We start from the raw sequence: 115,343 nt of genomic DNA, 5'->3' as shown, positions 1-115,343 counted from the left end.
GTGAGGTTGCAGCCGCGCGCGTTGGGCGTCTTCCTGAGGAACGCGACGAGCTCCTCCAGCGCGGCGCGCTGGGGCTTCACCGGCAGTCGCCCGTAATGGCCGTCGATATGGTGCTGCTTCAGCCAGAATCCGTGCAGGGCGGGCGAGCGCGAATGCTCGACCGGCCAGCCGACGATGGCGGCGAAGGGTCGGCCCGCGGCCTCGGCGAGCAGTGTGTCGTAAGCGCTCATGCGGCTGTCTCCAGTCCGATGCCATGTCCGGCGAGAAACGAAAGCAGCGGCAACAGCGGCAGGCCGAGGATGGTGAAATAGTCGCCTTCGACCTTGGTGAAGAGATGCGCGCCCACCCCTTCGAGCTGATAGGCGCCGACCGAGCTCGTCACCGCTTCGCCGGCGCGCGCGAGATAGGCATCGAGAAAGGCATCGGGCAGCGGCCGCATGGTGAGCCGGGCGCGGTCGTTGCAATGCCACAACCGCACGCCGCCTCTGGCCACCACGACCGAGGAATGAAGCTCGTGGGTCTGGTCCGCGAGCGCCTGCAGCTGTTGGCGTGCCGCTGCCATCGTCGGCGGCTTGTCGAACAGGCGGCCGTTGCACGACAGCGTCGAATCGGCGCCGATCACCATGGCCGCGGGGTGTCGCATCGAGACGCGCTTGGCCTTCAGCTCGGCCAGCGTCTCGGCAATGTCCTGCGGTGTCGCCTTCTCGGCCGAAAGACTGAGCTTCACCTCGTCCTCGTCGACGCCCGATGTCTCGACCGAAAAGGCGAGACCGGCATTCTGCAGCATCTGGCGACGCGAGACGCTGGCGGAAGCGAGGATCAGCATGGGCGTTACGCAGGCTCCAGGCGATAGAGGCCCCCACTGTCGGTGTGGGTGACCAGGTAGAGGAGGCCGTCGGGCCCCTGACGAACGTCGCGGATATAGGGAAGCAGGTCGACGAGCAACCGCTCTTCCCCGAGGTAGCGGTCGCCGTCGAGTTCGATGCGGATCAGGGCGTTGTCGGAGAGGGCGCCAGTGAAGACCGAACCCTTCCAGCCGGGAAAGCGGTCGCCGGTATAGAAGGCGAGCCCGCTCGGCGAAATCGAGGGCACCCAGACGCGCACCGGATCTTCCATGCCGGGCAGGCTCTTGTTCGGGCTGATCGTCGAGCCGTTATAGTCGATCCCATGGGTCGCGCGCGGCCAGCCATAGTTGGCGCCCGCCTTCAGCAGGTTGAGTTCGTCGCCGCCGCGCGGCCCGTGCTCGGCCACCCAGATGCGGCCGGTGGCGGGGTTCATCGCCATGCCCTGGGGGTTGCGATGGCCCCAGGTGAAGATCTCCGGTCGCGCGCCCTCGCGGCCGACGAAGGGATTGTCCGGCGGGACCGAGCCGTCGTCGCGCAGCCGCACGACCTTGCCGCCGAGATCGGCGAGGTTCTGCGCACGCTGCATCTGGTAGCGCTCGCCGCAGGTCACGTAGAGCAGACCCGCCCGGTCGAAGACGACACGCGACCCGAAATGCAGGCCGCCCGATGTGCGCGGCAGCGCCTCGAAGATGCGCTGCACGCCGACCAGGGCATTGTTGCGGAACTCGGCCCGCGCCAGCACCGTCGCGGCGCCACCCTCGCCCTCGCCCGAATAGGTGAGATAGAGCTGGGCGTTCCGGGCGAAGTCGGGATGCAGGCAGATGTCGAGCAGGCCGCCCTGTCCCCGCGCGAAGACCTTCGGCAGGCCGCCGACCGGCGACCGTTCCAGCCGGCCGTTGGCGAAGATCCGCAGACGGCCGGGCCGCTCGGTGATCAGCAGGCGGCCGTCGGGCAGGAAGGCCATGCCCCAGGGCTGCTCGAGGTCCAGGGTGAGCATTCTCAGACCGTAGGAAGCCTTGCTGCTGCGCAGGACCTGCTGGGCGCGTGCCAGCGCAGGGGCGGCCAGTGTCGCGGCAACAGACGTGGTGAGGAGGCGGCGACGGCCGAGAAAGACCTTCCCGAGCATAAACTCTCCTGTCGAATGCCGCGCCGGGCTGGCGCATGAAAAGCCGGTCACTATACTCGACGCGCGCAAGCAGGCGACGTTCCCCGGTCGCCGCTGCAAGGGGAGAAATTTCAGATGTCCAAGTCCATCCTGATTCACGAAAACGGCGGCCCGGAAAAGATGAAGTTCGAGGACGTCGAGGTCGGCAAGCCCGGTCCCGGCCAGGTCAAGATTCGTCACACGGCCATCGGCCTCAACTTCATCGACGTCTATACCCGCTCCGGCCTCTACCAGACGCCGCTGCCCAACGCGGTCGGCCGCGAGGCCGCCGGCGTCATCGTCGAGGTCGGTCCCCGGGTGAAGGGCTTCAAGAAGGGCGACCGAGTCGCTTACTGCGGCGTGCTGGGCGCCTACTGCCAGGAGCGCGTGATGGGCGTCGACCAGCTCGTGCAGGTGCCGAAGGGCGTGAGCGACGAGCAGGCCGCGGCGATCATGCTGAAGGGCATGACGACCGAGTATCTCGTCGACCGGACCGCCAAGGCCTGGCTGAAGAAGGGCGACACGATCCTGTTCCATGCCGCCGCCGGCGGTGTCGGGCTGCTGTTCGGCCAGTGGGCCAAGGCGCGCGGCTACAAGGTGATCGGCACGACGTCGTCGCCCGAGAAGGCCGCTCTCGCCAAGAAGAACGGCTACAAGTGGGTGATCGACTACACCAAGCAGGACATCGTGGCCGAGGTGAAGAAGATCACCAAGAACAAGGGCGTGCCCGTGGTGTTCGACGGCGTCGGCAAGGACACCTGGGCGGCTTCGCTCGACTGCCTGCAGCCGCGCGGCCTGATGGTCTCCTTCGGCAATGCCTCGGGTGCGGTCGCGCCGGTGCCGATCGGCGTCCTCAATGCCAAGGGCTCGCTCTACGTGACGCGCCCCAGCCTCGCCGCCTACACCGCCACCCGCGCCGACCTCGAGGCCAGCGCCCGGTCGCTGTTCAAGATGGTCAAGAGCGGCAAGGTGAAGATCTCGATCGACCAGCACTATCCGCTGGCCGAGGCTGCCCAGGCGCACGCGGACCTCGAGGGCCGCAAGACCACGGGCCAGACCGTCCTGGTCCCCTAAGCGTCTCTCCGATCAGGAACAGGGTCGCATCGGCCTTACAAAAATGGCCTCACCCTGAGGAGCGCTCCGCAAGGAGCGCGTCTCGAAGGGTGGGCACGAGCACCACTGTTGCCCATCCTTCGAGAGGCGCCGCTTCGCGGCGCTCCTCAGGATGAGGTAAGTGCTTGAATCGATTCAGTTCATTTCTGGCCAGCCTCTCAGGATGATGTGAGGGGGAAACGTGAAACGGAAAGACCCTGAATGGTCATCGTCGGACTGACCGGCTCGATCGGCATGGGCAAGTCGACCGCAGCGAAGATGCTGCGGGAGATGGGTGTCCCCGTGTACGACGCCGATGCCGCCGTGCACGCGCTTCAGGCGCCGGGTGGCGCGGCGCTGCCCGGTATCGAGGCGGCGTTTCCCGGCGTCGTGAAGGCGGGCGTGCTCGACCGTCAGGCGCTGGGCGCCCGCGTCTTCGGCAACAAGGAAGCGCTGCGTCGCCTGGAGGCGATCGTGCATCCGCTCGTCCACCGCAGGCAGCGCGCCTTCCTGCGGCGCGCCGCGCTTGCCGGCGAGAAGCTGGTGGTGCTCGACATCCCGCTGCTGTTCGAGGGGATGGGAGAGCGTCGCGTCGATGCCACGCTCGTCGTGAGCGCGCCTTCCTTCCTGCAGCGTCGCCGCGTCATGGCGCGGCCCGGCATGACGGTGGAGAAGTTCGAGGGCATCCTGCGTCAGCAGGTGCCGGACGCGCTGAAGCGGCGCAAGGCCAGCATCGTGATCCCGACCGGCATGGGCCTCGCGCCGACACGTGCCGCCCTGGGCGAGGCGGTGGCCGAGCTGCGCGGCCTGCGCGGACAGTTCTGGCCGCCCAATCCGTGGCGCGAGAAATTCACAGCCCGGCTCGCGCGCGCGCGTCGCAAGTAGGCGCGCATCGGGCTACAAGATCGGGATGCGTGAAGTCGTCCTCGATACCGAGACCACCGGCCTCGATCCGCTCTCCGGCAACCGCATTGTCGAGATCGGCTGCATCGAGCTGGTGAACCTGGTGGCCACCGGCCGCTCGCTGCAACTCTATCTGAATCCCGAGATGCCGATGCCGGCCGGGGCGCAGGAAGTGCACGGCCTCTCCGACGAATTCCTGGCCGACAAGCCGCTGTTTGCCGACAAGGTCGACGAGCTGCTCGAATTCCTGGGTGACGCCCAGCTCGTCATCCACAACGCGCAGTTCGACCTGGGCTTCCTGAACGCCGAACTCGCGCGCGTCGGCAAGCCCAAGCTCACGAACGATTACATCGACACCGTAACGATGGCGCGCCGCAAGTTTCCCGGCCAGCGCGCCAGCCTCGACTCGCTGTGCGATCGATTCGGCATCGACAACACCAAGCGCACCAAGCACGGCGCGCTGCTCGATTCGGAGCTTCTGGCGGAAGTCTATCTGGAGCTGAGCGGCGGCCGGCAGCGCGATCTCGGGCTGGCGCCGGAGATGGTCGCAACCGGTGTGCAGGGCCTCATGGACCAGAGCCGGCCCATCCGGCCGCCCCGGCCGCATGCGGCAAGCCCTGCCGAGCTCGCCGCACATGTCGAGTTCCTGAAGAAGATCAGCGATCCTCTCTGGCTGAAGGTCGACGCCTAGGCGTGACCGACCGGGCCGGCGGGGACGCCCGGCATCTGGCCGCCATTGGCCTCGAGCTGCTGGCGATAGAGCGCCACGAAGTCGACCGGTGCGATGTTGAGAGGCGGGAAGCCGGCCTCGCGCGTGGCGTTGGCCACGATGGCGCGGGCGAACGGGAAGATCAGGCGCGGCGTCTCGATGAACAGCATCGGGCCGAAAGCCTCCTGCGGAATCTCGCCCAGGGTCACGGTGCCGGCATAGACCAGCTCGAGCATGAACAGCGGCTCTTTCTCCGGCGTATGCGCGGAGGCCTCGATCGTCAGCGACACTTCGAAGGTCTTGGCGTCGAACTGACGATTGGCCACCTGCACGTTCAGGGTGAGCTGCGGCTGCGTCTGCTCGATCAGGCTCTGCGGCGCGCGCGGATTTTCGAAGCTGAAATCCTTGATGTACTGGCCGTGCATCGTGAGGGGGGCGGCGGGGCCTGCCTGGCCGGTCGTGCCGGCGGGCGGGGCGGACGGCGGAGGGGTGGTCGTCATGGCGCTCTTCCAATCGTCTTTGGACAAAAGTTTGCTGCGGCGCGGCGGTACCATGCAGGGCTGCACTGCACAAGCAGCGGGCAGACTCCGGCGTCGGGCAATTGCCAAGGTGCGGGGCACCGGCGAAAATGAGGCTCCGTTATTTGCATCCTCCGGCACCCATGACCCGCTCCTCTCCGCGCCCGCTGATCGGTGTTTCCGCCTGCCTCAAGGAGAACGGTCGCGGCGGCTGGCATCACACCGTCGGCGAGAAGTACGTCCAGGCGGCGATCCGCGCCGTCGGCGGCCTGCCGGTCCTGATCCCCGCCATCGGGCCGGAATTCGGGGACGAGCCCGGCTTCATCGAGGCGATGGACCGGCTGCTCGACAGTCTCGATGGCGTGCTGCTGACCGGCAGCCCGTCCAATGTGGAACCGCATCATTATGGCAAGGAGAGCCGCGAGGGCACGCTGCACGACCCCGCCCGCGATTCCACCACGCTGCCGCTGATCCGGCACACGATCGACCGCGGCGTGCCGCTGTTCGCGATCTGCCGCGGGCTGCAGGAGGTCAATGTCGCGCTGGGGGGATCGCTGCATCAGCACGTGCATGAGGTCGAGGGACGGCGCGATCACCGCTCGCCCAAGTCGCCGGATATGGACGTGAACTATGCGCCGGCCCACGACATCGACATCGCCGAAGGCGGCCTGCTGCAGAACCTGCTGGGCGAGCGTCGGGTGACGGTGAACTCGCTGCATGGCCAGGGCGTCGACGTGTTGGCGCCGCGCGCGCGGGTCGAGGCGACCTGCTGCGAAGACGGTCAGGTCGAGGCGCTGAGCGTACCCGACGCGCCGGGCTTCGTGTTGGCGCTGCAATGGCACCCCGAATACAAGGCGCTCGAGAACCCGGTCTCGATGAAGCTGTTCGATGCCTTTGCCGCGGCCTGCCGGGCGCGCATGACGGCGCGGGCCGCACCGATGCTGCGCGCCGCCGAGTAGGATCGGCCGTGTCCGCGCCGACCCTGTCAGCATCGACCACGGGCAACAACGCACGACGCGACTTCTACGAGCGCATCGGCGGGCTTTCGATGGCGCCGCTCTGGGAGTCGTTGCACCAGCTCGTGCCGCCGAGCCCCGCGCCGAAGTACCAGGCCGCGCACTGGGACTACGACAAGGTCCGCCCGTTCCTGATGGAATCGGGTTCGCTCATCACCGCCAAGGAAGCGGTGCGCAGGGTGCTGATCCTCGAGAACCCGGCCATGACGGGCAGCGCCTGCATCACGCCGACCCTCTATGCCGGCCTGCAGCTGATCCTTCCGGGTGAAGTCGCGCCGAGTCACCGCCACACCCAGTCGGCCTTGCGCTTCATCGTCGAAGGCGAGGGCGCCTATACCGCGGTCGACGGCGAGCGCACGATCATGCACGAGGGCGACTTCGTCATCACGCCGACCTGGACCTGGCACGATCACGGCAACGATTCGTCGAAGCCGATGGTGTGGCTGGACGGGCTCGACATCCCGCTGGTCGCAATGTTCAACGCAGGCTTCGCCGAAACCGGCGAGACCGACGAGCAGGTGGTGACGACGCCGCAGGGCACCTCCGACGCGAAGTATGCGAGCGGTCTCCTGCCGGTCGACTGGAAGCCGGCGAAGCAGACCTCGCCGATCTTCAACTATCCCTATGCGCGCACGCGCGAGGCGCTGCAGGGGCTGGTCAGGGCCGGCGCGCCCGATCCCTGCCACGGCTACAAGCTGCGCTACGTCAATCCGGCGAATGGCGGCGCGCCGATCGCCACGATGGGTACCTTCATGCAGTTGCTGCCGAAGGGCTTCGCGACCGCACCCTATCGCAGCACCGACGGCACGGTGTTCTCGGTGGTCGAGGGCGAGGGTGAGAGCCGGATCGGCGATCGGGTGATGCGCTGGAAGAAGCGCGACCATTTCGTCGTGCCGAGCTGGGCCCGGGTCGAGCATCGCGCCGACAGCGACGCGGTCCTGTTCTCCTTCTCCGACCGTCCGATCCAGGAAAAGCTCGACCTGTGGCGCGAGGATCGCGGCGGGAAGTAACGGTCGTCTTGAGCGCAGCGAAGGACCTGACGGAGCGGCCGAAGGACTCCTTGGCTAATGTTAGATCCTTCGCTTCGCTCAGGATGACACGAGAGGGGCTCGCTTTCGTCAGACCTCCAGCCAGCCCGCTTCCCTGACGCTGTCGCGGTAGGTCTTGCTGACCGGGACCTGCAGGCCGTTGCGCAGGATCAGGACGAGCCGCCCCGCCGTCCGGTCGACCGAGGCGACGGCGCCTTCGGCCACCCACCAGGAACGATGAACCTGCCGCCCCCGGTCGGGCCCCAGCTCGGCCAGCGCATCGCGCAGACGCATCAAGACCAGGTCGCTGCCGAGGGCGGTGTGGATGCGGAGATAATGGTCCTCCATCTCCAGCGCGATCAGATCGCGGCCCAGCGCGGGCGGAATGCGGCGCAGGAAGTCGGGTGCGGCGGCCGGGGCTGAGTCGGCCTCCGGGAGGGAAGGCGGCTGCGGCAGGGCGGCGACCCGGGCACGCTCGGCATCGGCGGCCGCGCGCAGGCGCTGCTCGACGAACAGGCCGAACACCACCGCGATGGCCGCCGTGAGCAGGGCGTTCTCGGGGAAGATGTACGGGGCGGCCCGGAGCGGGATCGGGCGGCCGAGCCACGATTGTACGACGATGACCTCGAAGGTGCTGGGGATCGCCGCCAGCACCCCGACCAGGGCCATGCGCCTGGCCACCGGCCAGCGGTCGATGGGCTCGATGCGTCCGAACCACGCCGCCAGGGTCACGATCTGCAGCCAGCTCAGCCCGCCGATGATGGCGAAGTAAGCGATCCGCCGGCCGAGGTCGATATGCTCGTAGGTGCCGAAGGGGCCGGTCACGCCCAGGACGACGGCGAGCCCGAGGACCGCCGGCAACTGGTACGGCAACGACCGGACATAGGGCGATTCGCGCATCGTGAACGGATGAATGACGGCAGATCGCGAAAAACGCCAGCATTTCCACGAAGCGACGATGGAGCCGGACCGGCAGGGCGCGGAAGGTGAGGGCAACGCCGCCTTCCCCGGGGTCCTCAATGTCGTCACTTTTCGAAACCGTACTCCAGATCGTCAGGAACACCCCGCTCTGGGTGTGGCCGCTGATGGCGCTCGTGGTCTGGCTGGGGGTGCTCGGGCTGCGGACCCGGACCCTGCCGCTGTGGCGGCTGGCGGTGCTGCCGGCCGTCGGACTCGTCCTGTCTTTCGTCGGACTGGGTCAGGCCGTTCAGCCGGCGCTGGCCGGGGTCGCCTGGCTGGCGGCCTTGGCGGTCGCGCTGCCGCTGGGCGGCCTGCTGGGCCGCCGCCGCCCCGTGCGGCGCCTCGAGGATGGCCGGCTGGAGATCGCCGGCGGCTGGTTCATGCTGGTCTTCGGCATCGGAATCTTCGCCGCGCGCTATGCGCTGGGCGTCGTCTTCGGCATGGCGCCTGCGCTCCGGGCCGAGCCTGCCTGGATCGCCGTGGCGGGTGGCGTTGGCGGGTTCGTGGCCGGCCTCGGCCTGGGCTGGCTGGGCGGTGTCGGCGGCCGGTCCAGCCGCTGGATCCGGCGGCTCCGGTGGGCGCCCGCGATCTTCCTGCTGACCGTGGCGGCGGGCCTCGGCGGTGTCATTGCCTTCAACAGCCCCGGTGAATTGCCGCGCCTGCTCGCAGGCGATTCCCTGCCGGGCATGTCGACCTGGAACATGGCCGAGCTTCCTCCCGTGCAGCGCGTGATGGCGCGCGACGGGGCGCCCCTGGCCTACCGTGTCTATCCGGCCCGGCCCGACCGCGCCGTCGTGCTGGTCCACGGCTCGTCGAGCGCCAGCATCTCGATGCACAAGACCGCGCAGGCGCTGCAGGCGGCGGGGGCCACGGTCTATTCGATCAGCCTGCGCGGCCATGGCGGCAGCGGCACGGCCATCGGCGACACGTCGTATCGCACCCAGCTCGACGACGACCTCATGGATTTCCTCAAGGCGACCGGCCTCACCGATCCGAAGATCCAGCGGACCTTGATCGGCTTCTCGTCCGGCGGTGGCTTCGTGCTGCGCGCGGCCAGCGGCGCCAACCGGCAGGCCTTCGATGCCTACCTCGCGATCTCGCCCTACATCGCGCAGGACGCACCCACCACGCGACCGGACTCCGGCGGCTGGGCGAGCGTGGCGGTGCCGCGCGTGATCGCCCTCACGGTCCTCGATGGCTTCGGCCTGCCCTGGTTCCAGGGGCTGCCGGTCGTGCGCTTCGCCACCGCTTCGGGGCCGAGCGAGAACCGCACGCCGGCCTATTCCTTCCGGCTGGCTGCGGCGCTTCAGCTCAGCCGTGACTGGCGGCGCGAGATTGCGCGCATCGACCGGCCGACGATCGTCGCGGTCGGCGCGAACGACGAATTGTTCCGGGCCGAGCAGTACGCTCCCCTGCTCAACGAGCTCAATCCTCGGATTTCCGTAGAAGTCGTGCCCGGTCTCGGCCATCTCGACATGATTGCCCGGGAGCGGGCCTGCACAGCGATCGCCGCGCTTTGGCGGCGGCTGTCAGGAGAAAGCGGGACCTGAGCCGGGCCGCGACGTCAGGCGACGCGCTTCTTCTGCGCCGCGATGGAGCCGGCGCACTGGTCCGGCGGCAACGGCCGCAGCTGGGTATCGTAGGCGTCGGCGAACTCGGCCTTAAAAGGCTGGCCGTCGCGCTGGTACATCGAGATGAAGAGGGTGCAGGCGTCCGACTTGTAGCGCAGCACCCGGGCCGTTCCGTCCTTGCGGTCGAGCTGCGGTGCGCCGAACAAGGCGACCAGCTGGGCCTCGTCGAGACCCTTGATGCGATCCGCAGGGATCGGCGAACCGGCGTTGCGCGAACTGAAAACGCCCTTTTCCCCGGCGCCCAGTGAATATTCCTGGGTGCCGCCCGTCTGGCAGCCACCCAGCAGAAGGATGGCCGCGAGTGCCCCAAATGCAGATCTCATAAATTTACTTTAACGCGGCCCGGTCGGTCGGTTAAGGGGCGGCTTCAGAGTCTGGGCGATGTGCACCATCGTCGCCATGCCGAGCACCGGGACGATCAGATTGAGGATCGGGACGGTGCCCAGGAACACGATTCCGATGCCCGTCAGCCAGAGTGTGCCGGTATTGGCCTTGCGCCAGGCCTTGACCTCGGCCGGGTCGCGGCGGCGAAGCGCCACCTGCTCGTAGTATTCGCGGCCCGTCAGCAAGCCGTTGACGCCATAGAAAAGGACGGCGCCCAGACCGGCGACGAAAAGCGCCACCACATAGAAGGGCAGCATCACCAGGTTGATCGCCACGAGGGTGAACAGGAACAGGATACCCGACCAGAGCCCGGTCCAGAGCGGAATGCCGCGGGCCGGGCCGAGCTGCGGATAGTGCTTCGCTTCGACGATGTCGGCGATCCGCTCCATGAAGACCGAAATGACGATGCCGAAGCTCGCCGGGAACAGCATCAGCGCCAGGACCGCCACGGCGCCGCCGCCCAGCCAGCGGATGGTCTCGTTCACCCACGACCACTGAAAGGTCGCAAGCGATTGCAGCCCCCACCAGGCCAGCACGCCCAGTGCGATCTGCAGCACCAGCGACAGCGCCAGCGACTGCCAGACGATGCTGCGCAGCTTGGGATCGCCAAGCTGCTGCACCGCAAGTTCGAAGGCACGGATCATGGGTGGCCCTTCAGCAGTGTGACGTCAGGCCTGCGGGCCGACGACGCCGGCGGCCTTCAGTTCGCCGATCTCCTTGGCCGAGAAGCCGCGCTCGGACAGGATCTCGTCGGTGTGCTGGCCGCGCTTGGCTGCCGGACCCTTCACGCTTTCCTTGGTGCGCGAGAAGCGCGGCGCGGCGGCCGGCTGCGCGAAGCCGGCCACGTCGACATAGGCGTTGCGCGCCTTGGCGTGCGGGTGGTGCGGGGCTTCCTTCATGCTCAGCACCGGCGCGAAGCAGATGTCCGTGCCTTCCATGATCGCGCACCATTCGTCGCGTGTCCTGGTCTTGAAGATGGTGCTCAGCCGGTCCTTGAGCTGGCCCCAGGCCTTGCGATCCATCTGCGCCGGCAAGGGCTCGTCCTTCAGGCCGGTCTTCTCGAGCAGCAGCGCGTAGAACTGCGGCTCGATCGAGCCGATCGAGACATGCTTGCCGTCCTTGGTCTCGTAGGTGCCGTAGAAGTGCGCGCCGCCATCGAGCATGTTGCCCTCGCGCTGGTCGCTCCACAGGCCGGCGCCGGCCATGCCGTAGATGCCGCCCAATAGCAGCGCGGCACCGTCGACCATGGCGGCGTCGACCACCTGGCCCTTGCCGGAGCGCTGGGCTTCGAGCAGGCCGCACACCATGCCGAAGGCCAGCAGCATGCCGCCGCCGCCGAAATCGCCCACCAGGTTGAGCGGCGGCACCGGCTTGTCCTTGCCGCCGATCGCATGCAGCGCGCCGGTCAGCGCGATGTAGTTGATGTCGTGGCCGGCGGCCTTGGCGAGCGGGCCGTCCTGGCCCCAGCCGGTCATGCGGCCGTAAACGAGCTTGGAGTTGCGCGCGAGGCAGATGTCGGGCCCGAGGCCCAGCCGCTCGGCGACACCGGGACGGAACGGCTCGGTCATGCCGTCGGCCTTTTCGATCAGGCGCAGCACGACTTCGACGCCCGCCTTGCTCTGCAGGTCGACCGAGACCGAACGACGGCTCCGGTTGTGAACGGCGAACTTCGGATCGGCCAGCCGGTCCATGACATGCGCCTTGGTACGATCGACCCGGATCACGTCGGCGCCCATGTCGCCCAGCATCATCGAGCACATCGGGCCCGGACCGATACCGGCCAGCTCTACGATCGTCAGTCCAGTGAGCGGACCCGCCATGATTTCCTCCTGCAGAATGAGCGTTCTTCTGTCGAACGGCGATGGTAGCCGAAGGGTTCGGCGTTACAAAACCCGTCACGCGGTCTAAAGTCCGCGCCGCGAGTGGGACGGTCGGAGGAAACGGGATGGGGTTGGGCCGCATTGTCGCGTCGGCGGTGATTGCGTTCGGCATGACCGGTGGCGCGTTGGCGCAGCAGGCCGAAGCGCCGCCGCCCAAGGAGTATAACCAGGAATTCCTGGTGCCGGGCTCGTGGTTCCATGGCGTGCATGGGCTTGCCTTCAACAAGGACGACCAGCTCTTCGCCGGCTCGGTCATCGGCCAGACGCTGTATCGCGTCCAGGTCGACTCGGGCGAGGTCGACCGCGTGATCGATCCGCCGACCGGCATGGCCGACGACATCGCCTTCGCCGAGGACGGGACCATGGCCTGGACGGCGTTCCTGATCGGCAAGGTCTATGTGCGCAAGCCCAACGGCAAGACCATCGAGGTCGCCCAGGGGCTGAGCGGTCCCAATTCGCTTGCGTTCGGCAAGGATGGGCGACTGTTCGTGTCCGAGGTCTTCCTCGGCGACGCGCTCTACGAGATCGACATCAAGAACGTCGACAAGCCCGACTTCAAGCCGCTGGCGCGCAACGAACTGCGCCGCATCGCCGAGAAGCTGGGCGGCCTCAACGGCTTCGAAGTCCACAAGGACGACGGCTTCCTCTACGGCCCTCTGTGGTTCAAGGGCGAGATCGTGAAGGTGAATCTCGAGACCGGCGCCACCGAAGTGATCGCCTCGGGCTTCAAGACTCCGGCCGCCGCGAACATCGATCCGCAGAACCGCGACAACCTCTACGTCGTCGATACCGGCACGGGCGGCATCTGGAGCGTGAGCCTGACCAGCAAGGCCAAGAAGCTGGTGGCCTCGATGAAGCCCGGCCTCGACAATCTCGCCTTCGATTCGCGCGGCCGGCTGTTCGTGACCTCGATGACCGACAACGGCGTCTACCTGGTCGACAAGCAGACGGGCGCGCATCGCACCATCGTCGAAGGCAAGCTCGCCGTTCCGTCCGACCTCGCGGTGACCAGCGAAGGCGGCAAGGACACGGTGCACGTGGCCGACGTGTTCAGCTACCGCACCGTCGACGGCGCCGATGGCGCGGTGAAAGACGTACTGCGCGTGCATGGCGAGACGCACGCCTATCCGATCGGCATCTCGGTCGGGCCGAAGAACGTGCTGCTCTCGAGCTGGTTCTCCAACACCGTCGAGAAGGTCGACCGCAAGACCGGCAAGCTCGTGGCGACGCTGGGCGACTTCGCCGCCCCAATCGATGCGGTGGAGTTCGCCGACGGCACGATGTACGTGGCCGAACTGGCGAGCGGCAACCTCGTGAAGGTCAGCGCCGACGGCAAGGAGCGCAGCACCGTGATGAAGGAGCTGCGCGGTCCCGTCGCCATGGTCCACGGGCCCGGCCCGCTGATCTACGTCACCGAGATCTCGGCCGGCGCCGTCACCGAGATCAACGTCACCGCGGGGACACGCAAGGTGGTGGCCGACAATCTCACCGGCCCCGAGGGCATCGACCTCGGTCCGGACGGGCGGCTGTACGTCGCCGAGGTCGGCCAGAAGCGCGTCGTCGCCATCGATCCCGCGACCGGCGCGAAGACGGTGATCGCGTCGAACCTCGATATCGGCCTGGCGCCGTTCCCCGGCGGACCGCCGGCGCTGGTGCCGACGGGCGTCGCGGTCGGACGCACGGGCGTCGTCTATGTCAGCGCCGACATCCGCAACTCGCTCTACAAACTCACTCCTCCTTGATTGGAGCGCGCCACTCCAGTGGCGTTCATGATTCAAGAGAAGAGCGCCACTGGAGTGGCGCGCTCCGATGAGGCTGAAATGGCCGGCATTCCGTTCATCAGGGACTTCAAGTTCGACTACGGCACGGCGATGGAAGTGACGCCGCTGATCCGACGGGTCGTCGCCAACAATCCCAACCCCTTCACCTTCAAGGGCACCGGCACCTACATCATCGGCCATGGCAACGTGGCGGTCGTCGATCCCGGCCCGGATCAGCAGGAGCATATCGACGCCGTGCTGCGCGCATTGCGCGGCGAGACGGTGACGCACATCCTGGTGACGCACACCCATATCGATCACGTGCCGGCCACGCCCGCGCTGGCCAAGGCGACCGGGGCCAAGGTCTACAGCTACGGCCCGCACCCGACGCCGGAAGGCGTGACGACGGAGCAGGCGGGCGATTTTTCCTTCGCGCCCGACATCAAGCTGAACGATGGCGACGTGATCGAGGGCGACGGCTGGAACGTCGAGGCGGTCTATACGCCGGGCCACATCTCCAACCATCTCTGCTTCGCGGTGAAGGAAGACAAGGCGCTGCTCACGGGCGATCATGTGATGGGGTGGTCGACGGCGGTGATCTCGCCGCCCGACGGCAACATGGCCGACTACTTCAATTCGCTGCGCAAGCTGCTGCCGCGCGACGAGAGCCTCTACATTCCGACGCACGGCGCGGAGATCCGCGATCCCAATCCGTTCGTGCAGGCCTATATCGAGCATCGGCTGGGGCGCGAGGCGCAGATCATCGCCCGTCTCAAGGACGGGCCGCAGACCGTCCCGCAGATGGTCGCCAAGAACTACGCCGACACGCCGGTCCACCTCCATCCCGCGGCCGGCCGCTCGATGCTGGCCCATCTCGTCCAGATGGTGAAGGACGGACGGGTCAAGACCGAGGACGGACGGGCCACCATCGACAGTGTCTACCGGCTCTGACAGGCCGTCAAAGAAGCCGAGTCCTGCCCAATAAACGAAACAAACGAAATAAACGAATCAAACGAAGCGAGAGTCGCACCCCCTTGACGCAGGTATCCTGGTACCGCTGGCGGGTCGATCTTTTCCGCCGGCACCTGCAAAAAACCATTTCAACAGCCTGCCAAGGGGGAACGACCAATGGACCTGAAGCTTTCCGGCAAGACCGTGCTGATCACCGGCGGCAGCCGCGGCATCGGCTTCGCCTGCGCCATGGGGTTCGCGGCCGAGGGCTGCACCGTGCACATCGCCTCGCGGTCGAAGGAGTCTCTGGAAGCGGCGCGCGAAAAGATCCGCGCCCGCCACAACGTGCCGGTCGAGATCCATCCCGCCGACTTCTCCAACGGCGATACCGCGCGCCGCGTCGTCGAGGCGGTCGGCCATGCCGACATCCTGGTGAACAATGCCGGCGCCATCCCGCAGGGTGACATCTTCGGCATGACCGAGCCCAAGTGGCGCGAAGCCTGGGACCTCAAGGTGTTCGGCTACATCAACGCCACGCGCGCCATGCTGGAGAAGATGTACGCGCGCAAGGCGGGCGTCGTCGTGAACGTGATCGGCCTGGCCGGCGAGAGCTTCAACTACGACTATGTCGCCGGCACGATGGGCAATGCCGGTATCATGGCCTTCACCCGCGCGGTGGGCTCGAAGAGCGTCGATCACGGCGTGCGCGTGGTGGGAATCAATCCGCCGGCGACCCGCACCGACCGTATGCTGACGCGGTTGCGCGAACAGGCCGAAAAGAAGTTCGGCGATCCCGAGCGTTGGGCGGAGCTGACGAAGCACATGCCGTTCGGCCGCGCCGCCGAGCCCGACGAGGTCGCCGACCTCGCCGTTTTCCTCGCCTCCGACCGCGCCAGCTACATCAGCGGCGTGGTCATGACCCTCGACGGCGGCCAGGCCGCTCGTCATTAGACCGGAATGAAGTCGGATCGATTCAGCCGGGCAAGATCCGAATCACAGTAAATCCGTCGTCTCGACCGGAGCGCCCCCTCGGAAGCCCTCGGGGCAGGCTCCGGCGCGCAGTGGAGAGATCTTCTCTCGACCAAAAGCCGGCAAATCGTGGAGAGAAGGTCTCTTCACTCCGCCTCGCTGCGCTCGGCTACGGTCGAGACGACGGGATCATATGCTTAATAGACCTGCTTCATCACCTGGGCGGCGAAGCCGTCGACGGCCGACTTCTTCTGCGCTTCGCTCAGCTTGCTGTCGGCCGCGACGGCCGGGCAGTAGGCGGTGACCAGATAGTTCACCACCTCGGCGCTCTCGACGCCGGGATAGCGGATGCGGAGATCCGCGGTCACCGAGGCGATCGCGTTCAGGGTGTCGGGGCTTGCGAGTTGCTTGCCGACCGCGGCCATCTGGGCGGGAGTCTCCTTCAGGATACCGGGCTTGGCCATCGGCTGCGGCTTGGGGCAGTCGAGTGCCCAGGCGGGAAGGGCTGCCGAGGTGGCGAGGACGGCAGCGGCGGCCAGGGTGGCAAGGCGAAGCATTGATCGGTCTCCCGTGATGATGTCCGGAAAAGCGATAGCAAAACCGGAATCAATAGTCGCCCGGAACTGCAAACGGCCGGGCGCATTCACACTCTCACTGCGATTCGTCGCCGCCCGTCATCTGCTGTAGAATACAACCTCGTAGCGACCCCCGCCGAGCGAGGGGCGCTTCATGAGCGTGCAAAACGCCTTTTTGCGTTGTATGCGCGCCTTTGCCGGAAAGGCCGACATCCTTGAAATTGTTCGCGTGGCGCGCCTTCGGGCGCGCGCGACCCGCTGCTATTCGGGAAGACGAAGACGCCATCCGCAGCGAACTGTTCGGCATCGAGCGGCTGGAGCAACACGCCCAAAGCCTGGCGGCCAGTCAACCCGTCCATGCCGCGCTGACCGCCGGCAAGTCGCTCGTTGTCCGCCTGCGCGACAATGAGGGCGTGCTGCTGGAGGCCTACCGTTCGATTGCGGCGGCCGTCGATGCCGGCCGGACGGTGACGCCCGCCGCCGAATGGCTCCTCGATAATTTTCATCTCGTGGAGCAGCAGGTCCGGGAGGTCCGCACCGACCTTCCCGCCGGTTACTATCGCCAGCTTCCCAAGCTCAGCGAAGGACCGCTGGCAGGGTATCCGAGGGTATTCGGGCTGGCCTGGGCCTTCGTGGCCCACACGGACAGCCGCTTCGATCCCGAGACGCTCGCCCGCTTCGTGCGCGCCTACCAGACCGTCCAGCCGCTCTCCATCGGCGAGCTGTGGGCCGTCGCCATCACGCTCCGCATCGTCCTGATCGAGAACCTGCGGCGTTCGGCCAGCCGTATCGTCAACCGGCGCACCGAGCGCGAACAGGCCGACCTGGTCGCCGATCGCCTGCTGGGCGTGAAGGATCATCAGGCCGATCCCGCGGCCCTCGAGCCGTACGATCGGGAGGGCTTTTCCGAAGGCTTCGCCGTCCAGCTCGTCCATCGCCTGCGCGACCAGGATCCTGACACCACCCCGGCGGTCGGCTGGCTCGAGAAGCGCCTGGCGCGCGAGGGCACGAGTGCCGACGAGCTGGTGCGGCGCGAGCATCAGTTGCAGGGCGCGACCAACGTCACGGTCCGCAATATCATCACGAGCATGCGCCTGGTCTCCGACGTCGATTGGGCGAAGCTCTTCGAGGAGGTGAGTCCGGTCGATGACGTGCTGCGCACCGGCGGCGTCTTCGTCGACATGGATTTCGCGGGCCGTAACCTCTATCGCACCGCCATCGAGCAGATTGCCCGTGGTACGGCGCTCGACGAACCGGAGATCGCCCGGCGCGCTCTGGCCGTGGCGGCGGACTGCGCCGTCGACGACGCTGGAGACGCGCGGCGGCGCGAGCCGGGCTACCATCTCATCGGCAGCGGCCGCCGGGCGTTCGAGCGGTCGGTCGGCTTCCGCACCAGGGGATTGACCGTGCGGCGGCGGCTCGTGCGAACCGGCCTCGCGGGGTATGTCGGCGCCGTTGCCGTCACGGCCGCTATCGTACTCCTGCTGCCGCTGATCGGCCTGTCGCTGCTCGGACTTCATGGCCCGCTGCTGCTCGGGATGGCCGCTGCGGGTCTGTTGCCCGCCGTCGATGCCGCACTCCTGGTGGTCAACCGGCTGATCACCGGAGGCTTCGGCGCCACGCTGCTGCCCAGCCTCGAACTGCGCGACGGCGTGCCGGCGCATCTGCGGACGGTCGTGGCGATTCCAACCCTGCTGACGACGCCGGCGGCGATCGAGGAGCTGATCGAGAGCCTCGAGGTCCACCATCTCTCCAATCCGGCCGGTGCGATTCATTTCGCCCTGCTGTCGGACTGGACGGACGCACCCGCCGAATCGATGCCGGAGGATGCGGCTTTGCTTGCGACCGCGGTCGACGGGATCGCGCGTCTCAATCGCCGCTATCCGGCGGAACAGGGCGTCGATCGGTTCTTTCTGCTTCATCGCCGGCGCGGGTGGAACGAGGCGCAGGGGGCCTGGATCGGCTGGGAGCGCAAGCGCGGCAAGCTGCACGAGTTCAACCATCTGCTGCGCGGCTCGACGGGCACGACCTTCGTCGCCGTGCCGGCCGCCGAGCGGGTGCTGCCCGCGGATGTGCGCTACGTCGTGACCCTCGATTCCGATACGCGTCTGCCGCGCGACGCGATCGTTCGCCTGGTCGGCAAGATGGCCCATCCGCTGAACCGGCCGCGCTTCGACGCGGCCCGGCACCGCGTGGTCGAGGGCTATGGCGTGCTGCAGCCGCGCGTCACGCCCTCGCTGCCGGTCGGCACCGAGGGCTCGCGCTTCCAACGCGTCTTCTCCAACAACAGCGGCATCGATCCCTACGCTTCCGCCGTGTCGGACGTCTATCAGGACCTGTTCGGAGAGGGTTCCTATTCGGGCAAGGGCATCTACGACATCGATGCCTTCGAGGCGTCTCTGCAGGGCCGCGTTCCCGACAGCATGATGCTGAGCCACGATCTCTTCGAAGGGACCTTCGCGCGCTCGGGCCTCGCCTCCGACATCGAGGTCATCGAGGAGTTCCCCGCGCGGTACGACGTGGCGGCGGCGCGCCAGCATCGCTGGGCGAGGGGCGACTGGCAGCTCCTGCCGTGGATGCTGGGGGTCGTGAAATCGACGGGACCCGGTGCGCGGACGGCGTTCCTGCCTGCCATCGGCTTCTGGAAAATGTTCGACAATCTGCGTCGCACGCTGTCGGCGCCGGCGGCGGTCCTCTCGCTACTGGCGGGCTGGACGTTGCCCCTCGGCGCCGCGCTGGTCTGGACGGGCTTCGTGCTGCTGGTCATCGCGCTGCCCACGCTTCTGCCGGCGATCGCGGCCTTGTTCCCGCGACATGCGAAGATCACGACCCGCAGTCATCTCGATGCGCTGTGGAGCGACGTCGTTTCCGCGGTTTTGCAGACGGGCCTGCTCTTCGTGTTCCTGGGTCACCATGCCTGGCTGATGGCCGACGCGATCGGCCGGACCTTGTTCCGGCTCGTGGTCAGCCATCGTCGTCTCCTCGAATGGATCACCGCCGCCCAATCCAAGCAGAGCTTACGGGCCGGGTGGCCTGGCCTCTATGGCAAGATGGCGGGAAGCGTCGTGGTCGCGGTCGTCGCCGCTTGCGTGGTCTGGCTGGCCGGCGGCGCGGCGATGCCGGTCGCCGCCCCGTTCGTGCTGGCCTGGCTGCTGGCGCCCGCGGTCGCCGACTGGGTGAGCCGTCCGCCGCGCGATGCCGGCAGCCTGCGGGTCAAGCCCGCCGAGGCGGCCTCGCTGCGCCTCATTGCGCGCCAGACCTGGCGCTTCTTCGAGACGTTCGTCACCGAGGCGGACAACATGCTGCCGCCGGACAACTTCCAGGAGGCGCCGACGGCCGTCGTGGCGCACCGCACGTCGCCGACCAATCTCGGTCTGCTGCTCCTCTCGACGGCCGCTGCCCGCGAGTTCGGCTGGATCGGCACCGCCGAGGCGGTGGAGCGTCTCGAAGCCACCCTCGCGACGATGGAGAGGCTGCAACGGTTTCGCGGACACTTCTTCAACTGGTACGACACGAGTGATCTGCGCCCCCTCGATCCGCGCTACGTCTCGACGGTGGACAGCGGCAACCTCGCCGGACACCTGATCGCGCTTGCCAACGCCTGTGGCGCCTGGCGCATGCGAGGCTCCGCGCCGCCCGACGGCGCGCGCGGCGCGTCCGACAGTCTCGCGCTTGCCCGCGAGGCTCTGTCGGCGCTGTCCGACGATCGCCGCACCCATCTCGTCACCCGGCCCGAACTCGTTCGGGCGTTCGACGGGCTGGCGGCGGCCCTGTCCGGGGCACCGGTCCGCCTCGAAGCGGCACTGGCGATGGCGGAAACCGCCGTCGACCTCGCGCGCACGCTCACGAGCGAGCGTGCCGATCCGGAGAGCGCCGACATGCTGTTCTGGATCGAGGCGGCTCATCGCACGATCGCCAGCCATCATCGCGACGCCCTGACCGACGGCATGGCGGACGATCTGCACCGTCGATTGCTCACGGTCGAGACATCCGCGCGGGCCATGGCGAGCGCCATGGAGTTCGACTTCCTGTTCGATGAGCGCCGCCGACTGCTGTCGATCGGCTTCCTGGTCGCCGAAGACCGGCTCGACGTCAATTGCTACGACCTTCTTGCCTCCGAAGCGCGGCTGGCGAGCTTCGTCGCCATCGCGGCGGGCGATATCCCGGCGCGACACTGGTTCCGGCTGGGTCGCGAGGTAACGCCGGTCGCCCACAGCGCGGCGCTGGTCTCGTGGTCGGGATCGATGTTCGAATATCTGATGCCGTCGCTGGTGATGCGTGCGCCCCTCGGCAGCCTGCTCGAGAAGACCAACCGTCTCATCGTCCGCCGGCAGATTCAGTACGCGACCGACCTCGGTCTCCCGTGGGGGATATCGGAATCGGCCTACAATGCCCGCGACAAGGATTTCACCTATCAGTACTCGAATTTCGGCGTGCCGGGACTAGGCTTCAAGCGTGGCCTGAGCGAGAACCTCGTCATTGCGCCCTATGCGACCGGCCTGGCCGCCATGGTCGATCCCGCGGCGGCGGCGGCCAATTTCGAGCGGCTTGCCACCATCGGAGCGCGCGGTCGCTACGGCTTCTACGAGGCACTCGACTTCACGCCGTCGCGCCTGCCGGACGGCGACGCGCGCGCGATCGTGCTTGCCTACATGGCCCATCACCAGGGCATGACGGTGGTGGCCATTGCCAACGCCTTGCTCGACGGTGTGATGCGGTCACGCTTCCATGCCGAGCCGGGCGTCCAGGCGACGGAGCTGTTCCTGCAGGAGCGCGCGCCGCGCGATGTCGCGGTCGCCCATCCGCGCGCCGAGGAAGTCGGCGCCAGCGCGCTGGCAAAGGACGTCGAGCCGGCGCTGGTGCGTCGCCTGCGCAACCCGCACGCCGCCAGCCCCTCGGTTCATCTCCTGTCGAACGGACGCTATTCGGTCATGCTGACGGCGGCAGGCTCCGGCTACAGCCAATGGGGGACCCAGGCGGTGACCCGGTGGCGCGAGGACACGACGCGCGACGATTGGGGGAGCTACATCTTCCTGCGCGACGTCGAGACCGGTGCAGTCTGGTCGGCCACGCCTCAACCGTGCCGCCAGCGCCCCGATCGATACGAAGTGATGTTCGCCGAGGATCGCGCCGAGTTCGTGCGCCACGATGGCACGCTGGTCACCAGCCTCGACGTGGTCGTCTCTCCGGAAGACGACGCGGACGTCAGGCGCGTGACGTTGACCAATGTCGGCAGGCTGCCGCGGACCATCGAGCTGACGTCTTACGCCGAAATCGTCTTGGCGCCGCGCGGCGCGGATGCGGCGCACCAGGCCTTCTCCAAGATGTTCGTGCACACCGAATTTCTGCCGGCCTCCGGCGCCCTGCTGGCCACGCGACGACGTCGCGGGCCGGGCGAGCCCGAACTGTGGGCGGCCCAACTGGCGGTGGTGGAAGGCGTGGCCGTGGGCGAGATCGAGGTCGAGACGGACCGCGCCCGTTTCATCGGTCGCGGCAACGAGATCGGCGACGCGATCGCGGTAACCGACGGTCGCCGGCTCTCCGGCACGGTGGGGTCGGTCCTCGATCCGGTATTCGCCCTGCGCCGGCGCCTGCAGGTACCCGCGGGCGGCGTCGCGCGGATCGCCTTCTGGACAGTCGTCGCATCGACACGCGAAGCGTTGCTCGATGCGATCGACCGTCACCTCGACGTCAATGCCTTCACGCGCGCCACCACGCTCGCCTGGACCCAGGCTCAGGTTCAGCTTCGCCATCTCGACATCGATGCGGTCGAGGCGAGCTACTTCCAGCGCCTGGCGGGACACGTGCTCTACGCCAATCCGGCGCTGCGTTCCTCGCCCGACGCGATACGGCGCGGCCTCGCGGCGCCGCCGATCCTGTGGTCGCAGGGCATCTCCGGCGATCTGCCGATCGTGCTGGTGCGCGTCGAGGAGATCGAGGACACGGGCATCGTGCGCGAACTCCTGCGTGCACGCGAATACTGGCAGCTCAAGGGTCTGTCGGTCGATCTCGTGATCCTGAACGAGCGCAGCACTTCCTATGTGCAGGATCTCCAGTCCATGCTCGAGACGCTGGTTCGCGCCAGCCGCGCCCGGACCCATCTCGGGGTCGAGAACCTACCGGGCGCCGTCTTCGTCCTGCGCACCGATCTGATTTCCGCCGAGACCAGGGCGCTCCTGATTGCTCTGGCCCGCGTGGTGCTGCGGGGTGGACGTGGCAGCCTGTCGGACCAGCTCGACCGGCTCCAGTCACCGCGCGGCGTGGCGCCGCCGTTGCGTCGTGTCATTGCCGCGGATGCCGGCTCGAAGCGAGTGCCGCCGCAGCCTGTGGCCCTGGCTGCGCTGCAGTTCTTCAACGGACTGGGCGGTTTCTCGCCCAACGGCCGGGAGTACGTCACCGTCCTCGGCCCCGGCCAGTCGACACCGGCACCGTGGATCAATGTGATCTCGAATGAGTCGTTCGGCTTTCAGGTGGCGGCCGACGGCGGTGGCTACACCTGGTCGCAAAACAGCCGCGACAACCAGCTCACGCCCTGGTCCAACGATCCGGTCGTCGACCGGCCGGGCGAGGCTTTCTATGTGCGCGACCTCGACAGCGGCGAGTTGTGGACGCCGACGGCGCAGCCGGTGCGGCTCGAGCAGGCGACCTACATCGTCCGGCATGGCCGCGGCTATAGCCGGTTCGAGCTGGTGGCCAACGGCATCGCGCTCGATCTGCTGCAATACGTTCCCCTGGGCGATTCCCTCAAGATATCGCGGCTCACCATCCGCAACATCTCCGACCGTCCGCGCCGGCTCTCGGTCACCGCCTATGTCGAATGGGTCCTGGGCCTTGCCCGCGGCGCCTCTGGCCCGACGGTCGTCACGGAGCGGGACGGCGAGACCGGTGCAATCTTCGCGCGCAACAGATGGAATCTCCATCATGGCGGTCGGGTCGCATTTGCCGATCTCGCGGGGCGCCAGACCGCCTGGACGGGCGATCGCGGCGAATTCATCGGCCGCAACGGCAGGATGGACCATCCCGCCGCGCTCAGCGCCGATCTGCCGCTGTCGCAGCGCCTCGGCGCGGGCCTCGATCCCTGCACCGCCTTGCAGACCACTGTCGACCTGAAGCCGGGTGGCGTCCACGAAGTCGTCTGCTTCCTCGGGCAGGCGGCCGATGAGGCCGAGGCGCGGACGCTGATCGCGCGGTACAGGGCTGCCGATCTGGCCGCCGTGCATCGCGAGGCGGTGGACTTCTGGGACGGTGTCCTGGGCACCGTGCAGGTGAAGACGCCCGATCCCGCGACCGACATCCTGTTGAACGGCTGGCTGCTCTATCAGTCGCTGGCGTGCCGCTACTGGGCGCGGTCGGCCTTCTATCAGGCGAGCGGCGCCTATGGCTTCCGCGACCAGCTCCAGGACGCGATGTCGCTGTCGGTGCCGATGCCCGCGCTGGCGCGCGCCCATATCCTGCGCGCGGCGTCGCGGCAGTTCGTAGAGGGCGATGTCCAGCATTGGTGGTTTCCGATCGCCGGCCAGGGTGTGCGCACGCGCATCTCGGATGATCGTGCGTGGCTCGCCACCGTTGCCGCGCACTATGTCGAGACGACCGGCGATGCGGCGATCCTCGACGAGCGCGTTTCCTTCCTCGACGGGCCGGCGCTGCGCGAGGGCGAACACGATCTCTACTTCCAGCCCGGCGAGGCCGACGAGACCGCGTCGCTGTTCGAGCATTGCGCGCGCGGTCTCGATCTCAGCCTGGCCACCGGCACGCACGGCCTGCCGCTGATCGGCACCGGCGACTGGAACGACGGCATGAACCGGGTGGGCGAGGCGGGGCGGGGCGAGAGTGTCTGGCTGGGCTGGTTCCTGTATGCGGCCCTCCGCGCCTTCGCGCCGATCGCCGAGAGCCGTGGCGAGGTGCGTCGGGCGACCGCCTGGATCGCACACGCCGCAGCGCTGAAGGCTGCACTCGACCGCGAGGCGTGGGACGGTGCCTGGTATCGCCGCGGCTACTACGACGACGGCACGCCCCTGGGCTCGGCCGCGAGCGAAGAGTGCCGCATCGATTCCATCGCCCAGTCGTGGGCCGCGATCTCGGGCGCGGCCGACCCGGCGCGGGCTGTTCAGGCCATGGAGTCGCTGGACAGGATGCTCGTGCATCGCGGCGACCGGTTGGCGCTGCTGTTCACGCCGCCCTTCGACAAGACTCCCCTCGATCCCGGATACATCAAGGGTTACCCGCCCGGCATCCGCGAGAATGGCGGGCAGTACACGCATGCAGCGGCTTGGTCGATCATGGGGTTTGCGGCACTGGGCCAGGGCGACAAGGCCCACGAGCTTTTCGCGCTGATCAACCCGATCAATCATGCCGCGACCCGCGCCGGCGTGTTGCGCTACAAGGTCGAGCCCTATGTCGTGGCAGCCGACGTCTATTCGGTGGCGCCGCATGTCGGGCGCGGCGGATGGACCTGGTACACCGGCTCCGCCGGCTGGCTCTATCGCGCCGGGATCGAGTCGATCCTCGGCCTCAAGGTGAAGGGCGACCGGTTCGAGGTCGCGCCCTGCCTGCCGGCAGCGTGGCCGGGCTTCGAGATGACTCTTACTCTGCGGGGATCTGTCTACGAGATCGAGGTGCGCAATCCCGCGGGCGTCAGCGGGGGTGTCGTCGCCGTCGAGCTGGACGGCGCGACGCAGCCGGTGGTGGACGGCAAGGCGGTGATCCGCCTGAGCGACGAGGTCGCCCGGCGGACCGTCGTGGTGACTCTGGGCTGAGCTACTTGCGCTTGGCGGGAGCGGCCGGCTTGACCGCTGAGGCGATCGAGGATGCAAAGGTCGGCGCGACGACCTTGGCCTTGTCCTGCTTGGGCTTCTTCGTCTCGCGGTTGCCGCGGCGATGTTTCATGGACATGGGGTTGGTTTCCTGGCGTCGAGGCGGAGAAAATCTCCGCATCGTCGGGCCATTGGGTTCACTCTACGCGCATTGCCGTGCGAAGTACGATTTATGGACCGGCTAGGGGAGGGCCTGGACCTGCGCGACGACAGCCTGTGTGCGTGGGGACGGCGCACGGTCCGATGTGGCCGACAGAGAATGCGGCACGGCGCGCTCGCCGATCGTGAAGGCAGCCACCAGAAAAAGCAGCCCACCTGCGACGGTGCTCGGCCCGTAACCCCAACGAGCGCTGTGCCGCCAGCACGGAAAGATCGCGATGCCCGCGGCCGCCAACAGCACGGCGAGGCTCAATCCCAGCATTTGTATCCCCTATCGTTGGCGGATGAACGAGCACGGAGAGTGCGGGTTCCGCCTTGAGATGGTCTTTTTTCGATACGGGCTCGGCGGCTGAGCCATCCCTCAGCGACGGCATTCCACATGGTCGCAGGCGGGCGTGCAGGGGTAGGTTGCCGGCAACAATGAACGATCCCCTCTCGAACGCCCGAGCGCTGCTGCAGTCTGTCTTCGGATTCGGCGCTTTCCGTCCCGGCCAGGAGGAAATCGTGCGTGCCGTGCTGGCCGGCGAGAATGTGCTGGCCGTGATGCCCACCGGCAGCGGCAAGTCGCTCTGCTTTCAGCTCCCCGCGATCGCCCGGCCCGGCCTCACCCTGGTCGTCTCGCCTCTGATCGCGCTGATGCGCGACCAGGTCCAGGCGCTGACCGCCGCGGGGGTCGCAGCCGGCAGCCTGAACTCCAGCAACGAGCCGGCCGAGAATGCGCGGGTCATGGGCCTGCTGCGCCGCGGCGAACTGCGCCTGCTGTACGTGGCGCCGGAGCGGCTGGCGCGGCCCGACACGGTCGAGATGCTGGCCGACGCGAAGGTCACGATGATGGCCATCGACGAGGCGCACTGCGTCTCGCAATGGGGGCACGACTTCCGGCCCGAATATCTGACGCTGGGCAATCTGGCGCGCCAGATCGGCGGGCGTCTGCAGACGCTGGCTTTCACCGCCACCGCCGACGCACCGACACGCGGCGACATCGTCGAGAAGCTGTTCGCCACCGAGCCGCGCGTTTTCGTGCGAAGCTTCGACCGTCCCAACCTCAAGCTCGCCTTCAGGCCCAAGGAACGTTCGACGCGCCAGGTCCTGTCCTTCGTGCAGGCACATCCGGGCGAGAGCGGCATCGTCTACTGCTCGTCCCGCCGCAAGGTCGAGGAACTGGCCGAGACGCTCAAGGCTGCGGGCATCAACGCGCGGCCCTATCACGCCGGCCTCGAAAAGTCTGTGCGCGATGCCAACCAGGATGCGTTCCAGCAGGAAGACGGGCTGGTGATGACCGCCACCGTCGCCTTCGGCATGGGCATCGACAAGCCCGACGTGCGCTTCGTCTGCCACGCCGACCTGCCGTCGAACGTCGAGGCCTACTACCAGGAAATCGGTCGTGCCGGCCGCGATGGGCTGCCGGCCGACACGCTGACGCTCTACGGACTTGGCGACATGCAGCTCCGCCGCCTGCAGATCGAGCAAAGCGATTCCTCCGATGAGCGAAAGCGAATCGAACGCCAGCGACTGGGTGCGCTGCTGGCACTGGCCGAGGCACCGCGTTGCCGACGCCAGACGCTGCTCGCCTATTTCGGCGAGGCCTCGGAAATCTGCGGCAACTGCGATCTCTGCCAGGAAGGCGTCGAGCTGTTCGATGCAACGATCGATGCTCAGAAGGCGATGTCGGCGATCGTGCGTACCGGTGAGCGCTTCGGCATGGAGCATCTCGTCGCCATCCTCACCGGCGAACTCACCGACAACGTGGCCAAGTTCAAGCATGACGGGCTGCCGACCTTCGGGGTCGGCAAGAACCGCAAGGCTGCGGACTGGCGCTCCATCTTCCGCCAGCTCTCGGCGATCGGGCTGATTGCCCAGGACCTGATGGAACACGGCCGCTGGTGGGTGACCGACGAGGGCTGGGCCGTCCTGAAGGGCAAGCAGAAGGTCGAGCTGCGCAAGATCGTGTCGTCGCCGACGTCCAAGGGAGAGCGTCGCGACAAGCGTGCCACGGTGTCGCCGATCGTGAGTGACGCCGACAGCGAGTTGCTCGACTCGCTCCGCTCGCTACGGACCAGGTTGGCGCGCGCGCAGAACGTTCCGGCCTACGTCGTTTTTTCCGACCGCACCCTGGTCGAACTCGCCACCCACAGGCCCACGACGGCGGCGGCGATGCGCGAAATACACGGAATCGGCGACGCCAAGCTGGAGCGTTACGGTGCCGAATTCCTCGCCATCATCGAGCCTCGCGCCCCCTGAACAGGGCCTGTTTCGGAACTTTTTCCGCCTCCCCTACGTTTTGCAGATCGCGCTGTCCCGGGCCGGGACGGGCGCTTCTTGGCTCCGGAGTGGGGCGGCAAAGGCGGAGAAACAGATGGCGGCCAGGACGAGCAAGTCGAAGGATCGGACGGGTGTGCCGGGGCTCGACGACGTTCTTCTGGGTGGCCTCGCGGTCGGTCGGGTCTTTCTGCTGGAGGGAAGCCCCGGCACCGGCAAGACCACCATGGCAATGCGCTTCCTTCTCGAAGGCGCCGAAGCCGGGCAGCGAGGCCTCTACATCACCTTGTCCGAGACCGCAGCCGAGCTGCGCGCCACGGCCGAGGCGCATGACTGGAAGATCGACGACAACATCGAGATCTTCGAAGTCGTGCCGCCGGAGAGCCTGCTCGATGCCGACCAGCAGCAGAGCCTGCTCTATTCGTCGGACCTCGAACTCGGCGAAACCATCAAGCTGATCTTCGAAGCGGTCGAACGCAGCAAGGCCCAGCGCATCGTCCTGGATTCGCTCTCGGAAATCCGCCTGCTCGCGCAAAGCTCGTTGCGCTACCGGCGTCAGATCCTGGCCATGAAGCACTATTTCGCGCGCCATGGCGCCACCGTTCTCATGCTCGACGACTTGACGACCGACATTCTCGACAAGACGGTACACAGCGTTGCGCACGGCGTCGTCCGATTGGAGGAGATGACTCCGGACTATGGTGGCGAGCGACGCCGCCTGCGCGTGGTGAAGTACCGGGCGCAGGGTTTTCGCGGCGGCTACCACGACTTCGTCATTCGTGCGGGTGGCGCCCGAGTCTTTCCGCGACTGGTCGCTGCGGAATACCGGCGTAGCTTCGCCCGCGGGCTCATCGCCACCGGTCTGGCGGCGTTCGACGGTCTGCTGGGAGGCGGCATCGAGCAGGGAACCAGCACGTTGCTGCTTGGACCGGCGGGCTCGGGCAAGTCGACGCTCGCGTGGCAGTTCGTGGCGGAAGCTGTTCGCAAGGGCGACAAGGCAGCCATGTTCATCTTCGACGAGGAGCTTGGGCTCCTCATCGAGCGCGCCAGGCCCCTCGGCTTCGATTTCGCGGCGATGCAGGCAACGGGGCGTCTGCAGATCACGCAGCTCGACGCTGCCGAGCTGTCGCCCGGCGAATTTGCCCACTTGGTCCGCCAGGCCGCGGACGATCCGGCCATGAAGACGGTCGTGATCGACAGCCTCAACGGCTACCAGGCGTCGATGCCGCAGGAGAACGCCCTCATCCTGCACATGCACGAACTCGTCCAGTATCTGAACCGCTCCGGCGTCTCGACCTTCCTCACGGTGGCCCAGCATGGACTGGTCGGCGAGATGAAGTCGCCGGTCGACGTGACCTACCTGGCCGACGCCGTGATCCTCCTGCGTTTCTTCGAGGCCGAAGGGTCGGTGCGTCGCGCGCTCTCTGTCATCAAGAAACGCGGCGGCAGGCACGAGGACACGATCCGCGAGTTCTGGATCGATGGCGGGCTGCATATCGGCGAACCGCTGGCGGAATTCCAGGGTGTTCTGCGTGGCACGCCCTTTTATCCCGGGGATCGCGCGCCTGCTCGTCCGGCGCGTGACGAATGACGGTTTCCCCCGAGCGGCCTCTCCGCGCGTTGGTGCTGGCTCCCAGGGGGCGCGATGCCGCGGTGGCATCTTCCCTGATCGAGCCGACGGGCGTTTCGTGCATTGTCTGCCCGAGACTGGCGGCCGTGGTCGATTTCCTGGACGACAATATCGCCTTCCTCCTGATCACGGAGGAAGCGATCCGGGGCGCAGACCTCAAGCCTCTCGGCGCCTGGCTCGCCAACCAGCCGCCCTGGTCCGACCTGCCGTTCCTTCTAGTGACCGACCATGGCGGCGGGCCGGAGCGCAATCCGATCGCCTCACGCTGGCTGGAGACGCTGGGCAACGTGTCCTTCATCGAGCGCCCCTTCCACCCCACGACTCTCGTCAGTGTCGCACGGGCCGCCGTCAAGGGCCGGCGGCGACAGCACGAAACGCGTCGGCTGCTCGCCCACCTGCGAGAGAGCGACGAGCGGCTGCGCACCGCACTACACGCAGGTCGGTTGACTGCCTGGGAGTTCGACTTCGCCACGTCGCGGCTTACGGTGTCGGACGAGGGAAGATCGATCCTCGGCCTCAGCGGCCTACAGGAGATCGGGCTCGACGAGCTGCTGCAGGGCATTGCGCCGGACGACCGGACCCAGGTGATTCAGGCGCTGGGCCGCAGCGTTGCGACCGGTGAAGATTTTGCCACCGATCTTCGCTTCGGACGACCTGACGGCGCTCTCCTTTGGCTCGAAGTTCGCGCGCGCCTGGTCCGCGATGGGACGGGATCGCCGCGACGTTTCGTCGGCCTCGCCTCCGACATCACCGCGCGCAAATCGGCGGAGATGGCGCTTCAGGACATGAACGAACAACTCGAGAAGCGTGTCGAGGAGCGGACGGCGCAGCTGCGGAGCGCACATGACGAACTTCTCGCCGAGATCGCCGAGCGCGAGCGGACCGAGGCGCAACTCCGCCAGATGCAGAAGCTGGAGTCGATCGGCCAGCTTACCGGCGGTGTTGCGCACGATTTCAACAACCTGCTGACGGCGGTGATCGGCAATCTCGAACTGCTGCGCAAACGCGTGCCGGCGAACCCGTCCAGCGAACGGCTGATCGACGGTGCGATGCAGGGCGCGCAGCGGGGCGCAGCCTTGACGCAGCGACTGTTGGCCTTCGCGCGTCATCAGGCGCTGGATGCCCGGCCGGTCGACCTCGGCGAACTGGTGCGAGGAATGGACGACCTGCTGCATCGCTCGCTCGGTCCCTCGGTCACGATGATTCAGGATCTGCCGGCCGGGATTCCACCGGCCCATGTCGATGCCAACCAGGTGGAGCTCGCGCTGCTCAACCTTGCGGTCAACAGCCGGGACGCGATGCCGGAAGGCGGCACCCTGACCTTGGCGCTCGATCTCGCGGAGACCGATGCCGCGAGCGATCTCGCGGCGGGCCGTTATGTGCGGCTCACCGTATCCGATACCGGGGCGGGCATGGACAGCGAGACGCTCCGCAAGGCCATCGAGCCGTTCTTCTCCACCAAAGACGTGGGCAAGGGGACGGGGCTTGGCCTGTCGATGATCCACGGCCTGGCCCAACAGCTCAAAGGCGCTCTCCGCCTGTTCAGTACGCCCGGCCAGGGCACGCGGGCGGAGCTCTGGCTGCCCGTCGCCCGCGGGGCCGCGCATGTCGCCGCTCCCGAACCTCCTGCCGAAGAGTCAGACGAGAAGCGCCGGGCGACGCTGCTTTTCGTCGACGACGATTTTCTCATTGGCCTCAGCACGACATCGCTCCTCGAGGATCTCGGGCACACGGTCGTGAAGGCCTCGTCGGGGCCGGAGGCCCTCGAAGTCCTGCGCTCCGGCGGCCCCATCGACCTCATGATCACGGACTACGCGATGCCGGGCATGACCGGTCTCGAACTGGCCGAGCAAGCCCGCGCGCTGCGCCCCGACCTTCCGATCCTGCTCGCCACCGGCTATGCCGACCTGCCGACACGTCCCAAGTTCGCCCTGCCGCGCCTCAGCAAGCCCTATCAGCAGCAGCAACTCGCCGAACAGATTCAGAACCTTCTCGGCTGAGTCATCGGAAGAGGAACGGGATCACCCGTCGCACACGCTCGTCGCGCAGCCAGAGGCCGCCCCAGACCAGGATACCGAGATAGAGACCGAAGAGTGTGTGGCTGAACAGCGGGCTTCCGATCCGCAGGTGGGTTGCGATGGCGCCGCCGAACAGCCCGGTCAGCAGGATCGCGCCCAGCAGTGCCGTCCGCGGCCAGGCGTAAAGCGCCGTGCAGGCGAGCGTAACGATGCCCAGGAAGCGGGCAAAGGAATCGGTCGTGGGATAGCCGAGCTCCTTCATCGTGGCGGTGACGATCTCGAGGGGCGGCAGTTTGATCAACCCGTCGAAGAGCAGGAACAGGATGGCCAGGCCACTGAGGAGGCGGCCCGCCCACAGGGCTTGGGTCGAGACCATGCTCGTTCAGCTCTTCTTCGGGGACATGCCCATCGACCACAGGACGCCGAAGGGATCGCGGAACTGGCCGTAGCGGTCGCCCCAGAACATGTCCTGGACGGGCAGCACGACCTTGCCGCCGGCCTTCACGGCCTTGTCGAAAGCGGCATCCACGTCATCCACCTGGAGATGCAGGATGAAGGCCGCGGGCTTCTCCAGAGGCGCGCCGTGCTCGGGGAAGGCATCGGCCAGCATAAGCGACCCGCCGTTGATCACCAGATGGATGTGCATGTAGCGGCCCTTGTCGTCGGGCGGCATCCGCATGACTTCGGTGGCGCCGAGCGCCTTGGCGTAGAAGTCCGCCGCCTGGGCGGCATTGCTGACGGAAAGATAGGGGCAGGGGCCACCGAGGACGGGCGGCTGAGCGACGGGAGTCATGACGGTCTCCTTGGCTGATGTCATGTCCACAGGACGAACGGCCGATCCGGAGTCCGACATTGCCGCCTGGAATTTTCTAGAGGGACAGCCGGTCCAGATGCTGGCGGATGTGCGCCGCCTCGGCGGGGGTGTTGGCGAGCGCGATGGCGCGGCCGAACGCCTCGCGGGCTTCCTGGGGGCGCTCGAGCTGCTGCAGCAGCGCGCCCTTCACGCCATGGAAATAGAAATAGCCCTGCAGCCGTGCGCCCAGCGGTTCGATCATCGCGAGGGCGGCTTCCGGCCCGCGGACCTTCGAGACCGCCACCGCTCGATTGAGCGTCACGACGGGCGACGGCTGCAGGCGCTCGAGGTTGGCGTAGAGCAGGTCGATCTGTGCCCAGTCCGTGTCCGCGGCGCGGGGCGCCCGGGCATGCAGCGCGGCAATGGCCGCCTGGACCTGATAGGGACCGGGCCGCCGGTGGCGCATCGCCTTGTCGATCAGGGCCAGACCCTCGGCGATGCGTGGCCGGCTCCACAGGCTGCGATCCTGGTCCTCGAGCAGGACGATGTTGCCGTCCCCGTCGAAGCGGGCCTTGGCCCGCGCGCGCTGCAGCAGCATCAGCGCCGTGAGGCCCATGATCTCGGGCTCGGTCGGGAACAGGCGCAACAGCAGCCGGACCAGCCAGATCGCCTCTTCGGCCAGCGGCTTGCGGGCCTCGGCCTCGCGGCTGTTGCTCGACGAATATCCTTCGTTGAACAGCAGATAGATCATCGCTGCCACGGCGGCGAGACGCTCTGCGCGCTCGGGCGCTCCGGGTGTCTCGAAGGCGACGCTGGCATTGCCGATACGGGCCTTGGCCCGCGTGATGCGCTGCTCCATGGCGGCTTCGCTCACCAGGAAAGCCTGGGCGATCTGCTTCACCGACAGGCCGCAGACGATGCGCAGGGCCAGCGCGATCTGCTGGGTCGCGGGCAGATCCGGATGACAGCAGATGAACAGCAGCCGGAGGATGTCGTCCTTGTAGTGCTCGCCGTCGAGCCGATCGGCCAGCGAAGTCTCGGCGTCGTCGAGGTCCGACAGCACCGCCTCGTCCGGCAGTTCCGTCTGCCTGGCCTGCCGGCGGACCTGATCCATCGCGGCGTTGCGGCCGACCAGGATCAGCCAGGCGGCGGCATCGCGCGGCGGGCCGTTTTGCGGCCACGTCTTCAGCGCGCGCAGGCAGGCTTCCTGGAAGGCTTCCTCGGCGGTATCGAGATTCCGGAAATATCGCAGCAGCGCCCCCATCACCTGGGGGCGGGCCGCGCCCAGAACCGGATCGATCCAGCCGAGATCGTTCATGTTGCCGGCTTCTTCTCATCGGGAAGCTGGCTGGGGTGGAACTCGGCGACCGGCCGGATCTCGTAGCTGCCGGTGCCCGGATTGGCCCTGGCCAGCTCCTTCGCGGTGTCGAGAGCCTCCTCCAGCGAGGCGCAGTCGATGACGTAGAAGCCGAGCAGCTGCTCCTTGGTCTCCGCGAAGGGACCGTCGATCACCATGTCCTCGCGCCCCTTGCGCAGCGTGGTGGCCGCGGTCGTCGGCAGGAGACGGGCAACCGGGCCCAGACGCCCCTGCCGGGCGAGCTTGTCGTTGACGGCGTAGAGCTTCGTCATCGTCTCGTCGTGGTATTCCTTCGACCACGAACCGATGGCTTCCTCGGAATTGTAGCAGAGGATGGCGTAGAGCATGGATGTTCGGCTCCTGTTGGACGGAGGACGTGGGAACGGCCCTCTTGCCGACAGCCCAGGCCGATTTATTTCAGCTCATTCGGCGTCGGAAGAGACGGGAGTCTCGAAGGGCGTGCCGGCCTTGAGGATTCGATAACGGCCATCCTGGATCTGTGCACCGGCCACGATGCCGGTGCGCGCACTGCCGCCGTCGAGACCCAGGCGGTCGCCCTCGAAGAGATGCGGATCTTCCATCCCGCTGATCGCCGTGTGCTTGTCGGGGGGCGTGTGACCATGCACCACCAGCGTGCCGCCGAAGCCCTGCTTCCAGTCGAGGAAGCCATGGTTGATCCAGGCCCAGCGCGCTTCGGTGAAGATCAACCAGGGGCGGGCGAGGAACTCGTCCTCGTCGGCATGGGGATCGAGGCCGCCGTGGACGAACACCGTGTTGCCGAGCCGCACGTGCGAGCGCATGCCCTGCAGGCGGTGCACCACTGTCTCGCCGAGCGCCTCGCGGAGCAGTGCTTGATCGGCGTGGGCCGCCGATCGGCCGGCGCGGGCCGCCATCTCGTCGAGGAGAATATGGCCGCCCATGCGTTTGCTGAGCCACATCGTCTCGGCCTTGTGCGCGTGCGGTCCGCCCACGACCGTGAGCATCATCATGATCTCGTGATTGCCCATCAGCCGGTCGACATGGTCGACGCCGTGCGCCTCCTCGGAGCGGGCCCACAGTTCGAGGACACCGGCGCTGTCGGGGCCGCGGTTGATCATGTCGCCCAGATAGATCAGCCGGCGCCTGCCCTGGGCTTCGCCGGCCAGTCCGGCAATGGATTTCAGGAGCGCAGCGAGTTCCGCCGCGCAGCCATGGACGTCGCCGATGGCGAACACCGTCTCGCCCTTTAGATCAAAGGGGGCAGGCTTCCACTCGGAGACGGTGACGGGCAGGTCGGTCATGGGACCATGCTAGCCCTATCCGGTTTGGCGCTCCACAGCCGCCGGCTCGCGGTCGAACTCCTGCTTGATCCCTCGATTGAGGTCGTACTTGAGCTGTACGGCCGATTCCCGCTGCGTCCACACCTGTGCAGCCAATGTGTACTTGTCGGACTCGAGCGTATCGATGCCGATCGCCGAGACCTTCAGAACCCTTGCGTCCCGCTCGATGGTCCCGCGAAGGCGCGAGATCGAGGTGTCGATGTCTTCGTTGGCAGGCCGCGGAACGCGGAACTCGAGACGTGCGGTGTCATTGCGCGTCGGTACCTTCAGGATCTCTCCCCACAACTTGCCGTTGGGAATGATGATGCGGGTGTTGTCGTCCCCATCGATCTCCGTGAAGAACAGGTTGATCTCGCGCGCGACGCCCGTCACGCCCCCGGTCTCGACGCGGTCGCCGATATGGAAGGGCCGGAACACCACCAGCATGATGCCGGCCGCGAGGTTGCTCAACGTTCCCTGGAGCGCCAGGCCGATGGCGATACCGAGCGCGCCGAGGACGGCGACGAAGCTCGTCGTGGCGATGCCGAACGTCGTCAGCACGGCGACGAAAGTGAAGACAAGAACGGTGTAGCGGACGGCATTGCCGATGAAGAGCGCGACCGTCCGGTCGATCCGGGGCGATTTCTGGCAGAGCCGCACGACGGCCGTGTAGAGAAGGCGCGATGTCATCCAGCCGGCGCACAGGATGATGACGGCGCCGATGATGCGAAGTCCATAGGTGGTGACCAGGGCCACCAGTACGTTTGCGGCGTTATTCCACTGTTGCTCGATGCCCATGGCACGGCAAACGCCCGGCGGGTTGCCGGGGTTGCCTCCGGTCGACCGTACGCGGCTTAACGGGCGTCGTTCTCGCGAATGAAGGTGCGCACGCGCGGCATGATCTGTTCGCGCCACTTGCGGCCGTTGAAGATGCCGTAATGGCCGACCCGCGGCTGTTCCCAGTGCACGTGACGTGCGCCGGGAATGTTGGGTGTCAGCGCATGCGCCGCCTTGGTCTGGCCGACGCCCGAAATGTCGTCCAGCTCGCCTTCCACCGTCATCAGGGCGGTCTCGATGAACGAGGGATCGATCTTGCGGCCGCGGCTCACCCACTCGCCGCGCGGCAGCAGGTGCTCCTTGAACACGACCTCGATGGTCTGGAGATAGAACTCGGCGCTGAGGTCCATCACGGCGAGATATTCGTCGTAGAAGGCGCGGTGAGCGCCTGCCGGATCGTCGTCGCCTTTCACCAGATGCTCGAATTGGCGCATGTGTGCGTTCACATGGCGGTCGAGATTCATGCTGATGAAAGAGGTTAGCTGCAGGAAGCCCGGATAGACGCGGCGCAGCGCGCCCGGATAGTTGAGCGGCACCGTCGAGATGACGTTCTGGCGGAACCACATCATCGAGTTGCGCATGGCGAGGTCGTTGGGGACCGTCGGGCTCACGCGGGTATCGATCGGGCCGCCCATCAGGGTGAGCGACTTGGGCTGGCGCGGCTCCTTGGCCTCCGCCATCAGCGCGGCGGCGGCCAGCACCGGCACCGACGGCTGGCAGACGGCGATGACGTGGACGTCCGGGCCGAGATAGCGGCAGAACTCGGCCACGTAGTCGATATAGTCGTCGAGGTCGAAGTTGCCCTGGCTGAGCGGCACTTCGCGCGCGTCGATCCAGTCGGTGATGTGAACGTCGTGGTCGGGCAGCAGCGCCTCGACCGTTCCGCGCAGCAGGGTGGCGTAGTGGCCGCTCATCGGCGCCACGACCAGGACCTTGGGATCGCGACGGGTAGTGTCGCGATGGAAGTGCAGCAGCTGGCAGAACGGCTTGCGCAGCAGGATCTCTTCGTTGACCGCGACGGTGTCGTCGCCGACCACCGTCGTCTTCAATCCGAACGCCGGCTTGCCGTAATTCTGGGTGAGGCGCGTCATGATCTCCGCACCCGCGGCGATCGACTTGCCGAACCAGGTCTCAGCCCACGGATTGTAGGGGCTGGAATAGACCTGCTCGAGGGCGCTGGCCCACATCCGCAGGGGGACGGAGAGCTGGCGCTGGAATTCGTAGGCTTGATAAAGCATGGGGCGCGGATTGTACGCCCCGCGCCGGCCATGTCACGTCCATATTGCGACGCAACAATTGTGAAAATTCAATGACTTAGAGAAGGCGCCCCACGGCATTGGCGATCGTCTCGGCCTTGGCGTCATGGGTGAAGTGGGTGACGAAGCGGCCGTTGCGGTCGAGCAGGTAGACGATCGAGGAGTGGTCCATGAGGTAGGGCGACCCCTCCTTGCCGGGCACCTTCTGGTAGTAGACGCGATAGGCCTTGGCCACGTCGGCGATCTGCTGCGGCGTTCCCGTGAGGCCGATGATCCCCGGCCCGAAGTTCGGGACATAGCCTTTCAGCAGTTCCGGCGTGTCGCGCTCGGGGTCGACGGTGATGAAGACGAGGTTCACCTTCTTGGCGGCGTCCGGTCCCAGCTTCTCGACTGCCGTTTCCATCAGCAGCAACGAGGTCGGGCAGACGTCGGGACAATAGGTGAAGCCGAAATAGATCAGCGTCGGCTTGCCCTTGAGCTGATCGCTCGAGAACGGCCGGCCATCCTGGTCGACGAGCTTGAACGGCCCGCCGATCGACGGTTTGCCGCCCTGCGTGGCATCCCAGCCGATCCAGCCGGCGGCGACGACGAGCGCCGCGATCCAGACGCCGAGCAGCGCCTTCATGGTGCGTGACATGGCGTGAACATGGGCTGCACGCGGCGGCTCGACAAGCCGGACGCCTCGTCGCACAACCTCTCTGCCTGTGCGTTAGACCGAGAGGGAAAGTACGATGTTCTACGATGCCGCCAAGCGCGACCACGGACTGCCGCAGGATCCGCTGAAGGCGCTGATCGTGCCGCGCCCCATCGGCTGGATCTCCACCATCGACGGCCAGGGCCGGGTCAATCTCGCGCCCTACAGCTTCTACAACGGCGTCGGCGAATTCCCGCCCATGGTCTATTTCGCCATCACCGGCACCTATGGCGACACGCCGACCAAGCACAGCCGCATGAACGCCGAGGAGACCGGCGAGTTCGTGGTCAACATGGTGACCGCGGAGATGAGCGAGAAGATGAACATCACCACCGCGATGGTGGCCTACGGCATCGACGAGATGAAGCTCGCCGGCCTGACACCGGAGCCCTGCCGCTTCGTGAAGCCGCCGCGGGTCAAGGAATCGCCGGTCGCCCTCGAGTGCAAGTACTGGAAGACGATCGAGCTGCCGGAAGAGCCGGGTCACGAGGCCAAGCGCGGCTCGATCGTGCTGGGCCAGGTGGTCGGCATCCACATCGACGACGCCATCCTGAAGGACGGCCGGGTCGACATCCTGTCGATGAAGCCGGTCGCGCGGCTGGGCTACAGCGAATACACGACGGTCGAAAACGTCTGGAAGATGCGCCGCCCGGACGATCCCCGGTTCCAGTGAGAGATCAGTAGAGCGAAAGGTCCTTCGCTTCGCTCAGGATGACAATATTGTTGTGCTTTGCGCAGTGCGCCGTTGCAGAAAACGTTGTCATCGCGGGCGGGGTAGCCCCGCCCTGAAGCGAAGCCAAGGACCTTTGCTGCGGTATCAATAACCCGCGACGACCGGTGCCACTGACTGCGCCATCGCCAGCACGCGCTTGTCGGCCATGGCCTCGCCCATCAGCATGAAGCCGACGGGCAGTTCCCCGGCAGCATGGCAGGGCAGGCTGATGGCGCAGCGGTCGAGGAAGTTGCCGACCGTGGTGTTGCGCAGCAGCAGCAGGTTCTTCTTCGTGAAGCCCTCGGGTGTCGACACTTCCTCGATGGTCGGCGCCACGATGGCGCAGGTCGGCATGATCACCGCGTCGTAGTTCGAGGTGATCGCCGAGACGCGACGGCAGAGGTCGGCGCGCTTCGCCAGCAGTTCGATGTAATCGGCTGCGCTCATGTCCTTGCCGCGCATGATACGGGGATGGACGAACGGGTCGTAATCCGCGCCGCGCCGCGCGATCAGCTCCTTGTGCCAGGCATAGGCCTCGGACGCGGCGAAGCCGCCCTTGGCGTTGATGGCCGGCAGTTCGTTCAACTCGGCGAGGTCGATCTGTTCGATCTTTACGCCCTTGGCCGCCAGCGCCTTGCAGGCACGCTCGAAGGGCTTGGCGACGGTCGCATCGAGATCGTCCATCACGAAATGCTTCGGGATGGCGAAGCGCAGTCCGGCGAGCGGCGCCGCGTCGGGCACCGAGATTGGTTCCGAGGCGAAGACGGAGTCGACGATGGCGCAGTCCTCGACCGAGTTGGCGAGCGGGCCGATCGAATCGAGCGAGGTCGAGAGCGGGATGACGCCGTCGATCGGCACGCGGCGCGCCGTCGGCTTGAAGCCCACCAGGCCGCAGACCGCGGCGGGAATGCGCACCGAGCCGCCGGTGTCGGTGCCCAGTGCCGCGACGGCCATGCGGTCGGCCACCGAGACGGCGGCGCCGGCCGAGGATCCGCCCGGCACGCGCGTGCGGTCGGCCGGATTGCCCGGCGTGCCGTAGTGCGGATTGAAGCCGACGCCCGAGAAGGCGAACTCGCTCATGTTGGTGCTGCCGACGATCACCGCGCCAGCGGCGCGCAGGCGCGCCACCACCGGTGCATCCGCCGTGGCGGGCTTGGCGTCGTCGAGCGCCTTCGAGCCCGAAAGAGTCGTCTCGCCCGCGACGTCGCAGAGGTTCTTGATCGAGACCGGGATGCCGGCCAGGGCTGAGGGCACGAGGCCCGCCTTGCGCAGGCCGTCGCTCGCGTCGGCCGCGGCCAGTGCCTGGTCCTTCCAGACCTTGATGAAGGCGCGCTTGCCTTCGCCCTTGGGGTCTTCGATTCGCGCCAGCGCCTCTTCGGTGAGCTGGCGCGATGTGGTGCGGCCGGCGGCCAGGTCCGCGGCGAGTTGGGTGATCGTCGGGTTGGCCATCGGGATCCTTACTTGCCGCGGTGCTTCACGAGATCGTCGACGACCATCGGGTCGGCGAGCGTGGACGTGTCGCCTAGGTTGCTGAAATCGTTCTCGGCGATCTTGCGCAGGATACGGCGCATGATCTTGCCAGAGCGGGTCTTGGGCAGGCCGGGCGCCCACTGGATCACGTCAGGCGTGGCGATCGGGCCGATCTCCTTGCGCACCCAGGCGACCAGTTCCTTGCGCAGCTCGTCGGAGGGCTGCTGGCCGGCCTTCAGGGTGACGTAGGCGTAGATGCCCTGGCCCTTGATGTCGTGCGGGAAGCCCACCACGGCGGCCTCGGCCACCTTGGTATTGGCGACCAGCGCGCTTTCCACCTCGGCGGTGCCGATGCGATGGCCCGAGACGTTGATCACGTCGTCGACCCGGCCGGTGATCCAGTAGTAGCCGTCCTCGTCGCGGCGCGCGCCGTCGCCGGTGAAGTACTTGCCCGGATAGGTCTTGAAGTAGGTCTCGATGAAACGCTGGTGATCGCCATAGACCGAGCGCATCTGGCCGGGCCACGAGTTGATCAGGCAGAGATTACCGGTGCAGGGGCCTTGCAGTTCGTTGCCATCGGCATCGACCATCACCGGCTGCACGCCGAAGAAGGGCAAGGTCGCCGAGCCGGGCTTCAGCGCCGTGGCGCCGGGCAGCGGCGTGATCAGGATGCCGCCGGTCTCGGTCTGCCACCAGGTGTCGACGATCGGGCAGCGGTCGTCTCCGACCACGCGGTGGTACCACAGCCAGGCTTCGGGATTGATCGGCTCGCCGACCGAACCCAGCAGGCGCAGGCTCGCGCGTGAGGTCTTCTTCACCGGGGCCTCGCCCTCGCGCATCAGCGCGCGGATCGCGGTGGGCGCGGTGTAGAAGATGTTCACCTGGTGCTTGTCGATCACCTGCCAGAAGCGGCTGGAATCGGGATAGTTGGGCACGCCCTCGAACATCAGGGTGGTGGCGCCGTTGGCCAGCGGCCCGTAGAGGATGTAGCTGTGGCCGGTGACCCAGCCCACGTCGGCGGTGCACCAGTAGACGTCGCCGTCGTGATAATCGAACACGTACTGGTGGGTCATCGACGCATAGACGATGTAGCCGCCGGTCGTGTGCAGCACGCCCTTCGGCTTGCCGGTCGAGCCCGACGTATAGAGGATGAACAGCGGATCCTCGGCGCCCATCGGTTCGGGCGCGCACTCGGCCGGCACCTTCGCCGCGATCTCGTGCCACCAGACGTCGCGGCCGGCGTCCCAGGCGACCTTGCCGCCGGTATGCTTCACCACCAGCACCTTCTTCACGCCGGGCGCCTTCTTCAGCGCCTCGTCGCAATTGGCCTTGAGCGGCACGTGCTTGCCGGCGCGCAGCCCTTCGTCGGCGGTGACGACGACGTTGCTGTCGCAATCGACCAGGCGGTTGGCGAGGCTGTCGGGCGAGAAGCCGCCGAATACGACTGAATGGATGGCGCCGATGCGCGTGCAGGCCAGCATCGCGTAGGCCGCCTCGGGGATCATCGGCAGATAGATGGTGACGCGGTCGCCCTTCCTGACGCCGAGCTCCTTCAGCGCATTCGCCATGCGGCAGACTTCGTCGTGCAGCTTGCGATAGGTGATCTTCTCGGATTTCGAGGGATCGTCGCCTTCCCAGATGATGGCGGTCTGGTCGGCGCGCTTGGCGAGGTGACGGTCGATGCAATTGGCCGAGACGTTCAGCACGCCGTCGTGGAACCAGCGGATGCGGACGTCGCCGTTGTAGTCGACGTCGCGCACGGCCGCCGGGCTGTAGGGCTTGATCCAGTCGATCCTCTTGCCGTGCTCTTCCCAGAACCGGGCGGCATCCTTGGTCGAGGCCTCGTACATCGCCTCGTACTTGGGCTTGTCGACATAGGCGCGCTTGGCCCAGTCCGCGCTGACGGCGATCACTTCATCGGCCATGGCTTTCCTCCGGCTTCGGCTTTGTGCCTTGAATTACCTGCGTTCTAGCCCGCTGCCGCGGGGCTCGGCAATTCGACTTTGGGCGTCACTCGCTGAACCAGGTCGTGAAGTCCTGGATCGGCGCGCGATCGGTGATCAGGCTGTTGGGCACCACGTCGGGATCGGCATAGCCCATCGCGAGGCCGCAGATCACGGTCTGGTCCTCGGGAATGTTGAGCTCGCGGCGCACGACGTGCTGGTAGCGGCTGAAGGCGGCCTGCGGGCAGGTGTGCAGACCCTTCTCGCGCGCCAGCAGCATGAGCTGGTCGAGGAAAATGCCGCAGTCGATCCACTGGCCGTTGCCCATGCGCTTCTCGACGCAGAGGATCATGCCGACCGGCGCGTCGAAGAACTCGTAGTTCTTGCGGAACTGCTTCATCATCCCGGCGGCATCGCCGCGCGGCACGCCGAGCAGGGTGTAGAGCTGCTTGCCGACCAGCTTGCGGCGCGCGTCGTAGACCGGCGTCATTTCCTGCGGGTAGACATTGTACTCCGCGCCCGGGCCGTTATCGCCGGCGTCCATTGCCGACAGGATCGCTGCCGAGAGGCGCTTCCGCGCCGCGCCCATGGTCACATAGAGCTTCCAGGGCTGCAGGTTGCCGTTCGACGCCGAGCGGTTGGCGTTCTCGATGATCCATTCGAGGTCGGCCTTGGCCACGGGATCCGGCTTGAAGACGCGCATGGAGCGGCGGGAGTTGACGGCTTCTGACACGCGCATGGACGGCTAGCTCCGGGTGAGATGGCGACGCAGGAAGTCGAACAGCGTGCGCCGCGCGGCGGCGTTCTGCTGCTCGGTGAAATAGTGGGTGGCGCCGGGGATCACGACGGCCTCGGCTTCCTTGCCGTGCGCGACCAGCGCCGCGGCCATGGCGAGCGACTGCTCGACCGGCACGTTCTCGTCGCGATCGCCGTGCAGCAGCAGGACCGGCGCATCGATCTGCGCCACCCGCAGGATCGGCGAGCGCACGGGCAGGCCTTCGGGACCGCATAGATCGTCGAGATAATCGCGCATGTAGGGATTGGCCTCGCGCCATCGCGCCAGATCCGTCGGCGCGAAGAAGGCGGCGACGGCACGGATCGGCGGCTTGTGGGCGGCGGCGAGCAACGCCACCTGTCCGCCCATCGAGGCGCCGACCAGCGCGATGCGGTCGCGATCCACCAGCGGGCGCTTGGCCAGCCAGTCGATCGCCGCCAGCACATCGAGCGGCTGGCGCAGGCCCTGGTCGTTCTCGCCCTCCGAACCCAGCCAGCCGCGCAGCGACAGCGCGAGGGCGGCATAGCCGTTGGCCGCGGCGGCGCGCGCCAGGCCCACCATGTTGTGGGCGTGGCCGGCAAAACCGTGCAGCAGGATCAGCGCCGGATAGGGCGGCTGACCGGCAACCGGCTTGAAGAAATAGCCGCCCAGGCTGACGCCGTGGCCGGGCACGCGCACCTGCTCGGCGTCGGGAACATCGGGCAGGTCATCCCAGCGGTGCATGACCTCGATGGGAACGCCGTCGGGGTCGCGGAAGCCCACCGAGTAGTAGCCGGGGGCGAGATAGTCGAGTTCCTGCGGCGGCTGGATGATCTCCGCGCCGGCATCGCGCAGCTCGGCGAACACCTGGTCCACCTGGCCGCGGCTCTCGGCCGACACGGCAAGCCACAGGGCGCCCGGGCCGTAGGAAATGCCGTCCTTGGCCTGGCGCATCACGAAATGATCGTAGCCGCGCGACCACATCACCCGGTCGGGGCTGGCCCAGACGCGATGGAAGCCGAGCATCGGCAGCCACAGGCGGTGGAAGGCGACGGAGCGGGCGAGGTCGCTCACCTCGATGGCCGCGCCGGCGAAGGAAGAACGCGGTCGCATCAGTTCGGCTCCAGGCCCAGGGCCAGCAGCTCGTCGCGCCGCAGATGCTGCTCGCCCGCCAGGAAGAACTCATCGAGCTGCGGCGGCTTCACGGCGGTGCCGGCCAGCATCGCATGCGCCTGGCCGCGATGATGGGTCTGGTGCTGGAAGAGATGTTCCAGGATCGAGATCACGCTCGAGGGCGGCGGCGTTCGGTTGGGCCGGGGCAGCGACAGGCCCTCGGCGAGGCTCGCCTCGGTCTGGCGCTCGCAGAAGGCCAGCAGCCGGCGGTCGCTGGCGATCTGGGCGGCGTAGAGCGACGCGGCGTCCGGAAAGTCGGGGATGGGGTCGTGATAGCGCTGCAGCACCGTCGGATCGCGGTGCAGCGCGTCGATGTAATAGACATCGACCCAGAGGATGTGGTTCAGCGTGGCGCGCAGCGAGGGGAAGAAGCTGGTGCGCGGGGCGGCGAACTCTTCCGGCGTCAACGCCTTGCAGGCATTGAGCAGCCGGTGGTTCGCCCAGATGTTGTTGCGGGCCATGGCGACGGCATGGCCTGGCAGCCCCGTCGCCATGGGTCCCGTGTCCTTCGGCGTCAGGCCGCGTGGGCCAGGTTGCGCAGCACGTAATGCAGCACGCCACCGTTCTTGAAGTAGCCGACCTCTTCCGCGGTATCGATGCGGCAGGTCAGCATGATCGTCTCCGACGCGCCGTCGGGGCGATGGATGGTCAGCGGCACGTCCATGCCGGGCTTCAGCTCGCCGTCGATGCCGCTCACGTCGTAGGTCTCGCGGCCGGTCAGGTTCAGCGTCTTGCGCGTCATGCCGTCCTTGAACTGCAGCGGCAGGACGCCCATGCCGACCAGGTTCGAGCGATGGATGCGCTCGAAGGTCTCGCAGACCACAGCCTTGACGCCCAGCAGGTTGACGCCCTTGGCCGCCCAGTCGCGCGAGGAGCCGGTGCCGTATTCCTTGCCGGCGATCAGGACCTGCGGCGTGTGCTCCTTCTTGTAGCGCATCGCCACGTCGTAGATCGGCTCGGGCTGGTCGGTCGTGTAGTGGTGCGTGTAGCCACCCTCGATGCCAGGGACCATCTCGTTCTTCAGCCGGATGTTGGCGAAGGTGCCGCGCATCATCACCTCGTGATTGCCGCGGCGCGTGCCGTACTGGTTGAAGTCCTTGGCCTCGACGCCTTCCTCCATCAGGTACTTGCCGGCGGGGCTGTCCTTGCGGATCGAGCCGGCGGGCGAGATGTGGTCGGTGGTGATCGAATCGCCGAACTGGCCGAGCGGACGGGCGCCCGTGATGTTGGTCAGGGCCGCCGGGGTCTTGCCCATGCCCTCGAAGTAGGGCGGGTTGCGCACATAGGTCGACTTGTCGTCCCAGGCGTAGGTCATGCTCGGCTTGGTCTTGATGCCGCGCCAGAACCGGTCGCCCTCGAAGACATTGGCGTAGCGCTTCTTGAAGGCCTTGGCCGTCACGAACTTGTCGACGGTCTTGGAGACCTCCAGGTTGGAAGGCCAGAGGTCCTTCAGATAGACCGGCTTGCCGCCCTTGCCGATGCCGATCGGGTCCTTGGTGATGTCGATCTTCATCGAGCCGGCCAGCGCATAGATGACGACCAGCATCGGCGAAGCGAGGTAGTTGGCGCGGGTCAGCGGATTGACGCGGCCTTCGAAGTTGCGGTTGCCCGAGAGGACCGAGCTGACGACCAGGTCGCCGTCGCCGATCGCCTTGGTGACCGGGTCGGGCAGCGGGCCGGAATTGCCGATGCAGCTCGTGCAGCCGTAGCCGACGAGATTGAAGCCGATCTTGTTCAGGTCCTTCTGCAGGCCCGAGGCTTCGAAGTATTCGGTCACGACCTGCGAGCCCGGCGCCAGCGAGGTCTTCACCCAGGGCTTGACCTTGAGGCCGAGCTTCACCGCGTTGCGCGCGATCAGGCCGGCGCCCAGCATGACGTAGGGGTTCGAGGTGTTGGTGCAGGAGGTGATGGCCGCGATCACCACGTCGCCGTGGCCGAGGTCATAATCGGTGCCCTCGCACTTGATGCGCTTGCCGTCGTCCTTGCGGTCGAATTCCTTCTCCATGTTCGCGACGAACTGGTGCGCGGCTTCCGTGAGCGGCACGCGATCCTGCGGGCGCTTCGGGCCGGCGAGGCTCGGCACGACGTCGCCCAGGTCGAGCGACAGCGTGTCGGTGAAGACCGGTTCCGGCGACTTCTTGGAGCGCCACAGGCCCTGCTTCTTGGCATAGGCCTCGACCAGCTTGGCGGCGGTGCCGCGGTTGGTGGTCTTGAGGTAGCCCAGCGTGATGTCGTCGACCGGGAAGAAGCCGCAGGTCGCGCCGTACTCGGGCGCCATGTTGGCAATAGTCGCGCGGTTGGCCAGCGGCAGGTCCGCCAGGCCGTCGCCGTAGAATTCGACGAACTTGTTCACCACGCCCTTCTTGCGCAGCATCTGCGTGACGGTGAGCACCAGGTCGGTCGCGGTCGCGCCTTCCTTGAGCTTGCCGGTGAGCTTGAAGCCCACGACGTCGGGAATGACCATCGGCTGCGGCTGGCCGAGCATGGCGGCCTCGGCCTCGATGCCGCCGACGCCCCAGCCCAGCACGGCCAGGCCATTCACCATCGTGGTGTGCGAATCGGTGCCGACCAGCGTGTCGGGATAGGCGATCGTCTCCTTGCCTTCCTTCTTGGTCCAGACCACCTGCGCCAGGTATTCGAGGTTCACCTGGTGGCAGATGCCGGTGCCCGGCGGCACGACGCGGAAATTGTCGAACGCCATCGCGCCCCAGCGCAGGAACTGGTAGCGCTCGAGGTTGCGTTCGTATTCCAGCTTCACGTTGGCGCCGAAGGCGCTCGCATTGCCGAAATTGTCGACGATCACCGAGTGGTCGATCACGAGGTCGACCGGGACCAGCGGGTTGATCTTCTTGGCGTCGCCGCCCAGCTTGCCCATGGCGTCGCGCATGGCGGCGAGATCGACCACGGCGGGGACGCCGGTGAAGTCCTGCATCAGCACGCGGGCCGGGCGGAAGTTGATTTCCTTGGTCGAGCGGCCGCCGTTCTTGAGCCATTCTCCGAACGCCGCGATGTCGGTCTTCTTGACGGTCGTGCCGTCCTCGTGACGCAACAGGTTTTCCATCAGGACGCGGAGCGAGAAGGGCAGGCGGGACAGGTCGCCGACCTCCTTCTCGACGGCCTTCAGGCTGAAATAGGTATAGCTGCGGCTACCGACCTTCAGTGTCTTGCGAGCCTTGAAGCTATTGGGATGGGCGGCGGCCATATCTTTACTCCTGGAAGGTCGGTTCTCTGCGGATGCTGGGCAAAATAGGGGCATGAACCCCTACAGGCAATCGGCGGATGCGGCTTTGCGGTCGTTGTGTCAGATTGGACGCATGCGACGTCAAATCGGTCACGTATTTGGGGTTCTTGCAGCGTTTCTCACCCTGTCGGGCGAGGCGGCGGCGCAGCGCAATGCGGTCGAATCCTGGGACCCCAGCGCCCGCGGCTTCTCATCCGGTGGGTCCTCCGCGCCTTCGCTCCCCGGTTCGACGGGCGGCAGCGGCGGGGCGACCCTCGAATCGCTTAACAAAATCCTGTCAGCGTCGCAGCTCTCGGCCTTCGACCGTTCGATCTATCTCAGCATCCGCGCCTTCCAGTTGAGCCGCCTCGGCCGCGAGGCCGACAGCCAGAAGGATATTGCCGAGATGGGCAAGGTGCTGCCGGGCGACTGGCAGGTCGTGCTTTCGAGCACGATGCCGGGCCTGGCAGGCGGCGGCGACCGGGCGGCGGCCTTGCGCACCCTGGACAGTGCGCTGCAGCGCAAGCCGGGCGATCCGTCCCTGACGATGGCCCAGGCCCAGGTCTACATGCAGATCGCCGACTTCTCGCGCGCTCTCGGCCTGCTCGATATCGCCCTGGCCGGCGCCCAGACTCCGGGCGAGCGGCGGTCGGCGCTCTTCTACCGTGGCCTGGCGGATTTCAATCTCGGCAACTACGCGCAGTCGGTGGACGATTTCGACGCCACGCTGGCGGGGCGTCCCGACTTCAAGTCGAAGCAGGCGCCGCTGCTGTGGCGCTATGCGGCCCAGGTCCGTGCCCGGCGCGATGCGCGCGCCACCCTTGCGCGTGACGTCGGGACGGAGAGCCTCGACGAGTGGCCCGGTCCGATCCTGCGCTTCCTGTTGGGCAAGGGCTCGGCCGGTGAACTCGAGGTCGCTGCCGAATCCGACGACGGAGCCAAGCGCAGCAACGGCAAGTGCCCGTCGGCTTTCTTCCTCGGCATGGACGCGGTGCGACGCGGCGACAAGCAGCGCGCCCGCGAACAGTTCCAGCTTGCCCAGGCCCGCTGTCCGACCGTGTCGGAGTTCAACTGGGCGGCCTCGAGCGAGCTGAAGCGGCTTTGACATAGCAGGCAGCCGGCGACTTCCTATCCGTCATCCCAAGCGCCGCGAAGGACCTCGCGCCAGCCCCGCAGTCCTTTGGTCGGTCCGTGGTGGGCTTTCACCCCAGCAGGGCCAGCGGCGATACGAAGCGCGTGATCTCTGACAGGAGCTGGGCCGGCTGCTGCAGGTGCGGGCTGTGGCCGCAGTCGGGCACCAGCCGCGTCTCGCAATAGCCGCCGACCTTGCCGGCAATGATGCCGAGCTGCAGTTCGGTGCCGTATTCGTCGTCCTCACCCTGGATCGCCTGCACCGGCACGAGCACGCCCGGCAGTCTGCCCTTGGCGTCCATCGGCTCGAAACCGGGCGAGACCCAGGCATCCGCCCAGAGGTGGAAGGCGCCGTCGACATCGGCATGATACTTCGCGAGCCTCTGGCGCAGGTCGCCGGAGGCGAAGGCCTCACGGGCCTGGGCGATCGCCTGGACACAGATCGGTTCGTTGATCGCGTGCGCGGCCAGGGTCACGACCGCCCGCAGCGGTTCGGGATCCGCCGCGGCGTAGTTCAGCGCGATCGTGCCGCCGTCGCTGTGGCCCACCAGCACGCAATCCTCGACGCCGAGCGCGGCCAGCAGGCGCGGCAGGACGAGGTCGGCCTCGATCTCCATGTAGCGGACACCGGGCGCGGCTGGCCACGGGCTCGACTGCCCATACCCGGTGCGGTCGTACACGATGCCGGCGCAGCGCGTGGCGTCGCACAGTCTCTGGGGGAAGTCGCGCCACATCTCGATGCAGCCCAGGCCTTCATGCAGGAAGACCAGCACCGTGCGGTCGAGCCCGTCGTCGCGTGCCGGCGTCAGGCGCCGCACCCGCAGACGCCGGTCGGCGAGGTCGATGAATTCATCTGTCGAGGACATCGACCTCTTTTCGGGGGCGCCCGGCGTGCGGTCAAGGCGCCGTCAGGCCGTGACCAGACCGGCTCGCGGCGTCGGCACCTTGAACTTGCGCCGGGAGAAGACGGCGATCGCGGCCGGCAGGACGGTGAGGAAGAGGAAGGGCGCCAGCAGGGTGCCGCCGACCACGACGATGGCGAGGGGCCGCTGGACCTGGCTGCCGATCGCCGTCGAGAAGGCGGCGGGCAGCAGCCCGACGGCGGCGGCGACGCAGGTCATCAGCACCGGCCGCATCTGCTGTTCGCAGGTCTCGCGCAATGCCTGTTCGCGCTCCACGCCGGTGGCGATCAGGCGGTTGAAGCAGCTCACCAGCATGATGCCGTTCATCGCCGCGATGCCGAACAGGGCCACGAAGCCGATGGCGGCCGAGATGCTGAACGACATGTCGGCAGCCCACAGGGCTAGGATGCCGCCGGACAGCGCCAGAGGCATGGCGGCGCCCGCCAGCAGCGTGTCGGTCAACGAGCCGAAGCTGACATAGAGCAGCAGCAGGATCAGGCCAATGGCGATCGGCACCGCGATCGCGAGGCGCGCAATGGCGCTCTCGAAGTTGACGAAATCGCCGGCCCAGTCGAGTCGGTAGCCGCTCGGCAGCGGCACCTGTTCGGACACTTTCTGCTGGGCTTCCAGCACCGCGCCGCCGAGATCGCGGCCGCGCACGCTGAACTTCACCGGGATGTAGCGCTCCTGCTGCTCGCGGTAGATGTAGAAGGCACCGGTGTCGAGCCTGACCGTGGCGACCTCGCTCAACGGGACCTGAATGACGCTGCCGTTGGGGCCGACGGCGCCGAGCGAGATGCGGCGGATCGAGTCCATGTCCTGGCGGTAGCGCGGTGCGAGGCGCACCAGCAGCGGGAAGCGACGGTCGCTGCCTTCCTCATAGAGATCGCCCGCCGCCTGCCCGCCGATCGCCGCCTGGATCGTGGCATTGATGTCGCCCGGCGAGAGGCCGTAGCGCGCCGCCTTGGCGCGATCGATGTCGATGCGGATGGTCGGCTGGCCGAGCAGGGGCGGCACCTGGATGTCGGTGATCCCGGGCACGCCCTCCAGCACGCGGCGGATGTCGACGGCGATCCTGCGCAGGGTGAGGAGGTCGGGGCCGGAGATCTTGATCGCGTTCTCCGCATCGATGCCCGAAGCCGCTTCCTGCACATTGTCCTGGATGTATTGCGAGAACGCGAACGTGACGCCGGGGAAGGCTTTGCGCAGCGCGTCGCTCATCTCGCTGATCAGCTCGGGCTTCTCCAGCCCCTTGCGCCATTTGCCGGCGGGCTTCAGGGGCACGAAGAACTCGGCATTCGAGAAGCCGTCGGGGTCGGTGCCATCGTCGGGCCGGCCGTGCTGCGAGATCACCGTCTCGACCTCGGGGAAGCTCTTCACGAGCTTGCGCATGCGGTTGACGTAGCCGTTGCCCTCGTCGAGCGAGACCGACGGCGGCAGGGCCGCACGCATCCAGATATTGCCTTCCTCGAGCTTGGGCAGGAACTCGAGGCCCACGGTGCTCGCCGCGACGCCGGCCGCAACCAGCACGCCCAGACCGACGGCCAGCATGGCGTGACGCCAGGCGAGCGCCAGCGAATAGGCCTGGCGATACAGGCGCCGGACTCCGCGGACGAGGAAGGTCTCGGTCTCGGAAACCTTCTCCGGCAGGAGCAGCGCGGCGAGCGCCGGCGACACGGTGAAGGTTGCGATCAGCCCGCCCGCCAGGGCGTAGGCATAGGTCTGTGCCATCGGGCCGAAGATGCGCCCCTCGACACCGGAGAGCGTGAACAGCGGCAGGAAGCCCGCGATGATGATGGTGGCGGAGAAGAAGATCGCCTTGGTCACTTCGCCCGAGGCTTCGTAGATCGTGAACAGTTTGCCGGTGAGGCCTTCCGGCTCCTCGCGCACCGATCGGGTGGCGCCGGCATGACCCGCTTCCGCGAGATGACGGAAGATGTTCTCGACCATGATGACGGTGGCATCGACGATGATGCCGAAGTCGATCGCGCCCATCGACAGAAGGTTCGCCGACTCGCCGTTGACCACGATGATGACGACCGCGAACAACAGGGCGAAGGGAATGGTGGCGGAGACGATCAGCGCGCTGCGCAGGTCGCCCAGGAACAGCCACTGGATCAGGAAGATGAGGCAGACGCCCATCACCATGTTGTGCAGCACCGTGTGGGTGGTGACGTCGACCAGCACGCTGCGATCGTAGATGCGCTCGATGCGCACGCCGGGCGGCAGCAGGCTCGAGCCGTTGATGCGTTCGACCTCGCGCTCGACGGCGCGCAGTGTCGGCATGGTCTCCGCGCCGCGCCGCATCAGAACGATGCCCTCGACGACATCGTCGTCGTCGTCATGGCCGGCGACGCCCAGCCTCGGTTCGTTGCCCACGGCGACGTCGGCGACATCCGAGACCAGGATGGGCGAGCCATCGCGCACCGTGAGCATGGTGCCGCGGATATCGTCCATCGACCGGATCTGGCCGACGGCCCGCACGACCGCCGATTGCGGCCCGAGATTGACGGTGTTGGCGCCGACATTGATGTTGGCGCCGGTCAGCCCGTCGATCACCTGTTTCAGCGTGAGTCCATGCGCCTGCAGCCGGTCGAGATCGACGGTGACGTCGAAGCTCTTGCTCTTGCCTCCCCAGGTCGTGACGTCGATCACGCCGGGCACGGCCTTGAGCCGGCGCAGCAGGATCCAATCCTGCATCGTCTTCAATTCGGTGACGCTGAAGCCTTTAGGGCCGACCACGCGATAGCGGAAGATCTCGCCAATCGGGCTGGTCGGCGAGATGATGGGCTGTGCGCCGTTGGGCAGCGGACCGAGCTGGGCCAGCCTGTTGGTCACGAGCTGGGCGGCCTCGCGGTAGGTCAGGTCGTAGGTGAACTGCACCTTCACGTCGCTGAGGCCGGTCAGGGAGATGGAGCGGATGGACTTCACGTAGGGAAGTCCGGCCATCTGCACTTCCATCGGCACGGTGATGTAGCGCTCGATCTCCTCCGAGGACTGGCCGGGGTTCTGCGTCACGATGTCGACCAACGGCGGCACCGGGTCGGGATAGGCTTCGATGTTGAGGCGCTTGTAGGCGAACGAGCCGCCGCAGATCATCAGGACCGCGAGAATCAAAACCAGAACGCGCTGCCGTAATGCAGCGCCGATGATCGTTTGCATCCGCGGCCCTCTTGGCAGGCCGTTGACGGCGATGCCTTCAGGGGCAGCTAATACACAAGTCGCGCAGACACACTAGCGTTGCGAGTACATCTCCTATGCGATCTTCGCTTCATGTGTATTGCGCGGTGCTGCGAGTTGCAGTTCACCGGATATGCCCTGCACATCCTCGTCGACGAACTGGTGCCAACCGTCGAACGACATGCCGCCGCGCGCTGCCTCGACCAGCGTCTCTTGCGATACCAGCAGCGGCGAACGGTACTTCTTGGTGAGGCGCTCGATGCGCGAGCAGACGTTCACGGCATGGCCGACGATGGAATATTCGAGACGCTGCTCGTCACCGATGGCGCCGATGACGACCTCGCCATAGTGAACACCCACGCCGACCCGCACCGGCGGCTCGCCCTGTCGTGCGCGTTCGACGTTCCAGGCGGCGATTCCCGCGATCAGCCGGAGGCCACATCGGATGGCGGCGGCAGCGTCGTCGGGCGAGGATCTCACGGCACCGAACACCGCGAGCATCCCATCGCCGACGAACTTGTCGATGAGCCCGCCCTCCGCCTCCACGATGCGCGAGATCCGGGTGCGATAGTCCTGCAGGAAGCGGAGCAGCGCGTCGGGTTCCATGGTCTGAACCGAGGCGGTGAAGTCGCGCATGTCCATGAACAGGATCGCGGCATTCGCTCGCCGGCCACGGGCCGCCCGGAGCCCTTCACGCGCCAGCCGGTCGACCAGCTCGGACGGCAGGTAGCGCGAGAGGTTGAGATTCTGCAGCCGCTCGCGGTCGAGACTGTGCCTCAGCCGGTCGGCCAGGAGGGCGCAGGCCAGGAAAACAGTCGCCGTGCCGATTCCTTCGACGCCATAATAAGTGAACCGGGGGCTGATGAAGTCAGGCGGTGGGTTGGCGCCGATCATCCAGGCGAAGGCGGTCAGCGCCGCAAGCAGGCCGATCGAACGGCCGGCAAGCCAGGAGGCCCCGAAGATGACCACGAGATAGAGGGCCGTAAGACGCAGGTCGCCGGTGGCGATGTCCGCATAGCCCACGCCGGCCGACAGGACGAAGGCCAGCAGCAGCACGACCGCCTTGGAGGGGGGCGTTCGCGTTCGCCTTCCGGGGGCCGTGCGCGCCATGACACCCGGCCCAAAGGTTCAGCGCTGGGTGTTTGAGGAGATCGACCAGGGAGAGGCTGGCGGCTTGCAGCGCGACCGGCCATTCCCCGGACCGGCGCCGTCGCGATTCCACCAACCGCCGCCCAGCGCCTGGAAGAGGGCCGCGGTGTTGGTGAGGCGCGCGGCCTGCGCCTGCACGCGCGTGAGCAGCGTCTGCTGGTAGGTAAGCTCGGCAATCAGCACGAAGACATAGGTCGTGTCGCCGAGCTCGAGGCGCTTGCGCGCGATGGCGAGGGCGGTGGCCGCCGCCCGTTCCGCCTCGACGGCCGACTTGAGCGCCAGCGCGTCGTATTCGAGGGCGTTCAGCGTGTCGGCGACGTTGCGGAAGGCCGTGAGCACGATCGACTGGTACTGGGCGTCCGCCTGCTCGAGTGCTGCGACGGCAGACCGCTTCTTGGCGGCCAACGCGCCGCCGTCGATCAGCGTCTGGAGGGCGCTGGCGCCCGTGGTGGCACCGGCGAGGCCCGGCATGAACAGCGTGCCCAGCGTCAAGGCGCTGCTGTTGAGGCCGAAGCCCAGCGTCACCTGCGGGAGCTGGTTTGCGATCGCGACGCCGACCTGGGCGCTGGCCGCATGCAGATTGGCCTCTGCGGCGCGAACGTCGGGCCGTTGCTCGACGAGTTGCGAGGGCAGGGTGAGCGGAAGCTCGTACGGAAGCTTGAGATCGGTGAGCTCGAAGCGCTCGGCGACGGGATCGCTCGGCAGCCGGCCGGTCAGGGTGGCCAGCAGATTGCGCTGCTGCGCCAGGGCCTTTTCGAGCGGCGGCAAGGTCGACTCGGCCTGCGCCAGCGCGGCCTGCTGGGTGGCCACGTCGGCGCCGGGGATGGCGCCGAGGCCCGACTGGCGCGTCAGGATGCCGAGCGTGTCGCGCTGCGTGGCAATGATGCGCTTGGTCGCCTCGACCTGGCCGCGCAACGACGCCTCGACGATGGCGGCCGCGACGACGTTCGAGGCGAGCGAGAGATAGGTGCCTTCGAGCTGGAAGCACTGCGCCTCGGCCAGCGCGTCGAGCGATTCGATCTGGCGGCGATTGCCGCCCCAGAGGTCCAGGGCATAGGTGATCTGGAGGCCGGCGACGAACAGGCCGTAGATCGGCTGCTGGTTGGCCGTTGCCGACTGCAGCGTGTCCGGTGTCTGGTTCTGCGTGGCGTTGAAGGTCCCCTGGACGGTCGGGAACAGGGTCGCCCGCTGGGCGCGGGCGTTCTGCTGGGCCACGCGCAGTCCGGCCACGGCCGCCTTGACGTCGGGATTGGCGCGCAGCGAGCGCTCGATCAGGCTGTTGAGCTGCGGCGACTGGAACACGCCCCACCATTGGCCGGGAATATCCATGCTCTGCACGATGCGCTGCGCCTCGCCGCCCGGAATCCCGGCGGCGATCAGGTCGCTCTTCTGGTCGGGAACATAGTTGGCCGTCTTCGGGCCGTCCGGTGACGTGAAGTCGGGGCCGACCGAGCAGCCGGCCAGCAGGCCCGCCGCGACGAGCGGCAGGGCGGCGATGAGGGAGCGTCGCATCATGTCGTCTCCGCGACCGTATTGTGAGGATGTGACGCCGGCGCGAGGGCGCGGCGACGCGAGAACAGGCCGATCATGGCCGGCAGGACGGTAAGGAAGAGGAAGGGCGCCAGCAGGGTGCCGCCGACCACGACGATGGCGAGCGGCCGCTGGACCTGGCTGCCGATCGCCGTCGAGAAGGCGGCGGGCAGCAGCCCGACGGCGGCGGCGACGCAGGTCATCAGCACCGGGCGCATCTGCAGGGAGCAGGTCTCGTAAAGCGCCGTTTCGCGGTCCCGGCCGTCGTCGATCAGCCTGTTGAAGCAGCTCAGGACCATGATGCCGTTCATCGCCGCGATGCCGAACAGGGCCACGAAGCCGATGGCGGCCGAGATGCTGAACGACATGTCGGTGATCCAGAGGCCGAGGATGCCGCCGGTCAGCGCCATGGGAATGGCGCTCGCGGCCAGCAGCGTGTCGCGGAACGAGCCGAAGCTCATGTACAGCAGCAGCCCGATCAGGCCGATCGCGATCGGCACGGCTATGGCCAGGCGCTGCAGCGCGTTCTTCAGGTTGCCGAACTCACCGACCCATTCGATGCGGTAGCCGCCCGGGATCTTCACCTTCTCCGCGACGCGCTCCTGGGCCTCGATGATGGTGCTGCCGAGATCGCGGCCGCGGACGCTGAACTTCACCGGGACGTAGCGCTCCTGCTGCTCGCGGTAGATGTAGTAGGCGCCGGACACCAGCTCGACCTTGGCGACCTCGCTCAGCGGCACCTGCGTGATGTTGCCGTTCGCGCCCTGCGCGCCGATCTGGATGCGGCTGATCGCGTCCAGGCTCTGGCGATAGCGGGAGGCAAGGCGGACGACCATCGGGAAGTGCCGGTCGCTGCCGTCCTCATAGACGTCACCGGCGGCCTGGCCGCCGATTGCCGCCTGCACGGTGGCGTTGATGTCGCCCGGCGTCAGGCCGTAGCGTGCGGCCTTGGCGCGATCGATGTCGATGCGGATGGTGGGTTGGCCGAGCGAGGCGGAGACGGCGAGATCGGTGACGCCGGGGACAGTGGCGAGCACCGACTTGATCTCGTTGCCGAGCTTCGACAGCGTCTCGAGATCGTTGCCCGAGATCTTGACGGAGTTCTCGCCCTTCACGCCGGAGGCCGCCTCCTGGACGTTGTCCTGGATGTACTGCGAGAAGGTGAACTCGACGCCCGGAAACGCCTTCTCGAGAGCGCCGTTGATCTCCGCGATCAGGGCTTCCTTGTCGAGGCCCTTGCGCCACTGGTCGACCGGCTTCAGCGGCACGAAGAACTCGGCGTTGAAGAAGCCGGTCGAATCGGTACCGTCGTCGGGGCGGCCATGTTGCGAGATGACGGTTTCGGCCTCGGGGAAGCTCTTGATGAGCTTGCGCATGCGGTTGGCATAGTCGTTGCCGGCCTCGAGCGAGATCGACGCCGGCATCACGGCGCGGATCCACATGTTGCCTTCCTCGAGCTTGGGCAGGAACTCGAGACCGATCGTGCTGCCGGCGGCGCCCGCCAGCACCAGGGCGCCGAAGCCGGCGGCGAAGGTGGCGCGGCGGCTGGCCAGCGCAACGTTGCGCAGCTTTTCGTAGGCGCGGCGCAGGGTGCGCACGGCGCGGGTCTCGGCGTGCGCCACCTTGTCGGGCAGCAGCAGGGCCGAGAGCGCGGGCGACACGGTGAAGGTGGCGATCAAGCCGCCCAGCAGCGCATAGGCATAGGTCCGCGCCATCGGTCCGAAGATGTGGCCTTCGACGCCCGACAGGGTGAACAGCGGCAGGAAGCCCGCGATGATGATGGTGGCGGAGAAGAAGATGGCCTGGGTGACTTCGGTCGAGGCGTTGAAGATCGTCGCCAGCTTGCCGGTGAGACCGTTCGGCGCGCGGCGCTGGGATCCGGTCTGGTGGTCGCCTTCGGACAGATGCCGGAAGATGTTCTCGACCATGATGACGGTGGCATCGACGATGATGCCGAAGTCGATCGCGCCCATCGACAGCAGGTTGGCCGATTCGCCGCTCAGCACCAGCACGACCACGGCGAACAGCAGCGCAAACGGGATCGTGGCGGAAACGATCAGCGCGCTGCGCAGGTCGCCCAGGAACAGCCACTGGATCAGGAAGATGAGGCAGACGCCCACGACCATGTTGTGCAGGACGGTGTGGGTGGTGATGTTGACCAGCGAGCTGCGATCGTAGATGCGCTCGATGCGCACGCCGGGCGGCAGGATGTTGCCGTTGTTGATCTTGTCGACTTCGGCCAGCACGCCGCTCAGGGTCGGCATGGTCTCCGCGCCGCGCCGCATCAGGACGATGCCCTGCACGATGTCGTCGTCGTCGTTCTGGCCGGCGATGCCGAGCCGCGGCTGGTTGCCCACCGTGACGTCGGCCACGTCGGAGACCAGAACCGGGGCCCCGTCGCGGACCGTGAGCATGGTGTTGCGGATGTCGTCCATCGACCGGATCTGGCCGACACTGCGCACGATCGCCGACTGCGAGCCGATGTTCACGGTATTGGCGCCGACATTGATGTTGGCGTTGTTCAATCCGTCCAGCACCTGCTTGAGCGTCAGCCCGTAGGCCAGCAGCCGGTCGAGATTGACGGTGATGTCGTAGGTCTTGGTCTTGCCGCCCCAGCCGGTGACGTCGACGACGCCGGGGATCGCCTTCAGGCGCCGCTCCAGGACCCAGTCCTGCAACGTCTTGAGATCGGCCACGGAGTAGCCCGGCGGGCCGACGATACGGTAACGGAAGACCTCGCCGATCGGGCTGGTGGGCGACAAGGTGGGCTGCGCGCCGTTGGGCATCGGGCTGAGCTGCGACAGCCGATTGATCACCATCTGCGAGGCCTGCTGGTACGTCACGTCGTAGGTGAACTGGACCTTCACGTCGCTCAGCCCGAACAGCGAGACCGTGCGGATGGCCTGGACATAGGGGAGGCCGGCCATCTGGATCTCGATCGGGATGGTGATGTAGCGCTCGATCTCCTCGGAGGACTGGCCGGGATTCTGCGTGATGATGTCGACCAGCGGCGGCACCGGATCGGGATAGGCCTCGATGTTCAGCCGCGAGTAGGCGAACAATCCGGCGATGGACAGCACCACGCTCAGGATGACGACGAGGATTCGCTGCTTGAGGGCGGCGGCGACGAGGGATTGCATGGGCAGCCGATGTGTTGGAGGACGCGCCCGGGCGCGCGCCGGGCCGTCAGTCGCGCTTGGCCGCGCGATCGATGAAGAGTGTGCCGCTGGTCACCACGTTCTCGCCCAGGGCGAGGCCCTTCTTGACCTCGACCATGCCGTTCGCGGTCGCCCCGACCTCGATCGCGCGCGACGCGACGGACTTGTCCTGCGGATTGGCAACCCATACGCGGGCGTTTGCGCCCTCATAGACGACAGCTTCCTGCGGCACGGCCGGGTTGGTCGTCGGCTCGCCCGTCACGATGCGGAAGCTGGCGAACATCTCGGGCATCAGCTCGCGATCGGCGTTGGCGATCTCGGCACGGACCGGCAGACGGCGCGTATTGGGGTCGAGCGCCGGTGCGACATAGGCCAGCTTGGCGTTGAAGACGCGGCCCGGATGGGCCAGCACGGAAACCTCGACCGGGGCGCCGACCTTCATCTTCGGCGCGTCGGATTCGCGAACATTGGCGACCAGCCAGACCGTCGAGAGGTCGCCGATGTTGAATACGGGGTCGGCGGCGCCGGCGTTGATGTACTGCCCGAGGCCGATCTTGCGCTGGATCACGGTACCGGCGATGGGCGCCGACACGATCGCCTCCGCGCCGATATGGTCGACCTTCTCCAGCGCGTCGATCTCGGTGTCGGTACGGCCGAGGATGCGCAGGCGGTTTCGCACCGCGGCCAGTGCGATCTCGGAGGAGCGCAGGTCGCCCTGCGCCGCGACGAGGTCGGACTGGGCCTGTTCGAGATCCTTCAGCGAGCCGCCGCGGATCGCCAGCAGTTCCTTCTGACGCCTCTCGAAATTCTGCGCCAGCGCGAGCTTGGAACGTGACTTTTCGACGCCGGCGACGGCGCTCACGAGATCGTTCTGCCCCTGCACGAACTCATTGGCCTCGATCGCGAAAAGGGGATCGCCGCGCTGGACGCGCTCACCCGGCTTGGCGATGAGGCGCGTCACCCGGCCCGAATAGGGCGAGAAGACCGGCGTCGTCGTGTCTTCGTTGATGCCGATCTTGCCGTCGGTCGCGCGCTCGTCGCGGAAGGCGGCGGCTTCGACCGGCGCGATGCGCAGGCCGGCCCACTGGGTCTCGCTGGGCCGGAAGGCGCCATCGCCCTCCACGGCCAGCGCCGGTCGAATGAGGGCGTTGGTGGGGCCGGTGTCGAGGGTCCATACCGCGGCGAGCGCGAGGGCTACGATGCCGGCGCCAGCGAACCACAGGCGGGCGCGGCGCGGACGGGCGGGGGAGGTTTTCGGCGCAGTGGTCATGGCGGGGAAGCTAGTCGTTTCACATTACGTGCGCCTGACTTGCCGCCTGGATGACGGTGCGACGATGCTGGCCGTGCTAAGCTTTTGATTATCGAGACTACGCCGGGGAGGGCGGACGTCCATGAGAGTCCTTGTCGTCGAGGACAACGCCGAGCTCGTCGCCCTTCTGGTCAAGGGCCTGGCGCGCAGCGGCTTCTCGGCGGATTCAGTCGGCAATGCCGGGGATGCAGAGCATTCGCTGGCCGCCATGCGCTACGCGGCCATCGTGCTCGATCTCGGTCTGCCCGACCAGGATGGGTTGTCGCTGCTGCGGGGCATTCGCGGGCGCGGCGATTCGACGCCGGTTCTCGTCCTCACGGCCCGTGACGGGGTGAGCGACCGCGTCAACGGCCTGCGCGCCGGTGCCGACGATTACCTCGTGAAGCCCTTCGCCATGGAAGAGCTGGTGGCGCGCCTCCAGGCGCTGCTGCGCCGCCCCGGCAATCTGCTCGGTCGCCAGCTCACCTTCGGCAACGTCTCGCTCGAGACCGAGGGACGGCAGGTGTTCGTCGACGGGACGGTGCGGGTCTTCCCGGCACGGGAAACGGCGATCCTCGAAATCCTGCTGCGGCGCGGCGGCCATGTCGTGCCGAAGCGTCTGTTCGAAGACCAGCTGTTCGGCCTGTCGGGTGATGTCGGCTCGAACGCGGTCGAGGTCTATGTCCACCGTCTGCGCAAGATGCTGGTCGACTGCGGTGCCACGGTGAAGATCCATACCGTGCGTGGCGTCGGTTATCTTCTCGCCGAGGAAAAGGCCCCCGCTTGACGCGGTTCCGCTCGATCATCTCCCGTGTCGTCGCGCTGCACGTCGTGGCGATCGGCGTCACGTCCATCCTGATGCCGCTGGCGCTCTACTGGCTGCTCAACGAGGCCGCCAACAGCCTCCATCGCGATGCGTTGCGAGCCCAGGCCCTCACGATCGCCAGCTTCCTGCATCCGCTGCCCGATGACCGTGGTGTCACGCTGGATATTCCGCCCGAGGCCCGGCCTATATATTCGGGCGAATACGCCCTCTATGCCTATGCCATTCTCGATTCGAAGGGGAACGTGCTGTTCACCTCGCGTCCGGAGGATGCACCGCTTTCGGCGGCCAACGATCCGCTGACCAACGACTCGTTCTCCCGGCGCCGCAGCAAGGGCACTGTGCTCATCGGGGTCAACGTGCCGCGCGCCATCGGCGACCGACTCTACTGGATCCAGGTCGGACAGGATCTGGCGCACCGCGACGTGATCATCGACGATATCGTCGCCTCTTTCCTGCCGCGGGTCGCCTGGATCACCTTCCCGATCCTCCTGCTCCTTCTGCTGATCGACATCATGATCTTCCGCCGCGCGCTCGAGCCGGTGCGCGCCGCCTCCGATACGGCGGCGGCGATCGGCCCGACCACCACCGACATTCGCCTGTCGGAGCAGTCGATGCCGAGCGAAATCGTTCCGCTCGTCCATGCGGTAAACCAGGCGCTCGACCGACTGGAGGCGGGCTTCCGTGCGCAACGCGAATTCACGGCCGACATGGCGCACGAGCTGCGGACGCCGCTCGCCATCATGCGCGCCCGCGTTGATACGATGGAGGATCTGCCGCTGCGTCGGTCGCTGGAGGCCGATATCGTCAACATGACGCGAACGGTGAACCAGGTCCTCGATATCGCCGAGCTCGAGGCGTTCGTCGTGGATGGCGATTCCAAGGCCGACCTGCAGGCCGTCTGTGCCGACGCGGTCGCCTTCATGGCGCCGCTCGCGGTCGACAGCGACAAGACGATTGCCCTGACCGGCGTCGAAGCGCCGGTGTGGGTGCGCGGCCACGCCGAGGCCCTGTTCCGGGCGGTTCGCAACCTGGTCGAAAACGCGATTCGCCACACGCCCGCCGGCGGGACGATCGAAGTCGATGTCGCCGCGGACGGAACGGTTCGGGTGCTGGACGAGGGTCCAGGGGTGCCGCTCGCCGAGCGAGAGACGATCTTCAAGCGCTTCTGGCGGCGCGACCGCGCCCGGCCCGAGAGCCGCGGACTGGGCCTTGCCATCGTGACGCGCGTCGCCGCCGCTCACGGCGGCACCATCTCGGTCGACGACCGGCCCGGTGGCGGCGCGGTCTTCACGCTTCGCCTGCAATCCGCGCCTCCGGTGTGAGCCGCCGGCGCCGGCCCCACGGGACCTGGCTCGAGGACCGGCCTATACTCCGGCCATGGCGGAAGAAGAGATCCGCAAGATCATCCATGTCGACATGGACGCCTTCTACGCGTCCGTGGAGCAACGTGACGATCCTTCGCTGCGCGGCCAGCCGGTCGCGGTCGGCGGGCGTCAGCGCGGCGTCGTGATGGCGGCCAGCTACGAGGCGCGCAAATTCGGCGTGCGCTCCGCCATGCCCTCGGTTACCGCCAAGCGTCTGTGCCCGGAACTGCAGTTCGTGAAGCCGCGCTTCGAGGTCTACAAGGAAGTGTCGCGCCAGATTCGCGAGATCTTCCTCGAATACACGCCGCTGGTGGAGCCGCTCTCGCTCGACGAGGCCTATCTCGATGTCACGACCAACCTCAAGGGCATGCCGCTGGCCTCGGAGATCGCCCGCGAGATCCGGACGCGCATTCTCGAACGAACGGGCCTCACCGCCTCGGCCGGCATCTCCTACAACAAGTTCCTGGCCAAGCTCGCTTCGGATCATCGCAAGCCCAACGGGCAGACGGTGATCCCGCCGGAAAAGGGACCGGCCTTCGTGGAGGGATTGCCGGTCGGCCTTTTCCACGGCGTCGGTCCGAAGACGGCGGAAAAGATGAACCGGCTCGGCATCCACACCGGCGCCGACCTGAAGGCGCAGCCGCTGGAATTCCTGCAGCAGTATTTCGGTCGCTCCGGCACCTATTACCACGCCATTGCGCGCGGCCACGACGAACGTCGCGTCGTGCCCAACCGGCCGCGCAAGTCGGTCGGCTCGGAGACGACCTTCATGGAGGATCTCGACCGGCCGGCGGCGGTGGAGGACGGCGTCGCCTCGGTGCTCGAAGATGTCTGGTCCTATTGCGAGCGCACCGGCATCGTCGGCCGTACCGTGACCGTGAAGATCAAGTATGCCGACTTCAGGATCGTGACGCGCAGCAGGACGCTCGAAGAGGGTGTCGACAGCCGCGACCTGCTGGAACGCACGGCGCGCGAGCTGGTGCGCTCGATCTTTCCGCTCGAAAAGAAAGTACGCCTGCTGGGCGTCTCGCTGCACAACCTGCACCAGCGCGAAGAGCGCAAGGCGTCGCCCCAGATGACACTGGCTCTCTAGGAGACATGACCATGAAGATCTTCATGACCGGTGCGACCGGCTATATCGGCGGCACCATCGCATCCCGCCTGCTCGACGATGGCCACGAGATCCGCGGCCTCGTTCGCGACGCAGAGAAGGGCAGGAAACTCGCGGCCTTCGGTGTCGAGCCGATCATCGGCGGCCTCGACGATGCCGCGATCCTCGCGGCCGAAGCCCGGCGCGCGGATGCCGTGATCAACGCCGCCAACAGCGATCATCGCGGTGCGATCGATGCGTTCCTGGAGGCCCTTGCCGGTTCGAACAAGCCGTTCCTGCATACCAGCGGCTCCAGCATCGTGGCCGACGATGCCCATGGCGATGTCGCCTCGGAGAAGATCTACGACGAGGAGACGCCGTTCGAGCCGGTGCCGGGCAAGCAGGCACGGGTCGACATCGATTGCACCATCCGCGACGCGAGCCGCCGCGGCGTGCGCTCCATCGTCGTGTGCCCGACCATGATCTACGGCAACGGGCTTGGACTGGCGCGCGACAGCGCGCAGATTCCCGGTCTCGCGAAGCGGGCGAAGGCATCGGGCGTGGTGCGCCATGTCGGGCAGGGGCTGAACATCTGGTCGAACGTCCATGTCGAGGACGTGGCCGACCTCTATCGCCTGGCGCTTGAGAAGGCGCCGGCGGGTTCCTTCTTCTTCGCCGAGAACGGCGAGGCGTCCTATCGCGACATCTGCGCGGCGATCGCGCGCCGCCTGAAGCTGGGCGAGCCGCAGGCCTGGCCGTTCGAAGAAGCGGCGAAGGAACTCGGAGAGAACAGTGCGGCCTACACGTTCGGCTCCAACAGCCGCGTCCGCGCCCGGCGCGCCCGCGGCGAACTGGGCTGGCAGCCCAAGCACGGCTCGGCGACGAAATGGATCGAGACGGAGCTGCCGCTCTAGGCGGCGATCTCGTCGATCATCTTCCTGCGCAGGGCCGCGTCGGGATAGGCGCCGAAGCCGGCCTGCAGATTGTCCGCCATGTGCTCGGGCCTGCCGGTGCCGGGAATGACACAGGTGACGGCCGGATTTGCCAGCACGAACTTCAGCAGGATCTGTGCCCAGCTCGTGGCGCCGATCTCGCCGGCCCAGTCGGGCAGCTTGCGACTGAGCAGCTTGCGCAGGAGCCCGCCGCCGCCGAACGGCTGGTTCACGATCACCGCGATGCCGCGCTCCCCAGCGAGCGGCAGGAGCGTGCGTTCGACCGCGCGGTCGTCGAGCGCGTAGTTGATCTGCACGAAATCCCATTTCTCCGCCCGCATCACGCTTTCCAGCTCGTCGTGGGCGCTCTGCGTATAGTGAGTGATCCCGAGATAGCGGATACGGCCCTCGGCCTTCCAGGCGCGCAAGGTCGGCAGGTGAGCGCGCCAGTCGACGAGATTGTGGATCTGCATCAGGTCGATGCGATCGGTCTTGAGAAGTCGCAGGGAGTTGCGCATCTGCGCGATGCCGTTGTCGCGGCCCGTCGTCCAGACCTTGGTGGCAATGAAGGCCCTGGCGCGCGCGTCGGCGGCGGTCAGCAGATCGCCGACGACGGTTTCGGCCGACCCGTACATCGGCGAGGTGTCGATGACCGACCCGCCGGCGTCGAACAGCAGGCGCAGCACTTCTGCCAGCGGGGCGCGGCCGGCCGGCTGGGCGCCGACATCGAAGGTGCGCCAGGTGCCGACGCCGACGACGGGCAGCATCTCGCCGGAGGAGGGAATCTTGCGCTGGTGCATGCGTGCGCCCGTCTGCGCGGCCGTGCGTCGTGCCGCAAGGACGCTGGCGCCGGCAAGGCCGAGCAGGGCTGAACGCGTCAGGGGCATGAAACTCTCCGCGACCTCGACGTTTCCATGGGTCGATCAGGCTATCGGTATCTGAAAAGTATCGCCGGCGATGCGCGGATCGACACGGTGGCCATTGACCGTAACCTTGGGCTCACGGGCAAGCCCCGAAACCGTGATCGTCGAGGCCAGGCCGTCCTGGCCGGGCTTGGGCGTATGGTCGATCTCGACCTCGTGCGCCCAGGGCCGGTATTCCAGACGCATCAGGCCGATTTTGCCGTCGGCGCGAAAGCTGGCGCCGTCGCGCGTCGCGAGCGCGAAATCCTGAGGGTCGGGCAGCGGATTGTACGCCACAACCGCACCGCTCGACGGATCGGCGATCAGGTACGCCTTGCGCCCGCTCTCGGTCGTCAGCACCGTGCCGGCCTTTTCCAACCGGCCGGTGGTGCCCTGCTGCGCCCAGAAACTGTCGCGATCGAGCCCCGGCGGCAGGTAAGGCCAGGCGCCGTTCAGCCGGCGATAGGGGATCGCCTTCTGCTGGGCGCCGCCCTCCAGCGGATAGTTGATCGCCGCGGGTTGGGCGAACTCCGTGGAGAAGCCCGCCTCCATCAGATCGCCGCCGCTGCGATAGGTGACGTCCATGACGCGCTTGGCGGCGTTCCACTCCGCCTTCAGCTCGGCGGCGCCGATATGGCGGCGGAAGGCATCGAAGCTGCCATGCTGGGCCTCGTCGCCCATCTCGAGCACGAAGCCGCCATAAGTGCGCGACAGGATTTCCCGCAAATCGAGCGAAGAGACCGGCACCGGCTGTGCACGGCGCAGATTGAACAGGGAGATGGTGAGGGCAGGCCCCACCAGCGCGTCGTTCGGTTCGGCTTCTGCGGCAATCCCCGGCGCGATCTCGATGCCGGTGTCGCGGCCGAGATCGGTCGAGGGCAGTGGAAGGATCGCGAGGTAGCTCACGCCGTCGCGCAGGAACAGGCGCTGACCGGCCGGCAGCTTCTGCGGAAACGAGTCGAGGCGGCGATCGCCCGCATGGATTTCCCAGCCGGGTGACGCCGCGAAGTTCCAGAGCCCGATCACCGTCGCCAGCGCGGCGATCCTGTTGGTGGCGGCGTCGAGGAAGCGCTCGCGGTTGCAGTGCGGTGTTGCGAAGACGATGGCGCGGTTGCGGCTCTGGAAGGTGAGGAGCAGGCCGGCCTGCGGGATCAGCCCTTCGCGCGTCGTGGTGAGGTTCGGCGTATTGGCCGAATAGCGGGCGGTCAGCATGCCGCGCTCTGCCGGAGTCGTGGCGGTCCGTGGGGCGCGCACCCACTGGCCGACGAGATCGACCGTGCCGCCGCGCATGTCCTGGCTGGCAAGCCCGTGCCAGCGGCCGAGATAGGTTCGCTTCCAGAGGGGTGGCTTGTAGATGCCGCGCGTCGTCTCGGCGGAGGTCTCCTCGCAGGGCTGGGTGCGGTCGTCGATCGGGCCGGATACCCAGTCGGGTGCCCACGGGGCTGCCAGGCTCTGCATCGCCACGCGGCCCGGCGGGAAATCGTAACCCCAGGCCGGCATGTCATGCACCGTGCCCTTCGCAGTCAGGTCGAGATGATTGACGACTCCGGCCTTCGATACGGTGTGGAGCGCCCCGTAGATGCCGTCCTGTTCCGCGAGGACGCCCGAGAGGCGGACGCGGGTGCCGGAACAGACGAAGCGGCGCAGCGCCGGATGATAGACGCTGATGAGCAGCTCCAGCGTGCGATCGACCAGCACGCGTCCCATCAGGCGGTCGAGCGGCGTCGGTCCATAGTCCCTGAACAGCTTGAGGGCGCTCAGGGTGATCGACAGGTAATAGGGGTCGAGCATCTCCTGCGTGCTGCCGTCGAGGAAGCCCCAGAAGCGCAGCGGCAGGTTCTCGAGACCATGCCGCCCATCGCCCATCGCATGAGAAGAGCCGATCATCGCGCCGCCGAGCAGGGCGCCCATGGCGGCAGTGTGATTGAAATTCTGCGTGCTGACGGCGTAGTTGTAGCCGTCGCGGAAGAACGACGCGCGACCGTGCCAGTCCTTGTTGCGGCGCCAGTAGTCGATCGCTTCGGGACCCTGCGGCGACACGAATGCGGTGGTCGGCAGGTCGGGCTGCAGCCAGGCGGTCCAGTAGGCCTTCAGGTGGTCCTGCACCGGCTCCGGCAGCAGCTCGCGGAACAGGTGCCAGATGAGCAGCAGGTCGGCGATCTCCCAGCCCATCCAGTAGCGCGGCGGAATGGCGAGCAGCTCCTTGAGCCGGCTTTCGTACGCGCTCGGCGCGTCGGGCCCGCCGACCTCCGCCCACGGGCTGACATTGTCGCCGCCGACGCGTTGCAGTTCGCGGATGCGTGCGATCTGCCATTCGGGGCGTTGCTCCAGGGTGCGACTGGCGGCGCGCGCCCGCTTGGCAATCTCCTGGATCGGCAGGAGACGAGCCGTCGGCTGGCTGCCGTCGGCGGTGCGGGGCAGGGCACGCTCCGCATCGGGTGGCGATGTGATCGCAACCGTGCGGCCGCCGTCGAGCTGCCGCATCGTGAACTGCAGGCGCGCGGATTTGAACTTCAGCCCGTGTCCGCCGATCGGCATCGCCCATTCGTAGGCATTGCCGGGTTCGCGATAGCGCGTGTCGTAGGTCTCGAGCTTGCGCAGCAGGAAGCCGCAGCGCTCGGCCATCAGCAGCCGGGTCGAAGGATCGCGCGCAAGGATGTCGGTGGAGAAGAAGCGCGTGATGTCGAAGCGAGCCGAGGGCTGCTGCAGCGACAGTTCCTGCGGGTCGAGAATCCCATCGAAGCGGTCGCGTGTCGGATCGGTCGCGCCCCAGCGGCCCCAATAGCGCCTGCCGTTGATGCTCGCATTGAAGGTCGGACCGATTGCGGCATCGGCGACCCAGGGCTGGCGTAGCGGCCACGCCACGATGTGCCAGGTCGGCGGATCGTCGGTCCAGAGCTTGCGGCCCAGCCCTTCGCGACAGGTGTAGCCCTCCGGCACGATCTCGTATCCATCGTAGCCCAGCACCAGTTCGGCCCTTGCCAGCACGCGACCATGCAAGAGGTGCAGCGCGATGGCATCGGCGGCCCCCGGGAAGCGCAGAAGGACGGAGCGATGCACGCCGTCGACCGTATGGCCGCCCGGTATCGGCCTGTCCCAATCGCGACCATCGATCGTTGCCGTCTCGATGCCGCTGACAATCACCTGTTCTTCACGGCGTGCCTGCGCGCTCGCCGGGCCGGCAGCGAGCATCGCGGCCGTGATCCCGGCGCTGCGCAGGAAGCGTGAGCGGGTGAGGTCACGTGACATTTCGATGTCATTGTTCAGCAACGATGAGCGCAGCACCAGCAAGGAAAAAATGCTGACGCCATATTGATGCCGTACGCAAAGCGTCTGCTCCAACTCACGGATGTTTCGACACTCTTGGTCATTGTCTTCTCGCCATGCCGACACCATCTCACGACCGATCGCAGATGCTTCAGCCTGAAGGAGACCGCGCCATGCCCGAGCCCTTCGTCGTCGAAATCTGGGGAAAGCCCGCCGGCGTCGTCCTCAAGGAAGGCAATGCGTTTCGCTTCCATGCCTTCACGCGTCCCTTCTTCGCGTTGGAAGGGCACCAGTTCAATACGCCGGGCCAGGCGCGCCTCGCGGCGGCCAAGCTCCAGCCGCCGCGCGAAAGCCTGCGCGCGGATTAGTGCCTTTCGCCTTGTCGGTCGCCTGAGGGGACGCTAGTCCACATCACGACCGACAAAGGAGGAAAGTGGTGATCAAGCGCAAGCAGCGTATTCCGATTCGTGACCTCTCGACCATGAAGGCGGAGGATCGCGAGGCCATCGAGAAGAACGCCCTGAACGGCCAGGTGTTCAACATCTTCAAGGTGATGGCCAATCACCCCGCGCTGACGAAGCGCTGGACGCCGTTTGCCGGCCACATCCTGTCCAAGCAGACCCTCCCCTTCCGCGATCGCGAGCTGCTGATCCTGCGCATCGGCTGGCTGAACCAGGCCGAATACGAATTCGCGCAGCACGAGCTGATCGCCAAGAGGGGCGGCGTCACGGATACCGACATCGCCAATCTCAAGGAAGGGCCCAAGGCCAAGGGCTGGAACGAGCACGAGGCGGCGCTGATGCAGCTCGCCGACGATCTCTTCGAGAACTCGGTCGCCTCCGACGCGACCTGGGCCACCCTGTCGAAGACCTACTCGACCGAGCAGCTCATGGACGCCGTGTTCACGGTCGGCCAGTACAATCTCGTCTCCTGGGCGCTCAACAGCTTCGGCGTGCCGCTCGACGACTTCCTGCCGGGCGCCCAGAAGAAGTAAGTCTGCGTTAGTATTTGCGAGTCATTCGCAAGTAGAATAGACCGGTCCCAGGATAGCGAATCGGGACCATGGGGCGGCACGACGTATCGGCTTTGATCGCGAGCTTTCGCGAGAACTACCAGGATCTGCTGCGCTTCCTGACGCGGCGGACCGGTAATGCCGAGCGTGCCGCCGATGTGGCCCAGGATACCTATGTCCGGCTGGCGGCCATCCCGCCGACCAGTCTCGACATTCAAAATCCACGAGCCTTCGTCTATCGCGTCGCCGGCAATCTGGCGATCGACACGATGCGGCGCGAAGGCCGGATCGCGGCCGACCTCACCCTCCTCGAAGCGGCGGAAACGGTGCCCGATACGGCACCGTCTCCTGAGGCGAGCGCGCTTGCCCGCGAGCGGCTGCGTCTGCTGGAGGCAGCGCTGGACGAGTTGCCGTCGAAACCGCGTCTTGCCCTGTTGCTCAGCCGGGTCGAGGGGCGGTCCTTCGTCGAGATCGCCGGCCAACTCGGCGTGTCCGAGAGCATGGTGGCCAAATACATCGCACAGGCGCTCCGTCATTGCCGCGACCGGCTGCGACGCAATGATAACGGATAAGTTACCGGCAGCCGCTGCAAGCCGGCACTCCGTCAATCGTCGTTGAGTCGGGGGTAGAGTCACGTCGAATGTCGAATGAGGGGGAAGAACCAGTCGTCGCGTCGCCTTCTCGCGACCGAGCGCTGAGCGACGAAGCCATCGACTGGCTGGTGCGACTGAGTTCAGGCCGCGCTACGGTGAACGATCGGCAGGCGTTCCTGGATTGGCGCGAGCGGTCGCCAATGCACGACGCTGCAGCAGCTGAGGCGGAAGCCCTGATGCGCGTCGTCGCGGAAACCCGACAGGCCGACACGCTGCGTCGCGGCGTCGTACCGCTGTCGCTGTCTCCCCCGCCGCGGCGTGTCAGCCGACGTACCGTATTTGCAGGTGCGACGGCCGCCGCCGCTTCCGTTGCGGTCGTCACCGTCGGGCTCAACGTGCTGGGACCTCTTTCCGGCTTCTACGCGGATCACGCCACCGCTGTAGGCGAGCGCCAGCGTGTCGTCCTCGCGGACGGTTCGGTCGTTACGCTCAACACCGCCACCGCGCTCTCGGTCGACTATTCGGGCCATGAGCGACGTATTGCCCTCCACGACGGCGAAGCGCTGTTCGAGGTCGCCAAGGACCCCAATCGTCCATTCATCGTGATGGCGGGAAACGGCCAGGCCCGAGCGGTCGGCACGGCCTTCGTCGTGCGGCGCAAAGACACGTGCGAGCAGGTCATCGTCACCGAGGGCACGGTCGAGGTCACGATCGGGAAGGCCGCGCCGGTCCGACTGGAAGCGGGGCAGAGACTCGGCTTCGGCGAGGGCGACGGGCAGAAGGTTCGCACCGTCGACGTCGACGCTGTCACGGCGTGGCAGCGTGGCAAGCTCATCTTCAATCGTCGGGCGCTGCAGAGTGTTGTCGAGGAACTGCAGCGCTACCGCCGCGGACGGATCTTCATCGCCAACGAAGAACTCAAGACTCTTGAGGTCACAGGCGTCTTCGACCTCGACGATCCTGATCATCTGTTGCGCACGCTCGAGGATACCAGCAAGGCCCGGGTCATCCAGATGCCCCTGCTGACGATCATTCGCTGAGCGCGCTGCAAGTTCGCCGTCATCGATTCGTCTTACCTTCAAGACGGTGAGACTGAGAAGCACTCCAGATCAAGGAGCTCGCCTGCCGCCGCCGCGTAGCTTTGGGGGACGACATGCTGGTTTCACGTGTGCTGCTCGCGTCGACGATCGCAACCGGCCTGTGGTGGCCCGCCCTGGTCGAGGCGCAGGGTGAGTCGGGACGGGCGCCTCGGACGCAGGAACAGGCGCAGGCGCCGCGCACCGTGACCTTCAACATTCCCGCGCAGGACCTCGATACGGCGTTGACGCGGCTTGCGGATCAAGCCGGCATTCGGCTGCTCGGCGCCTCGGGAGATCTGGCCGGCAAGCGCACCGCCGGCCTGTCGGGGACCTACACCGTGGCGCAGGCGCTCAATGCCTTGCTGACGGGAACCGGCGTCGGTTGGCGCTTCAGCGAAGCCAATACGGTGGTCCTCGAAAAACTCGGCACCGGCGCGCAGGTGCCGGGTGCCCTGCAGCTCGACCCGGTGCAGGTGCAGGGCATGTTCCCGGTGCCGTCACAGGCGATGATCGACAACGTCCCGCCGCCCTACGCCGGCGGCCAGGTCGCCAAGGGCGGCCAGCTCGGCGTGCTCGGCAATCGCGACGTGATGGACACGCCGTTCAACCAGACCAGCTTCACGGCGAAGAAGGCACAGGACCAACAGGCGCGTTCGGTGCGTGACGTTCTGGTCGACGACCCTTCCGTTCGCTTCTATGTGCCGGACGGGGGCATCGGCGCCGAACTCATCAACATCCGCGGCTTCAATATCCAGAATAATGCCTGGACCTACGGCGGCCTGTTCGGGCTGCTGCCGACCTACTCCGTGATGCCGGAGATGGCCGAGCGTATCGAGGTCCTGAAGGGGCCAAGTGCGATGCTGAGCGGGATGTCCCCATCCGGCGCGATCGGCGGCACTGTCAATATCGTGCCGAAGCGCGCCGGTGATGCGCCGCTCACCCAGGCGACCCTGAACTACAATTCGGCCGCGCAGGTTGGCGGCGCCGTGGATGTCGGCCGACGCTTCGGCAATGACCAGCAATTCGGCGTGCGGTTCAATGGCGCCTATCGCGCGGGCCAAACAAACATTCAGTACAATACTGACGAGCGCCTGCTTGGCGTTCTCGGTTTCGATTATCGTGGCGATCACGTTCGGCTCTCCGCCGACCTCGGATACCAGTACGAGTACACAACAGGCGTGGTGCCCTATCTGGGCCTCGCCGCCGGCGTGCAGCTTCCCTGGGCCCCGAACGTCCGCAACAATCCCGCAGCTCAGGCATGGAGCAACAAATGGACCAAGGATGCCTTTGCGGTCCTCCGTGCCGAAGTCGACATGCTCGAAACGGTGACGGCGTTTGCGTCGTTCGGCGTTCACGACAGCCGCTACGGCCAGCTCTACAGCACGGACATCGTCACCATCACCAACCAGAACGGCGCGGCGCGAGGATCTCAGGCCGTCCAGAATTCCTATGCCCAGGTCCTGACAGGCGAAGCAGGGGTGAGGGCCCTCGCCACGACCGGTCCCATCTCGCATGAGTTCGTGTTCAGCGGGTCGATCTACGAATCGGCAAGCGGTATCGCGTCCGTGGTCGGCGCGGCCTACAACACCAACATATACAATCCGATATACGTGGCGCCGGCCGGTCTCGCCAATCCCGCCGCCAACAAGACCGCGACGCAAAGTCTGCAGAGCCTGGTGATTGCCGACACCCTGTCTGCCGTCGACAAGCGCATCCAGCTCACCCTGGGCGCGCGCCTGCAGCAGGTGGGGGCCTCGAACTTCAACGTCATCACCGGTGCTCGCACGAGCAGCTATGAGCAGACCGCACTGAGCCCGTCCGTCGCGCTCGTCTTCAAGCCCTGGCAGAACATCTCGCTGTACGGCAACTTCATCCAGGGGCTGCAGCAGGGTACGACCGTCGGCACCGCCTTCGCAAATGCCGGCGAAGTTTTTCCGCCGTTCAAGGCGACGCAGTACGAGGTCGGCGTGAAGGCCGACTGGGGCAAGTTCACGACGACGGCCAGTCTCTTCCAGATCACCCAGCCGAGCATCCTGACGAACACCGTCACGAATACCCAGTTCCTGGGCGGGGAGCAGAAGAATCAGGGCCTTGAGCTGAACGTCTTCGGCGAACCTCTGCCCGGCGTTCGCCTGCTGGGTGGGGCGATGTTCCTCAATGCCCTGCTGACCAAGACACAGGGTGGCGCAACCGACGGCTGGACGGCACCCTTCTCGCCGAACCTCCAGCTCAGGGCGAGTGTCGAATGGGATCTACCGTTCGTGCGTGGTCTCACCGTGAACGGCCGCGTCGTTTACACCGGCTCCCAATACATCGACACGACCCTGCCGCGGCGCAGCCTGCCGGACTGGACGCGCTTCGACATCGGCGCTCGCTACGTCTTCGATACCGACAACAGTCCGACCGGCAGTCCCGTGGCCATTCGCTTCAACGTCGAGAATCTGTTCGACAACAACTACTGGGCGGGCGGGTCTGGGGCTACGACGCTGTTCCTCGGGGCGCCGCGGACCTTCCGTCTGGCGTTGACCGCGGACTTCTGAGGCCTTCGCCGTGTTGCGGACGACGTAGATGGGACCGACGTTCCGGGGGGCGATGGGCTGGCTTCATACCTGGACCGGTGTGGTGCTGGCGGGGTTGCTGTTCGCCATCTTCTGGATGGGCACGCTAAGTGTCTTCGATCGCGAGATCGACCGATGGATGATGCCCGCGACGCGGCTGTCCCTGCCGGAGAATCCCCTCCCGCTCGATGCACTTCAGCCCCTGATCCAGGAGGCGGCTGCGGAGCGCGCACCCTTCTGGTCCGTCCTGTTGCCGACCGACCGGATGCCAATCTTTCGTGTAGCATGGCGCACGCCGTCAGGACCGGTCGTGCGCTATCTCGATCCCGTCACGGGCGCTTCGTTACCCGATCCGGGCACGCTGGCCGCCACCCAGTTCCTCTATCCGTTCCACTACAATCTGCATATCCGCTTCGCCCAGATCGGCTCGTGGCTGGTGGGATTTGCTGGCATGGCGATGCTGGTCCTGTGCGTTTCCGGCGTGGTCATCCATCGCAAATTCTTCGCCGACTTCTTTACGTTCCGGATTGATAGGCAACCGCGTCGCTCGATCCTCGACGTCCATAATGTCGCCGGCGTGCTCGGCCTGCCGTTCCACATCGCCATCACCCTGTCGGGCCTGATCATCTTCTATTCGGTCTACTTCTCGTCGGTGTGGCAGGTTGCCTACCAGGGCGACCGGCGCGCCTTCGGCGCGGAAGCCTTCGACCTGTTCGATCGCGCGAAGGCGAACAAGCCCGGCACGCTCGCGTCCCTGGACGAGATGGTCGCTCAGGCTCGCGCAGGCTGGGAAGGCGACGTACCGCGCTTCCTGACCGTGCGTAATCCCGGCGACGCCGCGGCGGTTGTGCAGGTGAGCCGCGCGAACGACGATCGCGTGCGCGCCGCGGCCGATGTGGCGTCCTTCGACGGGACGACGGGCCAACTGCTGCACCAACGGATCGGCGCGCAGCCGGTGGTGACGGCCTCACGCTTCATCTCCGGGTTTCATCTCATCCAGTTCCGCCACTGGACTCTGCGGTGGCTCTACTTCGCGCTCGGCCTGCTGGGCTGCATCCTCATCGCAACCGGAGCCCTATTCTGGCTGGAATCACGCCGCCGCCGGCATGCGCAGCTGGGGCTGCGCGGCGTGCACATCGTGGAAGGGCTGACGATCGGCTCCGTGGGAGGCATTCTTATCGCGACGCTTGCATTCTTCGTGGTCAATCGCCTCCTGCCACTCGGCGTGGCGCCCCTGGGCCAAGGACGCGCCGCGCTCGAGATCTGGGCATTCTATCTCGTCTGGCTCGCGACCTTCGCCCATGCCTGGGCACGGCCGGCACGCGCGTGGATAGAGCAGTGCTGGCTCATCGTGGCTTTGGCCGTTGCCGCCGTGCTGCTGAACTGGACGACGACCGGCCATCATCCCGGGCGCACCTTGGGTGCGCGCCATCTGTGGCCGGTCAGCGGCATGGACCTGATGCTGCTGCTGGCTGCCGCGCTGGCGGCATGCGCAGCGCTCAAGCTCGGGCGGCGGAGGCGAGCCTCGTAGACGCGCGAGCTCAGCGCTTCGCGATCTCGACGTTCCAGAAGACGGTCGTCGAGGGAGGGCGGATCCAGCCCTTCGTGCGGGCGCTGACGGCCGACGCGCTGTACCACTCGCCGAGTGGATAGTGCGTGCCGAGCTGCAGGGCGCGCTCCTGGATCTCCTCGGCGATCGCCTTGCGCTTCGTTGCATCCGGCTCCAGCGCGAAGGCCTCGCGCATCGCCTCGATCCGCTCGTCGCACGACCAGCCGGCAGAAGCCTTGTCGCAGGCCGAGTTGAGGAACAGCGAGGTGATCGGGTTCGCGACGTCGATCACGCCGGTGCTCGACAGGGTGATGTTCCAGCCGCGATCCTCGGGAGGCTCCTTGCGCATCACGCGTGCCAAGTGCGTCTGCCAGTCGGCCGGACGCATGTCGACCTTGAAGCCGACCCGTTCGAGCTGCGCCTTGGCGACGGGGCCGAGATTGGCCAGCGAGGCGAGGTCGGTCACCTGCAGCAGCACGATCGGCCGTCCATCGTAGCCCGCCTCCTTGAGAAGCGCCTTGGCCTTCTCGACATTGCCCTCGAGCAGGCCTGACGTACCCTTGTCCGACGCCAGCGGCGTGCCGCAGCCATAGTAGGTCTTGCAGAGACGCCAGAAATTGGGATCGCCGACGGCGGCGTCGAGGAAGCCCTTCTGGTCGATGGCGTAGCCCAGGGCGAGCCGCATCCGGGGATCGTTGAAGGGCGGATGGAGCCAGTTGGGTCGCAGCGCGTACTGGCTGGCATAGGCGCCGCGCTGCACCTCGATACCCTTGCGCTTCTCGACCAGCGGCAGCAGATCGTGCGCCACCGATTCAAGCGCATCGACCTCGCCGTTCTCGAGCGCATTCACCGCGGTCTGCGGATCGGCGATCGATACCCATTCGACCCGATCGACCTTGGCGACCTTTCCGCCCGCATAGTTGGCCGGCGGCTCGGTGCGCGGCACGTAGTTGGGATTCTTAACGTAGACGACGCGGTCGCCGGGCCGCCATTCGTCGGCCTTGAACATGAACGGGCCGGAGCCGGTCGGATCCTTGATCTGCTGGGTGGCCGGCGCGTCGGCCACGCGCTTGGGCATCATGAAGGGCACGACACCGGCCGGCTTGGCCAGCGATTCGATCACGAGGCCGTAGGGCCGGGCGAGTTCGAGGCGGATCGTCTTGGCGTCGGGCGCGGAGAGGTCCTTCACGTTGGCCATGAGCTTGAGGCCGACCGGATCGCGGCTGCCCCAGCGCTTGAGCGAGGCGACGCAATCCTCGGCCGTCACGGCAGCCCCGTCGTGCCACTTCAACCCGTCGCGCAGGGCGAAGCTGTAGACCAGCCCGGCCGGATCGACGCTCCAATTCCCCACCATCTGGGGCTGCGGCTTGAGATCGCCGTCGAGGCCGAACAGTGTGTCGTAGACGAGGTAGCCGTGGGTGCGGCTGATCTGTGCCGACGCCCAGATCGGGTCGAGGATCTTGAGATCCGAATGCATGACGATCTTGAGCGTCGATTGCGCAGCGGCCGGCATCGCAAGCGCGAGCCCGGCGACGGCGCCCAACAGGGCCTTGAAGTTCATGCGTCCTCCCTAGATTTGTTCGTTTGCGAGCCCGTTGATCGTCTGCAGGGCGTGGGCCCGGAACTGGCCGAGGATCATGCCCTTCCAGTCGTCGGCATCGACATAGAAGGCGTCGCGCACCGCCCGCCTGATGTCCTTCACGAGAGGTGCCGGCGCATCGGGATGCCCCGCCAGCCAGGCCTCGCCGCGCAGCGCGTGACGCACCACGGGGTTGGGCACGGTGCCGTATTCCAGCGTCGTCGGCGTGATCGCGGCGCCGGGACATTCCTCCGGCGCGCAGCCGGTGATGTGCCCGACCGTGCGCGGCGACACCGACTCGGTCGCCGTGCTCACGATCAGGTCGCTCCCCCACCAGGCTTTTGCACGTCTCGTGGTTTCTTCGGAATGACGGCCGAAGATCTTCTCGCCATGACCATAAGGTCCCAGGCCGGTATGGACGTCGATCCAGGCGATGTGCCGCTTGTTCGGGCCATGAGCGCGCAGGATCGAGCGGATCGTGGCGTTGCTCCAGGCAGGTGCCGTGCCGCTGTAGAAGAGCCCGTCCGCATGCTTCGCCTGGCCGCTCGACACGCCGGGATTGCGCTGGCCTGCAAGGCGCGCCATCGCGGTGGTGAGGCGCTCCTCGTTGTCGGCGGAGGGCGGCCAGGTCGCCGGCACCAGCAGGTCGTGGATCTGCTCGTACACCGGGTTGTCGGGATAGGGTTGGGAGAAGTCTCCGAAGTTGCGGTTGAGGTCGATGTTGTCCTCGTTCGTCCGCTTCAGGTGCGAGAATCCGAACGGGTTGACGGCATGGATCAGCAGAAGCGCGATCCCGCGATCGGCCGCCCGCTTCGCCAGATCGTCATTCAGCAGCGCGAGCTGGCAGGCCGAGCCGGAGAAGCCTTCCGGACCGTGCGTGCCCGAGCTGACGATGAACAGTTTGCTTGCGTCGGCGGGCCCGAGCAGGGCCGTGTCGGTGGCGATTTCCTCACCCGCCGCGCCCTTCAACGGATGGACGTGATGGCGGACGCCGGCCCCGGCTTTGGTCGAGGCGTCGAGGAAGCGCTGGCGCGCTTCTTCGTAGTCGGCGGAAAAGAACGAGGCGCTCATCTGACCTTCTCGTCGATGTAGTCCAGGGTACGGAAGGCGCCACCGATCATCGGTAGGAACCAGGGCTTGCCGGAATAGAGGGGAATGGACGGCAGTTCCGTCCCGGCGAAGGGCACCTTGCCATGCAGGCGCCCGGCGATCGATTGCCCCATCGCATTGCCGAGGAACGGCATCATCGACACGCCCGAGCCGTTGCAGCCCAGCACGAAGTGCAGCCCGTCGAGCTCGCCGGCATGCGGCAGTGCGTCGTAGGTGAAGGCGACGTTGCCCTGCCAGGTGTGGGTGACCTTGGTGTCGGCGAGTTGCGGCAGCCGTTCGACGAGCGCCTGGTGCAGGAGCTGGGCGCGGAGTTCGGCGTCGATTTCGGTGAAGCGGGCACGCCCGCCGAAGATGACGCGCTTTCCGTCGGGCGAGATCCGGTAGTAGTGCAGCACGCGCCGCGTCTCGGAGAAGGTGCGCCCCTTCGGGCAGATCTCGCGAATCAGGTCCGCCGGCAGCTCTTCGGTCGCGATGATGTGGCTGGCGATCGGCACCAGCCGCTTCTGCAGCCGCGGCGTGACGCCCGACGTGTAGCCGTTGGTCGCGACGACGACGTGGCGCGCGCGGACCTCGCCCATGCTGGTGCTGACCCGCCAGCCCTCGCCGTCGCGGGCAAGCCCGGTGGCGCGGCAATGGCCGGCCAGGGTCACCGAATTGCGCCGGCGCACCGCTGCCAGCAGGCCGCCGTAGAACAGGGCCGGATGCAGCTTGCCCGCGCTCTCGAACACCATGCCGCCATGATAGAAGTCGCTGCCGATCTCCTCGCGCTGCTCTTCGCGGGTGATCAGCCGGCAGTCCGTGGCGCCGCCGTCGCGCAGCTTGGCGAAGCGCGTGCGCAGCCCTTCATAGTGCGAGGCGGCACAGGCGCCGAGGAAACGGCCGCGCTGCTCGAGGTGGCACTCGATTTTCTCCTGCTCGACCAGATCGATCAACGCGCGATAGGCATCGATCGCCCAGCCCACCACGTCGCGCACCAGACCGGGCGAATAGTCGAGCGTGCGGCCGGTGAAGCTCTTGCCGATCGACAGGCCGGCGCTCAGCGCGCCGCCGCTGCGCGTCGAGGCGCCCGAGCCGAACTCGTCGGCTTCCAGCACGACGCTCTGCACGCCGCCGTCGGCCAGCGCGCGGGCCGTGGCGAGGCCGGCATAGCCGCCGCCCACGACCACGACATCGGTACGGGCGGGCAGCGAGGGCGCGGTGATGGCTTGCGGACGGAAGGCCTGCCACCAGTAAGGCTCGTCCTTGAAGTCGCTTGCAAAAATCGACTGATTAACCGCAGGCATGACAGGGCTCACACGCAAAAACGTTGACAGGAATGAGTAAAGGCTTGAGCCGCGAAGCGGTCAAAGTCATTGTCCGACGGGGTTAAGTCGTCGAGGTTATGATGATCACGTCGCGTCAGCTCGAAGCCTTTCGCGCCATCATGGCGCATGGAACGGTGACCGCCGCCGCGGAGCGTCTGGGTGTCTCGCAGCCGGCGGTGAGCAAGATCCTGGCGGGGCTGGAGCACGAGATCGGCTATCCCCTGTTCACCCGCATCAAGCGACGACTGGCGCCGACCAGCGAGGCCCGGCTCCTCGAACAGGAAGTGGCGCGGCTCTATCACAGCCTGGAGCGCGTGACCGACGTGGCGCGGGAAATCCGGGAGCGTCAGATCGGCGACCTGTTGATCTACTCGACGCCGGCGCTCGGCCGCAGCGTCCTGCCGGACGTCATGGCCACCTTCATGAAACGCCATGCCAAGGCGCACATCGTCTTCCAGGTCCGCAGCTCGACCTACATCAACCAGAAGATGGTCGACCAGCAGATCGACCTCGGCTTCTCGATGATGCCGTTCGAGCATCCTGCCATGGTGACGGAGGAGCTGAGCCGCGCCGCCGCCGTCTGCGTGCTGCCGGGCGGCCATCGGCTGGCACGGCGCAAGGTGATCCGGCCCGCCGACCTGCGCGGCGAACGCTTCCTGTCCTTCCCGCTCGATGGCCGCATGCGCCATCTGATCGATGCCGCCTTCGAGCAGGAGCGGATCGAGCGCCAGCTGCAGATCGACGTCTACTCCTCCGCCGATGCCTGCGCGCTCGCCGCGCGCGGCCTCGGCGTCTCGATCGTCGACCCGTTCACCGCCCGCGATTATCTCGGCGCCGGCATCGCGGTCGTGCCGTTCGAGCCGCGGATCCGTTATCTCTTCCGCGCGATGCGGCCGCGCCATCGCAAACCCTCGCGACTGGCCGACGCGTTCCTCGATGCCGTGAAGGCGCACATGAAGGCGAAGGGGTGGTAGGCCCGAGCGAAGCTCGGGCCAAAAGCTAGGCCGGGTCATGGGCCACGAAGAATTCGAGGCCGATCAGCCGTTCCAGCAGCATGACGACCACCAGCGTCACCACGACGGTCGCGGTCGAGATGGCCGCCAGCACCGGCGAGGCATTCTCCTGGATGAACGCATAGATCTGGACCGGCAGGGTCGTGACCTGCGGTCCGGTGAGGAACATCGTGATGGTCACCTCGTCGAACGAGATGATGAACGAGAAGAGCAGCGCGGTGACGAGGCCCGAACGGGCCAGCGGCAGGGCGATGCCGAGCGCGATGCGTCGTTCGTCGGCGCCCAGCAGCGAGGCGGCCTCGACGATCTCGCCGTCGATCCGCTGCAGGGCGACGACGATCGGCCGCCAGGCGAAGGGCAGGGTGCAGACGATATGGGCGATGACGATGCCGGTGGCCGAACCGAGATAGCCCGCCATCGCCAGGACGTTCACCAGCGCCACGCCCAGCGCGGCATGCGGGAAGAACAGCGGCGACATGACGGCCAGCTCGAAGGCCGGCAGCCAGCGCGGCCGCAGCCGGTGGCAGGCATAGGCGCCGGCGAAGGCGATGGCGGTGACGAGCACGGATACCACCGCCGCGATCCCGAGGCTGGTGGCGAAGGCCTCGATCCAGCGCGGATCGGTGGCGGCCTCGGCATACCAGCGCAGGCTGAGTTCGCCCGGCGGGAATCGGAGATAGCCGGCGGCGGCGAACGAGGTGGCGCCGATCACCAGGATCGGGAGGGGCAGGAACAGCAGCAGCGCGAACGACGCGGCGCGGCCCAGCTTCACGATCGGGGCGTTCATCGGTCGGCCTTCGGCACCAGGGCCGCCTCGAGCATGCGCAGGAGGGCGAGACCCAGCCCGCTCAGCAGCAGCAGGCAGATCGCCCAGGCCGACGCCTTGCTCATGTTGAAGTTGTAGACGACCTCTTGATAAATCTGCGTGCCCGCCATCTTCTGGCGGATGCCGCCCAGCAGGATCGGCGTCACGATGGCGCCCATCGAGGTGAGGAAGGTGATGCCGAGTCCGGTGAAGACCCCGGGCAGCGAGAGCGGCAGCACGACGCGACGCCAGGTCTCGAAGCCGCCGGCGCCCAGCGATTCGCTCGCTTCCTCCAGCCGGTTGTCGATCTGCAGCAGGACCGAGAGCGTGGCGATGACGGAGAAGGGCATCAGCACATGGGTCAGGCCGATCACCACGCCGAGATCATTGAAGATCAGCGGCAGCGGCGACTGGATGACACCGGCCCACTTGAGCGTCTCGTTGAGGAAACCCTTGGGGCCGAGGATCACCAGCCAGCCATAGGTACGCACCACGAGGCTGACGAGCCACGGCACCAGCACGATGACCAGCAACAGGTTACGCCAGCGCGGCAGGCGCCACAGCAGCCACGCGATCGGATAGGCCAGCACGGCCGCGGCGACCGCCACGATGGCGGCGATCGACACGGTGCGCAGGAAGACGTCGTGATAATCGGCGCGTTCGAGGATCTGCCGGAAGTAGACCAGCGAGAAGCCGTCCTTGCCCCAGAAGGCATGGAAGAGGAGCAGCGCCACCGAGCCCAGGAACAGGGCGAGCACCAGCAGGGCCGGCAGCAGCAGCCAGCCCAGGCCTTTGGGAGCGGAGGTGGCGCCGCGCATCTCAGGCGCCGGCTGCGAAGCCCGGCGGAAACGCCGCCGAGGCGCCGGTCTCGGCGTCGAAGGCCTGGGCGAGGCCGATCAGATGGGCCTCGGCATACCACGGCGCCACGAACTGGATGCCGATCGGCAGGCCCGCCTTCGAATGGCCGAAGGGGATCGAGATCGCCGGATGGCCGGTCATGTTGAAGGGGATCGTGTAGGTGTACCAGGCGGATCGCAGGTCGCCGAGCGGCTTGCCGTCGACCACCAGCGGCTCGAACTGGTTCTGGCTGGCGAGCGGCGCCGGCGTGGCGACGGTCGGGGTGAGCAGCAGGTCGCAGTCGGCGAACAGGCGCTGGACGGACTTGAAGGCGGTGGTGCGGTCGACCAGCGCGCGGCGCAGCGCCACGACATCGACGGCATTGCCTTCGTCGAGCGTCCGGGCGAACGACGGATCGAGCTCGCCGCGCCGGTTCTTCAGGATGTCGGCGAAGCGCTCGATCTGGTTGGCGCGCAGGATGATGCGCGCCACGTCGAGCTTCCAGTCGATCTCGCGCCCGTCCAGCTCCTTGATGTGGGCGCCCTTCTTGTCGAGGAAGGCGAGCGCTGCATCGAGGCGCGCCTCCGTGTCGGGATCGAGATAGCCGCCGGTCATGCGGCGGATGACGGTGATGCGCCGGCCGGCGATCGGATGTTCGCCGGATTCGTCGGGCCAGGCGAAGGGCTCGCGGCCGATGGCGAGCGTCCAGGGATCGTCGCGATGGCCGCGCGACATCGAGGCGAGGCCGGCGCCGAGATCGCCCGGATGGCGCGCCATCACGCCGAGATAGGTGAGCTGGCCGAACTGGTCGGGCGGCACCTCGTGCGGCACGCGGCCCAGGGTCGCCTTCAGCCCGTAGACGCCGCAGCAGGCGGCGGGAATGCGGCCCGAGCCGGCCCCGTCGGTCGACATGGCGATCGGACCGAGACCCAGCGCCACCGAGACGGCCGCGCCGCCGCTCGAGCCGCCGCTCGTATGCTCGCGGTTCCAGGGGTTGCGCGTGATGCCATGCAGCGGGCTGTCGGTCAGCACCTTGTGGCCGAACTCCGGCGTCGTCGTCTTGGCGAACAGGACGGCATCGGCGGCGCGCCACTGGGCGATCGCCTCGGCATCCATCGACGGCACGTTGTCCTTCATCGTGACCGAGGCGAAGGCGGTGCGCAGGCCCTTGGTCAGGATCAGGTCCTTGGCGGAGACCGGCACGGCGGCCAGGGCTCCGAACGACTCACCCTTCTTGCGCCGAGCATCGAGCGCGTCGGCGGCCGCGCGGGCGCCCTCGGCATCGAGCGTCGCGATCGGGTTGAAGGGCTCGGCCTTCTTCGTGCGCGCCAGCAGCCCCTCGACGATGTCGCGTGCGGCAACCTTGCCGGAGGTGAAGGCTTCTACGTGGTCTGCGACGGTGCGGCCGGCGAAATCCTGAGCGGGCATGATCGTTCTTTCAGGTTGAGGCGAAGAGCGTGAATGTGTCCGACGGAACCGAGAGGTGCGCCGTCTTTCCTTCGGCGAGTTCCGCCATGTGCGGCGTGTCGGCCATGGTCAACGCGGTGAGGGGACCCAGCGGCGTATCGAGAACGGCCTTCACGGTGGGGCCGAGGCGATGCAACGCCGAAACGCGCCCCTCGAGCGACAGCGCGCCCGCCTGGGTTGCTCCCAGCCGCACCGACTCGGGCCGGCAGGCGAGCTGGCAGGCCTGACCCACCGAGGCGGTGCCGACGACGGACGCGCGGGGAACGGAGATCGCCCGTCCCCCCACCGAGACCGACACCGACGTGGCATCGACCGTCTCGATGCGGCCGTCCATCATGTTGATGTCGCCCACGAAGCGCGCGACGAAGGGCGAGGCGGGACGGCGATAGATCTCGCCGGGCGTGCCGACCTGCTGTACGTGCCCGCCATTCATCACGACGATCGTGTCGGAGAGCATCGTCGCCTCTTCCTGGTCGTGCGTGACGAAGACGAAGGTCGTGGCGAGCTGGCGCTGGATCGACTTGAGTTCGACCTGGAGCTGGCGGCGAAGCTGCAGATCGAGCGCGCTCAGCGGTTCGTCGAGCAGCAGGATCGCGGGTTCGAGCGCCAGCGAGCGCGCCAGCGCCACGCGCTGCTTCTGACCGCCGGAGAGCTGTCCGATGCGCCGCCGCTCGAAGCCGGCCAGGCCCACCAGGCCGAGGAAGCGCGAGACGCGGCTTGCGATCTCGGCCGCAGCCGTGCCGCGGATCCGCATGCCGTAGGCCACGTTCTCGAAGACGTCGAGATGCGGGAACAGCGCCAGGTTCTGGAACACCATGCCGAGCGGGCGGCGCCGTGGCGGCACGCCCTGCATGGGCGCGCCGTCGATGGCGATGGTGCCGCGGCTGGGTTCGAGGAAGCCCGCGATCAGGCGCAGCAGGGTGGTCTTGCCGCAGCCCGAGGGGCCGAGCAGGGTGACGAAGCTGCCGCCTTCGATCTCGAGATTGACCTCGTGCAGGACCGTCGCGGTGCCGAACGCCTTGCCGACCCCCGTGATCGAGATCGTTCCCCGGCTCACTGCTTGACGCCGGACATGAGCTTCTCGGCGCGGTCGACCCGCGCCTCGTTGTGCTCCACCACGATGCGCCAGTCGGGCGAGTAGAGCGACTTCACGATGTCGTCGTAGGGCTGGCCCAGCGTCTTCTGCAGGTCCTCGGGCAGCTTGACCTTGGAATTCATGGGCAGCCAGCCGTCGAGCAGGGCCGCGCGCAGCTGCGGCTCGGCGCCGGCGATGTAGTTCATCCAGACCAGCGACTTGTCGAGGTTCTTGGCGCCTTTCGGCACCACCACCACGTAGGGCAGCATCAGCGCGCCTTCCTTGGGGATCACGATGCCGACATTGGACGCGCCCTGGCGGCGAAGCGCCCAGACACGCGAGGCATAGAAGGGAACCGCCGCGACCTCGCCCCGCGTCAGCAGCGTGTTCATGTGCGCGAGCGAGGTGTAGGTCGCCAGCACGTTCGGCACGATCTTCTCCAGCAGCTTGAAGCCCGGATCGATGTCCTTCTCGCTGCCGCCCATCGCCTTGGCCATGATCACCGCGTCGTAGGGTGCGAGATAGACCGGCCGGGTCAGCGACAGCTTGCCCTTCCACTTCGGATCGGCCAGCCCCTGCCAGGAGGCGAAGTCTTCCGGCTTGGCGAGGTCGGTGTTGTAGGCGATCCCGTAGTAGGTGAAGTAGACCGGCAAGCCGACGTGACGGCCGGCCTTGTCCTTGGTCAGGAACTTCGGATCGACGTCGGCAATTCCCGTGAGCTGCTTGTCGTCGAAGCTTTCGATGAGGCCCGCGTTGGACAACGCGATCGCCTCGAAATAGGTGACCAGCGCCAGACTGTACTGGCCGGCCGCCGCCGGGGAACGCAGCGCACCGGCCGGATTCGGCACCTCGACCATCTTGATGGTGGAGCCGTTGCCGGGGTTGAACTGCTTGATGAAGGCCTCGCGCCAGGTGTTGGCGCCGCCGCCGCCCCACACCGCCATGGTGAGTTCCTGCGCAGCAGCACTACCCGCGCCCGCACAGGCGAGAACGGCGCCGCACATCAACGCCTTCAGTCGGTTCATCATCGCTGGCCCCCGCCGTTGTCCCGTTTTGACAACGTTAGGCGCATCCTGCAGCGCGGGAGAAATTCATTCGTCCCGGCTGTTCATTCCAGAAGGTTATGGTGTTGGTTGTTGCTCCATGCAGATACCGCTTCTACAGTCGCGGGGGGATTTCGGAGGGGATACGCCATGGATACGAAGCGCCTGCATCGCCGCCACGCTCTCTCGCTGCTGGGAGGTGCCGCCGCGGTCGGCGCCGCCGGGCCCGCCTTCGCGCAGGCCGAGCCGGCCAAGCCCGCCCAGCTCGTCGTCAATCATTCCGGCGGGTCGATGGGCTCGGCGATGCGCAAGGCCTTCTTCAACGGCTTCGAGAAGAAGTACGGAATCAAGGTCGTCGAGACGAGCCCGGTCGATTTCGGCAAGCTCCGCGCAATGGTCGATTCCGGCAACGTCGAATGGGATCTGACCGAGATCGGCGGCCAGGATGCGATCCGCGCCGGCAAGGCCAACCTGCTGGACAAGATCGACCCGAAGGTCGTCGACCGCTCCAAGTATCCGCCCTCGGCGCAGAACCCCTACGTCTTCGCCTCGTCGGTCTATACGACCATCATCGGGTTCCGGAACGACGTGTTCAAGAACGGCAGCCAGCCCAAGAGCTGGGCCGACTGGTGGGACGTGAAGAAGTTCCCGGGCGCGCGCTCGATGCGCAACCATCCAACCGACAATCTCGAATTTGCGCTGATCGCCGACGGCGTGCCGAAGGACAAGATCTATCCGATCGACTTCGACCGGGCGTTCAAGAAGCTCGACCAGATCAAGCCGCACATCACCGTCTGGTGGTCGACCGGCCAGCAGCCCGCCCAGCTCCTGCTCGACAAGGAAGTCGTGCTGGCGACCGGCTGGAACGGCCGCTTCTACGACATCATCAAGAAGGGCGCGCCGGTCGGCATAGAATGGAACGAAGGGGCGCTGAAGCAGGGCAGCTTCGCCATCCCGCGCGGCGCCAAGAGCCCCTACTGGGCCAACAAGATGCTGGCCGAACTCGCCGTGCCGCAGCAGCAGGCCGTCTATGCCTCCGAACTCGGCTATCCCGGCCTCAACCTCGAATCGCTGAACTTCGTCGATCCGAAGGTGAAGCCCTTCCTGCCGACCGCCTATCTCGACCAGCAGTTCTGGGTCAGCGACGAATGGTACGCCGAGAACGGCACCAAGGCAGCCGAACTGTGGAACGCCTGGATGCTGAAGAAGGGCTGATCTCCTTGAGCGCAAGCGCGGGATCGGCCGACCTTCTCATCGAGGGCGTGGCCAGGCGTTTCGGAGAGGTGGTCGCCCTCGATCACGTCTCCCTGCAGGTGGCCCAGGGGGAGCTGCTGACCATTCTGGGGCCCAGCGGCTCAGGGAAGACGACCCTGCTCAAGGTCGTCGCGGGCTTCGAAACACCCGACGCCGGCCGCGTGACGGTGGGCGGTACCGACATCACCTCGCTGCCGCCGGCCCGGCGGGACATCGGCATGGTGTTCCAGAACTATGCGCTGTTCCCGCATCTCAGCGTCGCGGCCAACGTCGCCTTCCCGCTGGAGATGCGCAACGTCGCCAAGCCGGAGATCGAGCGGCGCGTCGCCGAGGCGCTGGCGATGGTCGAACTCAAGGGCTACGAGGCGCGGCTGCCGCGGCAGCTTTCGGGCGGTCAGCAGCAGAGGGTGGCGCTGGCGCGCGCCATCGTCTTCAACCCGCGGCTCCTGCTGCTCGACGAGCCGTTCGGCGCGCTCGACCGCAAGCTGCGCGAGACGATGCAGCTCGAAGTGCGCCGCCTGCAGCGCCGTCTCGGCCTCACCACCATCTTCATCACCCATGACCAGGAGGAGGCGCTGGTCCTCTCCGACCGCATCGCGGTGATGAACAGGGGCACGATCCAGCAGATCGCCACGACGACGGAGATCTACGAGCGGCCGGCCAACGATTTCGTCGCCGACTTCGTGGGCGAGAGCAACATCTTCCACGGCACGATGAGCGGGCCGGGCACGGTCACGCTCGACGGCGGGCGCCCGCTTCAGGTCCGCAGCGACAAGCCGGCGGGTACGAAGGTCGGCGTGCTGATGCGCCCCGAACGATTTGCTCCAACGGGCACCAACGCCTTCACCGGCGAGGTGATCGAATCGGTCTATCTCGGCACGTCGTTCAAGCTGCGGCTGGCCTGCGAGGGCGGCCTCGAACTGCTGGTGCGCCAGCCGGCACGCGGCGCGCTGCCCGCCGCCGGCACGCGCGTGACCGTCGGTATCGAGCCCGAGTCGATCCATGTGTTCTGAGAGCAAAACCCTTCGACCTCATCCTGAGGAGCATCGCGCAGCGATGCGTCTCGAAGGATGGGCCGCAGGAACGGTGCTCGTTCCCATCCTTCGAGACGGCGCTGCGCGCCTCCTCAGGATGAGGGTTGTTTCGTGAAGTCCCGCGGCCTTCTCCCCGCGCTGCCGGCGCTGATCCTGCTCTTCATCTTCTTCCTGTTCCCGGTCGTGCGCATGCTGGGCTTCAGCCTCGAAGGCGGGACGCTCGACTGGTACGCCAAGGCGCTGGGCGAGCAGCTCTATCTCCGCGTCTTCTGGAACACGTTCGAGATCGCGCTGCTGGTCACCTTTTTCTGCCTCCTGCTGGGCTATCCGCTGGGCTTCCTGATGGCCACGACCACGCCCTTCTGGGCGACCGTGGGCTTCATCTTCGTGCTGCTGCCGCTGTGGACCTCGGTGCTGGTGCGGACCTATGCCTGGATGGTGCTGCTGGGCCGCAACGGCGTCTTCAACCGCACCTTGATGGAGGCGGGCCTCATCAGCGATCCGATTCCGCTGCTGCACAATTTCACCGGCGTGCTGATCGGCATGGTGCATGTGCTGCTGCCCTACATGGTGCTGCCGATCTACGGCGCCGTCCGCAAGGTCGATCCCGCCATCCCGGCCGCGGCTGCCGGCCTCGGCGCGTCGAGCTTCGCGATCTTCCGGCGCATCTACCTGCCGCTCACGCTGAACGGTATCTTCGCGGGCTCGGTGCTGGTGTTCGTGCTGTCGCTGGGCTTCTTCATCACCCCGGCGCTGCTGGGCGGCGGCCGGGTCATGATGATCGCCGTGCTGATCGAGCAGCAGGTGCGCGAGGCGTTGAACTGGCCGTTTGCCGCCGCCCTTTCGGCCGTGCTGCTGGTCTTCACCTTCGCCGTCTATACGCTGGCCCAGCGCTTCACGCGAACGGAGGCGGCGCGATGACCCGCAGTCCGAGCCGGCGCCTTCTCGTCATTTCGTGCGGGCTCATCTACTTCTTCCTGATGCTGCCGCTGCTGGTCGTGTTCCCGATCTCGCTGTCGTCGGCGCCCTACATGCAGTTCCCGCCGCCCGGCCTCTCCTGGCAGTGGTACGAGCGCTATCTCGACGATCCGCAATGGATCGATGCGACCTGGCGCTCGCTCTACATCGGCAGCGCGACGGCGGTGTTCGCGCTGCTGCTGGGCGTGCCGCTGGCCTTCGCGCTGGTGCGTGGAAGGTTCTTCGGCCGCATCCTGATCGACCGGCTGGCGCTTGCGCCCGTGATCGTGCCGACCATCATCCTCTCGGTGGCGGTCTATGGCCTGTTCGCCAAGCTGAAGCTGATCGGCTCCTGGTACGGGCTGGTGATCGCCCACACGGTGCTGGCGCTGCCCTTCGTGGTGCTGGTGATCGGCGCGGGCCTGCGCGACTTCGACCGCTCGCTCGAACAGGCCGCCGAAGGGCTGGGCGCCAGCCGCTGGCGCACGCTGGCACGCATCACCCTGCCGTTGCTGCGTCCCAGCCTCGTCTCGGCGGGACTGCTCGCCTTCATTTCCTCATTCGACGAGGTCGTGGTGGCGCTGTTCCTGGCCGGCGCGAACATGACCCTGCCCAAGAAGATGTTCGACAACATCATGATGGAGATTGACCCGACCATCGCCGCCGTCTCGGTGATGCAGATCCTGCTGGTGTCGGTCGTGCTGGTGCTGATCGGCCGCTTCGGCCGGGGGCTGAAGGATAGTGCGAGATGACGATGTTGCCGACCCTTCGAGACGGCCGCGGAGCGGCCTCCTCAGGGTGAGGTGGGAGTGTAGTGAAACCCTCATCCTGAGGAGCGGTCCGAAGGACCGCGTCTCGAAGGATGGGCCAAGGAGCAGGTGATGGCCGACAGCGTCTTCCACAAGGATTTCAAGGCGACGCCCTGGTGGTGGGAATGGTGGCATCCCTCCAACGAGCTGAGCCAGGATCCGCCGCTCAAGACCGACGTGCTGGTGGTGGGCGCGGGCTATGGCGGCCTGTCGACCGGGCTCGAGCTGGCGCGCTCGGGCGTCGACGTCACGGTGCTGGAGCGCGGCGATTTCGGCGTCGGCGCCTCGACCCGCAACGGCGGCGGCGTCAGCGGCGGAACGACCATGGGCAAGGGCTTCTCCGGCAAGGGCGTCGGCGGCGATCCCGAGGCCTGGAAGAAGGTGATGGCGCGCATGCTGAGCGACGCCGCCGATTCGCTGAGCCAGGTCGAGACCGTGATCCAGCGCGAAGGCATCGAATGCCATTGGCGCATGAACGGCCGCTTCAGCGGCGCCTACACGCCGCGCCACTTCGCCGAACAGCAGGCCAAGGTCGCGACCTACAACGAGCAGGCGGCGTTGGGCACCTACATGATCCCGCGCGAGCGCCAGCGCGAGGAGATCGCCTCGGACTACTACTATGGCGGCATGGTCGTGGAACGCACCGGCCAGCTTCATCCCGCGCTCTATTACGGCGGGCTGCTGAAGGCCGCGCACCGTGCCGGCGCCACGCTCTGCGCCAATTGCGATGCCGAGAAGATCGAACGCAAGCCGGGCGGGTTCCGGATTCTCACCAGCAAGGGCCCGATCGAGGCGCGCGAGGTGGTGATCGCGACCAACGGCTACACGACCGAGCTCACGCCGACGCTGCGGCGCAAGCTGGTGCCGGTCGCCAGCCACATCATCGCGACCGAGGAGCTGCCCGAGGATCTGGTGCAGAGCCTGATCCCGAAGAACCGCGTGGTCTCCGATACCAAGCGCGTGCTCTGCTACTACCGCCAGTCGCCCGACAACAAGCGCGTGATCTTCGGCGGCCGCGCCCGCTTCACCCAGGTGACGCCCGAGGTCAGCGCGCCGGTGCTGCACGGCTACATGCTGGAGCGCTGGCCGCAGCTCAAGGGCGTGAAGGTGACGCACGCCTGGACCGGCAACGTTGCCTTCGCCTTCGACTTCCTGCCGCACATGGGCATGGAGCAGGGCATGCACTATCTGATGGCCTGCAACGGCTCGGGCGTCGCGATGATGTCCTATCTCGGCTACCAGACGGCGCGAAAGATCGCCGGCGGCTCGAACGCGCCCGTCAACGCCTTCGACGGCCAGGATTTCCCGACCGTGCCCTTCTACAGCGGCAATCCCGAATGGGTGCTGCCCTTCGTCGGCGCCTGGTACCGCACCCGCGACTGGTGGGACCGGGTGCGGGCTTGAGGCCGCTCTCTCAGCTCTTTCTCCTCTCCCCCGCTAGGGGGAGAGGCTGGGTGAGGGGGCGACGCACCGACTTACGCGTGTAACCCCCTCACCTAACCTCTCCCCCGATCGGGGGAGAGGAACGTGAGGTCTACTTCATCGTGATCGGCGAGAAGTCCTGGAACCAGTTCTGGGCCTGGATGAAGCCCGTGACCTTGGGCGACAAAGCACGCGGCGCGACGTCATGCGTCACGAACAGGAACAGCGCGTCGTCGACGATCTTCTCGTGGACCTTCTTCAGCGCCTCGTCCTGCGCCTTCTGGTCGAAGGTCGTGCGCGCCTTCTCCAGCAACGCGTCCATGCCGGGGTCCTGGTAGAAGCCCCAGTTGGTGCCGTTGGGCGCCACCAGCTTCGAATCGAGATGGCGGATGAAGGCGGTGAAGGGATCCTGGATGAAGTAGCTGAAGTTCAGCGCACTGGCGCCCTTGGCCTGATCCGACTTCGCGCCGGCCCGCCACAGGTTGATCAGCGTGTTCCACTCGGCGACCTCGAACTCGATCTTGATGCCGACATCGGCCAGGTTCTGCTGGATGTACTCGTTCATCGGCAGCGGCAGCATCTGGCCCGAGCCGGAGCTCGAGATCAGCACCTTCGCGGTGACCGGCTTGGCCGGGCTGAAGCCCGCCTCGGCCAGCAGCTTCTTCGCCGCCTCCGGATCGAACTTCACGTCGAAGCTCGGGCTGCCGAACCACTGGCTGCCCGGCGTGAGGAAGCCCTTGGCGGGAATCATCATGCCCTTCAGCAGCACCTTCAGCCCCTCGCGGTCGACGGCGAGGTTGGCCGCCTTGCGGACGCGGATGTCCTTCCACGGCGAGCCGTCGGCGAAGGAGAGGTGCCAGGTCCAGTTGTGCGGATAGGCGTTGCTGATGATCTTGAAGCCGGCCTTCTCCAGGCTCGGCACGGCGTCGGGCGAGGGCGCCTCGATCCAGTCGACCTGGCCCGAGCGCAGCGCCGCCGTGCGGGTCGCGGGCTCGGGGATCGGCAGCAGCACCATCTTGTCGAGCTTCGGCACGCGGGCCTTGTCCCAATAGTCCTTGTTGGGCGACAGCTCGGCGCGGGTCTGCGGCTGGAAGGCGGTGAGCTTCCACGGGCCGGTGCCCGACGGCGTCTGGGCGAACTTGTTCCAGTCCTTGCCGACCTTCTCCCACTGCGTCGGGCTCGACATCATCACCCAGGAGATCTGGTAGGGCAGGAAGGCGTCGGGCGTCTTGGTCGTGATCTCGACCGTCTTGTCGTCGATCACCTTGTAGGAGGCGACGGCGGGAATGCGCGAGCGGCCCTGCGCCGCCTGCTTGGGGTCGAACTGCGGCGACTTGTCGTTCAGCAGCTTCTCGAGGTTCCAGACCACGGCATCGGCCTTGAAGTCGCTGCCGTCATGGAACTTCACGCCGTCGCGCAGGGTGAAGGTCCAGCGCGTCGGATCGGCCTCGTCGACCTTCCACGAGGTGGCGAGGCCGGGCACCAGCACCGAGGCCTTGTCGGCGGAGGACAGGTCCCAATTGATCAGCCCGTCATAGAGCGTGTAGCCCATGAACCGCATGCCTTCGCCGCCCTGGTCGGTCTGGCCGGTGGTCAGCGGAATGTCCGAAGCGGTCATGCCGATGCGCAGCGTGCCCTGCGCCAGGACCGGGGTCGCGGCCAGCGATGCCAGAAGGGCGACGGTGCCCAGAACGGCTTTTTTGGCGAGAATCATCACGAAGGTCCCTGTTTTCCTTGTGGTCGTTGTCCTCGCGGACGCCAGAACCATGCCAAAGGATAGGTGGCGCCTCCCTCCGGCCCGTTCGAAAGTGCCTCCGTTCGACAAAGAACGTGACTTCCAATTTAGAATCGTTCTAAACTAAGCTCGCGAGCCTAGAACATGAGGGATGGACGATGACGACCGAGAGCAAGTGCCCTTTCAGCGGTGCACCCAAGGGCCGGACCAACCGCGACTGGTGGCCCAACCAGCTCGACCTGCAGGTCCTGCACCAGCATTCCCCGCTCTCCAACCCGATGGGCGCGGCCTTCGACTACGCCAAGGCGTTCAACAGCCTCGACCTCGACGCCGTCATCAAGGACCTGAAGGCCCTGATGACCGATTCGCAGGACTGGTGGCCGGCCGACTTCGGCCATTACGGCCCGTTCTTCATCCGCATGGCCTGGCACAGCGCCGGCACCTATCGCGTCGGTGACGGCCGCGGCGGCGCCGGCGGCGGCCAGCAGCGCTTCGCCCCGCTGAATTCCTGGCCCGACAACGTCAATCTCGACAAGGCCCGCCGCCTGCTCTGGCCGATCAAGCAGAAGTACGGCGCGAAGATCTCCTGGGCCGACCTGCTGATCCTCACCGGCAACGTCGCGCTGGAATCCATGGGCTTCAAGACCTTCGGCTTCGGCGGCGGCCGGGCCGACACCTGGGAGCCCGAGCAGGACATCTACTGGGGCCCCGAGGGCAAGTGGCTGGCCGACGAGCGCTACAGCGGCGACCGCCAGCTCCAGGGCTCGCTGGGCGCCGTGCAGATGGGCCTGATCTACGTCAATCCCGAAGGCCCCAACGGCAACCCCGATCCGATCGCGGCGGCGCGCGACATCCGCGAGACCTTCGCGCGCATGGCGATGGACGACGAGGAGACGGTGGCGCTGATCGCCGGCGGCCACACCTTCGGCAAGACCCATGGCGCCGGTGACGCCGCCCTGGTCGGGCCGGAACCGGAAGCCGCGCCGATCGAGCAGCAGGGACTGGGCTGGAAGAGCAGCTTCGGCTCGGGCAAGGGCGCCGACCAGATCGGCAGCGGCCTCGAAGTCACCTGGACCACGACGCCGACCAAGTGGAGCAACAACTTCTTCGAAAGCCTGTTCGGCCACGAATGGGAGCTGACCAAGAGCCCGGCCGGCGCCCATCAATGGACGGCGAAGAACGCCCAGGCGACCGTGCCCGATCCGGCGGACCCGGCCGACCCCTCGAAGCGTCGCCTGCCCACGATGCTCACGACCGACCTGTCGCTGCGCTTCGACCCGGCCTACGAGAAGATCTCGCGGCGCTTCTTCGAGCACCCCGATCAGTTCGCCGATGCCTTCGCGCGGGCCTGGTACAAGCTCACGCACCGCGACATGGGCCCGATCGCGCGCTACCTCGGCCCGCTCGTGCCGAAGGAGCATCTGATCTGGCAGGACCCGATCCCCGCCGTCGACCATCCGCTGGTCGGCGAGGCCGAGATCGAGCAGCTCAAGGCCACGCTGCTGGCGTCGGGCCTCACCGTGTCGCAGCTCGTGACGACGGCCTGGGCCTCGGCCGCGACCTTCCGCGGCGCCGACAAGCGCGGCGGCGCCAACGGCGCCCGCATCCGCCTCGCGCCGCAGAAGGACTGGGCCGTCAACCAGCCGGCCGAACTCGCCACCGTCCTGGCGAAGCTCGAAGCGGTGCAGAAGGACTTCAATGCCTCCGCTTCGGGCGGCAAGAAGGTCTCGCTGGCCGACCTGATCGTGCTGGGCGGTGTCGCCGCCGTCGAGAAGGCGGCCAAGGATGCCGGCCATGACGTGAAGGTCCCCTTCACGCCGGGCCGCATGGACGCCTCGCAGGAGCAGACCGACGTGCACTCCTTCGAACCGCTGGAGCCGACGGCCGACGGCTTCCGCAACTTCGTCGGAACGAAGATGCCGCAATCGCCGGAGGAGCGTCTGGTCGATCACGCCCAGCGCCTCACCCTGACCGCGCCCGAGATGACGGTCCTGGTCGGCGGCCTGCGCATGCTGGGCGCCAACACGGGCAAGTCGAAGCACGGCGTCTTCACGTCGAAGACCGGGACGCTCAGCAACGACTTCTTCGTCAACCTGCTCGACATGGCGACCGAGTGGAAGCCGGTCGCCGGCGAGGAGGGCGTCTACGAGGGTCGCGACCGCACGTCCGGCGCCGTGAAGTGGACCGGCACGCGCGTCGACCTGATCTTCGGCTCGCACAGCCAGCTCCGCGCGCTGGCCGAGGTCTACGCCCAGTCCGACGCGAAGGAGAAGTTCGTGCAGGACTTCGTCGCCGCCTGGACCAAGGTCATGACCCTCGACCGCTTCGACCTCCACGCCTGAGCCGCGTGACTTGAAAACGAATAGCCCGCCCGGCGAGAGCCGTGGCGGGCTTTCTTTTTCATTCGTCGTCTCGAGCGAAGCCGCCCGCAGGGCGGCGCAGTCGAGGGACCTCTTTTCGTTTCAACGGATCGTGCGCCGAAAAAAGGTCCCTCGACTACGCTGCGCTCCGCTCGGGACGACGGCTTGCTTTGGTCGCGAGGCTCCCTTCTTCATTTTGGCCGGTTGGCATCTATGAACATGCTCGAGAGAATTCCGTCGCAATCAAAATTGAACTTTGCTGTCCAACCGGATCTCTTGTCGCCGAACATGTAGACGATTGTCTTGTCAGTAGACCAACAACTCGGGCCGGGGCCCCTATGCGGAGACGGAACTGGTTGAAGCGTTTCGGTCCAAGACTTCCCAAACTGCTGTTCGATCGCCGCGAGATCGATGCCGGCCGGTCGCTCTTGGAACAGCAAGTTGACCGATGCCTGTAGCTCTCCGTCGGGATGCATGGTCAATCTGCGAAGCTTCAATGGCATATTGTTCTGAGACGGCATCCACGGAAAATTGCTGACGCTCGCCCAATATGAGCCAATGATAACGTCATGCTTGCCGACCTCTACGCTCACATTGGAGCCACCAAAGGCGCGTTTTAGATTGTCTTCTGTGTAGAAGCCGGAATCGAGAATTCGGCCGGAAGCAGTCAGCTGTCTGATCGCACCGATGAGCTGCAGCGTATTTTGCGGTGTCTGAAATGACGACTCGGTCGGCGCTGACGGCGTGGGGGAGCATCCCGCGATCACGGCAAGGGCAATCAGTAGGCTCAGAGTTCTCGCTATCCTCGTCACGCTGCAACTCCCCAGTGGCTCTTGCCGGCGTCTATCGTCAAGGAAGTCGCGTCGCCCGATGAATCGGTCCTATTGGTGCCGCATGATCACGAGCGAGAGCGCCGCAATGACGAAGCAGCCAGTCGTCCATTTCAAACTCCTGACGATCTGCCGGCGTTGAGCGTCGCTCGTCGACTCGCCGCGCCGCTTTCGTAGCGCAGCACCGGCCAAGCACACCAGCAGCCACAACGCACAACCGAGGAAGGCGATCAGCGCGTTGCCAAACACTACGGCCGGCGCCGCGACGAAGGCTGGAGACTTGAAGGGCGATGGTCCGACGGCGCCGTCCCGCAAATGGACGTAGCCGGCGCCAGATACGACCATCACGGCGCCGGACGCGAAGGCGAAGAAGAAGTTGCGATAGTAGCGCGCCATCAGTTCCTTGCCGCGCTCTGTGTATGGGCCGCCGTCCCAAAGGCCTGGAAAGAATGACGTCTTGGAAGAAGGAAGCGGCTGCCGTTCGAGCCGGGCACCGAGTATCGCTGCCAGGGCCGCCACAACGAAGTAGAGAAAAGAGAACATCCCCAGGACGGTAAGGATGGCGAGCGCTAGTTTCATCAGCTTGCTATTCGATACGATCAGGATAGCCGCGTCGCCTGGCTCACCGCCAACTGCCACCCGTCCTGCGCCGTCACGTACACGCACACCCAGCGGAAGTCGTAGGTCTTCTGTTCCTTCACGTTGAGGATCGGGCTCTTGCCGGTGACGATCACGGTCGGGCCGGTGAAGACACGGAAGCTGAGGTCGGTGGCGGGGGCGGCTTCGATCAGCGGTTCGCCGGCCATCGCGGCGACCAGGCGGGCGTCCTTGTTGTCGAGTTTCCCCGAGCCGTGCGTGTGCGTGAAGCTGTCGGCGTAGAGCGGGCGCAGGGCGGCGAAGTCTTTCGCCAGCACGGCCTTCGCGAGCCTGGCGCGGAAGTCGGTGACTTCCTGGATGAACTTCTTCGCTTCCGCCGGGTCGGGTTGGCGCGGCGGATGGGCGAGGGCCTCAGGGGCCAACAGGAGGAGCGGGAGCGCTCCGATCAGGGTGCGTCTACGCATCCTTCGAGGATACGCCGGCCTCGGCGAAGGTCGCCATGCCGTTGTGGCAGGCGGCGGCGGCCTTGAGCAGCGGCACGGCGAGCGCGGCGGCCGAGGCTTCGCCCAGGCGCATGTCGAGGTCGAACAGCGGGCGCAGGCCCAGTTCGGCGAGCAGGCGCGTGTGGCCGGGCTCGGCCGAGCGGTGCGCGACCAGGCAGTGGTCGAGCGCGCGGCGGTCGACGGCACGCAGCACCGCGGCGGCGGCTGTGCAGGCGAAGCCGTCGAGCAGCACCGGGATGCGGCCCATGCGGGCGGCCACGATGGCGCCGGTCAGGGCGGCAAATTCCTCGCCGCCGACTGCGGCCAGCAGTTCGAGCGGATCGCGGCGGGCGATCGCCTCCTTGTGGAAGGCCAGCGCCTCGTCGATCACCGCGATCTTGTGCGCCAGCGCCTTGCCCGAGACGCCGGTGCCCGGCCCGGCCCAGTCGGCGCCCGTGCCGCCGAACAGCGCGGCGCAGAGCGTCGAGGCCACCGTCGTGTTGGCGATGCCCATTTCGCCCAGGCACATCACGTCGATGCCGGGTTCGGCCGCCATCATGCCGTAGGCCATGGCATTGGCGGCGCGCGTCTCGTCCATCGCCGGCCCTTGCGTGAAGTCGGCGGTCGGATGGTCGAGGTCGAGTTCGTAGATGCGCAGGTCGGCGTCGATCGCGGCGGCCAGCTGGTTGATCGCGGCGCCGCCGTTTGTGAAGTTCGTCACCATCTGCCGGGTGACTTCGGGCGGATAGGCCGAGACGCCGCGCGCGGCGACGCCATGGGTGCCGGCGAACACCGCGATGCGTGGCCGTTCGACCCGCGGCTGGGCGCGGCCCTGCCAGCAGGCCAGCCATTCGGCGATCTCCTCCAGCCGGCCGAGCGAGCCTTGCGGCTTGGTCAGCTCGGCCTGGCGGCGGACCACCTCGGTCTGGGCGGTGAGATCGGGTCCCGGCAGTTCGCGCAGGATCCGGCGCATTTCATCGAAGGAGGCAGCCGACATTGTTTGTCCGGGGGCATTCAGGAAGGGGCCGGACCATCCTATATTCGCGGGACCATGACCAGTCCCCACGAGCCGTCCTCCTCTTCGTCTTCGTTCAGCGGCGGGGGCAGCGGCGCGCCCCGGCCCTCGTCGTTCGACGAATGGCTGCAGGCCTTCAAGGAACAGATGACGTTCTTCACCGGCCTGAAGCTCGATGTCGGCCTGCCGCGCTGGCCTCTCGCCGACGTGCTGCCGGTCCTGCCGGTGGTCGGCGCGGCGATCGGGCTGGCCTCCGGGCTGGTCTTCGCCATCGTCCGCGGCATCGCCGGGCCGGGTTGGCTGGCCGCCGTCCTGGCGGTCGGCGCGGCGGTGATCCTGACGCGCGCCCTGCATGAAGACGGGCTGGCCGATACCGCCGACGGGCTGGGCCCGCATGGGCTGGAGCCGGCCCGCCGCCTCGAGATCATGCGCGACAGCCGCAACGGCACGTTCGGCGTGCTGGCGCTGGCGCTCTCGGTGCTGATTAAGGTCGCCTGCCTGGCGCAGTTCGGCGCTGCGACCGGGCTCGTGGTGCTGATCTCGGCCCACGCGCTGTCGCGCGCCGTGCTGGCCTATCCGCTGCTGGCCTTTTCCCCGGTCCATGCCGACGGGCTGGGCGCGACCGTGGGCAAGCCGACCGACAACGACGTCTGGATCACCATCGGCATCGGCGTGGGGCTCACTTTCCTGCTGATGCTGGGCAAGGGCCTGTTCGTGGCCCTCCTGGCACCGCTCGCCGTGCTGGCTTCGGCCTGGTTCACCTCGCATTGGATCGCCAAGCGGCTCGGCGGCTATACCGGCGACACGCTGGGCGCGGTGCAGCAGAAGGCGGAGGTCGTGTTCCTCGTGGTGGCGGCGCTGTTCATCGGCAGCTAAGAAGGCGGCCGCTTAGAAGAGTCCAGCGGAGGAACGGCATGGCGACGGGCGCCAAGATCACGGGAGCAGTCACGCGGTGGTGGTGGGTGCGGCATGCGCCGGTGCCCAATCCGGAGCGCCGTTGCTACGGCCAGTCGGACATGGATTGCGACGTGAGCAACGAGGCGCTGTTCCGGCATCAGGCGAAGCTGCTCCCCAAGGGCGCGGTCTGGTACGCCTCCAACCTGCTGCGCGCGCGCAAGACGGCCGAAACGCTCGCCCGGTCGGGGGCGGAGATGGACACGCTCAACATCGATCCCGACCTCGCCGAGCAGCATTTCGGCTCGTGGCAGGGGCTCACCTATGTCGAGATCGCCGAGAACCACGCCAACAATCATCTGTTCTGGCTGGGACCGCCGGAATTCCGGCCCGAGGGCGGCGAGAGCTTCGTTGACCTGCGCGAGCGCACGGTGCGCAGCATCGACCGTCTGACCGCCGAGCATAAGGGCCGTGACATCGTGGCGACGGCGCATGGCGGCACGATCCGCGCGGCGCTGGCCCATGCTTTCGACCTGCATCCCGAGGCGGCGGTGCGCTTCGAGATCGACAATGTCTCGATCACGCTGATCGAGCATTTCGAGCAGGCCGATCCGGCTCATGCCTGGCGCGTGTCGTTCGTGAACTACATGCCGCGCGAGATCGTCCTCGCCCATGCGGGCGGGCCTGCGTGACGGCGGCCGCCCCGTCGACCGCCAAGTCGACCGCGGATCTGGCGGCCGAACAGGCCGCGCACTGGAACGGTCCGGGCGGGCAGAACTGGCTGAAGGCGCAGGCGCGGCTCGACCATCTGATGGCCGGGCTCACGCGCCACGCGCTCGCGCTCGCGAACGCGCAGCCCGGTGAGACGGCGATCGACGTCGGCTGCGGCGCCGGCACCACGACGGCGGCCCTGGCGGCCGCGGTCGGGCCCATCGGTCATGTGCTGGGAGTCGACATCTCCCGGGTGCTGATCGATGCGGCGGCAACGCGGCGGCTCTCCAATGCGACCTTCGTGGTGGCCGATGCCGGCGCGCATCCGTTCGAGGCCGCTTCCGTCGACCTGATCTTCTCGCGCTTCGGCGTCATGTTCTTCGCCGATCCGGTGGCCGCCTTCACCAACCTGCGGCGGGCGCTGAAGCCATCGGGGCGGCTCGCCTTCGTCTGCTGGCGCAGCGCGCAGGACAATCCCTGGAGCCGCGCGCCGGTGCAGGCGGCCGCGCCGTTCCTGCCGCCGATGCCGCGGCCCGGGCCGGAAGATCCCGGCCAGTTCGCCTTCGGCGACCGCGCCCGAGTCGAGCGCATCCTGACCGGCGCGGGCTTCGCCGGCCTCGCGATCGAGCCGCTCGACGTCGAGATCTGGATGGGCCGCGACCCGGCCGATGTCGTGGCCAATGCCGGCCGCTTCGGGCCGCTGGCCCGCCCGCTGGCCGAGGCCGATCCGGCCGCCGCCGAGCAGGCGAAGGCCGCGATCGTCGAGGCGATGGCGCCGCATGCGACCAAGGACGGCGTGTCGCTGCCCGGGGCCTGCTGGCTGGTCGGCGCGACGCCCGGCTGATGGAACATATCTCCAGCTTTCCGCTGCCGCCGGTGACGTTCGTCCTGGGCGGCGCGCGTTCGGGCAAGAGCACCCATGCCGAGCGCCTCGTGACGGGCACGCTGCACGGCGGCACCCCGCGACCGGCGGTCTATATCGCCACCGCCGAGGCGGGCGACGTCGAGATGGCGACCCGGATCATGGCTCATCGTGCCCGCCGCGGTGCCGTCTGGACCACGATCGAGGAGCCGCTGAAGCTCGCCGAGGCAATGGAGCAGGCCGCCGCCAAAGGGCAGCCGATGCTGATCGACTGCCTCACGCTCTGGCTCTCGAACCTCATGCACGCCGGCGAGGATGTCGACCAGGCGACCGACGATCTGATCGGGTCACTGGATGATCACAACCAGCCGGTGGTGTTCGTGAGCAACGAAGTGGGCCTCGGAATCGTGCCCGAGACCCCCCTCGGCCGGACCTTCCGGGACGCCATGGGCCGGCTGAATATGCGTATTGCCGAGCGTGCCGACCGGGTGATCCTGATGGCCGCGGGCCTGCCTCTGGTGATGAAGGATCGGCCGGCGCGGCCGCGCTGAGGGCCCTCAACCCGGCGGCGAAACGTGGTATGGTTCAGCCGTTGTGACCATCCAGGCGCTCCCCGGCGTCGGTCGCCAGCCAAATGGAGCACAAATGAAGCTCGATCGCCGAACCGTCCTTTCGGGCACAGCGGCCGCGTTCGCCGCGCCGTTCCTGACCTCAATGCCGGCCCGTGCCGATGCCAAGCGCCAGTCGCTGGTCGATTCCTGCCTCGCCACCGCCCGGAAGATCCTGGGCGGCCCGGACTTCCCCGATGCCGCCGGACAGATGGTCAATGCGCGCGGCGTCCTGATCATTCCCGAACTGGTCCAGGGCGGGTTCATCTTCGGCGCCGCCGGCGGCCGCGGTGTGCTGCTGGGCCGGTCCTCGCCCAACAACTGGAGCTACCCGGCCTTCTACATCATGGGCTCCGGCAGCGTCGGCCTGCAGGTCGGCGGCAAGGTCTCCGAGATCGTGTTCATCATCCGGACCGAGAAGGGCCTGCAGGCCGTCCTCGACCACAAGTTCAAGTTCGGGGCGGAAGCGGGCGTGACCATGGTCGCGGTCGGCATCGGCCTCGAAGGCGCCTCGACGGCGGCCGGCGGCGCCGACATCGTGGCCTTCGCCAATTCGCAGGGCCTGTTCGCCGGCGCCTCGATCGAGGGCTCCTACATCGACGCCGACAACGACTGGAACGCGCTCTATTACGGCGCCGGCGCGACGGCCAAGGGCGTCGTGCTCGACCGCCGCTACACCAACCCCGGCGCCGAACCGCTCAGGCAGTATCTGTCGAAGTGGTGAAAGAGATTTCGTCGTCTCGACCGTAGCCTCGCGTAGCGAGGCGAAGCGGAGAGACCTTCTCTCAACGAATTGACGGCTTTTGGTGGAGAGAAGATCTCTCCACTTCGCGCCTTCGGCGCTCCGGTCGAGATGACGGAGCTATTGTCGAAGCGGATCGCCCTAAGCGACCTTCAGTCCCGCCGCGATCGAGAGCTTGGCCTTGGTCTTGGCCTTGACCTCGTCGACGGTGACGCCGTCGGCGAGTTCGATCAGGGTGACGCCGCCATCGCCCTTCTTGTCGACGGCGAAGACGCCGAGCTCGGAGATCACCATGTCGACCACGCGCCGGCCGGTCAGCGGCAGGGTGCATTCGGCCAGCAGCTTAGACGCGCCGTCCTTGGAGACATGCTCCATGGTGACGATCACGCGCTTCACGCCGGCCACCAGGTCCATGGCGCCGCCCATGCCCTTCACCATCTTGCCCGGGATCATCCAGTTGGCGAGGTCGCCGTTCTCAGCCACTTCCATGGCGCCCAGGATCGACAGGTCGATATGGCCGCCGCGGATCATCGCGAAGCTGTCGGCCGAGCTGAAATAGGACGTGCCCTTCACCTCGGTCACGGTCTGCTTGCCGGCATTGATGATGTCGGCATCGACCTCGTTGTCGTAGGGGAAGGGGCCGACGCCCAGCATGCCGTTCTCGCTCTGCAGCGTGATGTCGACATCCTCAGGGACATAGTTCGACACCAGCGTCGGAATGCCGATGCCGAGGTTCACGTAGAAGCCGTCCTTCAGTTCCTTGGCGGCGCGTGCCGCCATCTGATCGCGGGTCCAGGCCATCGTTCTCTCCTCAAGCCTTGCGTACGGTGCGCTGTTCGATCTGCTTGTCGTAGGGCGCACCGCAGAAGATGCGCTTCACGAACACGGAAGGCGTGTGGATGTGGTCGGGATCGAGCTCGCCGACCGGCACAAGCTCCTCGACCTCGGCGACGCAGATCTTCGCGGCGGTCGCCATCATCGGATTGAAGTTCCGCGCGGCCTTCCGGTAGATCAGGTTGCCGGACGTGTCGCCCTTCCAGGCCTTCACCAGCGCGATGTCGCCGACCAGGCCGCGCTCCATCACATATTCCTCGCCGTCGAAGACCTTGGTCTCCTTGCCCTCGGCGACCAGCGTGCCGACACCGGTCTTGGTGTAGAAGGCCGGGATGCCGGCGCCGCCGGCGCGGCAGCGTTCGGCCAGCGTGCCCTGCGGGTTGAACTCGAGCTCCAGCTTGCCCTCGAGGTAGAGCTTGGCGAAGGTCTTGTTCTCGCCGACGTAGGAGCTGATCATCTTCTTGACCTGCCCGGTCTCGAGCAGCAGGCCCAGGCCCGCGCCGTCGATACCGGCATTGTTCGACACGCAGGTGAGCCCCTTCACGCCGGAGTCGCGCACCGCGCCGATCAGCCGTTCGGGAATGCCGACCAGGCCGAAGCCGCCGCACATCAGCATCAGATCGTCGCGCAGCAGGCCCTCGAGCGCCGCCTTCGCATCCTTGTAGACCTTGTTCGCCATCGCTGTGTTCCGTCCTCGCCGGGTTCTTCGGCATATGGGAGCCGTCGCACTTGCCTGTCAATCAGTCGCGAATTGTCCGCTTTCCGGCGACGAATTCGCCCATCAGCCGGTGTCCATCGTCGCTCACGGCGAGGTCCATGAACAGGGTCCGCTCCTGGGCGAGGCCTTGTGACAGAGGCGTTTCGGTCGCCGACCGGACCAGCCGCTTGATGTGCGCCACCGCCCGTGGCGGCTGCGCGGCCAGCCGCTCGGCCAACGTCATCGCGTGGTCCAGCACCGGCCCGTCGACCGCCGCATGGACCATGCCGAGGCTCGTGGCCTCGTCGGGCGACACGGTGCGGCCCAGCAGCGACAGTTCGAGGGCCCGCGCCTCGCCGACCAGGCGCACGAGCCGCTGCGTGCCGCCGGCCCCGGCCAGGATGCCGATGTTGATCTCGGGCTGGCCCAGCCAATACGGGCCGCGCTCGGCCAGGCGGATGTCGCAGGCCATGCAGAACTCGAAGCCGCCGCCCATCGCCGTGCCGTTGATCGCGGCGATCACCGGCTTGGGCGCGCTCTCGAGACGGGTGAGGATCCTGTGGTAGGCACTTTCGGGCGAGGGCCGGTCGAGCGAGAAGGTCGCGCCCTTGGCGCGCAGCTTCTCCGAGAGGGCGAGCAGCTCGGAGACATCGTAGTGCTCGATGAACACCCCCTTCAGCGCGCCGGTGAAGACCAGCACCCGCACGGTCTCGTCGGCCAGCAGCCCGTCGACTGCGGTGTCGAGTTCGCCGACCATCGCGGCGTTCATGTAGCCCTTGGGCGGATTGTTGAAACGGACGATGGCGACGGCATCGCGCCGTTCGATTTCGATCAGGGACATGGGCTCAATTGTTCCTGTCCAGGATCACGATGGCAATTCCCGCGATCACCAGCGTCGTGCCGATCGCCAGTGGCCAGGTGACGGGTTCGCCCACCAGCACGACCGAGCTGGCGATGGCCAGCAGCGGCACGCCCAGCATGCCGAGCGAGCCGGTGATCGGCGGCAGGGCGCGGGCGACCGAGACGGCGGCCCAGGTCGCCGTCGGGCCGGCCAGCACGCCGAGATAGAGCAGGGCGAGCCACAGCGACGGCTGCTGCAGGTCGAGATGGCCGCCGGGTTCCAGTACGAAGGCGAGGATCCACAGCAGCACCGTGGCCACGCCCATCTGCCAGGGCAGCACGTCGAGCGGCGACATGCGCCAGGTGTGGCGGCGGGCATGCAGGATGGCCAGCGCCCAGGTAAAGCCCGCGGCCAGCAGCCAGCCGTGCCCCAGCATCACGCGGCGGTCGCTCCAGTCGAAGCGCAGCGGATCGACCAGCACGAGGATGCCCGCGACGCCGAGGGCGGCCCCGGCGAAGGCGCGGCGGCCCACCTTCTCGCCGATCATCCAGGACATCGGCACCATCCAGAGCATGGTCGTGTAGGCCAGCACGCCGGAGCGGCCGGGCGGCACGATCTGCACGCCGAGATTGGCGAAGGCGAAGAAGCAGGTGAGCTGCAGCCCGCCGACCGACAGGATGATTGGCCAGTCGGCGCGACCGGGCCAGGCGAGTCGCTTCAGCGCCGCCACCAGGACGAAGGCGGCCGTCGCCGACAGGGTGGCGCGCGCCGCCGCCAGCCAGATCGGCGTGCCGGCGCCCAGGCTGATCCGGATCACCGGCCAGGACAGGCCGAACAGCACGACCACGAGGCCAAGCTGCAGCCACGCCACGCGCGAGGGCCGCGCGTCGGTCATCGAGGTTTCCTCCTGCCGTCTTTCCGCCCTGGCGTGCCTAGGCGCGCTTTTCCTGCGCGACGGTGAGCGGCTGCGGCAGGCGGGTCAGCATCTCCTTCGGCACGACCTGCCAGAAATGCCCGACCTCGCGATCCCAGTCGTTCAGCAGGCGCGCGCCCAGCGGCGACTTGGTCTCGGCGACATGTTCGGCCACCAGGGCCTTGAGCACGGCCTCCCAGTGCGGATGGTCGATGCGCTGCCACGTCACCGTCTCGGGGTTGACCTTGAGCTGGAAGGCATCCTCCGGATCGTAGAGGAACGCCATGCCGCCGGTCATGCCGGCGCCGAAATTGACGCCGATCGATCCCAGGATCACCGCGGTGCCGCCGGTCATGTACTCGCAGCCGTTGGAGCCCAGCCCCTCGACCACCGCATCGGCGCCCGAGTTGCGCACGGCGAAGCGCTCGCCGGCGCGGCCCGAGGCGAAGAGCTTGCCCGCCGTCGCGCCGTACAGGACCGTGTTGCCGATGATGGCATTGGCTTCCGGCACCAGCGGGCTGGAGATGGTCGGCTTCACCACGATGGTGCCGCCGCTCAGGCCCTTGCCGACATAGTCGTTGGCGTCGCCGAACACTTCGAGCTTCATGCCCTGCACGGCGAAGGCGCCCAGCGACTGGCCGGCGGTGCCGCGCAGGCGGACCGTCACCGTATCGGGCGGCAGGCCCGTCATGCCGTACTTGCGCGTGATCATGGCCGACAGCCGCGTGCCGACCGCGCGATGGGTGTTCCGCACGCTGTACTGCAGCTGCATCTTCTCGCGGTGCGTGAAGAGCGGCTGCACGTCGCGCAGCATCTGGGCGTCGAGCGTGTCGGGCACCTCGTTGCGGCCCTCGACCGTGCAATGCACGGTCTCGTGCCCGCCATCGGCCCGCGTCAGCAGCGGGTTGAGGTCGAGATCGTCGAGATGGCGCGCGCCACGGCCGACCTGCTTCAGGAGGTCGGAGCGGCCGACGATCTCGAGCAGCGACCTGTAGCCGAGCTGCGCCAGGATCTCGCGCACCTCCTCGGCGACGAAGCTGAACAGGTTCACGACCTTCTCCGGCGAGCCCTCGAACTTCTCCCGCAGCTTCGGATCCTGCGTGCAGACGCCCACCGGACAGGTGTTGGAGTGGCACTGCCGCACCATGATGCAGCCCATGGCGATCAGCGAGGCCGTGCCGAGCCCGTATTCCTCGGCGCCCAGCATGGCGGCGATCACCACGTCGCGGCCGGTCTTGATGCCGCCGTCGGTGCGCAGCAGCACCTTGTCGCGCAGGCGGTTCAGGGTCAGCACCTGGTGCGTCTCCGACAGGCCCATCTCCCACGGGATGCCGGCATACTTGATGCTGGTCTGGGGCGAGGCGCCGGTGCCGCCATTGTGGCCCGACACCAGGATCACGTCGGCCTTGGCCTTGGCCACGCCCGCCGCGATCGTGCCGATGCCGGAGCGCGCGACCAGCTTCACGGTCACGCGCGCCTCGGGGTTGATCTGCTTCAGGTCGTAGATCAGCTGCGCCAGATCCTCGATCGAATAGATGTCGTGGTGCGGCGGCGGGCTGATCAGCGTCACGCCCGGAGTCGAGTGACGAAGCCTGGCGATCATCTCGGTGACCTTGAGGCCGGGAAGCTGGCCGCCCTCGCCGGGCTTGGCGCCCTGGGCCACCTTGATCTCGAGCTCGCGGCAGTTGTTCAGGTACTCGGCGGTGACGCCGAACCGGCCCGACGCCACCTGCTTGATGGCCGAGGAGGCGTTGTCGCCGTTCGGACGCGGCTTGTAGCGCGCGGCATCCTCGCCGCCTTCGCCTGAATCGGACTTGGCGCCGATGCGGTTCATGGCGATCGACAGCGTCTCGTGCGCTTCGGGCCCCAGCGCGCCCAGCGAGATGCCGGGCGCCACCAGGCGCTTGCGCAGCTCGGTGATCGATTCGACGTCGTCGAGCGGGATAGGCGTGCGGTCGGGCTTGAAGTCGAGCAGGTCGCGCAGGTTGATCGGCGGCTGGCGGCGTACCGCCTCGCTGTACTTGCGGTACTTCGCGTAGGACTCGGTGTTCACCGCGTCCTGCAGCATGTGGATCAGCGCGCCCTCGAAATTGTGCCGGTCACCGCCGCGCCGCGCCTTGTAGAAGCCGCCGATCGGCAGCGCGATCACGTCCTCGTCGAAGGCGCGCGCATGCTGTTCGGCGATCTCCTCCTGCACGCCGCGCAGGCCGATGCCCGAGATGCGCGAGGGCATGCCGGGGAAGAACTCGGCGACCAGCGAGCGCGACAGGCCGACCGCCTCGAAGTTGCAGCCACCGCGGTACGACGACAGGACCGAGATGCCCATCTTGGACATCACCTTGAGCAGGCCCTCGTCCAGCGCCTTCTTGAAGTTTGCGAGGCACTGGCCGAGCGACAGCTTGCCGAACAGGCCGCGCGCGTGGCGGGCCGCGATCGTCTCCTCGGCGAGGTAGGGGTTCACCGTCGTCGCGCCGACGCCGATGATGACGGCGACATAATGCACGTCGAGGCATTCGCCCGAGCGCACGTTCAGCGACGTGAAGGTGCGCAGCGACTGGCGCACCAGGTAGGAGTGCACGGCGCCAGCCGCCAGGATCATCGGCAGCGCGGCCCGGTCGGGCCCGATATTGGCGTCGGTCAGCACGATGTGCAGGCAGCCGCTGCGCACCGCATCCTCGGCTTCCTTGCAGATGCGCTCGAAGGACTGGCGCATCGCGTCGAGGCCGCCCTTCGGATCGAAGGTGCAGTCGATGCGTGCGACCGTGTCGCCCATGTACTTGCGCATCGCCTCGAACTCGGCGTTGAGCACGATCGGCGACTGCAGCGACAGCATCTCGCTCTGGTCGGGCGTCTCGTCGAGGATGTTGCCGAGATTGCCCAGCCGCGTGCGGATCGTCATCACGTTGCGTTCGCGCAACGAATCGATCGGCGGGTTCGTGACCTGGCTGAAGTTCTGCCGGAAATAGTGGTGCATGCCGCGATAGGTGTCGCTCAGCACCGCGAGCGGGGCGTCGTCGCCCATCGAGCCGACGGCCTCCTTGCCGTCCTCCACCATGGGATGGAGGATCGCCTCGAGATCCTCGATCGACCAGCCGGCCGCGAACTGGCGGCGGCGCAGCTCGTCGGCGGCAAAGTGCTCGGTCGCGGGCGCGTCCTGCCGGATCAGCGAATCGAGTTCGACCGTGCGCTGCGTCCAGCTCGCATAGTCGTGCGTGGCGGCGAGCATGTCCTTCAGCTCGCGGTCCTTGTAGACCCTGGGCTGGTCCATATCGACAGCCAGCATCTCGCCGGGCCCGAGGCGCCCCTTCTCGACGATCTTGGCCTCGTCCTGCGGCACCATGCCGGCTTCCGAACCGGCGATCAGCAGGTCGTCGGACGTCATGACGTAGCGCATGGGGCGCAGGCCATTGCGGTCGAGCCCGACCAGCGCCCACTTGCCGGCGACGGCGGCGATGGCGGCCGGTCCGTCCCACGGCTCCATGACGCCGTTCACGTAGTTGTACATGGCGCGATGCTCGGGCGGCACGTTCGGGTTCGTGGCCGAGGCCTCGGGAATCATCATCGTCTTGACCATCGGCAGGTTGCGATGGCCGCGGACCAGCAGCTCGAAGACGTTGTCGAGCGCCGACGAATCGGAGGCGCCGGGCTGCACGATCGGCTTCAGGTCCTCGATGAAGCGGCCGAAGGTCTCGTGTTCGAGGCGCGCCTCGTGGCTCTTCATCCAGTTGACGTTGCCCAGGATGGTGTTGATCTCGCCGTTGTGGGCGAGCACGCGGAAGGGCTGCGCCAGCTTCCATTGCGGGAAGGTGTTGGTCGAATAGCGCTGGTGGAAGATCGCGAAGCGCGAGACGAAACGCTCGTCGAGCAGGTCGGGATAGAAGGCCGACAGATGCTCGGCGAGGAACATGCCCTTGTAGACGACCGAGCGGCAGGAGAGCGAGCAGACGTAGAACTCGGCGATGTTCTCGGCGAGCGCCGCCTTCTCCATGCGCCGGCGCAGGATGTAGAGCTGCTTCTCGAACTCGCGGTTGTCGAGCTTGGCATCGCCGCGGCCGATCAGGATCTGTTCGATCTCGGGCCGCGTCTCGTTGGCCTTGGCGCCGATGACCGAGATGTCGACCGGCACCTGCCGCCAGCCCAGGATCGTGTGGCCGAAGCGCAGGATCTCGGTCTCGACGATGGTGCGGCAGCGCTCCTGCGCACCGAGATCGGTGCGCGGCAGGAACACCATGCCGACCGCGATGCGGCCGACCTGCGGGACCTCGCCGCTCGAGTCGCGGACATATTCCTTGAAGAAGTCCTGCGGGATCTCGACGTGGAGGCCCGCGCCGTCGCCCGTCTTGCCGTCGGCGTCGACCGCGCCGCGGTGCCACACCGCCTTCAGCGCGTCGATGCCCGCCGCGACCACGTCGCGGCGTCGCTTGCCGTCCAGCGCCACGACGAGACCGACGCCGCAGGAATCGAGTCCTTCGGCGGGGTTGTAGCCATAGGCGGCGGTGAGCTTGGCGGTGCCGCTCTTGTAGTCGCGGACGAACTGCTCGGCATCGAAGGGAAGGATGGACATGGAACTATTCCTTATCGTGGCTTTCCCCCTCCGGCCTTCGGCCACCTCCCCCGTGTGACGGGGGAGGGATTGGAGAGGGCGCCGCGAGTGCTCTCGTCTCATCCACCGCCCCGTCATACGGGGGAGGCAGGGAGGGGGAGAGCAGCGCGACGGGTCTTTCAGTCAGAAGGTCATGTGTCGGAGAACAGCTTGCCGGCTTCGGCCCAGTTCTCTTTCTTGATGTCGGTCAGGATGATCTGCACGGCGTCGGGCGTGCAGCCCAGCGCGCGGCAGGCGCCCTCGGTCAGCTCCTTCGCCAGCGCGCGGCGCTGTTCGATGGTGCGGCCCTCGAACATCTGGACATTGATCATCGGCATTTTCTTCTTCTCCCTTGCTCAGAACGTGTGGTCGATCGCGACATGGCCGGGCTGCTCCTTCACGCGCGCCATCCACGCGATGATGTTCGGATAGGCCGACAGGTCGAACCCGCCCTCGTCGGCGACATGCGTGTAGGCATAGAGCGCGATGTCGGCGAGGCCGTAGCGCTCGTCGACGAAGAAGGCGCGGGGCGCCAGATGCTTCTCCATCACGTCGAGCGCGGCATGGCCCTTCTTCATGATGTCGGGCAGGTTGGCTTCCTGCTGCGGCGAGAGCTTGTCGAGGAAGTGCTTCCAGAAGCGGGCCACGGCGATATAGGGCTCGTGGCTGTACTGCTCGAAGAACATCCATTGCAGCGTTCTTGCGCGCGACAGCCTGTCTGAGGGTGCGAATGCCGTGCCCTCGGCCAGGTACCAGAGGATCGCCCCCGATTCGAAGAGGAACGTGCCATCCTCGAGCTCGAGCGTCGGGATGCGGCCGTTCGGGTTCTTCGCGAGGAACTCCGGCGTACGCGTCTCGCCCTTCAGGATGTCGCGCTCGATGCGCTCGAACGGCAGGCCGAGCTGCGACATCAGCAGCCACACCTTGTAGCCGTTGCCCGACCCGGTGAAGTCATAGACCTTCAGCATGGTCTACTCCGCCGCGATGCGCTGGGCGGCCAGCGCCTTGGTGGTCAGATGGGTGTGAATGCGCTCGGCGGCATCGCGGCCGTCGCGTACCGCCCACACGACCAGCGAGGCGCCGCGCACGATGTCGCCGGCGGCGAACACGCCGTCGAGGCTGGTCATCATGCTCTTCCAGTCGATCTTGAGCGTGTTCCAGCCGGTGACGCCGAGGTCCGGCGCGCTCATCGCCGCCGGCAGATCCTCCGGGTCGAAGCCCAGCGCCATCAGCACGAGGTCGGCCTCGATGTTGACGTGGCTGTTGGGAATCTCCTGCGGCGTCTGGCGGCCCGATGCGTCGGGCATGCCGAGATGGATGCGCACGGTCCGGACATGGCTGACCTTGTCCTTGCCGAGGAAGGCCTGCGGCGCGGCCAGCCACACGAACTCGACGCCTTCCTCCTCGGCGTGCTTCACCTCGCGCTGCGAGCCCGGCATGTTGGCGCGGTCGCGGCGATAGAGACACTTCACCGACCTGGCGCCCTGGCGCACGGCCGTGCGCACGCAATCCATCGCCGTGTCGCCGCCACCGATCACCACGACGTTCTTGCCCGCAGCATTCAGCATGCCCGATTCGAACGCAGGGACGATGTCACCCAGGCCCTGGCGATTGGAGGCGGTCAGATAGTCGAGTGCCGGGGCAATGCCCGCGAGGCCGACGCCGGGGGCGGCGATGTCGCGTGCCTTGTAGACGCCGGTGGCGATCAGCACGGCGCCGTGACGTGCGCGCAGCTCCTCCAGCGAAACGTCGCGGCCGACCTCGCAGTTCAGGTGGAAGGTGACCTTCGAGTCGCGCAGCAGCTTCTCGCGGCGCTGCACGATCTCCTTCTCGAGCTTGAAGTTCGGGATGCCGTAGATCATCAGGCCGCCGACCCGGTCGTAGCGATCGTAGATCGCGACCTGATAGCCCTTGCGGCGAAGCTGTTCGGCCGCCGCGAGGCCCGCCGGGCCCGCGCCGACGATGCCGACGCTCTCGGGCCGCTCGCGCCGCGGCTGGATCGGCTTCACCCAGCCACGCTGCCAGGCGGTGTCGGTGATGTACTTCTCGACCGACCCGATGGTGACCGATTCGAAGCCCTTCTCGATGACGCAGTTGCCTTCGCAGAGCCGGTCCTGCGGGCAGATGCGGCCGCAGATCTCCGGGAAATTGTTGGTCGCGGAGGAGAGCTCGTAGGCCTCTTCGAGGCGGCCTTCGGCGGTGAGCTTCAGCCAGTCGGGGATGTTGTTGTTGAGCGGGCAATGGATCTGACAGAACGGCACGCCGCATTGCGAGCAGCGCGCAGCCTGCTCGGCCGCCTTGTCCTTGGCGAAGCTCTGATAGATCTCGTCGAAGTCGCGACGGCGTTCGGCAGCCGGCCGCTTGTCGGGCATGGCTTGCGGCGTTCCGACGAACTTCAGCATCCTCTCGGCCATCCCCGGCCTCCTCGGACAGTTTGTGAAATTTAATTACGCAAGAAGCGCGCCGATCGCGCCTTTGCTGCGTTGTTGCAGGGTTTAAATCATGCCGCGAAACGATAGTCAATATTATTGACCTAATGTGCGTGCGAAATATCCTAACCTGGGCTTTATCGAATCGTGCACCGCTCTACAGCTCAAAAATAATACCGAATTGGTACTAATGGCGTTGGGCAAGCATAGGCGCAATCGATGACGCCTTTATTGGGGGTCGGTCAGGCCGGGGCTTGCAGGTTGTAGCGACCGCCGATGCGGTAACGGTCGAGATACATCGGCAGGATGGCCTCGGCGGCGGTCGGCGCAATGCCGAGCGCGGCCAGTCCGGGGGCTCCCGGGCGGGCGACATTGTCGGTCACCAGCAGGTCGACCTGGTCGTGGGTCAGCGGCGGCACAGGCAGGAATTCGGCGAAGAACCCCGCGATTTTCATCAGGCCGGCCGGGACGCCCACGATGCGCTTGTGGCGGTCGATTTCGCGCAGCACGAGCGCGGCGATCTCGCGATAGGTGTAGACGCGCGGGCCGCCCAGCTCGAAGACGCTCTTGGCCGTCTCGGGCCGTTCCAGCACGGCCGCCACGGCCGCGCCGACGTCACCGACATAGACCGGCTGGACCCTGGCGGAGCCGTCGCCGACCACGGGCAGGAACGGCGCCTTGGCGGCGATCTGCGCCATGCGGTTGAACATCGCGTCCTCGGGCCCGAACACCACGCTCGGGCGCAGGATCGTGGCGTCGGGGAAGCCCGCGACGATCGCATCCTCGGCATCGACCTTGGAGCGCACGTACTTGTTCGTCGAATTGCGCTGGTCCGCGCCGATGCCCGACATATGGACGAGGCGCTGCACGCCCGCGGCCTTTGCGGCCTCCGCGATCGTCCGCGCGCCGTCGACATGGACGCTCTGATATTTCTGCTGGCCGCGCTGGAAGGCGATGCCCGAGGCGTTGACCACGGCCTTGCTGCCGGAGATGGCGGCCGCGACCGAAGCCGGAATTCGCAAATTGGTTCGCAGGATGGTGATCTGGCCGACATCGCCTGCGGTTTTGATCCGCTCGGCGAGCTCGATGCGCCGGCAGGCCACGCGGACCTGATAGCCCTCCTGCGCCAGCGCCCGCACGATGGCGCGGCCGACGAAGCCGCTGCCGCCAAAAACCGTGACCTGCTTGATGCTCATGATGCTGCCTATAACCCAATACCATGAAGGTTCAAGGGGCAAGCGCGCCCGCGACGTGAGGCGCGATCGTCCAGCGTGGTTGACATCAGCGCGGCCCGGCTCTAACTCAGCGCCCGCACTAGACCGCATGCCGTGCCCAGGTGGCGGAATTGGTAGACGCACTAGTTTCAGGTACTAGCGCCGCGAGGCGTGGAAGTTCGAGTCTTCTCCTGGGCACCATGCAGGTCAGTCGGAGCACCTAGATAATGGCGATCAGCCTTCACCGCGGCGATCTTCCCGCGGACGTTTCGTTCGGCCCGGTGGTGGCGATCGATACCGAGACCATGGGTCTCAATCCTCATCGCGACCGGCTCTGCCTGGTTCAGCTTTCGGGTGGCGACGGCAACGCCCATCTGGTCCAGATCCCGCGCGGGGCGCCGAAGGGCGCGGCCAAGGCGCCGCGGCTCGCCGCCCTGATCGCCGACCCGAACGTCCTCAAGCTCTTTCATTTCGGCCGCTTCGACATCGCCGTGCTCGAGCATTCGCTGGGTGTGCGCTGCGAGCCGGTCTACTGCACCAAGATCGCGGCCAAGCTGGTCCGCACCTTCACCGATCGCTTCGGCCTGAAGGAACTGTGCCGCGAACTGCTCGGCGTCGACCTCTCCAAGCAGCAGCAGACGTCGGACTGGGGCGCCGACAGCCTCACGGACGAGCAGCTTGCCTACGCCGCTTCAGACGTGCTGCATCTGCATGCGCTCAAGGCCAAGCTCGACGTGCTTCTGGAGCGTGAAGGACGCCGGGAACTGGCCCAGGCCGCGTTTGCATTCCTGCCCACCCGCGCCCGTCTTGACGTCGCGGGCTGGCCGGAGACGGATATCTTCGCGCACTGAACGCCATCCGTGCTGACATTGGCACGGTTCTTGCTTTAGACTGCCCATCGGGGAGGTCAAACGACCTCAGGGGTGGGGTGTCATGCGTATTGGTCCGAGCCTAATCCTTGCGTCACGCCAGACCCTGGCGATGACGCCACAGCTCCAGCAGGCCATCAAGCTGCTGCAATTTTCGCACCTGGAGCTGGCGGCGTTCATTCAACAGGAACTGGAAAAGAATCCGCTGCTGTCCGAGGGGGCCTCGGACGAGGGTCCCATCGCCGAATACGAAGCCCCCGTCCTCGAAGCGTCCGGCGATACCGCCGATGCGCTGGCGGCGGCGGCACCGGCCCTCGCCGAGGCGGACGATCGCTGGTCCCGCGAACATGCCGACCGGGGCGGCGATGCCGCTGCGAGCCGTGTCGGGCAGCGCGAAGATGCGCCCGACGCTCTCGATTTCGTGGCCGAGCGTCCGCGCTCCATGGCGGTCCATGTGCTCGAGCAGCTCGAGGTCCTGTTCGAGGATCCGGCGGAGCGCCGCATCGCGCTGAAGATCGCCGAAGGTCTCGACGAGGCCGGCTACTGCCGCATCGAGCCCGCCGCCGTGGCCGAAGCCGTCGCGACCGACATCGCGGTCGTTGAGAAGATCTGGGCGCGGCTGCGCCAGATGGAGCCGGCCGGCCTGTTTTCGCGCACCGTCGCCGAGTGCCTGGGTGCCCAGCTGGCCGAGCGCAATCGCCTCGATCCGGCAATGAAGGCGCTGCTCGACAATCTCGATCTCGTGGCCGCTGGCGAACTGGGCCAGCTTCGCCGCCGCTGCGGCGTCGACGACGAGGATCTGCGCGACATGCTGTCCGAACTGCGCACGCTCGACCCGCGCCCCGGGCAGGCTTTCGACTTCGAGCCGATCCAGCCGGTGCAGCCCGATCTCTACCTGACGCCGGCCAAGGATCCCGAGACCGGCGAGGAGGGATGGCACATCGAACTCAACACCGATGCGCTGCCCAAGGTCCTGGTCGACCGCAACTATCACGCCACGCTGATGAAGGGCGCCCGCGCCAAGCCCGACCGTGACTTCGTCGCGGAGCGCTTCCAGTCGGCCAACTGGCTGGTCAAGACGCTGGAGCAGCGGGCGACGACGATCCTCAAGGTGGCGCGTGAGATCGTGCGCCAGCAGGACGGGTTCTTCCGCCACGGCGTCAGTGCGCTGAAGCCGCTGGTGCTGCGCGACATCGCCATCGCCACCGAGCTGCACGAGAGCACGGTGAGCCGCGTCACCTCGAACAAGTACATCAACACGCCGCGCGGCATCTTCGAGCTGAAATACTTCTTCACCTCGGCGCTGCCGGCGCGCACGCCGGGCGTCGTCGTCTCCTCGGAATCGGTGCGCTCGCGCATCAAGCTTCTGGTGGGTGGCGAGAATGCCCACCAGCCGCTCAGCGACGACCGCATCGTCGATCTGCTGAAGGGCGAGGGTATCGAGATCGCCCGCCGGACCGTGGCCAAGTATCGCGAGGCCATGCGGATTCCCTCGTCTGCCGAGCGCCGTCGTCTGGGCCGGCTCGGCATGAGCCGCCAGATGCCGTCGGTCCTGTCCAATGCCGCCCTCGCCGCGCAGGCGATGACGGGACCGGCCGACTGACGGGCGCCGGACGGGGCGCCGCGTGCTTCCGAACCATGGCTTGACCCGACCGGGGGACGCGCCTATAGGGGCGCACTCCTCGCAGGGCCGCCAGAGTTCGCGCTCGCTAACCCATTGGTGACATTGTGGAAATCGCCGATTTGCTGACCGGTCCGGATGCCGTTCTGGCCAGCGCCAAGGCAACCGGAAAGAAGGCGTTGCTGGCGGAGCTGGCCAGTCGCGCTTCAGGTCTCTTCAACGTCGACGAGCGCAAGCTGTTCGACCGCCTGCTCGAGAGGGAGCGTCTGGGATCGACCGGCATCGGGGGCGGGATTGCGATCCCGCACGGTCGCATGGCGACCATGGTCAAGCCGCTCGGGCTGTTCGCGCGGATGGCGCATCCGGTCGACTTCGACGCGATCGACGAACGTCCCGTCGACATCGTGTTCCTGCTGGTGACGCCCGAGGGCGCCGGCGCCGATCACCTCAAGGCGCTGGCTCGTGTGTCGCGCCTGCTGCGCGACCGCAGCCTCGTCGAAAAGCTGCGGGCGACCGAGAATGCCGAAGCGCTCTACG

95 protein-coding genes, 1 tRNA gene and 1 pseudogene (2 of these 97 cut by a window edge) are annotated in these 115,343 nt (G+C 67.0%); 42 read left to right on the top strand and 55 right to left on the bottom strand.

The genetic code is table 11. From position 1 onward, the window contains the following. The 3 genes in view from ACP15H_RS23620 to ACP15H_RS23610 are tightly spaced (at most 5 nt apart) and all read right to left on the bottom strand, a layout consistent with a single transcriptional unit that may run on beyond the window. Positions 1-230, bottom strand: partial view of a shikimate dehydrogenase gene (locus tag ACP15H_RS23620; RefSeq protein ID WP_425068577.1) — the 5' end (the start) only. Its footprint begins 661 nt before the window's first position; only the first 230 of its 891 coding nucleotides appear in the window; it begins with the start codon at positions 228-230; its stop codon lies beyond the left edge, outside the window. Next, positions 227-826: a Maf family protein gene (locus ACP15H_RS23615; RefSeq protein WP_425068576.1), complete on the bottom strand. Its 600-nt coding sequence runs from the start codon at positions 824-826 to the stop codon at positions 227-229. Before ACP15H_RS23615 ends, ACP15H_RS23620 begins: the two co-directional genes overlap by 4 nt. 5 nt (positions 827-831) lie before the next feature. Continuing rightward, the gene (locus ACP15H_RS23610; RefSeq protein WP_425068575.1) at positions 832-1,971 is read right to left on the bottom strand and encodes a PQQ-dependent sugar dehydrogenase; all 1,140 of its coding nucleotides are present in this window, start codon (positions 1,969-1,971) and stop codon (positions 832-834) included. Positions 1,972-2,085: 114 nt separating this feature from the next. Between ACP15H_RS23610 and ACP15H_RS23605 the strand changes: the two genes are divergently transcribed. The 3 genes from ACP15H_RS23605 (at position 2,086) to dnaQ (ending at position 4,675) form a co-directional block, all read left to right on the top strand. Then, on the top strand, positions 2,086-3,063 hold the full coding sequence (locus ACP15H_RS23605; protein WP_425068574.1) for a quinone oxidoreductase family protein: 978 nt from the start codon (positions 2,086-2,088) through the stop codon (positions 3,061-3,063). Between the two features lie 240 nt (positions 3,064-3,303). Beyond that, positions 3,304-3,966 (top strand): dephospho-CoA kinase, encoded by a 663-nt coding sequence (gene coaE / locus ACP15H_RS23600; RefSeq protein WP_425068573.1) that lies wholly within the window; start codon positions 3,304-3,306, stop codon positions 3,964-3,966. A gap of 25 nt (positions 3,967-3,991) precedes the next feature. Continuing rightward, a complete protein-coding gene (gene dnaQ, locus ACP15H_RS23595; protein ID WP_425068572.1) occupies positions 3,992-4,675 on the top strand; it encodes a DNA polymerase III subunit epsilon in 684 nt (227 codons plus the stop codon). Here the strand turns inward: dnaQ and secB are convergent. Beyond that, positions 4,672-5,193, bottom strand: coding sequence for a protein-export chaperone SecB (secB, locus tag ACP15H_RS23590; protein WP_425068571.1), 522 nt, complete (start codon positions 5,191-5,193; stop codon positions 4,672-4,674). The two genes, dnaQ and secB, sit on opposite strands and share 4 nt — an antisense overlap. A gap of 161 nt (positions 5,194-5,354) precedes the next feature. Between secB and ACP15H_RS23585 the strand changes: the two genes are divergently transcribed. Beyond that, the gene (locus ACP15H_RS23585) at positions 5,355-6,170 is read left to right on the top strand and encodes a gamma-glutamyl-gamma-aminobutyrate hydrolase family protein (RefSeq protein ID WP_425068570.1); all 816 of its coding nucleotides are present in this window, start codon (positions 5,355-5,357) and stop codon (positions 6,168-6,170) included. Positions 6,171-6,178: 8 nt separating this feature from the next. Next, on the top strand, positions 6,179-7,237 hold the full coding sequence (gtdA, locus tag ACP15H_RS23580) for a gentisate 1,2-dioxygenase (protein WP_425068569.1): 1,059 nt from the start codon (positions 6,179-6,181) through the stop codon (positions 7,235-7,237). A 108-nt stretch (positions 7,238-7,345) separates the two neighbouring features. Here the strand turns inward: gtdA and ACP15H_RS23575 are convergent, their stop codons facing one another. Further along, positions 7,346-8,155 carry a LytTR family DNA-binding domain-containing protein gene (locus ACP15H_RS23575; protein ID WP_425068568.1) on the bottom strand — a complete coding sequence of 270 codons (810 nt, stop codon included), beginning with the start codon at positions 8,153-8,155 and terminating at the stop codon, positions 7,346-7,348. Positions 8,156-8,274: 119 nt separating this feature from the next. On the opposite strand from ACP15H_RS23575, the gene ACP15H_RS23570 reads away from it, so the two are divergent. Continuing rightward, positions 8,275-9,765 (top strand): alpha/beta fold hydrolase, encoded by a 1,491-nt coding sequence (locus ACP15H_RS23570; RefSeq protein ID WP_425068567.1) that lies wholly within the window; start codon positions 8,275-8,277, stop codon positions 9,763-9,765. Positions 9,766-9,779: 14 nt separating this feature from the next. On the opposite strand, the gene ACP15H_RS23565 is transcribed toward ACP15H_RS23570, so the two are convergent. From ACP15H_RS23565 to ACP15H_RS23555, 3 genes are read right to left on the bottom strand one after another with little or no spacing between them, the layout of a single operon-like run. After that, on the bottom strand, positions 9,780-10,169 hold the full coding sequence (locus tag ACP15H_RS23565; RefSeq protein ID WP_425068566.1) for a hypothetical protein: 390 nt from the start codon (positions 10,167-10,169) through the stop codon (positions 9,780-9,782). 9 nt (positions 10,170-10,178) lie between these two features. Then, positions 10,179-10,874, bottom strand: coding sequence for an EI24 domain-containing protein (locus ACP15H_RS23560; RefSeq protein WP_425068565.1), 696 nt, complete (start codon positions 10,872-10,874; stop codon positions 10,179-10,181). A gap of 24 nt (positions 10,875-10,898) precedes the next feature. Continuing rightward, a complete protein-coding gene (locus ACP15H_RS23555) occupies positions 10,899-12,050 on the bottom strand; it encodes a CaiB/BaiF CoA transferase family protein (protein WP_425068564.1) in 1,152 nt (383 codons plus the stop codon). 125 nt (positions 12,051-12,175) lie between these two features. On the opposite strand from ACP15H_RS23555, the gene ACP15H_RS23550 reads away from it, so the two are divergent. From ACP15H_RS23550 to ACP15H_RS23540, 3 genes are all read left to right on the top strand, one after another. Beyond that, positions 12,176-13,852 (top strand): hypothetical protein, encoded by a 1,677-nt coding sequence (locus tag ACP15H_RS23550; RefSeq protein WP_425068563.1) that lies wholly within the window; start codon positions 12,176-12,178, stop codon positions 13,850-13,852. 78 nt (positions 13,853-13,930) lie between these two features. Continuing rightward, positions 13,931-14,821 (top strand): MBL fold metallo-hydrolase, encoded by an 891-nt coding sequence (locus ACP15H_RS23545; RefSeq protein ID WP_425068562.1) that lies wholly within the window; start codon positions 13,931-13,933, stop codon positions 14,819-14,821. Between the two features lie 177 nt (positions 14,822-14,998). Next, a complete protein-coding gene (locus ACP15H_RS23540) occupies positions 14,999-15,772 on the top strand; it encodes an SDR family oxidoreductase (protein ID WP_425068561.1) in 774 nt (257 codons plus the stop codon). A gap of 215 nt (positions 15,773-15,987) precedes the next feature. On the opposite strand, the gene ACP15H_RS23535 is transcribed toward ACP15H_RS23540, so the two are convergent. Further along, positions 15,988-16,347, bottom strand: a complete 360-nt coding sequence (locus ACP15H_RS23535) for a hypothetical protein (RefSeq protein WP_425068560.1) — start codon at positions 16,345-16,347, stop codon at positions 15,988-15,990. 233 nt (positions 16,348-16,580) lie between these two features. Between ACP15H_RS23535 and ACP15H_RS23530 the strand changes: the two genes are divergently transcribed. Continuing rightward, positions 16,581-25,121 (top strand): GH36-type glycosyl hydrolase domain-containing protein, encoded by an 8,541-nt coding sequence (locus tag ACP15H_RS23530; RefSeq protein WP_425068559.1) that lies wholly within the window; start codon positions 16,581-16,583, stop codon positions 25,119-25,121. 1 nt (position 25,122) lies between these two features. Here the strand turns inward: ACP15H_RS23530 and ACP15H_RS23525 are convergent, their stop codons facing one another. Together ACP15H_RS23525 and ACP15H_RS23520 are read right to left on the bottom strand one after the other, a co-directional pair. Continuing rightward, the gene (locus tag ACP15H_RS23525) at positions 25,123-25,257 is read right to left on the bottom strand and encodes a hypothetical protein (RefSeq protein ID WP_298307624.1); all 135 of its coding nucleotides are present in this window, start codon (positions 25,255-25,257) and stop codon (positions 25,123-25,125) included. 102 nt (positions 25,258-25,359) lie between these two features. Next, on the bottom strand, positions 25,360-25,599 hold the full coding sequence (locus ACP15H_RS23520) for a DUF3309 family protein (RefSeq protein WP_425068558.1): 240 nt from the start codon (positions 25,597-25,599) through the stop codon (positions 25,360-25,362). A gap of 158 nt (positions 25,600-25,757) precedes the next feature. Between ACP15H_RS23520 and recQ the strand changes: the two genes are divergently transcribed. The 3 genes from recQ (at position 25,758) to ACP15H_RS23505 (ending at position 31,226) form a co-directional block, all read left to right on the top strand. Beyond that, on the top strand, positions 25,758-27,578 hold the full coding sequence (gene recQ, locus ACP15H_RS23515) for a DNA helicase RecQ (protein ID WP_425068557.1): 1,821 nt from the start codon (positions 25,758-25,760) through the stop codon (positions 27,576-27,578). Between the two features lie 115 nt (positions 27,579-27,693). Beyond that, positions 27,694-29,187, top strand: a complete 1,494-nt coding sequence (locus ACP15H_RS23510; protein ID WP_425068556.1) for an ATPase domain-containing protein — start codon at positions 27,694-27,696, stop codon at positions 29,185-29,187. 326 nt (positions 29,188-29,513) lie between these two features. Beyond that, the gene (locus ACP15H_RS23505; RefSeq protein ID WP_425068555.1) at positions 29,514-31,226 is read left to right on the top strand and encodes an ATP-binding protein; all 1,713 of its coding nucleotides are present in this window, start codon (positions 29,514-29,516) and stop codon (positions 31,224-31,226) included. A 1-nt stretch (position 31,227) separates the two neighbouring features. On the opposite strand, the gene ACP15H_RS23500 is transcribed toward ACP15H_RS23505, so the two are convergent. The 8 genes from ACP15H_RS23500 to ACP15H_RS23465 form a co-directional block, all read right to left on the bottom strand. After that, positions 31,228-31,620 (bottom strand): DoxX family protein, encoded by a 393-nt coding sequence (locus ACP15H_RS23500; RefSeq protein WP_425068554.1) that lies wholly within the window; start codon positions 31,618-31,620, stop codon positions 31,228-31,230. A 6-nt stretch (positions 31,621-31,626) separates the two neighbouring features. Beyond that, complete coding sequence (locus tag ACP15H_RS23495) at positions 31,627-32,037, bottom strand: VOC family protein (protein ID WP_425068553.1); 411 nt, start codon at positions 32,035-32,037, stop codon at positions 31,627-31,629. 76 nt (positions 32,038-32,113) lie between these two features. After that, positions 32,114-33,355, bottom strand: coding sequence for an RNA polymerase sigma factor (locus ACP15H_RS23490; protein ID WP_425068552.1), 1,242 nt, complete (start codon positions 33,353-33,355; stop codon positions 32,114-32,116). After that, positions 33,352-33,741, bottom strand: coding sequence for a YciI family protein (locus tag ACP15H_RS23485; RefSeq protein ID WP_425068551.1), 390 nt, complete (start codon positions 33,739-33,741; stop codon positions 33,352-33,354). Before ACP15H_RS23485 ends, ACP15H_RS23490 begins: the two co-directional genes overlap by 4 nt. A 75-nt stretch (positions 33,742-33,816) precedes the next feature. Further along, positions 33,817-34,674 (bottom strand): metallophosphoesterase, encoded by an 858-nt coding sequence (locus ACP15H_RS23480; RefSeq protein ID WP_425068550.1) that lies wholly within the window; start codon positions 34,672-34,674, stop codon positions 33,817-33,819. A 15-nt stretch (positions 34,675-34,689) separates the two neighbouring features. Further along, positions 34,690-35,490, bottom strand: a complete 801-nt coding sequence (locus ACP15H_RS23475; protein WP_425068549.1) for a mechanosensitive ion channel family protein — start codon at positions 35,488-35,490, stop codon at positions 34,690-34,692. Positions 35,491-35,546: 56 nt separating this feature from the next. Continuing rightward, positions 35,547-36,767: a polyhydroxyalkanoate depolymerase gene (locus tag ACP15H_RS23470; protein WP_425068548.1), complete on the bottom strand. Its 1,221-nt coding sequence runs from the start codon at positions 36,765-36,767 to the stop codon at positions 35,547-35,549. Between the two features lie 76 nt (positions 36,768-36,843). Further along, positions 36,844-37,422 carry an SCO family protein gene (locus tag ACP15H_RS23465; protein ID WP_425068547.1) on the bottom strand — a complete coding sequence of 193 codons (579 nt, stop codon included), beginning with the start codon at positions 37,420-37,422 and terminating at the stop codon, positions 36,844-36,846. Positions 37,423-37,516: 94 nt separating this feature from the next. Here ACP15H_RS23465 and ACP15H_RS23460 point away from each other — a divergent pair, with 94 nt between their 5' ends. Continuing rightward, on the top strand, positions 37,517-38,152 hold the full coding sequence (locus tag ACP15H_RS23460; protein WP_425068546.1) for a flavin reductase family protein: 636 nt from the start codon (positions 37,517-37,519) through the stop codon (positions 38,150-38,152). Between the two features lie 144 nt (positions 38,153-38,296). On the opposite strand, the gene ACP15H_RS23455 is transcribed toward ACP15H_RS23460, so the two are convergent. From ACP15H_RS23455 to acnA, 6 genes are all read right to left on the bottom strand, one after another. Beyond that, positions 38,297-39,640, bottom strand: coding sequence for an amidase (locus ACP15H_RS23455; RefSeq protein ID WP_425068545.1), 1,344 nt, complete (start codon positions 39,638-39,640; stop codon positions 38,297-38,299). An 8-nt stretch (positions 39,641-39,648) separates the two neighbouring features. Further along, positions 39,649-41,586 (bottom strand): acetate--CoA ligase, encoded by a 1,938-nt coding sequence (gene acs, locus ACP15H_RS23450; protein WP_425068544.1) that lies wholly within the window; start codon positions 41,584-41,586, stop codon positions 39,649-39,651. Between the two features lie 85 nt (positions 41,587-41,671). Beyond that, entirely contained in the window at positions 41,672-42,343 is a 672-nt protein-coding gene (locus ACP15H_RS23445) for a nitroreductase (RefSeq protein ID WP_425068543.1), read from the bottom strand. 6 nt (positions 42,344-42,349) lie between these two features. After that, positions 42,350-43,471, bottom strand: a complete 1,122-nt coding sequence (locus ACP15H_RS23440; protein WP_425068542.1) for an alpha/beta fold hydrolase — start codon at positions 43,469-43,471, stop codon at positions 42,350-42,352. Continuing rightward, positions 43,471-44,025 carry a DinB family protein gene (locus tag ACP15H_RS23435; protein ID WP_425068541.1) on the bottom strand — a complete coding sequence of 185 codons (555 nt, stop codon included), beginning with the start codon at positions 44,023-44,025 and terminating at the stop codon, positions 43,471-43,473. The genes ACP15H_RS23440 and ACP15H_RS23435 overlap by 1 nt, the downstream gene beginning before the upstream one ends. Before the next feature lie 20 nt (positions 44,026-44,045). Beyond that, positions 44,046-46,733, bottom strand: coding sequence for an aconitate hydratase AcnA (gene acnA, locus ACP15H_RS23430; protein ID WP_425068540.1), 2,688 nt, complete (start codon positions 46,731-46,733; stop codon positions 44,046-44,048). A gap of 112 nt (positions 46,734-46,845) precedes the next feature. On the opposite strand from acnA, the gene ACP15H_RS23425 reads away from it, so the two are divergent. Beyond that, positions 46,846-47,856: a tetratricopeptide repeat protein gene (locus ACP15H_RS23425; RefSeq protein WP_425068539.1), complete on the top strand. Its 1,011-nt coding sequence runs from the start codon at positions 46,846-46,848 to the stop codon at positions 47,854-47,856. Between the two features lie 97 nt (positions 47,857-47,953). On the opposite strand, the gene ACP15H_RS23420 is transcribed toward ACP15H_RS23425, so the two are convergent. The 6 genes from ACP15H_RS23420 to ACP15H_RS23395 form a co-directional block, all read right to left on the bottom strand. After that, positions 47,954-48,748, bottom strand: a complete 795-nt coding sequence (locus ACP15H_RS23420) for an alpha/beta fold hydrolase (RefSeq protein ID WP_425068538.1) — start codon at positions 48,746-48,748, stop codon at positions 47,954-47,956. A gap of 42 nt (positions 48,749-48,790) precedes the next feature. Then, complete coding sequence (locus ACP15H_RS23415; RefSeq protein ID WP_425068537.1) at positions 48,791-51,946, bottom strand: efflux RND transporter permease subunit; 3,156 nt, start codon at positions 51,944-51,946, stop codon at positions 48,791-48,793. Positions 51,947-52,039: 93 nt separating this feature from the next. Continuing rightward, positions 52,040-53,074: an adenylate/guanylate cyclase domain-containing protein gene (locus ACP15H_RS23410; protein WP_425068536.1), complete on the bottom strand. Its 1,035-nt coding sequence runs from the start codon at positions 53,072-53,074 to the stop codon at positions 52,040-52,042. 18 nt (positions 53,075-53,092) lie between these two features. Then, complete coding sequence (locus ACP15H_RS23405; protein WP_425068535.1) at positions 53,093-54,628, bottom strand: efflux transporter outer membrane subunit; 1,536 nt, start codon at positions 54,626-54,628, stop codon at positions 53,093-53,095. After that, positions 54,625-57,783 carry an efflux RND transporter permease subunit gene (locus ACP15H_RS23400; RefSeq protein ID WP_425068534.1) on the bottom strand — a complete coding sequence of 1,053 codons (3,159 nt, stop codon included), beginning with the start codon at positions 57,781-57,783 and terminating at the stop codon, positions 54,625-54,627. The genes ACP15H_RS23405 and ACP15H_RS23400 overlap by 4 nt, the downstream gene beginning before the upstream one ends. Positions 57,784-57,829: 46 nt before the next feature. Further along, the gene (locus tag ACP15H_RS23395; RefSeq protein ID WP_425068533.1) at positions 57,830-59,071 is read right to left on the bottom strand and encodes an efflux RND transporter periplasmic adaptor subunit; all 1,242 of its coding nucleotides are present in this window, start codon (positions 59,069-59,071) and stop codon (positions 57,830-57,832) included. A gap of 121 nt (positions 59,072-59,192) precedes the next feature. Between ACP15H_RS23395 and ACP15H_RS23390 the strand changes: the two genes are divergently transcribed. From ACP15H_RS23390 to ACP15H_RS23375, 4 genes are read left to right on the top strand one after another with little or no spacing between them, the layout of a single operon-like run. Beyond that, positions 59,193-59,876: a response regulator gene (locus ACP15H_RS23390; protein ID WP_425068532.1), complete on the top strand. Its 684-nt coding sequence runs from the start codon at positions 59,193-59,195 to the stop codon at positions 59,874-59,876. Further along, a complete protein-coding gene (locus ACP15H_RS23385) occupies positions 59,873-61,237 on the top strand; it encodes an ATP-binding protein (RefSeq protein ID WP_425068531.1) in 1,365 nt (454 codons plus the stop codon). The genes ACP15H_RS23390 and ACP15H_RS23385 overlap by 4 nt, the downstream gene beginning before the upstream one ends. A gap of 55 nt (positions 61,238-61,292) precedes the next feature. Next, positions 61,293-62,372, top strand: a complete 1,080-nt coding sequence (gene dinB, locus ACP15H_RS23380; RefSeq protein ID WP_425068530.1) for a DNA polymerase IV — start codon at positions 61,293-61,295, stop codon at positions 62,370-62,372. Between the two features lie 5 nt (positions 62,373-62,377). Continuing rightward, positions 62,378-63,283, top strand: a complete 906-nt coding sequence (locus ACP15H_RS23375; RefSeq protein ID WP_425068529.1) for an NAD-dependent epimerase/dehydratase family protein — start codon at positions 62,378-62,380, stop codon at positions 63,281-63,283. Here the strand turns inward: ACP15H_RS23375 and ACP15H_RS23370 are convergent. Beyond that, positions 63,280-64,188, bottom strand: a complete 909-nt coding sequence (locus tag ACP15H_RS23370) for an aldo/keto reductase (protein ID WP_425068528.1) — start codon at positions 64,186-64,188, stop codon at positions 63,280-63,282. The two genes, ACP15H_RS23375 and ACP15H_RS23370, sit on opposite strands and share 4 nt — an antisense overlap. A gap of 36 nt (positions 64,189-64,224) precedes the next feature. Further along, positions 64,225-67,452: a hypothetical protein gene (locus ACP15H_RS23365; protein WP_425068527.1), complete on the bottom strand. Its 3,228-nt coding sequence runs from the start codon at positions 67,450-67,452 to the stop codon at positions 64,225-64,227. A 191-nt stretch (positions 67,453-67,643) separates the two neighbouring features. Between ACP15H_RS23365 and ACP15H_RS23360 the strand changes: the two genes are divergently transcribed. From ACP15H_RS23360 to ACP15H_RS23330, 7 genes and pseudogenes are all read left to right on the top strand, one after another. Then, complete coding sequence (locus tag ACP15H_RS23360; protein WP_425068526.1) at positions 67,644-67,838, top strand: hypothetical protein; 195 nt, start codon at positions 67,644-67,646, stop codon at positions 67,836-67,838. Positions 67,839-67,906: 68 nt separating this feature from the next. Then, on the top strand, positions 67,907-68,464 hold the full coding sequence (locus ACP15H_RS23355) for a carboxymuconolactone decarboxylase family protein (protein WP_425068525.1): 558 nt from the start codon (positions 67,907-67,909) through the stop codon (positions 68,462-68,464). A 68-nt stretch (positions 68,465-68,532) separates the two neighbouring features. Next, positions 68,533-69,054: an RNA polymerase sigma factor gene (locus ACP15H_RS23350; protein WP_425068524.1), complete on the top strand. Its 522-nt coding sequence runs from the start codon at positions 68,533-68,535 to the stop codon at positions 69,052-69,054. A gap of 68 nt (positions 69,055-69,122) precedes the next feature. Continuing rightward, positions 69,123-69,299, top strand: a pseudogene (locus ACP15H_RS23345) (FecR/PupR family sigma factor regulator); the annotation flags it as partial. Between the two features lie 12 nt (positions 69,300-69,311). Further along, positions 69,312-70,115, top strand: a complete 804-nt coding sequence (locus ACP15H_RS23340; protein ID WP_425069957.1) for a FecR family protein — start codon at positions 69,312-69,314, stop codon at positions 70,113-70,115. 113 nt (positions 70,116-70,228) lie between these two features. Continuing rightward, positions 70,229-72,694, top strand: a complete 2,466-nt coding sequence (locus tag ACP15H_RS23335; protein WP_425068523.1) for a TonB-dependent siderophore receptor — start codon at positions 70,229-70,231, stop codon at positions 72,692-72,694. Between the two features lie 28 nt (positions 72,695-72,722). After that, positions 72,723-74,243, top strand: coding sequence for a PepSY-associated TM helix domain-containing protein (locus ACP15H_RS23330; protein ID WP_425068522.1), 1,521 nt, complete (start codon positions 72,723-72,725; stop codon positions 74,241-74,243). Positions 74,244-74,253: 10 nt separating this feature from the next. Here the strand turns inward: ACP15H_RS23330 and ACP15H_RS23325 are convergent, their stop codons facing one another. The 3 genes from ACP15H_RS23325 to ACP15H_RS23315 are packed head-to-tail and all read right to left on the bottom strand — an operon-like array spanning position 74,254 to position 78,233. Then, the gene (locus ACP15H_RS23325) at positions 74,254-75,822 is read right to left on the bottom strand and encodes an ABC transporter substrate-binding protein (protein ID WP_425068521.1); all 1,569 of its coding nucleotides are present in this window, start codon (positions 75,820-75,822) and stop codon (positions 74,254-74,256) included. A 9-nt stretch (positions 75,823-75,831) separates the two neighbouring features. After that, on the bottom strand, positions 75,832-76,911 hold the full coding sequence (locus ACP15H_RS23320) for a M14 family metallopeptidase (RefSeq protein ID WP_425068520.1): 1,080 nt from the start codon (positions 76,909-76,911) through the stop codon (positions 75,832-75,834). Further along, entirely contained in the window at positions 76,908-78,233 is a 1,326-nt protein-coding gene (locus tag ACP15H_RS23315) for an NAD(P)/FAD-dependent oxidoreductase (protein WP_425068519.1), read from the bottom strand. The genes ACP15H_RS23320 and ACP15H_RS23315 overlap by 4 nt, the downstream gene beginning before the upstream one ends. Positions 78,234-78,334: 101 nt before the next feature. Here ACP15H_RS23315 and ACP15H_RS23310 point away from each other — a divergent pair, with 101 nt between their 5' ends. After that, positions 78,335-79,228, top strand: a complete 894-nt coding sequence (locus ACP15H_RS23310) for a LysR substrate-binding domain-containing protein (RefSeq protein ID WP_425068518.1) — start codon at positions 78,335-78,337, stop codon at positions 79,226-79,228. A 25-nt stretch (positions 79,229-79,253) separates the two neighbouring features. On the opposite strand, the gene ACP15H_RS23305 is transcribed toward ACP15H_RS23310, so the two are convergent. Genes ACP15H_RS23305 through ACP15H_RS23285 form a run of 5 tightly spaced genes read right to left on the bottom strand, consistent with a single transcriptional unit; the run spans position 79,254 to position 84,479 of the window. Next, the gene (locus ACP15H_RS23305; protein WP_425068517.1) at positions 79,254-80,054 is read right to left on the bottom strand and encodes an ABC transporter permease; all 801 of its coding nucleotides are present in this window, start codon (positions 80,052-80,054) and stop codon (positions 79,254-79,256) included. After that, entirely contained in the window at positions 80,051-80,890 is an 840-nt protein-coding gene (locus ACP15H_RS23300; protein WP_425068516.1) for an ABC transporter permease, read from the bottom strand. Before ACP15H_RS23300 ends, ACP15H_RS23305 begins: the two co-directional genes overlap by 4 nt. Before the next feature lies 1 nt (position 80,891). Continuing rightward, positions 80,892-82,337: an amidase gene (locus tag ACP15H_RS23295; protein ID WP_425068515.1), complete on the bottom strand. Its 1,446-nt coding sequence runs from the start codon at positions 82,335-82,337 to the stop codon at positions 80,892-80,894. Between the two features lie 10 nt (positions 82,338-82,347). Then, positions 82,348-83,433, bottom strand: a complete 1,086-nt coding sequence (locus tag ACP15H_RS23290) for an ABC transporter ATP-binding protein (RefSeq protein ID WP_425068514.1) — start codon at positions 83,431-83,433, stop codon at positions 82,348-82,350. Further along, on the bottom strand, positions 83,430-84,479 hold the full coding sequence (locus ACP15H_RS23285; RefSeq protein WP_425068513.1) for an extracellular solute-binding protein: 1,050 nt from the start codon (positions 84,477-84,479) through the stop codon (positions 83,430-83,432). The genes ACP15H_RS23290 and ACP15H_RS23285 overlap by 4 nt, the downstream gene beginning before the upstream one ends. A 165-nt stretch (positions 84,480-84,644) precedes the next feature. Between ACP15H_RS23285 and ACP15H_RS23280 the strand changes: the two genes are divergently transcribed. From ACP15H_RS23280 to ACP15H_RS23260, 5 genes are all read left to right on the top strand, one after another. After that, positions 84,645-85,709 carry an ABC transporter substrate-binding protein gene (locus ACP15H_RS23280; protein WP_425068512.1) on the top strand — a complete coding sequence of 355 codons (1,065 nt, stop codon included), beginning with the start codon at positions 84,645-84,647 and terminating at the stop codon, positions 85,707-85,709. A 47-nt stretch (positions 85,710-85,756) separates the two neighbouring features. Beyond that, on the top strand, positions 85,757-86,761 hold the full coding sequence (locus ACP15H_RS23275) for an ABC transporter ATP-binding protein (RefSeq protein ID WP_425068511.1): 1,005 nt from the start codon (positions 85,757-85,759) through the stop codon (positions 86,759-86,761). Between the two features lie 132 nt (positions 86,762-86,893). Continuing rightward, positions 86,894-87,703, top strand: a complete 810-nt coding sequence (locus tag ACP15H_RS23270; protein ID WP_425068510.1) for an ABC transporter permease — start codon at positions 86,894-86,896, stop codon at positions 87,701-87,703. Beyond that, positions 87,700-88,491, top strand: coding sequence for an ABC transporter permease (locus tag ACP15H_RS23265; RefSeq protein WP_425068509.1), 792 nt, complete (start codon positions 87,700-87,702; stop codon positions 88,489-88,491). The genes ACP15H_RS23270 and ACP15H_RS23265 overlap by 4 nt, the downstream gene beginning before the upstream one ends. A gap of 129 nt (positions 88,492-88,620) precedes the next feature. After that, the gene (locus tag ACP15H_RS23260) at positions 88,621-89,952 is read left to right on the top strand and encodes an NAD(P)/FAD-dependent oxidoreductase (RefSeq protein ID WP_425068508.1); all 1,332 of its coding nucleotides are present in this window, start codon (positions 88,621-88,623) and stop codon (positions 89,950-89,952) included. 130 nt (positions 89,953-90,082) lie between these two features. On the opposite strand, the gene ACP15H_RS23255 is transcribed toward ACP15H_RS23260, so the two are convergent. Further along, positions 90,083-91,684 carry an ABC transporter substrate-binding protein gene (locus ACP15H_RS23255; protein WP_425068507.1) on the bottom strand — a complete coding sequence of 534 codons (1,602 nt, stop codon included), beginning with the start codon at positions 91,682-91,684 and terminating at the stop codon, positions 90,083-90,085. Between the two features lie 179 nt (positions 91,685-91,863). Here ACP15H_RS23255 and katG point away from each other — a divergent pair, with 179 nt between their 5' ends. Next, positions 91,864-94,047, top strand: a complete 2,184-nt coding sequence (katG, locus tag ACP15H_RS23250) for a catalase/peroxidase HPI (protein WP_425068506.1) — start codon at positions 91,864-91,866, stop codon at positions 94,045-94,047. Positions 94,048-94,256: 209 nt separating this feature from the next. On the opposite strand, the gene ACP15H_RS23245 is transcribed toward katG, so the two are convergent. From ACP15H_RS23245 to cobT, 4 genes are all read right to left on the bottom strand, one after another. Continuing rightward, the gene (locus tag ACP15H_RS23245; protein ID WP_425068505.1) at positions 94,257-94,877 is read right to left on the bottom strand and encodes a hypothetical protein; all 621 of its coding nucleotides are present in this window, start codon (positions 94,875-94,877) and stop codon (positions 94,257-94,259) included. Positions 94,878-94,946: 69 nt separating this feature from the next. Further along, complete coding sequence (locus ACP15H_RS23240; protein WP_425068504.1) at positions 94,947-95,474, bottom strand: hypothetical protein; 528 nt, start codon at positions 95,472-95,474, stop codon at positions 94,947-94,949. 20 nt (positions 95,475-95,494) lie between these two features. Beyond that, entirely contained in the window at positions 95,495-95,956 is a 462-nt protein-coding gene (locus ACP15H_RS23235) for a nuclear transport factor 2 family protein (protein WP_425068503.1), read from the bottom strand. Beyond that, complete coding sequence (cobT, locus tag ACP15H_RS23230) at positions 95,949-96,971, bottom strand: nicotinate-nucleotide--dimethylbenzimidazole phosphoribosyltransferase (protein WP_425068502.1); 1,023 nt, start codon at positions 96,969-96,971, stop codon at positions 95,949-95,951. The genes ACP15H_RS23235 and cobT overlap by 8 nt, the downstream gene beginning before the upstream one ends. A gap of 54 nt (positions 96,972-97,025) precedes the next feature. Here cobT and cobS point away from each other — a divergent pair, with 54 nt between their 5' ends. From cobS to ACP15H_RS23205, 5 genes are all read left to right on the top strand, one after another. Then, positions 97,026-97,865 carry an adenosylcobinamide-GDP ribazoletransferase gene (gene cobS, locus ACP15H_RS23225; protein ID WP_425068501.1) on the top strand — a complete coding sequence of 280 codons (840 nt, stop codon included), beginning with the start codon at positions 97,026-97,028 and terminating at the stop codon, positions 97,863-97,865. Between the two features lie 38 nt (positions 97,866-97,903). Next, entirely contained in the window at positions 97,904-98,575 is a 672-nt protein-coding gene (locus ACP15H_RS23220; RefSeq protein WP_425068500.1) for a histidine phosphatase family protein, read from the top strand. Further along, a complete protein-coding gene (locus tag ACP15H_RS23215) occupies positions 98,572-99,438 on the top strand; it encodes a class I SAM-dependent methyltransferase (protein WP_425068499.1) in 867 nt (288 codons plus the stop codon). The genes ACP15H_RS23220 and ACP15H_RS23215 overlap by 4 nt, the downstream gene beginning before the upstream one ends. Next, entirely contained in the window at positions 99,438-100,007 is a 570-nt protein-coding gene (gene cobU, locus ACP15H_RS23210; RefSeq protein WP_425068498.1) for a bifunctional adenosylcobinamide kinase/adenosylcobinamide-phosphate guanylyltransferase, read from the top strand. The genes ACP15H_RS23215 and cobU overlap by 1 nt, the downstream gene beginning before the upstream one ends. A 94-nt stretch (positions 100,008-100,101) precedes the next feature. Next, on the top strand, positions 100,102-100,788 hold the full coding sequence (locus ACP15H_RS23205) for a lipid-binding SYLF domain-containing protein (RefSeq protein WP_425068497.1): 687 nt from the start codon (positions 100,102-100,104) through the stop codon (positions 100,786-100,788). A gap of 159 nt (positions 100,789-100,947) precedes the next feature. Here the strand turns inward: ACP15H_RS23205 and ACP15H_RS23200 are convergent, their stop codons facing one another. The 9 genes from ACP15H_RS23200 to ACP15H_RS23160 all read right to left on the bottom strand — a co-directional run bounded on the left by ACP15H_RS23200 (position 100,948) and on the right by ACP15H_RS23160 (position 112,298). Next, a complete protein-coding gene (locus ACP15H_RS23200) occupies positions 100,948-101,607 on the bottom strand; it encodes a CoA transferase subunit B (protein WP_425068496.1) in 660 nt (219 codons plus the stop codon). Between the two features lie 10 nt (positions 101,608-101,617). Next, entirely contained in the window at positions 101,618-102,319 is a 702-nt protein-coding gene (locus ACP15H_RS23195) for a CoA transferase subunit A (RefSeq protein ID WP_425068495.1), read from the bottom strand. Between the two features lie 61 nt (positions 102,320-102,380). Next, positions 102,381-103,178 (bottom strand): enoyl-CoA hydratase/isomerase family protein, encoded by a 798-nt coding sequence (locus tag ACP15H_RS23190; RefSeq protein WP_425068494.1) that lies wholly within the window; start codon positions 103,176-103,178, stop codon positions 102,381-102,383. A gap of 4 nt (positions 103,179-103,182) precedes the next feature. After that, positions 103,183-104,073, bottom strand: a complete 891-nt coding sequence (locus ACP15H_RS23185) for a DMT family transporter (RefSeq protein ID WP_425068493.1) — start codon at positions 104,071-104,073, stop codon at positions 103,183-103,185. Positions 104,074-104,110: 37 nt separating this feature from the next. After that, positions 104,111-108,655, bottom strand: a complete 4,545-nt coding sequence (gltB, locus tag ACP15H_RS23180; protein WP_425068492.1) for a glutamate synthase large subunit — start codon at positions 108,653-108,655, stop codon at positions 104,111-104,113. Between the two features lie 170 nt (positions 108,656-108,825). Then, entirely contained in the window at positions 108,826-109,011 is a 186-nt protein-coding gene (locus ACP15H_RS23175) for a 4-oxalocrotonate tautomerase (protein ID WP_425068491.1), read from the bottom strand. 18 nt (positions 109,012-109,029) lie between these two features. Next, positions 109,030-109,641: a glutathione S-transferase family protein gene (locus ACP15H_RS23170; RefSeq protein ID WP_425068490.1), complete on the bottom strand. Its 612-nt coding sequence runs from the start codon at positions 109,639-109,641 to the stop codon at positions 109,030-109,032. 3 nt (positions 109,642-109,644) lie between these two features. Further along, a complete protein-coding gene (locus ACP15H_RS23165) occupies positions 109,645-111,087 on the bottom strand; it encodes an NAD(P)-dependent oxidoreductase (RefSeq protein ID WP_425068489.1) in 1,443 nt (480 codons plus the stop codon). Positions 111,088-111,344: 257 nt separating this feature from the next. After that, positions 111,345-112,298, bottom strand: a complete 954-nt coding sequence (locus ACP15H_RS23160) for a complex I NDUFA9 subunit family protein (RefSeq protein ID WP_425068488.1) — start codon at positions 112,296-112,298, stop codon at positions 111,345-111,347. 134 nt (positions 112,299-112,432) lie between these two features. On the opposite strand from ACP15H_RS23160, the gene ACP15H_RS23155 reads away from it, so the two are divergent. The 4 genes from ACP15H_RS23155 to ACP15H_RS23140 form a co-directional block, all read left to right on the top strand. Next, positions 112,433-112,517: transfer RNA gene (locus ACP15H_RS23155), tRNA-Leu, on the top strand. Positions 112,518-112,543: 26 nt separating this feature from the next. Continuing rightward, a complete protein-coding gene (locus ACP15H_RS23150) occupies positions 112,544-113,167 on the top strand; it encodes a ribonuclease D (protein ID WP_425068487.1) in 624 nt (207 codons plus the stop codon). Between the two features lie 82 nt (positions 113,168-113,249). Further along, positions 113,250-114,788, top strand: coding sequence for an RNA polymerase factor sigma-54 (gene rpoN, locus ACP15H_RS23145; RefSeq protein ID WP_425068486.1), 1,539 nt, complete (start codon positions 113,250-113,252; stop codon positions 114,786-114,788). A gap of 125 nt (positions 114,789-114,913) precedes the next feature. Then, positions 114,914-115,343, top strand: partial view of a PTS sugar transporter subunit IIA gene (locus ACP15H_RS23140; protein ID WP_425068485.1) — the 5' portion only. It continues 41 nt past the right edge of the window; 430 of the gene's 471 nt are visible here — the first part of the coding sequence; it begins with the start codon at positions 114,914-114,916; the stop codon falls past the right edge of the window.

Source organism: Reyranella sp., from assembly GCF_965249915.1.
Classification (GTDB): domain Bacteria; phylum Pseudomonadota; class Alphaproteobacteria; order Reyranellales; family Reyranellaceae; genus Reyranella.
This window is presented reverse-complemented; position numbering and strand designations above follow the sequence as displayed.

Excerpts from the sequence above, each read along its gene's own strand:
- ACP15H_RS23615 (WP_425068576.1), bottom strand. The coding sequence starts at position 826 with ATGCTGATCCTCGCTTCCGCCAGCGTCTCGCGTCGCCAGATGCTGCAG.
- ACP15H_RS23610 (WP_425068575.1), bottom strand. The coding sequence starts at position 1,971 with ATGCTCGGGAAGGTCTTTCTCGGCCGTCGCCGCCTCCTCACCACGTCT.
- ACP15H_RS23605 (WP_425068574.1), top strand. The coding sequence starts at position 2,086 with ATGTCCAAGTCCATCCTGATTCACGAAAACGGCGGCCCGGAAAAGATG.
- coaE (WP_425068573.1), top strand. The coding sequence starts at position 3,304 with ATGGTCATCGTCGGACTGACCGGCTCGATCGGCATGGGCAAGTCGACC.
- dnaQ (WP_425068572.1), top strand. The coding sequence starts at position 3,992 with ATGCGTGAAGTCGTCCTCGATACCGAGACCACCGGCCTCGATCCGCTC.
- secB (WP_425068571.1), bottom strand. The coding sequence starts at position 5,193 with ATGACGACCACCCCTCCGCCGTCCGCCCCGCCCGCCGGCACGACCGGC.
- ACP15H_RS23585 (WP_425068570.1), top strand. The coding sequence starts at position 5,355 with ATGACCCGCTCCTCTCCGCGCCCGCTGATCGGTGTTTCCGCCTGCCTC.
- ACP15H_RS23575 (WP_425068568.1), bottom strand. The coding sequence starts at position 8,155 with ATGCGCGAATCGCCCTATGTCCGGTCGTTGCCGTACCAGTTGCCGGCG.
- ACP15H_RS23570 (WP_425068567.1), top strand. The coding sequence starts at position 8,275 with ATGTCGTCACTTTTCGAAACCGTACTCCAGATCGTCAGGAACACCCCG.
- ACP15H_RS23565 (WP_425068566.1), bottom strand. The coding sequence starts at position 10,169 with ATGAGATCTGCATTTGGGGCACTCGCGGCCATCCTTCTGCTGGGTGGC.
- ACP15H_RS23560 (WP_425068565.1), bottom strand. The coding sequence starts at position 10,874 with ATGATCCGTGCCTTCGAACTTGCGGTGCAGCAGCTTGGCGATCCCAAG.
- ACP15H_RS23555 (WP_425068564.1), bottom strand. The coding sequence starts at position 12,050 with ATGGCGGGTCCGCTCACTGGACTGACGATCGTAGAGCTGGCCGGTATC.
- ACP15H_RS23550 (WP_425068563.1), top strand. The coding sequence starts at position 12,176 with ATGGGGTTGGGCCGCATTGTCGCGTCGGCGGTGATTGCGTTCGGCATG.
- ACP15H_RS23545 (WP_425068562.1), top strand. The coding sequence starts at position 13,931 with ATGGCCGGCATTCCGTTCATCAGGGACTTCAAGTTCGACTACGGCACG.
- ACP15H_RS23540 (WP_425068561.1), top strand. The coding sequence starts at position 14,999 with ATGGACCTGAAGCTTTCCGGCAAGACCGTGCTGATCACCGGCGGCAGC.
- ACP15H_RS23535 (WP_425068560.1), bottom strand. The coding sequence starts at position 16,347 with ATGCTTCGCCTTGCCACCCTGGCCGCCGCTGCCGTCCTCGCCACCTCG.
- ACP15H_RS23525 (WP_298307624.1), bottom strand. The coding sequence starts at position 25,257 with ATGTCCATGAAACATCGCCGCGGCAACCGCGAGACGAAGAAGCCCAAG.
- ACP15H_RS23520 (WP_425068558.1), bottom strand. The coding sequence starts at position 25,599 with ATGCTGGGATTGAGCCTCGCCGTGCTGTTGGCGGCCGCGGGCATCGCG.
- recQ (WP_425068557.1), top strand. The coding sequence starts at position 25,758 with ATGAACGATCCCCTCTCGAACGCCCGAGCGCTGCTGCAGTCTGTCTTC.
- ACP15H_RS23510 (WP_425068556.1), top strand. The coding sequence starts at position 27,694 with ATGGCGGCCAGGACGAGCAAGTCGAAGGATCGGACGGGTGTGCCGGGG.
- ACP15H_RS23500 (WP_425068554.1), bottom strand. The coding sequence starts at position 31,620 with ATGGTCTCGACCCAAGCCCTGTGGGCGGGCCGCCTCCTCAGTGGCCTG.
- ACP15H_RS23495 (WP_425068553.1), bottom strand. The coding sequence starts at position 32,037 with ATGACTCCCGTCGCTCAGCCGCCCGTCCTCGGTGGCCCCTGCCCCTAT.
- ACP15H_RS23490 (WP_425068552.1), bottom strand. The coding sequence starts at position 33,355 with ATGAACGATCTCGGCTGGATCGATCCGGTTCTGGGCGCGGCCCGCCCC.
- ACP15H_RS23485 (WP_425068551.1), bottom strand. The coding sequence starts at position 33,741 with ATGCTCTACGCCATCCTCTGCTACAATTCCGAGGAAGCCATCGGTTCG.
- ACP15H_RS23480 (WP_425068550.1), bottom strand. The coding sequence starts at position 34,674 with ATGACCGACCTGCCCGTCACCGTCTCCGAGTGGAAGCCTGCCCCCTTT.
- ACP15H_RS23475 (WP_425068549.1), bottom strand. The coding sequence starts at position 35,490 with ATGGGCATCGAGCAACAGTGGAATAACGCCGCAAACGTACTGGTGGCC.
- ACP15H_RS23470 (WP_425068548.1), bottom strand. The coding sequence starts at position 36,767 with ATGCTTTATCAAGCCTACGAATTCCAGCGCCAGCTCTCCGTCCCCCTG.
- ACP15H_RS23465 (WP_425068547.1), bottom strand. The coding sequence starts at position 37,422 with ATGTCACGCACCATGAAGGCGCTGCTCGGCGTCTGGATCGCGGCGCTC.
- ACP15H_RS23460 (WP_425068546.1), top strand. The coding sequence starts at position 37,517 with ATGTTCTACGATGCCGCCAAGCGCGACCACGGACTGCCGCAGGATCCG.
- ACP15H_RS23455 (WP_425068545.1), bottom strand. The coding sequence starts at position 39,640 with ATGGCCAACCCGACGATCACCCAACTCGCCGCGGACCTGGCCGCCGGC.
- acs (WP_425068544.1), bottom strand. The coding sequence starts at position 41,586 with ATGGCCGATGAAGTGATCGCCGTCAGCGCGGACTGGGCCAAGCGCGCC.
- ACP15H_RS23445 (WP_425068543.1), bottom strand. The coding sequence starts at position 42,343 with ATGCGCGTGTCAGAAGCCGTCAACTCCCGCCGCTCCATGCGCGTCTTC.
- ACP15H_RS23440 (WP_425068542.1), bottom strand. The coding sequence starts at position 43,471 with ATGCGACCGCGTTCTTCCTTCGCCGGCGCGGCCATCGAGGTGAGCGAC.
- ACP15H_RS23435 (WP_425068541.1), bottom strand. The coding sequence starts at position 44,025 with ATGGCGACGGGGCTGCCAGGCCATGCCGTCGCCATGGCCCGCAACAAC.
- acnA (WP_425068540.1), bottom strand. The coding sequence starts at position 46,733 with ATGGCCGCCGCCCATCCCAATAGCTTCAAGGCTCGCAAGACACTGAAG.
- ACP15H_RS23425 (WP_425068539.1), top strand. The coding sequence starts at position 46,846 with ATGCGACGTCAAATCGGTCACGTATTTGGGGTTCTTGCAGCGTTTCTC.
- ACP15H_RS23420 (WP_425068538.1), bottom strand. The coding sequence starts at position 48,748 with ATGTCCTCGACAGATGAATTCATCGACCTCGCCGACCGGCGTCTGCGG.
- ACP15H_RS23415 (WP_425068537.1), bottom strand. The coding sequence starts at position 51,946 with ATGCAAACGATCATCGGCGCTGCATTACGGCAGCGCGTTCTGGTTTTG.
- ACP15H_RS23410 (WP_425068536.1), bottom strand. The coding sequence starts at position 53,074 with ATGGCGCGCACGGCCCCCGGAAGGCGAACGCGAACGCCCCCCTCCAAG.
- ACP15H_RS23405 (WP_425068535.1), bottom strand. The coding sequence starts at position 54,628 with ATGATGCGACGCTCCCTCATCGCCGCCCTGCCGCTCGTCGCGGCGGGC.
- ACP15H_RS23400 (WP_425068534.1), bottom strand. The coding sequence starts at position 57,783 with ATGCAATCCCTCGTCGCCGCCGCCCTCAAGCAGCGAATCCTCGTCGTC.
- ACP15H_RS23395 (WP_425068533.1), bottom strand. The coding sequence starts at position 59,071 with ATGACCACTGCGCCGAAAACCTCCCCCGCCCGTCCGCGCCGCGCCCGC.
- ACP15H_RS23390 (WP_425068532.1), top strand. The coding sequence starts at position 59,193 with ATGAGAGTCCTTGTCGTCGAGGACAACGCCGAGCTCGTCGCCCTTCTG.
- dinB (WP_425068530.1), top strand. The coding sequence starts at position 61,293 with ATGGCGGAAGAAGAGATCCGCAAGATCATCCATGTCGACATGGACGCC.
- ACP15H_RS23375 (WP_425068529.1), top strand. The coding sequence starts at position 62,378 with ATGACCATGAAGATCTTCATGACCGGTGCGACCGGCTATATCGGCGGC.
- ACP15H_RS23370 (WP_425068528.1), bottom strand. The coding sequence starts at position 64,188 with ATGCCCCTGACGCGTTCAGCCCTGCTCGGCCTTGCCGGCGCCAGCGTC.
- ACP15H_RS23365 (WP_425068527.1), bottom strand. The coding sequence starts at position 67,452 with ATGTCACGTGACCTCACCCGCTCACGCTTCCTGCGCAGCGCCGGGATC.
- ACP15H_RS23360 (WP_425068526.1), top strand. The coding sequence starts at position 67,644 with ATGCCCGAGCCCTTCGTCGTCGAAATCTGGGGAAAGCCCGCCGGCGTC.
- ACP15H_RS23350 (WP_425068524.1), top strand. The coding sequence starts at position 68,533 with ATGGGGCGGCACGACGTATCGGCTTTGATCGCGAGCTTTCGCGAGAAC.
- ACP15H_RS23340 (WP_425069957.1), top strand. The coding sequence starts at position 69,312 with ATGCGCGTCGTCGCGGAAACCCGACAGGCCGACACGCTGCGTCGCGGC.
- ACP15H_RS23335 (WP_425068523.1), top strand. The coding sequence starts at position 70,229 with ATGCTGGTTTCACGTGTGCTGCTCGCGTCGACGATCGCAACCGGCCTG.
- ACP15H_RS23330 (WP_425068522.1), top strand. The coding sequence starts at position 72,723 with ATGGGACCGACGTTCCGGGGGGCGATGGGCTGGCTTCATACCTGGACC.
- ACP15H_RS23325 (WP_425068521.1), bottom strand. The coding sequence starts at position 75,822 with ATGAACTTCAAGGCCCTGTTGGGCGCCGTCGCCGGGCTCGCGCTTGCG.
- ACP15H_RS23320 (WP_425068520.1), bottom strand. The coding sequence starts at position 76,911 with ATGAGCGCCTCGTTCTTTTCCGCCGACTACGAAGAAGCGCGCCAGCGC.
- ACP15H_RS23315 (WP_425068519.1), bottom strand. The coding sequence starts at position 78,233 with ATGCCTGCGGTTAATCAGTCGATTTTTGCAAGCGACTTCAAGGACGAG.
- ACP15H_RS23310 (WP_425068518.1), top strand. The coding sequence starts at position 78,335 with ATGATCACGTCGCGTCAGCTCGAAGCCTTTCGCGCCATCATGGCGCAT.
- ACP15H_RS23305 (WP_425068517.1), bottom strand. The coding sequence starts at position 80,054 with ATGAACGCCCCGATCGTGAAGCTGGGCCGCGCCGCGTCGTTCGCGCTG.
- ACP15H_RS23300 (WP_425068516.1), bottom strand. The coding sequence starts at position 80,890 with ATGCGCGGCGCCACCTCCGCTCCCAAAGGCCTGGGCTGGCTGCTGCTG.
- ACP15H_RS23295 (WP_425068515.1), bottom strand. The coding sequence starts at position 82,337 with ATGCCCGCTCAGGATTTCGCCGGCCGCACCGTCGCAGACCACGTAGAA.
- ACP15H_RS23285 (WP_425068513.1), bottom strand. The coding sequence starts at position 84,479 with ATGATGAACCGACTGAAGGCGTTGATGTGCGGCGCCGTTCTCGCCTGT.
- ACP15H_RS23280 (WP_425068512.1), top strand. The coding sequence starts at position 84,645 with ATGGATACGAAGCGCCTGCATCGCCGCCACGCTCTCTCGCTGCTGGGA.
- ACP15H_RS23265 (WP_425068509.1), top strand. The coding sequence starts at position 87,700 with ATGACCCGCAGTCCGAGCCGGCGCCTTCTCGTCATTTCGTGCGGGCTC.
- ACP15H_RS23260 (WP_425068508.1), top strand. The coding sequence starts at position 88,621 with ATGGCCGACAGCGTCTTCCACAAGGATTTCAAGGCGACGCCCTGGTGG.
- ACP15H_RS23255 (WP_425068507.1), bottom strand. The coding sequence starts at position 91,684 with ATGATTCTCGCCAAAAAAGCCGTTCTGGGCACCGTCGCCCTTCTGGCA.
- katG (WP_425068506.1), top strand. The coding sequence starts at position 91,864 with ATGACGACCGAGAGCAAGTGCCCTTTCAGCGGTGCACCCAAGGGCCGG.
- ACP15H_RS23240 (WP_425068504.1), bottom strand. The coding sequence starts at position 95,474 with ATGAAACTAGCGCTCGCCATCCTTACCGTCCTGGGGATGTTCTCTTTT.
- ACP15H_RS23235 (WP_425068503.1), bottom strand. The coding sequence starts at position 95,956 with ATGCGTAGACGCACCCTGATCGGAGCGCTCCCGCTCCTCCTGTTGGCC.
- cobT (WP_425068502.1), bottom strand. The coding sequence starts at position 96,971 with ATGTCGGCTGCCTCCTTCGATGAAATGCGCCGGATCCTGCGCGAACTG.
- cobS (WP_425068501.1), top strand. The coding sequence starts at position 97,026 with ATGACCAGTCCCCACGAGCCGTCCTCCTCTTCGTCTTCGTTCAGCGGC.
- ACP15H_RS23220 (WP_425068500.1), top strand. The coding sequence starts at position 97,904 with ATGGCGACGGGCGCCAAGATCACGGGAGCAGTCACGCGGTGGTGGTGG.
- cobU (WP_425068498.1), top strand. The coding sequence starts at position 99,438 with ATGGAACATATCTCCAGCTTTCCGCTGCCGCCGGTGACGTTCGTCCTG.
- ACP15H_RS23205 (WP_425068497.1), top strand. The coding sequence starts at position 100,102 with ATGAAGCTCGATCGCCGAACCGTCCTTTCGGGCACAGCGGCCGCGTTC.
- ACP15H_RS23200 (WP_425068496.1), bottom strand. The coding sequence starts at position 101,607 with ATGGCCTGGACCCGCGATCAGATGGCGGCACGCGCCGCCAAGGAACTG.
- ACP15H_RS23195 (WP_425068495.1), bottom strand. The coding sequence starts at position 102,319 with ATGGCGAACAAGGTCTACAAGGATGCGAAGGCGGCGCTCGAGGGCCTG.
- ACP15H_RS23190 (WP_425068494.1), bottom strand. The coding sequence starts at position 103,178 with ATGTCCCTGATCGAAATCGAACGGCGCGATGCCGTCGCCATCGTCCGT.
- ACP15H_RS23185 (WP_425068493.1), bottom strand. The coding sequence starts at position 104,073 with ATGACCGACGCGCGGCCCTCGCGCGTGGCGTGGCTGCAGCTTGGCCTC.
- gltB (WP_425068492.1), bottom strand. The coding sequence starts at position 108,655 with ATGTCCATCCTTCCCTTCGATGCCGAGCAGTTCGTCCGCGACTACAAG.
- ACP15H_RS23175 (WP_425068491.1), bottom strand. The coding sequence starts at position 109,011 with ATGCCGATGATCAATGTCCAGATGTTCGAGGGCCGCACCATCGAACAG.
- ACP15H_RS23170 (WP_425068490.1), bottom strand. The coding sequence starts at position 109,641 with ATGCTGAAGGTCTATGACTTCACCGGGTCGGGCAACGGCTACAAGGTG.
- ACP15H_RS23165 (WP_425068489.1), bottom strand. The coding sequence starts at position 111,087 with ATGGCCGAGAGGATGCTGAAGTTCGTCGGAACGCCGCAAGCCATGCCC.
- ACP15H_RS23160 (WP_425068488.1), bottom strand. The coding sequence starts at position 112,298 with ATGAGCATCAAGCAGGTCACGGTTTTTGGCGGCAGCGGCTTCGTCGGC.
- ACP15H_RS23150 (WP_425068487.1), top strand. The coding sequence starts at position 112,544 with ATGGCGATCAGCCTTCACCGCGGCGATCTTCCCGCGGACGTTTCGTTC.
- rpoN (WP_425068486.1), top strand. The coding sequence starts at position 113,250 with ATGCGTATTGGTCCGAGCCTAATCCTTGCGTCACGCCAGACCCTGGCG.